This window comes from Advenella sp. EE-W14 (assembly GCF_012923605.1).
In the GTDB taxonomy this organism is placed as follows: Bacteria; Pseudomonadota; Gammaproteobacteria; order Burkholderiales; family Burkholderiaceae_B; genus Advenella; species Advenella alkanexedens.
Genome location: NZ_JAAVNG010000006.1, coordinates 115,343 through 230,685, shown reverse-complemented (window position 1 = coordinate 230,685; position 115,343 = coordinate 115,343). Strand labels below are relative to the sequence as shown.

The window sequence follows — 115,343 nt, the reverse complement described above, 5'->3', positions numbered from 1 at the left end:
TTTTTAAGCAGGGCCCGTACCAATTCACGGGAACGCTCGGGCGGGAAACGCCAATCGGTGGTGAAGGAAACCGTGAGAAAATCGGCCTGGACATTTTCCAGCGCCTTGCTCAGATCACCGCCATGACGGCGGGCCGGATCAAAATAATCCAGTGCCCGGGTAATCAGCAAATATGTATTCGCATCAAAATAACCGGAAAACTTCTCACCCTGATAGCGAAGGTAAGACTCGACTTCGAATTCGACATCGTAACCATAACGGAACCGGCCGTCTTCGGCAGGATTACGCTGGGCACGGCCAAATTTTTCAGCCATGTCATCATCGGACAAATACGTGATATGACCAATCATGCGGGCAACTGACAAACCCCGTTTAGGCACGGTGTTATGGGCATAATAATCACCACCGTGAAATTCAGGATCGGTAATAATGGCGCGCCGGGCCACTTCATTGAAAGCGATATTCTGGGCAGACAGGCTGCAGGTACTGGCAATGACCACGCAATGGGCCACCCGCTCGGGACACTGGATGGCCCAGCTTAAGGCCTGCATGCCGCCCAACGAACCACCCATGACAGCGGCAAAACGCTGAATGCCAAAGTGATCGGCCACCCGGGCCTGCGCCCGTACCCAGTCTTCAACGGTAAGTACCGGAAATGCAGCCCCCCAGGGACGGCCGGTTTGCGGATTGATGGAAGCAGGACCCGAAGAGCCGAAACAGGACCCCAGGTTATTGATACCAATCACAAAGAAAATATTGGTGTCGACCGGTTTGCCCGGCCCCACCATATTGTCCCACCAGCCAATATCATTGGGATCACTGGCCGAGATGCCGGCAACATGGTGCGACGCATTCAGGGCATGACACACCAGCACGGCATTGGAGGCATCTGCGTTAAGGGTACCATAGGTTTCTATGGCAAGGGTATAGTTTTCAAGGACTTGCCCGCTTGCCAAAGGCAGGGGCTCTTGGAAGTCCAGGTAAACCGGACTGACAACACCAACGGATTCAGACAATTTTTTTTCAGGAATAGATTCGGCCATAAGGACCTCTTTAGCTGGATTTTTGAAGCGCCCGCAAGCAGATCAAGCAAATCGGCGCAAAAAAGCTTAAAGATATGATTCTAACATCTTCGACAACACGCAACAGGCATTTAATTGATTTTCACCCCATCCAGAAACTGCCTGACCTGTTCGGGCGGTGTCTGGTTATCTGCCGCCACATAGGCCTGAACGATTAAGCCATTGGCGGCCAGTATTTTGACATGCACATTGAAAACCTTGCCATTGACCTCTTTGGAAAAACTGAATACATCCCCAAACGCCGGCGCCGGTTCCGGCATGGGTTCGCCCATGGTTTGGTAAACCGAAGCCATGAGCGCCCTGCCTTTTTGCTCAATTTTTGCCTGTTCGGCCACCATCTCCGCCGGAAAGACACGATATCCCACGGCATACACCTCATCGCTGACCGTGGCAATCTGCATGGTAAATGGCATTTTTTCACCATCGAGCTCCACCTGCCTGGTTTGCTCCACCGGCCGGGCCGGAAACAAAGCTGTCAGATTGCCTTCCGCGGTATTCACGCTGCGCCAGTCATACTCGGGCGAACACCCCATTAAGAGCACAAAGGAAAACATCAGGAGATGGCGAGCTATCATTTTCATACAAAGAATAAAAAATCATAAAAAGATAAATTTAAAACTGAATTACCCGGGTTCTAACTTAAAATCGAATTTTCGTTAGACGATTCAGGATATTTTGTGCAGCGATTCACTCAATTACAACAACATCGTGACATATTAACCCGAACCATGCGTGGCATCGAGCGGGAAGGTTTACGCATAGACCGGGATGGTCATCTGTCCACTCTGCCCCATCCGCTTGCCTTAGGCTCTGCACTGACGCACCCTCATATTACGACCGATTACTCTGAGGCTTTGCTGGAGCTGATCACTGGAACACATACAACCGTCGAGTCCCTGTTACGGGAACTCACCGAGATTCACCAGTTTGTCATGCAGCAAAACCGTGGTGAAAGCATCTGGATGCAATCCATGCCGGCTATTTTACCGCCTGAAAAAGACATCCCGATCGCGACATATGGCTCTTCCAATACCGGCATGCTCAAGCATGTATACCGCCGGGGACTGGCCGAGCGCTATGGCAAGAAAATGCAATGTATTGCCGGCCTGCATTACAATTTTTCCATGCCCTCCGAGTTATGGCCATTACTGGACTTCAAGGGTGACAGCCACCAGGAACAGCAATCCAATGGCTACCTGGCCTTAATCCGCAACTTTACCCGCTACTCATGGCTCCTGATGTATCTGTTTGGCGCTTCACCGGCCGCTTCAAAGTCGTTCCTGGCCAACATGCCACACGAGTTGCAAACCTTTGATCATGATACGTTCTATCTGCCCTACGCAACCAGCCTGCGCATGAGTGACCTGGGCTACCAGAACGATGCACAATCAGCTCTGACCCTATGCTATAACGACCTGGATTCCTTTATCCGAAAAATGTATGATGCGGTAACCCAGTCCTGGCCTGCTTATGAAGCCATTGGCACTCACCGTGACGGCCAATGGATCCAGCTGAACACCAATGTGCTGCAAATAGAAAATGAATTCTATTCCAGCATTCGCCCCAAACGAACCACCTCGCGTGGCGAACGTCCGATTACCGCCCTGATGGAACGTGGCGTGCAATATGTTGAAATCCGTTGCCTTGACATCGACCCTTTCGAGCCTATTGGCATAGCGGCATCCACCTGCCATTTCATGGACGCTTTCCTGCTTTTCTGTGCCGTGAGTGAAAGCGGTTTCTTCCCTGATGGTGGTCACTGCGCACAAAGCCAGAATAACTTTGCACTGACCGTCAAACAAGGTCGCGATCCCGCTTTAACCCTTAATAAAGAAGGGTCCCGCCTGTCCGTCAAAGACTGGGGACATGAGATTCTGGATCAGATTCTTGCCTATGCCAAAGAACTGGATATTGCCTACAGCACCACACAATACAGTGCGGCAGTTGAACTGCAACGACAAAAACTGGACAACCCGGACCTGACGCCTTCTGCCCGCCTGCTGCAGGAACTCAGGAACAGTGGTTTAAGCCTACAGGATTATACCCTTCAGAAAAGCCAGGAACACTCGGATGCACTGCGCTTTCAGGAGCTATCGGTGGAAACCGACCAAAAACTGAAAAACATGGCTCAGGAATCAATACTTGAACAAAAAGAAATTGAAGTCTCCGATATGGAATCATTTGATGAATATGTCAAACACTACAATGACTCCCTGAAGCGTCCTGCATGACCAACGCGGCCGGGCGACAGACATGTCACCGGCTTGCCCGAAACCCTTCGTTTTCCGGCCGCTTCACCCCCCTTCCATCACGGTTTGATTTCCCGTAAACTTTCCTTACCGACAACAAAAACAGACAGGAGACAGACATGGATGAATTCATGCAGGCAGCCATTGAGGAAGCTCGTCTTGGGTTGCAGGAAGGTGGCATTCCCAAAGTCGTGATTGGTGAGAACCAGACCTTTATGGGTGGTGAAGCATTATTACGCAGCCAGGGCGTGGAATTGCAGGTTTTACAAGATAATACCTGCATTGAGCTGATGCGTCATTTTATTGCCAGCAAGCCGGAACTCTGGAACGAGGATATTGGAGAATAGGCGCATTCAGGAACTGTCACGGTTTCTTAACACAAGCACAGGATAATACCCACATAACATTTTGATTTATATGGGTGTCCCATGGAAACTGCCTATTTGTACAGAAACTTTGATGACCGCGTTCATAAAGACAATCCTTTCTATATAAACCTGGCGCTACCTTGTCAGAAAGAGGCCAATCCCGAGTTTTATTCCCGTTCTGGCTGGCTTAGTGAGAAAGGCCTGAAAGAAGGGTTGCCGCAAATCTTCAAGCATTACAATCCCAATAGCGCCTTGAAATATGACTTGCTGATTCTTAGGCATTGCGCCAAAGGCAGCTATATCATCAGCCAGGTCAAGGATGGCTGTAACAATAAAAAAATCGCCCACTTCGATGATGGGTATTTAATCAAGGCCAGGACTGCGTTCAAGGAGCAACTCAGCCAGTCTGCCCAGGACACCCTGGTCCACCTTTAACCGGTAGACAGCTTTTCAATAGCCAGCAAATAGGGGGGGTTGTTTTTCTGGTTGGTAAACTGGTAACGCAGTACCTGGAAATGCTGCTGATCCAGCCCGGTTACCAGGCCCTCAATGGCTTCCTGCTCTATTCTGCCCGGTTCATGCCCGGGATAAATCACCAGCAATAACAAACCATGCTGTCGCAACAAAGCCAGCCCTTGGGTAGTGGCGGCCAGCGTCGTGTCCCGCTGGGTAGTCAGCGCCTTGTTGCCGCCCGGCAAATAACCCAGATTAAAAATAACCGCCGACACGCCCTGTCGCACGTGTTCGTTCATATACTGATGGCCCTGGCAAATCAATTCAACCTGATCGTCAAGACCGGCTGCCTGCAGGCGACGGCGTGTTTTATGCAAGGCCTGTTCCTGCACATCAAACGCATACACCTTGCCTGCGGCCCCCACACATTGGGCCAGTACCACCGTATCATGTCCGTTTCCCATGGTGGCATCAACCGCTACATCGCCAGGCTGCACCACCTGTCTTAAGAGCTGATGGGCAAATGAAAGGACAGGTACTAACTGGGTCATGGCAGAAGAAATAACAATAATGATTGAAAAGTGATTACTTTAGCACGCGCTGAAAATTTTTCACCTGAATCCTGTTTTCCAAAGAGGCATCAACGGCAATATCAAACACCACTTTGTCTTCACGGTGCCAGGCGGTAATAACTGGCCTGCAATTGCAACAAGGGGCTTCTGTTTTTAACCTGCAGGTAGGCCGCCAGGTTTGCACATAGGAAATGGGCTCATCATTGATATAACGAAGCCGCTCCAGCAAAATCCCTTCCGGGGCCCCATGAAACCCGACCGCTCATGACTGGCCACCCATGGCTTGCTGAATCCCAATACATAAACGGTGTGGCTTATCGCGCACTTGAACAATATTAAAAAACCCCAAAAAGACTGAAAACGGGTCCGGTTTTTTGGGGTCAGTTCAAAAGCGCATCCGGAAAAAACCGGATATCTAAGCGCCTGCGCTACTGCACAGTGCTAGCTATTTACCAGCACCCACTGACAAAAAGGTAAATGGCTGGGCTGGCTCAAAAGAGGACGAGACTTCGCCTGCATATACCTGGCTTGCCATGGGGCCCAAATCCAGCTTCAGGGCTTTGGATGGATCCATGCCAAAATCGATTTTTTTCAGATCTACCCAGAAAGTATTGGGACTGAAAGCCGACTCAAAGAAATAATTCAAATGTTTGTGATCAACCACGGTTCGCCAGCGGGTTGACGATATGTTCGGCTCGGTTTCAGAAGCAATACCATAAGGCACCGAAACATTCCGGATAACGCCAAACATACTGGCCAAGGCTTCGGCGATAGGTGCTTTTTGCGGGATCGCATCCACATAAAACGATGCACGTACGAAACGATCCGCTGCCCGATTGGTACCCGGTAGCATCACGGTGCCACCAATTTGTTTCCAGTAAGCATTAAGCGCCAACTGATCACCAAATACGGGCGAGTTGGTCATGACCTGGTATTTCCGGTCATGGTGAATCACCTGCTTGCCACCAATATATTCAACAATGGCACTGTCTCCGGAGGCATCCGACAATGAAAGATGCAAAGTTGCCAGACGATCCTGCCCCGGAACCTGATCGGTCACCAGGGTAAAGGGTTCTTTTTCCAGTGCCTTGACGGCCTCATCGACCGAAGCGAAACTATCCAGCATGTATTGCGCCCACAGGGAAATGTTCAAGCCGGGTTTGCTTTCTGGCGTAAATGTTGGATATTCTGATTCGACCAGCCACAACAGGTTAACAGCCAGACCTTTTTCATTAAGCCCGTCAGTGGTGGCAATATCATAGCCCGTGGCAACCAGACTGCCATACCTGGACTCCCAGGAAAGAGAGTTTGCGCCTGCCTGCCCCTGGCGTTTCACCCCACGGGGCAAAGCCCACAGATTGGTGCCCAAATCCATTTTCCAGTCCATTGAGCGAGCTGTAATAATCTGCTGCTCTTCGCCCAAATAAACCACTCGTGTACATGCCATAGCTATTGTTATCCTACTTAAAAGTAATGAAGAAGCCAGCAAAAGCTGGCTCATGCGTAGCTCTGCCTCAGAATCCCTCAGAATCTCCAGGTCAGCCCAAGAAACGGACCCGTCAATTTTGTATCAATCCGCGTCCCGTTCTGTTTGTAATCCAGGTAAAGATAACGATATCCGGTTGATACATAGATATTTTCATTCACTTGATAATTGGCACTTAAGGCAACTTGCTTGGTGAGTTCTGATCCGGCACCCAAGCCACCAATATCACCATACGCCAGAATGGACCAGTCAGGACTCAAAGTGAAATTGGCACGTAATGCAACAATCGGATCAACAAATTTTTTCGTCTCGGACAGATGTTCTCCAATGACCGGCACGCTGACAGAAGCCCGTGTACGCCAGGCCCTCGCACCCGCCATGACATCCAGGGCCACGACTGAGTCATCAAGAACCCGATATCCTCCGGTAAGGGTCAGCGCAGTCATGCGCAGCTTACCCTTGGCCGAAATATCGGGAAAAACCTCTCCTTTTCTGGAAAGACTGGCATAGAGCAAGTCTGCGGAAACCACGAAACGGTCTTTTCTTGCAAAACCATTAATAAAAAATGCGGCATCCAGGTCTTTCAGTGTGTCTGAAAAAGACCGCTCGAATGAAATGGAAGGCGCTCCTGAAAAAGGCTTAAGATGACCTCCCATACCGGTTGCCCAGACATAAGGAGTAATTTGCCCATACCAACCGGTATCCTGTGCGAATGCCGCTGATGAAACCAGACAACAGACCAGGGCAGACATACCCGCCTGAAGTGTTGCTCGTGAGCGCCTTAGATAGGACTGAAGCATTCCTGCATCCTTTTAAATATAACCAAAAAATCAAAGACCCAAAAATTCGAAAGGTTTGGATTCTTCGAATTTATCATTGACCACACCTGAGAAAAGATTAGCCTGATTGGGACCCAAATCCAGTTTTTTGACTTTGCCTGTTTTTTCAGAAAAATCAATGTCATTGAGCTCAACCCAGAAAACGTTGGGTGTCAGCGCGCTCTCAAAAAAGTACAGCATGCGCTTCTGGTCAGCCACGGTACGCCAGCGGGTTGATGAAATATTGGGCTGATCAGGAGTACTGATGCCAAAGGGCACAGACACGTTGCGAATAACGCTGAACACGCTGGCAATCGTCTTGCGCGCGTCTTCTTCACGAGGAATGGCATTCACATAGAATGCGGCACGCGTAAAGCGGTCCGCGGCACGGTTGGTGCCTGGCAGCATGACAGTACCACCAATCTCGGTCCAATACGAATGCAAGGCAAGCTGGCGCTCAAACGTTGGTGAGTTGGTCAGAACCTGATATTCACGACTGTGATGAATCACCGCCTGACCATTTATATATTCCACAATGGCACTATCACCACTGGCATCAGAGATGGCCAAATGGAGCGTGGCCAACCTGTTTTGTCCCGGTACGTCGCGTGTAACGATTGTATAAGGCTGCTTGCGCAGTTCGTCAACGGCCTCCTGGACCGTTGCAAAGTTATCCAGAATATATTGTCCCCAGGCAGCAATAGTCAGACCCGGTGCGGAGCCCTCTTTAAACTCAGGGTAACTGGACTCGACCAGCCACAGCAGGTTGGCCACCAAGCCGGCTTCATTCATGCCGTCTGTGGTTGAAATATCATAACCGGATGAAATCACGCTGCCATACTTTGAGGTCCAGCGAAGAGAGTTCTCTCCGGCCTGGCCATTTCTTTCCATGCCCCGGGGGAAAATCCACAAATTGGTTTCCACATCAACGCTCCAGTCCATTGAGCGGGCGGTAAGAATCTGATTATCAACACCATGATAGACTAATCGGGTACAAGCCAATGCTGTGGTACCCACGAGCATGGTTGCTACAAGCGCTGTTGTGGCGGTTTTTCGTAAAGCGTTGGAGAATAAAGACATGCTCACTATCCTTTAAATATAGAGAGAATAACTGTTTTATGAAACCAGGGTATTTTGTGCAGAATAACACATCCTCTGGACTCGTGGTTTACATCACGGTAAGCGTTCGGCCATCTCATCTTGACAGCGGTTTTCTTTAACCTGTTTTTTTACATCGCTGTCTGTGGTTGCCAATTATGCGGCAACAGTTCAGCAATACGGCTGGCGGGCTGATTTCTTCTAGATAGTCCATACGTGTCCATTTGCGATAGTGGACAAGTATGTTCATATTTTATTAGCGACTTGAAAAGATGACTTTACCGGACAGTTACGCATCACGAAACATAACTGATGTTTATTCATAACAATTGTTTATCCTTCGTGATATCCATACCCATCGCCGGTTTCAGCCTTCTTGACAGGCAATTCTTTGAACGTCTGGAGCCGTTCAGCCGGTCACTTTTGACACCCTCTTATAGCTTGATTTCTTGGTGAGCAGATTTTACTCACGGTTATAAAAACAAAAGCCCCTGCTCTCATGGGAAAGCAGGGGCTTTTTTCATTTTTCTTTAGTACTGCTGCCAGGCAGTATAAGTATTCATTTGGCGTCTCCGACAGGAATCGAACCTGTATCAAGAGCTTCGGAAACTCTCATTCTATCCATTGAACTACGGAGACTGACAGAACCGATGATTGTACCTTATTAATCTTAATAACCGCTACTATTTAACAAAATTTCTGTTTAAAAGATAAGACAGCTTATAAAAAAACAGGCTTTTGATCATAAAACGCACAGCAAAATGGCATTTTAAGGGGATATATTGTTGGAATTCATACAAATTTCAGATAGTGTCGCTATAATTCATCACTATAATCTTCCGCGTACTTTTAGTAAGTATAATCTGATTAACAATACTAAATGACCGGATTTCATTACCCACTCGTATTTGCGCAAACAAAAACCTTAGGATTTGATCCATGAGCGAACAAACAGTACACAACGAAGAACACAAAAGTCCCATCAAATCACCCAAGCAGCTGATTGCTGTCGTGGGCCTGTCATTCCTGGTGCCTGTCATCGCGATCATCCTGCTGGTAAAGCTGGTAGATACAACTCCCAGGGTTGGTTACGGCTCAGATGCCATGTCTCATGAAGCCATTGCCGCCCGTATCGCGCCAGTCGCCTTATACAACGTGACCATCGTCACAGAAACAGAAGAAACCGGCCCCAAACAGCTGCTGACCGGTGAAGCCCTGTACAACAAACTTTGCATGGCCTGCCATGACGCCGGTGTGGCCGGTGCCCCAAAAATAGGTGACAGCGCAGCTTGGGCGCCACGCATCGCACAAGGTGAGGACACGCTTTTCAAACATTCACTGGAAGGATTCAACGCCATGCCTGCCAAAGGTGGCGACACTTCCCTGGATGATATTGAAGTCAAACGTGCGGTTGTATACATGGCAAACAAATCAGGCGGTTCCTTGACCGAACCCGAAGCACCCGCAGCAGAATAACAAACTGCCTTCGCAATTTTCACCACACAAAAACCTTCGGTATCACCGGAGGTTTTTTTATTTCCTTCTCTAGGCCTATCACCCTGGATAGAGACATCCACGGCTTATGGCCACCATCACCAAGAAAAACAGGGACTAACCCCTAGATACAATCCAACAAAGGGGGGGAAACATCATGTTCAATTTACTGTTTAACGCAGTGAAAACCATTTTTGGCAGCGAAGTTGCCGACTCTTTATTGTGCGACCGTATTGGTCATAAAAGCCAGGAGCACCTTAAATCCCTTTTGGTTTCTCGCAATTCCATTTCCAATGGACCCGGATAATCGGTTTTCATCGGCATCCGTCCCTAAACACCCACACCCAAAAATGCGGACACCTGTTGCAAATAGCATTTAAGCCTATGCACCGGCAGTTTTTTTCTGCAGCATCTCTTTTAACTTAACCAGTCTTTCCTTGGGACTCATGCCCTGATAAGGATCCTGGAGTAGCTGGCGTCCGCTTTCCAGTCCCATTTCACTAATAAAACGAGAGGGCTCACGAATCAGGTCTTCACGTGCCCGACGACGTTTTTTACACCAGGTCAGGGTCAAGTGAAACTGTGCCCGTGTAATGCCCACATACATGAGCCTGCGTTCTTCCTGGATACGCACATCCAGCGCCTCGGCATCTTTGTTGGCATCACCGTATTCATCATCCTTGCCCATATGCGGTAAAAGCCCCTCTTCCACACCAATCATGTGCACATAAGGATACTCCAATCCCTTGGAAGCATGAATCGTGGTTAATTTAACGGCATCGGGCTCTTCTTCTTCCTCGCTGCGTTCCAGCATGGTAATCAGGGCGATATGCTGCACCAGCTGCATCAGGTCAAGACCGTCCTCCTGCGCCTTGCGCTTGAGCCAGTCCACCAGCTCCAGCACATTCAACCAACGGTTTTCCGCCGCGCGTTCTTCCTGGGTTTCATACAGGTAGTGTTCATAATTCATGTATTTGAGAATATCATCCAGCAACACATCGGCCGATGCGGGTTGCACGGCCTGGGCAGAATCGGCCCTGCCTTTGCGGGCACGCCACTGGATGGTCTGGATGAATTTGGCAAAGACACGCAAGGGTTCAAGCTGCCGGCTGGCAATTTTAGTATCCAGCTCCTCATCGAAAACCGCTTCAAAAAGCGAGCATTTCTTTTCTGCCGCATGCTCACCCAATGCCGTCAGGGTAGCTTGCCCAACCCCACGCCGGGGCGTGGTAACCGCCCGAATAAAGGCCGGATCATCCTCCTCATTGGCAATCAGACGCAAATAAGACAGCACATCACGCACCTCGGCCTTGTCAAAAAAACTTTGTCCGCCCGAAATGGTATAGGGAATACGCAACTGCCTGAATGTCTGCTCGATAATTCGCGCCTGATGATTGCCCCGGTAAAGAACGGCATAATCCTTCCACTGGGCATTACGCTCAAAGCGCGAGGCCGATATACGCATACCCACCGATTCGGCCTCGGCCTCTTCATTATCCATGGAAATGACCTGAATCGGTTCTCCCCTGCCCAAATTGGACCAGAGTTTTTTACCAAACAGGTTGGGATTTTTTGAAATCACCTGATTAGCCGCATTCAGCACCGTTTCCACCGAGCGATAGTTTTGTTCCAGCTTGATCAACTTCAGATTCTTATAGTCTTTGGTCAGTTTGGCCAGGTTTTCAATCGTTGCACCACGCCAGGCATAAATGGCCTGGTCATCATCACCCACGGCAGTGAACATATTCCGGAAACCGGTTAATTGCTTCACCCACTCATATTGGCAAACATTGGTATCCTGGTACTCATCCACCAGCAAATATTTGATGCGCTTTTGCCAACGCTCACGCACCTCGGCATTTTGCATCATCAATTGGGCCGGCAGGCGAACCAGATCATCAAAATCCACCGACTGATAAGCCTTGAGCGTCGCATCATAACTGCGATACACCAGCGCGGCATCCACCTCGTCGGGAGTTTGAGCCATTCTTTCAGCCATATCAGGGGTAACCAGATCATTTTTCCAGAGCGAGATTTTTTGCTGCACCATGCGAATCCGCCCCTTGTCGGTCGTTGCCAGCATTTCCTGCACAATACCGTAGGTGTCATTGGCATCCAGGATGGAAAACTGCGGCTTCAGACCGGCATGCGAGGCCTCTTCCCGTAAAAAACGGACCCCCAGCGAATGAAAGGTACTGATAATCAGCCCTTTCATGAGTTTTCGGTCAATCAGTGTTTTAATCCTCTCGGCCATTTCCTTGGCTGCTTTGTTGGTAAACGTCAGCGCCACAACACCTTTGGCATCGTAGCCACAAGTATTGATCAGGTAGGCGATTTTTTGCGTGATCACACTTGTTTTGCCACTGCCCGCGCCCGCCAGGACCAGACAGGGCCCGTCCAGGTACAAAACGGCCTCACGCTGGGAGGCATTCAGGCCATCAAGATTTGTTGTACTCATATTTCAAGGGGATCCACTTCGATAAAGTAACGAATACGGTGACGCTTGCCAATTTCCTGCACCAGTGGCAGCCAATGCCCCAGAAACGCCTGCAATACAGGCCGTGATGCCGACTCCACCAACAATTGTGCCCTTTCTACATGCGCCACCCGAACAATCCGCAAGGGGACGGGATCATACATATTGATGACAGCCTGAAAGCCGGCCAATTGTGGCTGCGATGCCAGCAACTGCCTGGCCTCGAGTAAAAATTGCATGGCCTCATTGACGGTTTTGGCTTGGGCGCTAATAAGCACCTGGTAAGAAAAAGGAGGCAGATGAGTGATTTTACGCTCTTCAAGGCTGGCATTGGCAAAAGTATCATAATCATGCTGTATCAGGGCCTGGTAAACCGCCTGTTCGGGATACGCAGTTTGAATCAGTACTTCACCACCCGCCACATGCCTGCCCGCCCTGCCCGATACCTGGGCAAGCTGGGCAAACAGCTTTTCGGGGGCCCTGAAATCGGAAGAAAACAGCATGGCATCGGCATTGAGCACACACACCAGGCCAAGTTTACGAAAATCATGCCCCTTAGCCACCATTTGCGTACCCACCAGGATATCAATTTCACCCGAATGCACCCGGTCAAACAATTGGCGCGCACTGCCCTTCAGACGGGTACTGTCCGCATCAATCCGTTCAACACAGGCTTGTGGAAAAGCCGCCTGCAAGAATTCCTCAACCCGCTGGGTGCCCCTGCCCAGCATTTCCAGATCCTGATTGCCACAATCGGGGCATTTAACCGGCACCCTGCCATAATAGCCGCAATGATGGCATTGCAAGACATTGCCATGCCCGGGCATGCGATGCATCACGGTATACACCGAACAGCGCGGACACTGGCTCATCCAGCCGCATGAGGCGCAATGAATGACGGGCGCATAGCCACGCCGGTTAAGGAATACCAGAGATTGCTCACCCCGCGCCAGCCGTTCCCGGATGGCATGCAAGACCACCGGTGCAAACCCCTGCTCCAGCTTGATCTGTTTGGTGTCCACCAGTTTAATGGCTGGCATATAGGTGGTTTTGGCGCGTTTTGACAGGGTCAGTTTAAGATACCGGCCAAGCCTGGCATGCTGCCAGCTTTCCAGTGAAGGCGTGGCCGACCCCAGCACAACGGGAATATCCAGCTGGTGCGCACGCCATATGGCCAGATCCCGTGCAGAATATCGCAAACCCTCTTGTTGCTTGTAAGAAGCATCATGCTCCTCATCCACAATAATCAGGCCCGCTTCCTGCAAAGGAGCAAAAATGGCCATCCGTGTTCCCAGCACGATTCTGACCTGTCCACGCTGTATGGCAACCCAGGCTTTAAGACGCTCACCCTCAGCCAGCCCGCTATGCAATACCGCGAGCCCTTCCAGGCCTACCACCTGCTGGAAACGGGCCAGCAAGGCCTGTTCAAATTGCGGAGTAAGATTGATTTCAGGCACCAGAAACAGTACCTGTTTACCTTTAGTCAGGGCATCCAGTGCCAAGTGCAGATAGACCTCGGTTTTGCCACTACCGGTCACGCCATGCAGCAGGACGGTTTTAAACCCCTTCAGTGACTGCACGGTATCCACTGCTTGCTGCTGCTCGGGATTAAGCACATGCATCCGGTCTTCCGGTGGCTCGGGCACCCGGGTTTTTTTCTTTTTACGGTCAAGCCGGGCAACCGGCCCTCCCTTGGACAACTTGCCGGTATAAGAACCGGGCTTTCTAAGTGCGGAAGGCATGGCAGGCAACAAAACCTCACCCACCGGACGATGATAATATGAAGCGGCAAACTGGCCAAAATCCAGCCAATCCTGCCGCAATGGGGGTAAATCATCCAACACCATCAAGATGTCCTTGACCTGCTCTTCGGGATAAGAAGGACTTTCGATGGTGTCCAGCACGATACCAATGAGCTCGCGGCGACCAAAAGGCACCAGCACCCGTTGCCCCTTAATGGCTTCCAGGGATTCAGGCACACGATAATCGAAGGGGCCCGCCAAAGGGACGTCCAAAGCGACACGAATCCATTGATTATGTTTCAAACCCTGCTTCCTGAAGATTGCCTGACAAGTGATGGAGACCGTTTCAACACCGGCAACAGATATTGATAATGAGTGCTGGCGACCTGCCTACAGGCTGTGGATAACTTTGGGGAAAAGTATATTGATAATCTGTTGAAAAGATGAAAATCAGTACAAATTCTTTGAAAGAGCTTGTGGTAAACCAATTTTTCTTTTTAATATCAATAACTTAATATGAATTTCTATATTTTGTTTTAATAAAGGGCAAATATTACCCTTTATTAAAACTGTGCACAACTTCAATTAAACGTGCATTTTCCGGCTATAGGAATGCACTTCATCCACCAGGGCGGCAACCCTTTCAGGATTGGTAAACTGGGAAATGCCATGACCCAGATTAAAAACATGACCACCCTTGCCGACCGGACCGAAATCATCAATCACCCGACGCACTTCCTGACGTACCGATGCTTCAGAACCAAACAGGCTCATCGGGTCAAGATTGCCTTGCAGGGCAACGGCATCGTTAACCCGGGCACGGGCCTTGCCAAGATTGACCGTCCAGTCCAGCCCAATCGCATCGCAACCCGTGGTCACAATATCTTCAAGCCACAAGCCACCGCCTTTGGTAAACACAATCACCGGGATTTTCTGGCCGTTATATTCACGCAAGAGACCATCGCAGACCTGCTTCATGTAGGCCAGCGAAAATTGCTGATACAGGCCATCGGCCAGAGCACCGCCCCAACTGTCAAAAATCATGACAGCCTGGGCACCCGCCTTGATTTGTTCATTCAGGTACTGGGTCGTCGTTTGGGCGGTAATATCCAGGATTTTGTGCAACAGTGCCGGCTGCGTATACAGCATGGTTTTGATGGTGCGGTAATCGGCAGAACTTTGACCTTCCACCATATAACAGCCAACCGTCCAGGGGCTGCCGGCAAACCCGATGAGCGGCGCACGGCCATTAAGGCTGCTTCTGATTTGGGCTACCGCATCAAACACATAACGCAACTCGTTCATGTCCGGAACCGCCAGCTTGTTGACATCATCTTCCGTACGCAGCGGACGCGCAAAACGTGGGCCCTCTCCGTGAACGAAATCAAGTCCCAACCCCATTGCATCAGGAATCATCAGGATATCTGAAAACAGAATGGCTGCATCAAGCGGAAAACGGTCCAGGGGCTGAATGGTAACCTCTGTTGCAAAATCCGGGTTTTTGGCAAGCCCCAGAAAAGAACCTGCGGTACTTCTGGTTTGTTTGTATTCGGCCAGATAACGGCCTGCCTGCCTCATGAGCCAGACCGGTGTATAAGAAACCGGCTGACGCTGCAAGGCGCGAAGGAAAGTATCGTTTTGTAATGTAGCAGCAACCACAGCAATCCCTTTTAATGATGAATCCAAGATTTTAACTGATTCAGGCACTTACAGGGCGACAGTGACGAACTAGAGCATATCTTTGAATTGTTCTGCCTTGATCCCGTGTTTTTGCATTAATGCCCAAAATGCCCTTCGATGCTTGCTGGAGACTCTGGCCGCCATCGCAATATTGCCACCACACCTGAACAAGGCATGCGTCACATAAGTCTTTTCAAACTGGGCAACCAGCCTGGATTTGGCTTCCTTGTAAGAATGGGCCTGACTGACAAGCTCCCTGCAACAGGCATCGACTTCGAAAACAGGAGTAACAGAGCGGCTGACCCTGGACACCTCACGGGCCTTGTCATGCAAAACAGGCGTTCTTGAGCCGTCAAGCAATTGCTTTTCCTGTTCATGCCGCAAACGCATGAGCAGGCGAACCCTTAGCTCTTCGATGTTATCGGGTGCAAAAACACAGTCAGCCACCCCAAGACACACCAAATCGTACATGGCCACAGGATGTATTTCTTTCGTTAACGCAATCACCGGACGTAACAGGGAGAGCGGCGTTTGCTGAAGCAGCATCCTGGTCCATACCAGAGAATCCTGGGAAACCGGCAGCAAAATCACGTCAAAACGCTGCAGCCTTTGCGACAGGTTGGTTAACACCGAGAGATCCGGATAGGCATCCTGACGTTGAGGGCACGAGGAAAGGCTGTCCGATGGGTAACAGTCTTCCATCAGGCTAACAGGATAGAGATTTAATTTTCGGGTATTTACATTTGTCCTGTCAATAAACGCCTTTATTCTTTCCTCAAAAGAAGGCACGACCAGAACACCACAATCCAGACACTCTCGCATTTTTATCTCCCGTATTACGATTCATGACGGGCCTCATCATAACAATTCATAACACTTGGTAACAATTGCTGCTTTCCACAATATCAAGCACCTGCAATTGTGTCTTTTTTGAAAAAAATCCTTAATTTTCAATTAATTATTTGAAAAAACAACAATTTCACTTGCAACACACTAGGGAAAACCCTATAATGGATATCACTTACTTAACACTCAATTCAAGAGAGATAACACATGCAAACCGCAATGAATTCCAACATTACCCTTAGCGACAACCTTGAGCGCGAACTTATTTCACAGGCAATCAGCGAAGAACGCCCCGTTAATCTGGTGAAAATGTTTAAAGCTGTTATTGCTTCAATTGCTACCGCTGTCAGCTCATTCGTTGAAATGTTTAAAGATACCGAAAAAGCAATTGACCAGGCTGATCGTAAAGATCACAGCACAGGTGGTTTCAGCTGGTAATTGAACCCAGCACCAAAAGCACTGGCTGCTTTTGTTGAACCCCCACGTCTTACCCCCCACAAGAGGGGAAATGTCCTGGATTGAGAAGTAATAAAAAAGCTAATAGAATTTTATCTATTAGCTTTTTTCATGTCTTGAAAAGACCGGCTGTAGATAGCTTGCCTGCCTGAAAAACACGAATGATATCAGGCAAACAAGCGACTGACGACAGAATTAATCTACGCTAATGCCACCTTTGCGGATAACGTCACCCCAGCTTTTGGTTTCGGCTGAAATAAACGCACCAAATTGTTCTGGTGTATTTTTTTCAGTAACCGCACCCAAACCATCCAGCTGTTCAACCACTTCTGGCTTGGACAGGATTTTTTCAATGGTAACGTTTAGCTTGTCCACAATTTCCTTGGGTGTACCGGCAGGTGCAACAATTCCAAACCAGGAGTCAACCGTGAAATTGGGGTAACCCAATTCCTGAAGGGTAGGTACATCAGGGAAAGCGGGAGAGCGATTTGCGGAAGTAATAGCAAATGGCTTCAGCGAACCGGCTTTGATATGCGGAGCGGAAGAAGGCATGTTGTCGAACATGACATGAACCTGACCGCCCAAAAGAGCAGTCATGGCTGGACCACTACCACCATAGGGAATGTGCAGCATCTCGATACCTGCCTGCTGCTTGAACAGCTCACCAGACAAGTGCATTGAAGTGCCTGAGCCGGAAGAACCGTAAATCACGTCTTCAGGCTTGGCCTTTGCATGATCGACCAACTCTTTCACCGAATTATAGGGCATGTTTTTGTTGGCAACCAGCACGTTGGGAACCTTGGCGACCAAGGCAACAGGCGCAAAATCTTTTTCTACATTAAACTTGATATTGTTGTACAGTGTTTGGTTAATGGTGGTGGTAATTGCCATCATTAGCAATGTATAGCCGTCGGGCTTGGCGCGGGCAACCAGGTCAGTGGCAATATTGCTGCCAGCACCGGCTTTGTTTTCCACAACAAAAGATTCACCCAACTCATCACTTAGGCCTTTAGCCACGATACGGGCCAGTACGTCGGTGGTTCCGCCAGGACTAAAGCCCACAACAACTTTTGCCGCATGCTCAGGATATTTGGTTTCTGCTTTGGCAGGAGATGTCATGGCCATAAAGCCAAGTCCGAGACTCATGGCCAGCGCAGCGACGCGAAATAGAGAACGCCCTTTCATATAGAATTTCCTTTAATATAATGTTTCGGCTGCCAGAATGTTTTCTTAAGTAGAAACTAACTTCCTATTTTGGCTACGTTTATTACAAACCCTACTATTATAGAATACTCATGGACAACAATATCAAAACTCGCAGTGGTGGACAAATTCTTGTAGATCAACTTATGGCACAAGGCGTGGAGCACGTTTTTTGTGTACCCGGTGAAAGCTATCTTGCCGTACTTGATGCACTGCATGATACTGATATTCAAATTACCGTATGCCGCCAGGAGGGAGGTGCCGCCATGATGGCCGATGCCTATGGCAAATTAACCGGCCGTCCTGGCATTTGCATGGTTACCCGCGGCCCGGGCGTCAGCAACGCATTTGCCGGCATTCATATTGCCAGGCAGGACTCTACCCCTTTAATCGTTTTTGTTGGCCAAATTGAAACCGGCATGCGTGAACGTGAAGCTTTCCAGGAAGTGGATTACCGCGCCGTTTTCGGCACTCAAACCAAATGGACCACCGAAATTGATGATGCAAGCCGAATACCGGAGCTGATTTCCCGGGCGTTTCATGTGGCGACCTCAGGACGCCCTGGCCCGGTTGTGATTGCCCTGCCCGAAGACATGCTGGTACAACTGCGTGAAGTGGCCGATGCCCCCCGCGTGGAAGCGGTTGAATCAGCCCCTACCCAATCCCAGATGGACACCCTTGAAAACCTGTTGAGTGAAGCCAAAAACCCGATCGCCATTCTGGGCGGCAGCCGCTGGAGCGAAGACAGCGTGAACGCCTTTGCCCGCTTTGCGGAAAAAAACCAGTTGCCCGTTGCCGTCCAGTTCAGGCGCCAAATGCTCTTTCCCGCCAACCACCCCTGCTTTGCCGGTGATATTGGCCTGGGCATTAATCCGAAATTGCTCAAGCGTTTTGAACAGGCCGATACCGTGCTATTGGTGGGAGGCCGCATGTCCGAGGTTCCTTCACAAAGTTACACGGCACTGTCCATCCCGGTCCCCCAACAAAAACTGGTGCATGTACATCCCGACAGCCAGGAACTGAACCGAGTCTACCAGGCTCGGCTGGCTATTAACGCAAGCCCTGCCGAATTCACCCGTGCACTGGGTAAATTAAGCATCAAGCCAGGCACTGACCGGGAGGAACTGGTCAAGCAGGCCCATAACGAATACCTGAGCTGGAGCGACCCGACAACCGTCAGCGTGCCAGGCAAACTGCAAATGCCCCATATCATGCAATACCTGGAGAACCGGCTGACTCCAGACACGATCATGACCAATGGAGCCGGCAATTACGCCACCTGGCTGCACCGTTTCCACCGGTTTACTCAATTCGGTACCCAGCTGGCCCCCACCTCGGGCTCGATGGGTTATGGCCTGCCTGCGGCTGTGGGTGCAAAACGCCTGTTGCCCGACACGCCGGTTGTCTGCTTTGCCGGTGATGGCTGCTTCATGATGCACGGCCAGGAATTTGCCACCGCCGTACAATACGGTCTGAATATCGTTGTGCTGATTTTTGACAATGGCATGTATGGCACCATCCGCATGCACCAGGAAAAGCATTACCCCGGGCGGATCAGTGCCACTCATTTGCAAAATCCCGATTTTGCCGCCTATGCCTTCGCGTTTGGCGGCCACGGAGAAAGAGTGGAAAGCAATGAAGAATTTGGCCCTGCCTTTGAACGGGCAGTGGCAAGCGGAAAACCGGCCATTTTGCATTGTCTGGTTGACCCACAGGCGATCACCCCTTCGGCAACCATTGACCAAATTCGTGCCGCAGCCCTGAAATAAACCTTGTTTTTCCACCCTGCCGGGTATGAATGCCCGGCAGGGCAGCAATCACCAGAAAAACGTAATGGCGCCAAACAAAACCGGGTTTTAAAAATACAAAAAAATAGCGCCCAAAGGGCGCTATTTTCGTACTTCTTTTGTCGCTTAATGGCGATTTTTCATTTGAGTCAGACGACGAGCGGCGCTAACCTGAGCGGCCAACATGGCCAACTCGGCTTCGACCACAGCAATCTCTGCCTTGTCTCGTGCATTACGCAACGCTTCTTCAGCCTGTTCGCGTGCCTTGACCGCTTTCGCTTCATCAAGATCTGCAGCACGAATAGCTGTGTCAGACAATACCGTAACGCCATACGGCTGAACTTCAATGATGCCGCCAGCCACAAATACCAGCTCTTCGCCTCCGTCTTCACGAACAATTTTCACTGTTCCGGGACGGATACGAGAGATCAGTGGTGTGTGGCCTGGAAGAATACCCAGTTCACCCGCTTCACCAGGCAAAGCAACGAATTTGGCCTCACCGGCAAAAATCGATTCTTCCGCACTTACCACATCAACATGTATAGTAGCCATCGCTATTCCTTAATTATAAGGTTTTGGCTTTTTCAAACGCTTCGTCGATTGAACCAACCATATAGAACGCCTGTTCGGGCAACGCATCGCATTCACCTTCCACGATCATTTTAAAACCACGGATGGTTTCTGACAATGGAACATATTTACCAGGAGAACCGGTAAACACTTCAGCAACGTGGAAAGGCTGGGACAGGAAGCGCTGAATTTTACGGGCACGTGCAACGGCCTGTTTATCTTCAGGAGACAACTCGTCCATACCCAGAATCGCGATAATATCACGCAACTCTTTATAACGCTGCAGGGTTTGCTGAACAGCACGGGCCACTTCGTAATGCTCGGTACCAACAACTTGTGGGTCCAGCTGACGACTGGTGGAATCCAGTGGGTCAACCGCAGGGTAAATACCCAGTGAAGCGATGTCACGAGACAACACAACGGTAGAGTCCAAGTGCTGGAAGGTCGTTGCAGGCGAAGGGTCGGTCAAGTCATCGGCAGGAACGTAAACGGCCTGGATAGATGTAATGGAACCTGTTTTGGTAGAGGTAATACGCTCTTGCAAAACACCCATTTCCTCAGCCAGTGTAGGCTGATAACCCACCGCTGAAGGCATACGTCCCAGCAGCGCGGATACTTCGGTACCGGCCAGCGTGTAACGGTAAATGTTATCAACGAAGAACAGGATATCACGGCCTTCGTCACGGAATTTCTCAGCCATTGTCAGACCGGTCAAGGCAACGCGCAAACGGTTTCCTGGGGGTTCGTTCATCTGACCGAACACCATGGCAACCTTGTCAAGAACGTTGGACTCTTCCATTTCGTGGTAGAAGTCATTACCTTCACGAGTACGCTCACCCACACCGGCAAAAACAGACAAACCAGAGTGCTGTTTAGCGATGTTGTTAATGAGTTCCATCATGTTAACGGTTTTACCCACACCGGCACCACCGAACAGACCCACTTTACCGCCTTTTGCAAACGGACAAACCAGATCAATAACTTTAATACCGGTTTCCAGCAGTTCAACGGATGGAGACAATTCGTCGAATTTTGGAGCGGCCTGGTGAATAGCACGTTTTTCTTCGTGCTCGATTGGACCAGCCTCATCGATTGGACGACCCAATACGTCCATAATGCGGCCCAGTGTCCCTTGACCAACTGGTACGGAAATAGCTGCATTGGTTCTGTTTACTGCCATACCGCGACGAAGACCATCGCTTGAACCCAGAGCAATAGTACGGACAACGCCGTCACCCAGTTGCTGCTGAACTTCAAGGGTAAGCCCTTTTTCAGCGAAACCGCCTGCATCATCTGCTAAAACAAGCGCTTCGTAAATTTTTGGCATGTTGTCGCGTGGGAACTGTATATCCACGACGGCGCCGATGCACTGAACGATGGTACCGTTACTCATGTCGATTCCTTACTTAATAACGATTGAAAGAAACTGACAGCCAGCAAGCCCTTGGCTTAAACGGCTGCAGCTCCCCCCACGATTTCTGAAATTTCTTTAGTAATTGCTGCCTGACGGGTTTTGTTATAAACCAGTTGCAAATCACCAATCACTTTTTTCGCATTATCTGACGCAGCTTTCATAGCCACCATTCGGGCTGACTGCTCAGACGCCATATTTTCTGCTACTGCCTGGTAGACTACGGACTCTACATAGCGATGCAACAGGTCATCAATGACTGACTTTGCATCGGGTTCGAAAATGTAATCCCACTTATATGATGCCTTGGGAAGCTGAGACTCTTCTTCCTGGGAAGTCTGGAAAGGATCAGCAAGACCATCAGGCAACGGCAATAAACGAATAAACGAAGGTTCCTGCTTCATGGTGTTGACGAAAACGTTCGTGGCAACATACAAAGCATCAATCGTGCCATCCATATAAGCATCAAACTGCACTTTCAGTGCACCAATCAGACGCTCGAGACTTGGGGTGTCACCCAACTGCACTTCCTGAGAAACCAGGTTTGTACCGATTCGAGTCAAAAAGCCCAGGCCCTTGTTACCAATCGCAGTAGCCTGAACCTTAATGCCCTGGGCATCAAATTCTTTAAGACGTGACAAGACAAGACGCTGTATGTTGGTATTCAAGCCCCCACACAGACCTTTATCTGTACTTATCACTACAATGCCGACAGCCTTGAGGTCTTTACGCTCTTCCAGATAAGGATGAGAGTACTCAGGATGTGTCTGCATCATGTGCGTAGCAATTTCACGTACTTTGGTAGCATAGGGACGGCCTGCACGCATTCTTTCCTGCGCCTTGCGCATTTTGGAAGCAGCGACCATTTCCATTGCTTTTGTGATCTTGCGAGTGTTTTGCACACTCTTGATCTGAGTACGGATTTCCTTAATTCCAGCCATAAGCCTTCCTGTTAGACGGTTTTGCAAAACAAGGGTGCAGGATCATGATCGTGCACCCTACCAGGTCTTAGTAAGTACCGTTCTTCTTGAATGACAGAACCGCTTCTTTCAAAGTGGCTTCGTCATCTTTAGAAAGCTCTTTGGTTTCTTCGATGCGATCAACCAAAGCAGTATGCTTGTGTTTCAACTCATCTTTCAAACCTTTTTCAAATGACAGAACCTGGCTGACATCGATGTCATCAAGGTAGCCATTATTCACGGCAAACAGAGACACGGCTTGTTCCCATACCTGCAAAGGCTGGTACTGAGGCTGTTTCAACAACTCAACCACGCGTTTACCACGCTCCAGTTGACGGCGAGTGGCTTCGTCAAGGTCAGATGCAAACTGGGCGAAAGCAGCCAATTCACGATACTGGGCCAGGTCGGTACGAATACCGCCAGACAGTTTTTTGACTACTTTGGTCTGGGCTGCACCACCCACGCGAGACACGGAAATACCCGCGTTAATCGCAGGACGGATACCCGCGTTAAACAAGTCTGTTTCCAGGAAGATCTGACCGTCGGTAATGGAAATTACGTTGGTTGGAACGAAAGCGGAAACGTCACCTGCCTGTGTTTCAATGATAGGCAGAGCAGTCAGGGAACCTGTTTTGCCTTTTACTTCGCCTTTTGTGAATTTTTCAACATAGTCAGCATTCACACGGGCCGCACGTTCGAGCAAGCGGGAATGCAGATAGAAAACGTCACCGGGATAAGCTTCACGGCCTGGTGGACGACGCAACAGCAAGGATACCTGACGGTATGCCCATGCCTGTTTGGTCAGGTCATCATAAACGATCAGGGCATCTTCGCCACGATCGCGGAAATATTCACCCATGGTACAACCGGCATAAGGAGCCAGGTACTGCATGGCGGCAGAATCAGAAGCAGCGGCAGCCACAACGATTGTGTATTCCAGTGCGCCGTGCTCTTCGAGCTTGCGAACAACGTTATTGATCGTGGATGCTTTTTGACCAACAGCCACATAAACGCAAGTAACGTTTTTGCCTTTCTGGTTGATGATGGCATCAATAGCAACAGCGGTTTTACCAGTTTGACGGTCACCAATAATCAGCTCACGCTGACCACGACCAACGGGTACCATGGCGTCAATCGCCTTGATACCGGTTTGCAATGGCTGGGAAACAGATTGACGGGCAATAACGCCTGGCGCCACTTTTTCGATAATATCGGTTTCTTTGGCATTGATCGGGCCTTTGCCATCGATGGGCTGACCCAGTGTATTTACAACGCGACCACGCAATTCGGGACCAACGGGCACTTCAAGAATGCGACCGGTTGTTTTAACAGGGTCACCTTCGGACACACCTGTATAATCACCTAAAATAACCGCACCAACTGAATCACGCTCAAGGTTGAGAGCGAGACCAAAAACGTTGTTTGGAAATTCAAGCATTTCGCCTTGCATCACATCGGATAAACCGTGGATACGTGTGATACCGTCGGTTACGGAAACGACCGTACCTTGTGTGCGAACATCAGCAGAAGTACCCAAGCCTTCGATACGGCTCTTAAGCAATTCGCTGATTTCTGACGGATTGAGTTGCATATTCAGACTCCTGAAATCCTGTTATTCTGGCGCTTATGCAGCGACCAATGTATCGCGCAAGCGAGCCAACTGGGCTTGCACGGAAGTATCTAATACCTGATCACCCACTGTGACTCGGACACCGCCAATAAGTGACTTATCGACAGTAACAACCGGCTTTAACTTGCAGCCAAATTTTTTCTCGAGACCAGTAAGCAATTCCTGAATTTGCGCATCGCTTAATTCAAAAGCACTTGTGATTTCTGCACTGGCAGAACCCTCATGGCGATTTTTCAGTTCTTCAAATTGCGCTGCGATCTCGGGCAATAGCAATAATCGATCGTTGTCCACAAGCAGATCGATAAAGTTCTGCATTCCTTTGGAAAGTGCAGACTTGACCAGCCCTGAGAACAGCTTTTTACGTTGATCTTTGCTTAATCTGGGATCGGACATTGCTTCACGCACATCCGATACACTTGAAATTTGTGCCAATTCACTAACAGCCTCTGACCATGCAGCCAAGCCGGCTTGATCATCTTTGGCAGCGGCAAACAAGGCTTCTGCATATGGGCGGGCAATTGTTGATAATTCAGCCATGATAATCCCGAATTAAAGCTGTGCTTTAAGTTGATTCAACAACTCAGCATGCGTTTTTTCATTTACTTCACGCTGAAGAATCTTCTCTGCACCTTTAACAGCCAAAGCGGCCACTTCTTCACGCAGTCCCTGACGAGCACGTTCTACTTCGAGCTCGGCATCCTGTTTGGCCTGAGCCAAAATACGGGCGCGTTCAGACTCGGCTTCACCACGAGCAGCTTCTACAATAAGTGCTGCCTGTTTTTCCGCCTCTGCCAATTTAGCGTGATTCTCTGATTTTGCAGATGCTTCGATCAGGCTGATACGAGCCTGGGCCTGAGCCAGATCTGCCTTGCCTTTGTCGGCAGCAGCTAAACCATCGGCAATTTTCTGACGACGTTCATCGATAGCCTTTGTAAGAGGAGGCCACACAAACCGCATTGTGAACCATGCCAATACAAAGAAAACGAGCGTCTGGAAAAAGAGCGTCGCGTTTAAATTCACGGTCGTTTCCCTTCTACTATGTTAAGGCTTTGCGAAATTGCAAAACCCGAAATTTATTGAACTCTGTCATATGCAGGCCTTATTGATAAATCATAAGGCCCGCATCTCCATCCAGTTCACACCCCATCAACAGATGGTATAGACGTTTACTGTATTAAGCGCCGAATGGGCTAGCAAACGCGAACAACATAGCGATACCAACACCGATCAGGAACGCAGCATCGATAAGACCAGCCAACAAGAACATTTTTGTTTGCAGTGCATTCATCAATTCTGGTTGACGAGCAGATGCCTCAAGATATTTACCGCCCATGATAGCGATACCGATACATGCACCGATAGCACCCAAACCGATGATAAACGCGCAAGCAAGAGCAACGAAAGCTGCTGTGGTCATGACAACTCCTTGTGGTTATGAACCTAAAACAAATTTAAAGATGGAAAAAAAACTACTAAAAACAAAGCAAACAGACCAATTAAAAATTAAATGATGCAATTTGCAAGAAAAAACATCCCGGAATATTACACGAAAAACCGGGACGTTAAATCTTAATGCCCTTCATGTGCCTGACCGATATAAACCAGTGTCAGCATCATGAAAATGAATGCCTGGAGCAAAATAATCATAATATGGAAAATTGCCCAGATGGAACCAGCCAGAACATGGCCGACCCCCAACCCAATGCTCATTGCATTGAATCCTGTCCATGCACCGCCCAGAAGAGCGATCAACATAAATACGAGTTCACCGGCAAACATATTACCAAACAGCCGCATGGCCAGAGATACTGTTTTGGCAGCATACTCGATAACGTTCAATGCGAAGTTGGCAGGGGCCAGAATAATTGCACCAATACCACTTGAATGGAAAGGAGCTGTGAACAGATCTTTCAAGAAACCACCGGGGTTTTTGATTTTGAAGCCGTAGTAAATGGACAGCAACAAAACACCCAGAGACATACCCATAGGCACGTTCAGGTCGGCAGTAGGAAGAATACGATGATAGTACAGGGGACCGTGCGCATGGCCATCGCCGGCAAGACCAAGCCAGCCAAACAGCGAAGGAAGCATATCAACGGGGACCAAGTCAAGAACGTTCATGAGCGTGATCCACAAAAATATGGTTAACGCCAATGGCGCAACATACTTGCGTGATTCAGAATTATGAATAATGCTTTTTGCCTGATCATTGACCATGTCAACAATCATTTCAACACCAGCCTGAAAACGCCCAGGTACACCAGAGGTGGCGTGACGCGCGGCTTTCCACAGAAAACCGACTACCAGCAAACCCATTGCAACAGACCAGAAGATGGAGTCATAGTTGATAACACCGAAGTCTACAATGTTTGCCTGTCCTTCTCCAAGGTTGTTGAAATGGACAAGGTGATGCTGAACATAATATGACTGAGGCGAGACATCTGCAGGTGCAGCCATTTGATTCGTACTCCACGATTTGGCAGCCAACAAGGCTGCATTACACTCTTTCCCAATGATTGCTATTAAAGCTTCCTGAAAGCCAATAACAATACATATCCCTTTAACACCGCAACCAGGCCAATCAGCAATGCTGGCCAAACCAGCGAGGTTCCGGATAATTTAACAATTAACGCAAGCAGGCCCACCGTGCCCCCGAGTTTGAATGCTTCACCCCAGAAAAACGTTAGCACGCTTGCATTTGAACCACTATAAAGCTTTAACAACATATGCAGCACGAAAAGTGCTGTTGGCACCAGGTAAGCCATGCCACCTGCCAACGCCGACATTGCGGCAGCCACACCAGACACCACCCAGCACAACACCACCACTATGGCCAGCAAAAAAAACTGTGCCAACACTATATTCACAAGCCCTTTGGCAGAACTTGCGTTAAGTCTGGCTTTTTCAGCCTGGCTCAGCTTAAGTACGTTGTGCTCGGCGTTAGCCGAATACGCGTACTTATCATGCGGTATGGTCATAACAAGGTTTCGCAATATGTCAAGCCTTAAGAGTATAACTTATTTTTTCCAACATAAGCAAACCCAAGAGGCTGTTTAATTACATATTCCTGAAATTTGCCTGACGTTTTTCTACAAATGCGTTCATACCCTCTTTCTGGTCCTCTATTGCAAATGTTGCATGAAATACACGCCTTTCATATTGCAGCCCCTGTTCAAGGGTGGTTTCCAGTGCGGTATTCACGCATTGCTTTGCCATCATGACCACAGGCGTGGACAACTCGGCAATACCCTGGGCCACCTTGATCACTTCCTCAAGAAAGTTTTCCAGAGGCAGGATGCGGGCAACCAGACCGGCACTTTCCGCTTCTTTTGCGTCCATCATTCTACCTGTTAGAACCATATCCATGGCTTTTGATTTTCCGATAGCCCTCGTCAGCCGTTGCGTACCCCCCAAACCCGGAATGGTACCCAGCTTGATTTCGGGCTGGCCGAACTTGGCATTCTCGGCCGCAATAATGAAATCACACATCATGGCCAATTCACAGCCACCGCCCAACGCATAACCGGAAACAGCGGCAATCACAGGCTTGCGAATGGCATTTTTCATGGTTTCCCATGGACCGCCAATATAATTGCTTTTATACACGTCCATATAAGACCAATCTTTCATGGCTGAAATATCAGCACCAGCCGCAAACGCCTTTTCATTGCCGGTAAGTACAATGGCACCCACGTCATCATTACTTTCCAGTGCCAGCAAGGCTTCACTGAGCGCTTCCATGACTTCGTTGCTAAGCGCATTCAACACCTTGGGACGGTTTAAGGTTAATACACCCACACCACCCTCAATTTTGGTCAATACCAACTGCTCTGACATACTACCCTCCTGTAAGTTGTCAATCATCTGTTTTTCCTGAGGTATTGTAGCCAGTTTGTTATAGTTACTCTGTCTGAATACATACAAATAGAAAAAATCCCGATGAACGAAATTATTTATACCATTACCCCCCACGATCCGGCCGGCCATCGTTTTTTTGTCAATATCGACATTCCCGCCCCCTCCCCCAACGGCCAAAAAGTCTCCCTGCCCGCCTGGATTCCCGGCAGTTATCTGATCAGGGATTTTGCCCGCAACATTGAAAGCATTGAAGCCCGTTGTGGTGAAAAGAAACTGTCGGTTGAAAAAATCGACAACAACCACTGGCAAATAGAGGCTTGCCAGGGACCATTGCATGTTTCCTATACCGTTTACGCCTGGGATTTATCGGTGCGCAGCGCACACCTTGATGAAACGCATGGCTTCTTCAATGGCACCAGTGTTTTCCTGCAAGTGCATGAACAGGAAGAGCGGCCCTGCCTGTTAAATATCAAGGCACCCGACTCGATTAACGGCTGGAAAGTGTACACCAGCCTGCCCGAGGCAAAAAAACACACTGGCTGCGCCAAACGTCATGGCTTTGGCATGTACCTGGCACCCAACTATGATGCCTTGATAGACCACCCGGTTGAAATGGGCACACCTCAGGTGGTTTCCTTCAAGGCGTGTGGCGCCACACATGAAATGGTGTTTACCGGCCAGATTCCCAACCTGGATCTGGCCCGCATTGCGGCCGATACCGCCCGCATTTGCGAATACCAAATCAAGTTTTTCGAACCCGAAACACACAAGGCCCCATTCCTGGACTCCTCCGATCGCTATGTATTCATGACCATGGTGACCGGCAAAGATTACGGTGGTCTTGAGCATCGTTCCTCGACCGCCCTGATGGCATCACGCAATGACCTGCCCACCCTTGGCAATCCCGAACAAAGCGAACAATACCGTAACTTCCTGGGACTGGTCAGTCATGAATACTTTCATACCTGGAACGTAAAACGTATTAAGCCTAAAGCATTTGCGCCCTATAACCTTTATACTGAAAACCACACCGACCTGCTCTGGGTGTTTGAAGGCTTCACGTCTTACTATGACGACCTGAGCCTGTTCAGGGCCGGCCTGATCACACAGGAACAATACCTGGGCCTACTGGCCAAAACCATTGCCAACGTCCATGCCTTGCCAGGACGTTTCAAGCAAAGTGTGGCACAAAGCTCATTTGATGCCTGGACCAGGTTTTACAAGCAGGATGAAAATGCCCCGAATGCCATCGTCAGCTACTACACCAAAGGCTCACTGGTTGCCTTGGGCCTTGACCTGACTATCCGCAACGCCACCCGCAATGAGAAATCACTGGATGACGTCATGCGTCTGCTATGGCAACGCTACGGTCGCGACTTTTTCAACAAACCAGCCGAGGGTCTAAAAGAAGACGAGATGGCTACAGTCATCAAAAGCGCAACCGGGGTTGATGCCAGCGACTACATTACGCGCTACGCATACGGCACGGAAGATATTCCATTAAAAGAACTGCTGGCCGGCCAGAATCTGACCTTGAGCTGGAAGAGCAGCAATCAAACCCCATCATTGGATATACGCACCAAGGTGACCGGAAATGTCTGCCAGATTGGCAGCGTGATTGAGCATGGTGCGGCCCACAAGGCCGGGCTCAGCGCGGGAGACACCCTGGTGGCCATTGATGGCATCAAAGTGGACAGCGACAATCTGGAAACCTTGCTGAAACGCTACCAGCCAGGGCAAAAAGTCCTTATCCATGTATTCAGGCGTGATGAACTACGCTGCTTTAGTCTTGCCCTGAATCCACCCGCACTGAACACGTGCCTGATTGAGCCGGTACAGGCTTAATCAGGCATGTACTGAAGCACACACCTGGCAATGCGGGTTTTTCTGTACCTGCATTGCATGCCATTGCATGGTCCGCACATCAAGCTGTAGCAAACGCCCTTCAAGGCCAGCGGGCATGCCCACCAGCAACTTAAGCGCTTCTGCCGCCTGCATGCTGCCAATAATACCCACCAGCGGTGCAAACACCCCCAGCGTGGCGCAATTATCAGGCGCCAGATTATCTGAAGGATCAAACAGGCAGGCATAACAGGTGGCGTCGTCATGACGCAGGTCATAAACCGCCACTTGCCCGTCAAAACGAATGGCCGCCCCCGATACCAGCGGCTTTTTCAGGGCCACACAAGCCCGGTTGATATGATGCCGGGTCGTAAAATTGTCCGTGCAGTCAAGCACCACATCGGCATCTTTAACCAGCTCCATCAAACCCGGCCCGTCAAGACGGCGGGCATGGCACTCGATAAGCGGCTCTGCATTCAGGGCATGCAAAGCCTGCCGTGCCGACTCCACCTTGGGCAGACCGATCCGCCCGGTCGTGTGCAGGATTTGTCGCTGCAAATTGCTTAACTCCACCTGATCATCATCGACCAGCACCAGCTGCCCAACCCCTGCCGCAGCCAGGTAAGCGGCCGCCGGACAACCCAGACCACCCACGCCCACCACCAACACCCTGGAGGACATAATGTTCTGCTGGCCTTCAATGCCTATTTCATCCAGCATCAGATGCCGGGCATAACGCAATAACTGAGAATCATCCATTATTTTTTCTGCTTTGCAGCACTTTTATCACCAGACTCACCGCCACTGGCATCATTACTGTCTGATGGTTTGACCGCTTCCATTTCTTCTTTAGTCAGGCCGTTGGGCTTTTCTTTGGTGATAACCCCCTGATCAACCTTTCTTCCGGTTAAATGATTAATGGCCTGCTGCAACTGAAAATCGTCACTGGAGCCAAACTCAAACATTTCCTCAGGTTCTTTAAGCATTTTAGCCGCCTTGTCTGTCTTGACCGTACCCTTCCCGCTGGCTTCAGGCGCCTGGTCATTATTCAGGTGATCACTTAAATCCGCTTCCCGTGGAAAACTGAACAGGTCACCCGTTTTGGTATCGGAAACAACAATATCCGGTTCGATACCGGTGGCCTGTATGGAGCGTCCAAGCGGTGTGTAATAACGGGCAGTGGTCAATTTAATGCCGGTATTGTCGTCCAATGGCATAACAACCTGTACCGAACCCTTACCAAAACTGCGGTTACCCATGATGGTGGCACGCTCATAATCCTGCAAGGCTCCGGCCACAATCTCCGAAGCAGAAGCCGAACCCACATTAATAAGCACCACCAACGGCACCGTGCGCGCCCAGTCGGGCAGATTTTTCAGGTAATCGGATTCATCAGGTGCATATTCGGATGGCACCGCCAGATAACGCTGCATTTCCTGTTCGCGGGCCTTGGTTGAAACCACCAGCTTATTGGGCTCGATAAAAGCGGCGGAAACGCCAATGGCGGCATTGAGCAAACCGCCCGGGTCATTACGCAAATCAAGCACCAGCCCTTTCAGGGGCTTGCCTTTACCCAAGTCTGCCAAATGCTGGGCCAAATCGGCCCCGGTGCGTTCCTGAAACTGGGAAATTCGCACATAACCAATATCATCAGGCAAGCGCTTGCTGCGTACGCTGCGAATCTGGATTATGTCACGAACAATTTTAATATCCAACGGTTCGTCCGAAGAAGACCTTTTCACCGTCAGGACAATTTCACTGCCCGGTTCACCACGCAATTGCTTGATGACATCATTCATGGGCATGCCTTCGGTGCTTTCCCCATTGATTTTTATGATCAAGTCACCCGGCATAATGCCAGCCTTGGCCGCCGGTGTGTCTTCAATAGGAGCGATAATTTTAACCAACCCCTGCTCGGCACCAATTTCTATACCCAGCCCGCCAAATTCGCCATCGGTGGATTCTTTCATTTCCTCGAACTCATCCTCATCCAAAAAAGAAGAGTGCGGATCAAGATCATTGACCATCCCCTTAATGGCAGATGCGATCAGCTCCTGGCTTGAAACCGGTTCAACATAATTATTCTTGATAGCGGCAAAGACTCGGGCAAAGCGCTGCAATTCCTCATAAGGAAGTTCATGCGATACCTTTTGCGCCCATGCTGGCATGACGGCTGTTAACAGCAAGCCTGCCGCAACCATGTAACTGACCAATCGTTTTCTGCTTGTCACAAGAGACTCCTGCCTACAATCGAATAAAGTTTCAGTGGTAAGTGATATGGGTTCCAGCCCTATTATTTTGATAACCAGGTTAATGGATCAACAGGCGTGGAGCCATTACGAATTTCAAAATACAGGGCAGGATCAACCTGACCACCGGTTGACCCTACACGGGCAATGGTTTGTCCGGCACGGACATTATCACCCACACTGCCCAGGATGCTTTGATTATATCCATACACACTCATATAGTTATTGCCGTGATCAACAATGACCAGATTGCCAAATCCACGCACCCAGGATGAAAACACCACCTGCCCACCCGCAATGGCACGCACGGGTGTGCCTTCATTGGCACTGATCAGGATACCCCGCCATACGCCACCGGTATCGGGCCGGGTCGTACCGAAACGCCCCTGCAGGGTACCACGCACCGGCCAGGGTGCGCCTTTTTGCAAACCGGTTGCACCCGATTCGGCATTGGCCGCTGCCCGGCGTTCATCTTCACGGGCCTTTTGAGCCAGCAAGGCCGCCTGCTCCTCTTTTTCTTTTTGAATCCGTGCCTTGGCCCGTTCAATTTCAGCATTTTCAGCCTGTTGTCGGGCCAGTGCCAGTTCCTGGCGAGCCTGTTCGGTTTGCTGCAAGGCATTTTGCACCTGCTGCCGGGCCTGCTGACGCTGCTGCTCGTCTTGTGCCTGGGCCACCTGCTGTTGCGCCTGAGTCAAGACCTGGGTTTGCTTTTCCTGATTCACCACAGCGCTTTGCAGCACCACATACGCCAACTCTGTTTGCGTTTCGGCCTGTTTGGCCACAATGGCTGCCCTGGCTGCCTGCTCTCTGGCCAAAGCCGCCTCCTGTTCTTTCTGACGTAATGCTTCCCTGCGTTTTTCAGCTTCGGCTTTCTCTTGGGCAATCTTTGCCAGTCGGGCCTGCTCCAGCTGCCTGGAGATGTCTTTCTGAATATCTTCAATCAGGCTGTTCAGCCGCTTTTCATCTTGGGCCAGCTTGACAGCCTGTGAGCGTCGGTCTGTTAAATCTTTTTCAATTTTCTTCAAGACAGCCGCGTATTTTTTTTGCTCGGTCTCAAGTTCTTTTTTACCTGCCAGCGTTTGTTCGGCCAGACGGTCCAGGGTTTTCTGGTGATCTGCCGTTTTTTTCTTCAGCTCATCCAGTCGGGAAATTTCCGTTTCCAGTTTCTGAACCAACTCAACCCGTGCCTTGGCCACATAACCCAGATAAGTCAGGTCCCGACCTATTTTCTGGGCATCTTCGCCTGACAGCAACGCTGCCCACGGAGACAGTCCACTGGTATATTGTGTACGCATTTGAGCCGCCAACTCTTCGCGGCGCAGCTCCATGATTTTTTGCTGGCGATCCTGCTGCTTACGCAGCTCACCCAATTCTTTTTTGGCGCGTTTACCCTGTGCCTGAAGGTCATCAAGGCGGGCATTTATTTTGGAAATTTCCGTTTCGGATTTGCGCAGCTCATCGGTAACGTCTTGTTTATCCGACTCCTGCGCCTTGATTTTTTTCTGGATTTCTTCTATCTGGTTTTGCAGGCGGGCTTTCTGCTTTTCTGCCGTTTTTTGCTGTTCGCTTAATGCAGCGGTCGTCTGGGCCATGACCAGCCCGGTGCCTAACAGCACAAACAGGGAAATGCAAATTACCCACCTGGTCACATTAGTCCTTTTGGGCTTTACCTTGAGCGGCCACGGCAGCCACCGCCGCGGCAATCGCTTCCTGATCGCCCAGATAGTAATGACGGATAGGCTTGAGGCTTTCATCAAGCTCATAAACCAGCGGCTGCCCGGTGGGGATATTCAAATTAACAATATCATCATCGGAAATGCTATCAAGGTGCTTGATGAGTGCACGCAAGCTGTTGCCATGGGCGGCAATCAGCACATTCTTGCCAGACTTGATGGCAGGCGCAATGGATTCATTCCAGACAGGCAGGACACGGGCCACTGTGTCTTTCAGGCATTCGGTCGCCGGCAGCTCCTGGGCAGGAATGCGCGCATAACGGGGATCAAAACGGGGGTGACGCTCATCATCCAGATCCAGAGGTTCAGGAGCGATAGCATAGGCACGACGCCAGACAAGAACCTGCTCATCACCATACTTGGCTGCAGTTTCCGCTTTATTCAGACCCTGCAGGTTACCGTAATGACGCTCATTCAGGCGCCAGTTCAGGTGAATCGGGGTATGCATGGCGTCCATGGCGTCCAGAGCAATCCACAAAGTACGAATGGCCCGTTTCAAGACGGAAGCATAAGCCACATCAAATGAAAACCCTTCCTGCTTCAGCAGTTCACCGGCTTGCCATGCCTGCTGACGACCCAAATCGGTCAGGTCAACATCGGTCCAGCCGGTAAAACGGTTTTCAAGATTCCACTGGCTTTCGCCATGACGCATTAAGACGATTTTGTACATACTATGAGCTCTTTTCCACTAAATTAAGAAATAAACAATTCAATACCCAAACAATTTTCTGTTATTTTAGCGAAGTCTTATCTCTATTTGTCCAGCTATTTTATAATCTGAGAATTAAGCTTAAAAAAAGCAACACTACAGGATTAAACGTGGATTTTCTTTTTTACCAAAATACCATTTATTTTTTAGCTTTTGCCCTGGTTTCAGGCATCATGCTGGCCCTTCCCAATGTTCGCAAAGGCGGTTTTGGCGGCCAGTCCAATATGTTAAGCACCAAAGAAGCCGTGCAAATGGCCAATAAATCGGCTGCCATTTTCATCGACATCCGTTCCGCTGAAGAATACAAAAACGGCTCTATTCCGCAGGCCCGTAATATTCCCATGGACGAACTCGAAGAGAAAACGGCTTCATTGTCCAAAAGCAAGCCTATCATTCTGGTCTGCAATATGGGGCGTACCGCACAAAAAGCGGCCGTCACCCTGAAAAAGCTCAACTTTGAAGAGGTTCACGTGCTTTCGGGTGGCCTTTCAGCCTGGACCCAGGATGGCCTGCCTCTTAAAAAACACACGGCAACTGCCCAGCGCAAGCACAACCGTTAAATCATTTACATAAAAAAAAGCATCATGAAAAAAGTCACTATGTTCTCCAAGGCAACCTGCCCGTATTGCATCCGTGCCGAAAAGCTGCTCATCGAGCGTGGCGTAACAAATCTGGAAAAAATCAGCATTGACACCAACCGTGAACAACGGGCTGTTATGATTGAGCGCACCGGACGCACCACCGTTCCCCAGATTTTCATTGGCGACAAACATGTAGGCGGTTGTGATGACCTGATGGCACTTGATCGCGCCGGTGAATTGACTGCCCTATTGGCCGACTAAGCCAGCAGCGCAATTTAACCTTTAATCTTCTTACATAGGAAACAGCATGGCCCAAGAGCAACAAACAGAAAACACCAATCCCGCATTCAGTTTGCAACGCGTCTACCTGAAAGACCTGTCCCTGGAAATGCCCAACTCACCCCAGATTTTCCTTGAGCAGGAAACACCGGCAGTTGAGATTTCCCTGAACGTAGGCGGTCAGCGCCTGGCAGAAACCATTTTCGAAGCCACCGTACGCGTCACCGTCACCACCAAGATTGCTGACAAAGTCCTGTATCTGGTTGAAGGCACCCAGGCAGGTATTTTTGAAATTGCCAACATCCCTGAAGAGCAGTTTGATCCACTTCTGGGCATTGTTTGCCCCACCATGCTTTTCCCTTACCTGCGCGCCAATATTGCTGACGCCATCAACCGTACCTCATTGCCACCGCTGCACCTGGCAGAAGTCAACTTCCAGGCCCTGTACGAGCAACGAATCCAGGAAGCCCAACAGGCACAACAAAACAGTGCCGCCCCTGAAGATTCCGGCATCATCCTGCCTCCCGGCGCCACCCGTCAGTAAGGGCTCGCATGTCACTTCCCGGTGCTTCGCCTCATGTACTGGTTATAGGTGCGGGTAGCTGGGGAACCGCATTGGCTGCCTCGGCAGCCAATAATGCCCCCACCCTGCTGCTGGCCCGCAACGAAGCGGTTTCATCAGACGTCAATACCCGACACCACAATACCAAATACCTGGGTGATCTTCCCTTGCCCGACTGCCTGCAAAGCACCACAAGCCCTGATCGGGCCATTGCCCATTTGCAAGGTTTCCCCCCAGAGCAAAGATTAATCATACTTGGCGTACCTGTCATGGCCATGCGCAGCACCTGCGAGACCTGGTTGCCCCTGCTGCAAAACGCCAAACTAACCGATACGCCCATTGTCTGGACTTGCAAGGGTTTTGAACAAAACAGCGGACAATTACCACACGAAATCGTGCATTCCGTATTTGGCAGCCAAATACCCAATACCGGTGTACTGTCAGGACCGTCCTTTGCCAAAGAAGTCACCCGCAATCTGCCGGTTGCCCTGACCATTGCCAGTCATAACGACATTACCGTCCAGAACACCACGGCTGCCCTGCATGCCAATAACACCCGTATTTATGCCAGCAACGATGTCATTGGTGTGGAAGTGGGTGGCGCACTTAAAAACGTCATGGCCATTGCCTGTGGCATTTCAGATGGTCTTGAACTGGGCGCCAATGCCCGTGCCGCATTAATTACCCGTGGCCTGGCTGAAATTACCCGACTGGGCATTGCCCTGGGCGGACAAGCCGCCACTTTTTCAGGCCTGACCGGGCTGGGTGACCTGGTATTGACCGCCACCGGCGACCTGTCACGCAACCGTCAGGTTGGGCTGGCCCTGGGACAAGGCCAATCGCTGGATCACATCCTTGCCTCAGGCATGACCGCTGAAGGCGTTCGCTGCGCCCGTGATGCCCTGAAACGCGCCACTGCCCTGAACATCGAGATGCCCATCACTCAAGCGGTCTGCGATGTCCTGTTCAATGCCATGCCGCCCCTGCAGGCGGTTTCAAACCTGCTGGCACGCGAAGCCAAGGCCGAGTGGCCGGCCGGGTAAACCTGCTGCTGACCACGCCTGGCAACACTTCCCCAGACCTTGCCTCCATGCCTTAATGGTTGCCAAGGATCTGGTCTGCGGGAATGCTTAACTGAATCACGCTGCCATTCGAATCACTGCGGATCACTTGCAAAGGCCATTGCAAGCGCTCGGACATCAAAGTCACAATATACAAACCCAGACCATTTAAAGACGCACTGCCCGGCACCACTTGCCGTTCCCTGCCAAGAATGGCTTTTTGCCCGGCCGTCAAGCCTGCCCCCCTGTCCTGTATCTGGATCATGCCTTTACTCACGGTAATATCAATTTCTTTTTGTGTATGCTGCAGGGCATTCTGGATAAGATTACGCAACAGCATTTTCACCAGGACAGCATCACTCCTGAGCTTGATCGTGTCCATGACCGTCAGACGCACCCTGGCCCGAACCGTGAATAAATTATTCAGGTCATCCAGAACCTCTTCAAGCAAGGCTGTCAGTGAAACAACCTCCCTGACCGGAGAACCGTCGGCCTGGTTACGCGACAGCTTAAGCAAAACCTCTACATTGCTGCGCATTTCCGTGCAGGCATTACGCATGCGGGCCACAGTTGCCAAATCATTGGGCTTGAGCTGCCCGCGCATTTCCAGGATATCAAGCGCCCCGGACATGACCGCCACTGGCGTGCGCAGCTCATGACTGGCCAGGCTGAGCAGCGATTGCTCCCTGCGCACATAGGATTCAAGCTCACCCAGGAAACGGTTAAAGGTTTCCGCAATTGAATACAATTCGCTGTCTGTGTAATTAACCGGAATACGCGGCATTTGCGAACCCACCGGCACCTCACTGATTTGCTCTGACAGCTTGCGCAAGGGATCAACGATCCGTCGACTGCTTAAAGTTGCCATCCACAAACCCAGGCCGATGATAAGCAGCGTCATGACAACCAGCGCGATGCTGAAAAGGAGTTCGCGATCTTCAAAATGGGTAATATCCTTGGCCATATACACCACCCCTTTGGGTAAAATAGCAATATTGACCAGATAGGTGTTTTTGCCTCGCTGGATCTCATCAGAGAAACCCAGCGGCAAATCCTTGAAAATCTCGGGCATTTGTGATGGTGTTGCCTGCCCCTGGGGCACAAACACCAACTGCTGGTTAAAGCCCTCCCACACAAACAATTCGGAATCATTACGGTTTTCAAGAATAAAATCCAGTTCCTGCTCAAACTCCACCTGCAGCATGGTTCGTTCAAGGTCTTCATTGACTTCCAGCACCATCACCACCATCACCGCAATACATGCCATGCTAACGAGCAGGATGGCGCGATGAATGCGTCGGGAAATGGACCTCATTGTTCTGCCTGTGCCGGTGGAGTCAAGCGGTAACCGCGCCCGTGCATGGTCTTGATCATGGAAAACCCGAAAGTATCCTGCAATAATTTACGTAAGGTATACACATGGGTACGCAAGGTATTCATATCCACTTCTTTTTCCCCCCAGATCCGTTCTTGCAACTGCTCATAAGACAGAAAACCCGGATAGGCTTTAATGAGTTCCTCAAAAATACGCGCCATCGTGCCACTTAGTTCCAAAGAACCGCTATGATTGAGCTGCACCGTCAGCTTGCCTGGGTCAAAACGGATACCCGGCACTTCGATCCCTGGGGTCTTGCCCATGCACTCTTTGCGGCGGTACAGGGCATTGACCCGCAGTTGCAGCTCACGAAGGTCAAACGGCTTGACCAAATAATCATCGGCACCGGCCCGAAAGCCCTCTTCCTTGTCTTTAAGCTGGTCTTTGGCGGTCATCATGATAACCGGCGTCGTACACTGGATATCGTTACGGATCCGGTGGCAGATATCAAACCCCGACAGGCCGGGCAACATGACATCCAGCACAATGACATCGTATTCATGGGTGGCAATCAGATGCAGGGCCGTTAAACCGTCCGAAGCGAAATCCAGCACATAATGCGAATTTTCAAAATACTCGGACAGGTTCTCGGCCAGCCCGACATGATCCTCAACCACCAGCATGCGAATGGGCTTTGTAGATGTATTCATGCAATTTCAGAAAAAAATCAGTTTGCCACTATGGACATGGCTGTCTGTGCAAGACCAGGACTGGTTTCAAACAAAATATAGCGTTTGTTTTCATAACGCTTTTGTACCGGTACGCTTAACGCATGCACAACCTCGTTTAGACGCTTTTTGGGTATTGCCAGCAACACAGGCAATGTACTGTTGTCCAGTTTGGCAGAAACCTCATTAATCTTCAACAATTCTGCGGTTCCGCCAGAATAAAACCGGGCTGAAAACGGACGATCATCAACATAATGAACAGGCGTCCCGGCCTTCGTCTGCAAGGCGGCAAAATGAACCAGACCCTTTTCTGTTTTGAAGTGATTCGGACTAACATACGCAAACAGACTGAGCAAAACCAGTATCATCGGCACCAGCGCCGCCATCCACCGGGTATTTCCGGCAAACTGCCACGTACTTTGTTCCACCCAATTGCGCCAGCCAAGCGCCATCAGTATGCTGAAAGCCCCCAGGCAAGGCAAAATATAGGTCCAGAGAATATTGCCCGAAAAGGTGAAAAACAAAGGAGTAAATAACGCCCAGGCCAGCAAATACGATAGCTGGGCTGAATCGGCAAGCGGCTTGATAACGGCACGCACACCTTTTTTCACCAGGCTGCTCAGCAGCAAGCCTATGCCAAACAAGCCCCATGGAAAGGTAGCCTGTAACCAATACCACCAGATCGTACCATGCCTTTTTTCATGAGCGGTACCATACAAATCCCCCTGCCAGCCCGGATCCATAAAACGCAGAAAATGCTCACCCACGATGAAATAATTCAGGAATCCCGGGGTCTTGATTTCTGCCATCACATACCACGGCAGGCTGATTAGCGCGGTTAAGAGCAAACCCCGCGTCCAGGGCAATGCCCTGAATTGAACCATCCGGCCACCGATATTGGGCAACAACCATAACAGCAACGGGCCGGCAACCAGAACCAGTGCCAAAGGCCCTTTGGCGAGCAGACCAATGGCCAGTCCCACAAAAAAACCATAGCGCCAGAACAGGGACGGATAATGCCGGGCCATCATGAAAGCCGTCATGCTAAAGGTCGTGCCCAGCACCAGAAACGGATCAGTCAGTACCGCCCCCGAAGTGATATAAACCAGGGCACAGGAGCTGTACACCACTGCGACCCACTGAGCCAGCTGCCGGCCAAAAAAAGTCCGTGTAAAGGCAATAAGAAGCCCCACGGTTGCCACCATGCTTAACCATGAAGGAAAGCGCACGGCAAACTCGTTAACGCCCAGCAGCCTGAAGGACAATGCCTGTGCCCAGAACGACAGCGGCGGCTTGCCCCAGAAGGGCTTACCCGGTTCAAACCAGGGCGTAATCCAGTCACCGCTTTGCGCCATCAAACGGGCAATTTCCGCATAACGTGGCTCAGACGTATCAGACAGCGGCATCAAAACCATACTTATCAGGGGCAGACACAATAAAACACCCGTCACCCACCACAAACCAATCCTGCGCGTCACTTTAATTTCCTTTTACAACCATCAACTCTCGAACCGTCTGTTGCTGCTGATTCACCGCTGAGCGATTCATTTCACGGGTAGTATCCACAAACGGTTCCAGGGCCTGCCCTTTATTTTTACGCAGTACATCCCTGATCAGGTAAACCGGACGCTGCTTGGCTTCAAAATAGGTTTTGCCCACATACTCGCCCAGCAGTCCAATTGAAATCAGCTGGACCCCTCCCAGAAAAGTGATCATGGAAATTAACGAAGGATAGCCTTGCACCGGCTCTCCCAGTACCAGGGTTTTAGCGACAATCCACAGGGCAAACAAAATACCTGCCAGTGCAGTCAAAATGCCAGCCGCCATGGTCAGGCGCAAAGGTGCCACTGAAAATGAAGTAATTCCCTCAAAAGCCAGCCCCATCAGGCCTGGATAGTCCCACTTGCTGGTACCTGCGGCACGGGGTAGCCGGTCGTATTCAATTACCTTGGTGGGCAAGCCAATCCAGGCAAACAACCCCTTCATATAACGATTGCGCTCACCCAACTGGCTCATGGCATTAACCGCCTTGCGGCTGAGCAAACGAAAATCACCAGTATCTTCAGGAATCTCAACCTCACTGATGCGGTTCAGCAAACGATAAAAAGCATGGGCGGAAAATTGCTTGAACCAGGTTTCACCGGCCCGTGAACGGCGCTTCATGCTCACAACATCGGCACCCTCGCGCCAGGCCTGCAACATATCCGGAATCAGCTCAGGTGGATCCTGCAAATCGGCATCCATAATAATGATGGCTTGTCCCCCGGCATAGGCCAGACCGGCACTCAGGGCTGCCTCCTTGCCAAAATTGCGGCTCAGACGGACCAGTTTCAGATGTTCATCCCAAGCGGCGCGCTCGGCCAGGAAATGCCCCGACCCGTCGCGACTGCCATCATCCACCATCACCAGCTCATAATTGATCTCCAGCGGATCCAGAACCGAGGCCAGCCGGGGAAACAGTAACGGCAACATCTGCCTTTCGTTATAAACCGGAATCACGACAGATAAAACCAGGCCTTTTTCAGCCTGAAATAAAGATGTCCCGTTTTCTTCCATTGCACTCATTGACAGCACCTGCTTTCATCTTTTAAACATGACAGGCGTAAGAGTACGTCTTGGCGCAACAAGGAAACATCAATCAAAAATCAAGTAAATATCAAAAAAAAGCACGTCCGAAAACGTGCGTTGTGCAGGAACCGTCATGAATGGGTCATGAATAGTTCAGGTTTTTGATTTTCTGCCCCCAATGGAACTCAGGGAAATACGGGTTTCACCCGCTGCCGTTTTATGTACGGCACTTTTCCAGGCATGGCCATAGGCGACTTCGAGGCTCAAATGCAGTTTGCCATCAGACTGTCGCTGCTGCTCAAGGGCATCACACAGGCGCTGGTACCATTGGCGCCCAACCAGCCCCTTATGACGCCCGATGGTTGGGTTACCGCCAAGGGCGGAGACGTCACGCAGCAGCTTTTGCGGACTCTGGTAAGTCAGTGTAATCACTTCCTGATCCATGACCGGATCCACAAAACCGTTTTCAAGCAGGATATCGCCAAAGTCATGCATATCCACAAAGGGCACCGTTTGGGTTTGGATCCCGGCGGTTTCAACGGCTTTGCGCAATTCGATAAAGGTGCCGGGGCCCAGACAGGAAAACATGCAAATGCCGCCAACCTGGATTACCCGCCGCCACTCGGCAATTACCTTATGCGGCTCGGGATGCCAGTGCAGGGCCATATTGGACCAGACCAGGCCTGCCGATTCGGCCTCCAGCGGCATGCTTGCCAGATCGGCCAAATGGAATTCACCCAGGTTTTTGCGGCCCAGTTTTGACACCCATGCCTGCATGCCCTTGGGTAAAAAGGTCTTCCTGCAATGCGCAATAAATGAGGGGCAGCTATCCACCCCCAGCAGACGCGCTTTGGGAAAACGCGTCTTCAGCGCTTCAAGCGAATGCCCTGGACCACAGCCGGCATCAACCACCGTCTCCGGTGTGATGCGGATATAACTTAAACGCCCGATCATGCGATGGCTGATTTCATCATAAAAAAACCGGGAATCTTCCAATAAACCACGACGGGAAAATTGTCGAATGACGTGCTCGGAATTGATGGGCAAAACCTGAGGGGAATAAATGGCCTGGGACATTGGGATCACTGACGTATTGTTAATACGGGAAGAAAATGATTTGATAAGGTCATATTGTAAATAAGACTTCCCCGATTCTGTGCAAAACCCTTACGCAAACAAAAGATTGCTTGTCCTGCCCGGCACCTGCCCCTTGTGTGGTACCGTCTGCACGGGAGAAAGATTCTGCCCCGACTGCCACAACGATATTTTACACTCCATGCAAAACCACCCCTATCGGTGTGCCCGCTGCTGCCTGGCCCTGCCCAACGCGGGCCCTTGTCCGGATTGCAGCGAACAGGCACTTCATACCGGAACGGTCATCGCTGCCTTCGATTACGTACATCCACTCGACAGCCTGGTATTACGCTACAAAAACGGCCGCCAACTTGACCTGGCGCCCGCATTTGCACAGCTGCTAAGCCAACAGCTGCAACAACGGGGTCTGCTGCCCTTGACCAACACCTGCCTGATCCCCATTCCGGGCAGCCGGCAATCACTTTCCCGGCGCGGTTTCAATCCAGCGGCTGAATTTGCACAACAGCTGGGAAAAAAACTACAATTACCAGTTGAGCATTTTGTGCTGCACCGCCATGACCAGCATCTCAAGCAATCCAGCCTGTCCCGTCACGCACGTCGTGCCACCGCTGCCGGTTTATATTATTGTTCGCGCCGCCTGGACATTCCCCATGCCATTCTGGTCGATGATATTGTCACCACCTGCAGCACCCTCGACAGCGCCACCCGTGCCCTGCTGGCCGCTGGTGTGCAACGCGTGGATGCCCTGGCCATTGCCCGTACTCCCCCCAACCATTTTTAAGCAATCGCATGTTTCACATTATTCTTGTTTCACCCGAAATTCCGGCCAATACCGGCAATATCATTCGTCTGGCCGCCAACACCGGCATACAGCTGCATCTGGTCAGGCCGCTGGGTTTCATGCTTGATGACAAACGCCTGCGCCGCGCCGGGCTGGATTACCATGAATGGGCCGACATCAAGATTCACGACCACCTGCAAGAAGCGATCGAATCAACCGGTGCCGCCGCCGGCCATATTCATGCCATTTCCACCAAAGGCCAACGCCACATTGGCAACATGACCATTAACGATGGCGATGCCTTTATTTTTGGCAGGGAAACAGCCGGACTCAAACCCGAAGAATGGGACATTATCGGAATGGAAAATGCCGTGCGTCTGCCCATGCGACCTGACTCGCGCAGCCTGAACCTGTCCAATGCGGTCGCCATTACCGTATACGAGGCATGGCGACAGATCGACTATGCCGGCAGCGTCTAGGGACAAACATTCGCGGCAACGTTTTAACGGCGCCAGAACCCGGGGGTAAAAATAACCAATACGGTGAACAGTTCAAGACGTCCAATCAGCATGGCCAGGGTACATAGCCAGATTTGAAAATCGGACAAGGCACTGTAATTGCCCATGGGCCCGACACTGCCCAATCCGGGACCAATATTGTTAAGACTGGCAAAAACGGCAGAAAACGCCGTAGTGGGTTCGGCCCCCGACAACAGCATGACCGCCGACAACGCCATTAAAGTCAAGGCATACACCAGCATGAAAACCATGATGGACATAATCACGCTCTGGTCAATAATGCGTGCTCCCAACCTGACCGGAAACACCGCATGCGGATGCAAAATATGGCGGATTTCAGTACGAATCTGCTTGATGACCAAAATCAGGCGAATCATTTTGATGCCACCACCGGTAGATCCCGATGAGGTGGCGCAGGCACCCAGCAATAACATGACAATCGGTAAAATCAGCGGCCACTGCAGGTAATCCACATTGGAAAAACCGGTGGTGGTCGCCACGGAAATGGTATTGAACATGCCAAACCTGAAAGCATCAAGCAGGTTGCTGTATTCACTGGTAAAGAACAGGTAAAGACTAATCAGGACACCACTGACCAGCACCAGACGCAAAAACGGAATCGTTTCAGGGCAAAACCGGTAAGTGGACAAATCCCGGTTACGAATAGCCTTGTAGTGAGTGGCAAAATTGATGCCGGCAAACAGCATAAACACCATCGCCACCATTTCAGCAGCCGGTGAATTGATATCCACAAAGCCTCCACTGTGAGTGGAAAAACCGCCCAAACCCATTGTGGAGGCAGTATGACACCAGGCATCAAACCAGCTCAGGCCCACCAGACGATAGGCAATCAGACACACAAAAGAGGCCGAAACGTAAATGCCATACAACACCTTGGCCGTCCCGGCAATGCGAGGCGTTAATTTCTCTTCCTTCATGGGGCCTGGGATTTCACCCCGCATCACCTGATGTCCGCCCACCCCCAACATGGGCAAAATGGCCACGGCCAGCACCAGAATACCCATACCGCCAAACCAGACCAGGGTATGGCGCCAAAGATTCAGGGATTCGGGCAGTTTTGTCACGTCTGGCAAGACCGAAGCCCCCGTGGTGGTCAGCCCCGACATGGCTTCGTAATAGGCATGGGTAAATGATAGTTTTACCCCCACATGAGACGCTTCCAGCATTAAAGGCAAGGCGGCCAGAAGAGGAAACACGGTCCACACCAGAAACACCAGCAACAGCCCGTCACGCGGACGCAATTCACGGCGAAACGGGTAAGTCAGCAGCCAAAGCAGCAAGCCACTGCCACCTGCCAGCATGAAACTGGTCAGAAAACTCTGATCGGCACCATCCTCAAACAGGCGTGAAAAAAAATAAGGAAACAACAAGGTCAGTGAGAACACCACCATGGTCAAGCCGAGCGCATGCAAAACATTCAGAATACTGCGCATTCAATTTCCTAGAAAAACATGGCCGAAACCTGGAACATTTTTTCAACTTTTTTCATGGTTTCACGGTTTGCCGCATAGACAATCACGTGATCTCCCTGGCGAATCACGGTATCAGGCTCAGGCATAATCAGGTAACCTTCACGGAAAATAACCGCCAGTGTTGAAGACTTGGGAAACTGGATATCCTTCACCGAGCGGTCGGCCAGTTTCGAACTGTTGATGTCCCCCAGCACCTCGAACTCGATCACCTCGGCAGCGCCACGACGCAAGCGATGACCGGCAACCACCGCCCCCTGGCGCACATCACGCAACAAGGCACCAATCGTGGCCTGGGCGGGTGAAACCGCGATATCAATCATGCTGCCCTGCATGAGCTCGCCATAAGCCTGGCGCGAGATAAGAGCAATCACCTTGCGGGCACCCAACCGCTTGGCCAGCAAGGAAGACATGATATTGTCCTCATCGTCGTTGGTTAAGGCCAGCCAGGTGTCCATTTCGGCAATATTCTCACTTTCCAGCAAGGACTCATCAGTACCGTTGCCATGCAGGACCAGCACATTTTCAGGCAGCATGGATGCCAGCCACTGGCAACGCGCCTTGTTGCTTTCAATAATGCGAACGTTGTAATTGTCCTGGGCCAGCTCTTTGGCCAGCCGATAGCCAATATTGCCACCACCGGCAATCATGATGGAACGAATACGTTTTTTTTCTTTGTGGAAAGAAGCGATACTTTCCCGGGCCTGCCGGGTATCAATGGCCAGCACCAGCTCATCATCGGCCTGTATGGCCCCCACCCGGTTCATGGGAATGGACACCTCACCCCGCATGACTTCCAGAATACGGGTATTCAGGTTAGGCAGATTCAGATGCGTTTCGTCGATATGATGGCCGATCAGAGAACTTTTGCGTCCCACTTTAAGGATGACCACGCTCACCCGACCCTGTGCAAATTCGACAACCTGCAAGGCCTCGGGAAATTCAATCAGGCTGTAAAGATATTGCGTAACGCTTTTTTCGGGGCTGATCACAAAATCCACGCCGAAGCTTTCCGCCAGCAACGCTTCATTTTCAGAATAAGACTGCCCCCTGACCCGAACAATGCGACGCGGTATATTGAAGGTATCACGGGCAATGGTACAGGCCACCAGATTGGAGGCATCCGTGGCGGCACAGGCCACCAGAAGGTCGGTATCATCGGCACCGGCTTCCTCGAGCACATCGGGCAATGAGCCATCACCCAACACGCAACGCAAATCGAAGCGTTCCTGCAAATAGGTCAGCCGATCTGGGTTGGTATCCACCACCGTGATGTCATTCTGCTCTGACACCAGGTTTTCGGCCACGCTGGATCCGACACGCCCCGCCCCGATGATAAGGATCTTCATGGAGAAGACAGGAACTAGGTGTTACGCTTGCGGGATGAATCGATACCCAGCTGACGCAGTTTGCGATACAGGTGAGTTCGTTCAAGTCCGGTTTTTTCGGAAACGCGCGTCATGCTGTGGTTTTCACGTACCAAATGATACTCAAAATAAACCCGTTCAAACTCATCACGCGCATCACGCAAAGGCTGGTCAAGAGTAATGTTGCCCAGCATGGAACCTTGTTGCTGAGGTGCTGCTTCCTGAACCGGTGCAGCGGCCGCAACAACAGCAGGCGCTGCGGTAAAGGTTGGTGCTGCCGGTGCTTTTACCGGGGCGGGTACAGGACGGGCAGCCGGTGCCAGACCGGCAGAAGCCAACACTTGTTTGGCATGAGGACGTGCCAGGCCAGACTGGACCGTTTTAAGAAGTTTTTGCAAGGTAATGGGTTTTTCAAGAAAATCCATGGCACCAATGCGGGTTGCCTCTACGGCAGTGTCCACCGTGGCATGGCCGCTCATCATGATTACCGGCATATCAAGCAATCCCTGTGAGCCCCATTCTTTTAGCAGACTGACCCCATCGGTATCGGGCATCCAGATATCGAGCAAGACCAGGTCAGGCCGGTATCTCAGGCGCGCTGCACGTGCCTGGGAAGCGTTTTCAGCGAGTTCCACGGTATGACCTTCGTCATACAAAATTTCAGAAAGAAGCTCACGAATTCCAATTTCATCGTCTACCACCAGTATTCTGGCCATATGTAGTCACCTATTACTAACGTACTTCAGTACTATTATTTAAATCTGATTAATCGAATTATAACCATCAGGACATGGTTTTTTTGCTTTTCTTCACAAGTCTCGTGAGTAAAATCGAGATACGGGCACCCCCTTCCTTGCGATTTGAAATGTCAATTTTGCCGCCATGCTCTTCGATGATTTTGCGAACGATTGCCAAACCAAGACCTGTGCCGTGCACCTTGGTTGTTACGTATGGTTCAAACGCATTCTGTAAAACCTGTGATGTAAACCCACAACCCCGATCCTCGATCATTATTCTAACCGCTTCACCTTCATCGCTGGTACCTGTTGCGACTTTTGTGAGCATGGTCTGAATGGTGATGCCTGGTTCGTCTCCGTCAAGCTCCATATCAGCCATGGCATCCCGGGAGTTGGCCATCAGGTTGTTCAGCACCTGACGCAGCTGGGTCGGATCAGCCTCGACCTCTGGCAGCATGGCATCAAGTTTCAGGCCCACCCGCCGGTTCAGCGGTTCTTCGGCATGATTTCCTTCGGGGTCCCAGCCATACAGCAACGCAAGATCCGTTATTAAAGCATTAATATTAACGTGTTGCATCTGTGCAGGCGGTGTTCGGGCATATTCGCGGAAATCATCCACCATTTTTTTCAGCGAAGTCACCTGGTTCACGATGGTATTGGTGGAACGGATCAGCATGTTGGCATCGGCTTCCTCCAGTTTGTCGGTCAGCTTCATGGCAAGCCTTTCAGCCGACAATTGAATGGGCGTCAGCGGATTCTTGATTTCATGAGCCAGCCTGCGTGCCACCTCTCCCCAGGCAACCGCACGGTTGGCTGAAATGACCTCGGAAATATCGTCAAATACAACCACATAACCGGTTTGCCGACCATCCACCCTAAGCCGAGTGCCACGCATCAACAACGTGACCGTTTTCTGGTCCCCCCCCGATTCCGCACCAATGATGATTTCGATTTGTTCCTGCCAATAATGGCGCCCCGAACCCACTGCCGCGTGATTGGAAAAGGCCTTGCGGATGTCCTGCGTGAACTCAATCAGGTTATCCACCACTTCCAGCGGCCGCCCCGGCACCGAACGCAGGTCTTCATTCAGGATGGTCTGGGCACCCTTGTTCACGGTCGTGACATTAAAACGCTCATCAAAAACAATGACCCCCGATGACAGGCCCTCCATTACGCTTTCCAGATACACATTGGAACGTTCCAGTTGCAGGCGGTTCAGCTCCACCTGCTTGCGGGCCTCATCAAGCTGGTGCGTCATCATGTTGAACGAACGTGTCAGCTGCCCCACTTCGTCCTTGGCATCGGGTTCGGGTAACGGGCGGTAATCACCAATTGCCACGGCCTGTGTACCTTCAGCCAGATTCAGCAGAGGTTGAACCAGCTGACGGGCAATCGCCAGCGCCACACCGATAGAAGCAAATACCGTTAACAACAAGGCCATGGTCAGGGTTATGCCATACAGATTGCGAATGCCGGTCCGGGACAACGCCAGCTCTTCGTAATCACGAAAACCCTGTTGCACCTGATTCAGGTGACTGCCCAGACTCTCGGGAACCAGATGGGTCAGCTGCAGCCAGTACGGTTCAGGCGCGGCGCCCAGTGGCACATCAAACCGGAAAGAATGGGTAAACACGGGCACAATAACCCGAATCCTGAGCTGAGGGTTTTCCGTATCAGCGTTGCCGGTGTCTTCGGCGCGGGCATATTGTCGCGTCAGCTTGAGCTGGTTCACAATACTGGCCGGCGGCATGGAGGGCAACAAACTGCCAAAATTTGACGTGGAAAATGCCACAACACGATTACCCGCTGCTGAAAAAACCAGAGCTTCACCAACACCATTAGCCTCACGCAATCGCGTCAGTTCCATCGGCATTTCCTGCTCGGATACCCGTGACAGATCACTGGACATGGCTTTTGCCCGGGCCAGCAAATCGGCCACCTGACTGTCCAGCGAAGCCCGCCCAAGGGCCAGCCCCGACTCAAGTGCCCGGTCAACCTTGACATTGAACCATGACTCGACAGAACGGGACATGAACTGTACCGACAGCAAATAAATAACCACCCCTGGAATAATCGCCATCACGGCAAAGGCCATGGCAAACCGGGAGGTCAGGCGGGCACCAAACTTTTTCTTGCGCAATTGGCGCACCAGCCGCCAGGTAAGTGTTGCGACCCAGATAAACAAAGCCAGGGCCAACACGCCATTGAGAAGCAATAGCAAATCAAACTGCTGGGCAAAACGCGATGTGTTCCCGGTTGATCCAACCAGCAAACCCAGCAAAACAAATGCCGCCAACACAATGATCATGAAGCTGATTTTCACCAGCCATGAAATCAGGAGCTGGGTTTTATGTCCGAAACTTTTAAGGTGAAATTTTTCCATGGAGTTGATAATGACCAGGCACTGCTGTTGAATGCATTAATCTGAAAGGGCCTCGGAAGCAATGAGGTATCCAGTTTCAGGCGTAATCTACCTTTATAGTTAATGGCGGGATCAAGCTGGTCGAGATCATTGATTGGCCAGCTTTCAAGGTTAATAATATGCTGCAGGGAGTCGTCCAGCGACAATTCTGGAATGGAGTGCTCTCCGTAACTGATTCGCCACTGACGCAACAGCGCATTGTATTGAATACGCCAGGTGTGCTGCTGCGTCAATTCTGTTTTATCAAACCATAAGCGCTGTGGCTTTAGCACTTCCATATTGACAGTGAAGTAAAGCGGCACCCCTTTTTCAGCGGCATTACGCACTTCCTCACCCAGGTTTAGGGAAATACTGGCCGACAAGGTATAACCGTCACTTTCTTTGTCCAGTGCCAGGGATTCTATCCAGGCATCGGGCTGTGCCGGCTGAAACTGCTGCGCATAAGAAAACCACACAGGCAGGAGCATGAAAACGAGCAAAAACGACCACATGAAAATGCGGCCAAACCATTGAAACCCTGATTGGAAAAAAACATCGTCCTTCAAATTTCTTTACCCACGCTTGCCTGATACCGGTTTTTTACGGAACAGAGCATAATAAAAACCGTCATGCGGCGCAACACTGCCCGACTGCTGCGCCAGCGGCAGAATCTGTCCAGGTGCACCCAACCGCTCGGCGTCTGCCAGCGACATTTCCAGATAACGAGCCTGCTCCTGTCCTTCTATGGGAAACAATGAACAGGTTACATAAAGCAAGTAACCGCCCGGAGCAACCGTTTGCCACAAAGCCTGCACAATTGTTCTTTGCAAGGTGGCGGTTTTGGTCAGGTCAGCCTCTTGCCTAAGCCATTTAATATCGGGGTGCCTGCGCACAATCCCCGATGCAGTACAAGGCACATCGGCCAGCACCAGGTCAAACGACATGCCATCCCACCACTGCGACAGGTCGGCGGCATCGGCAGCGTGCAGGTGCACATGCGGACCATCCAGTTTCAGGCGGGCCAGGTTTTCTTCCACCCGGGCAAGCCGATAACTGTCCACATCAAGCACGGTCATGTCTAGATCGGCCAGTTCAAGCATATGGGCTGTTTTACCGCCCGGAGCGGCACAGGCATCAAGCACCCGCATCCCGTTGTGTACCGGCACGATTTCACCGGCCAGTTGTGCGCCGGCATCCTGGACCGACCACCAGCCCTGATCAAATCCCGGTATTTGCTTAACCGGCATGGCCTGCGCCAGCACAAGACCGGCATGCCCGGTTTCATGCGCCTCAATACCATGCTCACTGAACAGCCTGTGCAGGGCCTCACGACTGATTTGCCGTGTATTCACACGCAAGGTCATGGGGCCTGGTATGGCCGCTGAGGCCAGAATGCCCTGCCACTGCTCGGGATACGCCTGTCGCACCTGATGAATCCACCATTTGGGGAAACCCCATTTCACCTCACTGCGTACGGCAATGGCTTGCATTAACGATGCTTTATTACGCAGAAAATTACGCAGACAGGCATTGACAAGCCCCTTGAATGAGGAGGTTTTTTTGTGCTTTTCAGCCGCCTTGACAGCCTGGTTCACCACGGTATGTGCATCATAAACTGGCACATGGCGCGCCCTGTTCCGTTCCTCGTTTTCATCAACCGCCAGCAGGCATAAAGCCACCACCAGCAAAGACTCAAGCAGGCGATTGGGCGCTTTTTTATCCAGCAGCAGCTCGCTTAAGGCCTGGCCGGTTGCCAGCTGCCGCATGACATAAAATGAAACCGACTGCACCGGTGCCCGCAACTCATCAGGCACCTCCTGCAGGGATTCGGTTAAAGAACGGCCTGCCAGGACGTCACGCAAGCAGCCGGCACAGGCAAACAGAACATCAGACAAAGCAGGCGCGACAACGGAAGAGGTCATAAGGAAACAGACAAAAAATAAACGGACAAATCCAAGTGTAACCCGCCTTGATGTTGATTTAACTGATTTTTCCGCCCTTTCCCATGTTAAATCTGAAGAAAAAAACCAGATAGTCAGGATTTGAGATGCCGGTCAAAAAAATCCAGTGAGCGTCGCCAGGCCAGACTGGCGGCTTTTTCATCATATCGTGGCGTTGTATCGTTATGAAACCCATGATGCACATCATCATACATGTGCATTTCATAAGTCTTGCCGTTGTCCTTCAGGGCTTTTTCAAAGGCGGGCCAGCCGGCATTGATTCTGTCATCCAGCCCGGCATAATGGATTTGCAAAGGTGCCTTGATCGCCGCCACTTCCGATGCCGGTGGCTGGGCACCATAAAATGGCACAGCCGCAGCCAGATCGGGCATGCGTACCGCCAAAATGCCAGCAACGCCACCACCATAACAAAAACCAATCACACCCAGCTTCCCGTTGGACTCAGGATGGGCTTTCAGGAATTCGGCCGCCGCCACCATGTCTTCAGTCCGCTTGCCCGGATCCAGCCTGGCAAACATTTCCCTGGCCTTGTCTTCATCACCGGGATAGCCGCCCACCACTGCCAGGGCATCAGGCGCAAAAGCCAGATAGCCTTCAAGCGCCAAGCGGCGCACCACATCTTCTATATAAGGATTCAGGCCACGGTTTTCATGGATGACCACCACCGCTGGCAAGGGCCCGCTGGCGTTAGCCGGGCGTGCCAAATACCCTTTCATGGTGCCATTGCCTTTGGGAGATGGATATTCGACATATTCCGCCTTGATCCGGCTATCATCTTTGGCTACCTGCTGGGCCCAGGCAAAATTGGGCTGCAGGCTGTCCAGAATGGCGGCAGCGGTAACACCCCCAACGGCGAAACGGGCACTGCGGTTTAAAAACTCACGGCGGCTGATCAGGCCATGCACGTATAAATCAAAATCCTTCAACACCGCGGGCGAAAAATCACTTGTTTTTTTACGTTCCATAACAACTGCCTCTTTCAAAAAGGGGGTTGATAAAACAAGGTTTTTTACAGTTTACGTTGAATGGGGCCTGAACGGAACGGATTTTCCAAAAAAAAGTTAAAATGCTGATTTTAAAAGTATTGTTGAGCCCCGCTCCTTCAAAAGGTATTGTTTTTTATGTCCAACCCCAAAGTCGGTTTTGTCAGCCTTGGCTGTCCCAAAGCCCTGGTCGATTCTGAACGCATTCTTACCCAGTTGCGTACTGAAGGCTATCAAATTTCCCCCTCCTATGAAAATGCGGATGTCGTGGTGGTAAACACCTGTGGCTTCATCGACAGCGCCAAAGCTGAATCGCTGGAAGCCATTGGGGAAGCACTTGCCGAAAATGGCAAAGTCATTGTGACCGGCTGCATGGGTGTGGAAGAAAATATCATTCGCGATGTGCACCCCAGTGTGCTGGCGGTAACCGGCCCCCAGCAATATGAGGAAGTGGTGCGTGCCGTACACGAGGCTGCCCCACCCAATCTGGAGCACGACCCGTTTACCGACCTGGTGCCACCACAAGGCATCAAGTTAACGCCCCGCCACTACGCCTACCTGAAAATATCCGAAGGCTGCAACCATCGCTGCAGTTTCTGTATTATCCCCTCCATGCGAGGGGACCTGGTTAGCCGCCCAATTGGCGATGTCCTGGATGAAGCCCAGCGCCTGGTCAATGCCGGAGTGAAAGAAATCCTGGTGATTTCCCAGGATACCAGCGCCTATGGGGTAGACCTTAAATATCGCAGCGGTTTCTGGAATGGCCGCCCGGTTAAAACCCGCATGACCGAGTTATGCAGCGCCCTGTCAGAAATGGGCGTCTGGGTTCGCCTGCACTATGTGTACCCCTATCCCAGTGTTGATGAAGTTATTCCCTTAATGGCCGAAGGTAAAATACTGCCCTATCTGGACATTCCTTTCCAGCACGCCAGCCCGCGCATTTTAAAAGCCATGAAACGCCCGGCATTTGAGGACAAAACCCTGGCCCGCATTAAAAAGTGGCGTGAAATCTGCCCTGAACTCACCATCCGCTCCACCTTTATCGTGGGCTTTCCCGGTGAAACCGAAGAAGATTTCCAATACCTGCTTGACTGGATGAGTGAAGCCCAGCTTGACCGGGTTGGCTGCTTCCAATACTCGCCCGTCGAAGGCGCACCCGCCAACGAATTGGCCGACCCTGTTCCTGATGATGTCAAACAGGATCGCTGGGAACGCTTCATGGCGCACCAGCAAGCCATTTCAGCCGCTCGTCTGCAAACGAAAATCGGCAAGGAAATTAGCGTTCTGGTTGACGAAATTGACGAAGATGGCGATGCGATTGGCCGTTCCAGTGCCGATGCCCCCGAAATTGACGGTTGTGTTTACCTAAGCAGTGAAAAAACGCTGAAACCGGGCGATCTCGTGCGCGCGGTGGTGACCGATGCCGATGAATACGACTTGTGGGCAGACGTCAAGTAATGAACAGACTTCCCAAAATTATTGCTTTCGATTTCGACGGCACCCTGGCCAACACCTTGCCCTGGTTCGATGAAATCCTGAGCAGTGTTGCACAAAAATATAACTTCCGGGATCCATCAGCCGAAGAAAAAGCCCGTTTGCGCAGTATGGAAGCCGGCGAAATCTTGCAAACACTGCAAATTCCTTTCTGGAAAGCACCCGCTATCCTGATGGAGTTCCGCCAGCGCATGCAAGACGCCTCTCCCAATATCGAACTGTTTGACGGTATTCCCGAGGCTCTGGGGCAGTTGCATGCCAAGGGATACCCAATGGCAATCCTGAGTTCAAACAGTGAAATCAATGTCCACCAGATTCTTGGCGCAAATGTACGCTACTTTCATGAATTCCTGTGCGGTACCGATCTTTTCGGCAAACCGGCCAAATTGGGCAAACTGCTGGAGAAACACAATCTGTCCCCCACCGAATGCCTGCTGATTGGCGATGAGCTGCGTGATATTGAAGCATCTCGCAAAGCCAACGTCATGGTTGGCTCGGTCACCTGGGGCTATAACAGCCTTGATGCCCTGCAACAGGAACAGCCCAACTTTCTGTTCACCTCACCGGCAGATATCGTTAAGGCGTTAACTTGAGTGCCAGACACACGTTCACACGCAAACGTTGAATCGTGCGTGACTCGTAGGCGTTCCCACGCTGGAGCATGGGAACGAGGACGAGGACACACACGGAACCCAGACTCGTCCCCATGCTCCTGCGTGGGGACACAGACCCACCTGGCCCATTCAGACTCGTTCAGACTCGTTCCCACGCTCTGAACTGCCCCCCAATGTCCAGTCTCGTTCCCACGCTCTGAACTGCCCCCCCAATGTCCAGTCTCGTTCCCACGCTCCTGCGTGGGAATGCAGATCATGGCCTGAACACTATATATCTTGAGTAAATAAACCCAAGTACCAGGCTGGTGCCTGAAAAGGCGGCCAGGGTTATAACAGGTAAAGCACCCAAGGCATCAGCGCCCCATCCGAACAGAATGGACAGCGCTCCCATGAATGACACAAACAATAAATAACGCCTTAAACCGGCATTGGACTTGAACGTAAACTTGGCGTTGGCAAAAAAACTGAAGGTCACGGCAACGCAAAAAGCCACAAAATTGCCTGTAGCCTGGCTGGTACTGAAAACACGGTACACCAGGAAAAAAACACCCCAGTGAATCAGGGTATTCAGCACCCCGGTCATCAGGTATTTTGAAAACAAAACCCCTGTTTTACGGCAGTTCAAGGTTTCCATCCCGTTACAAAAACCGCGACCGGCTGTCGCTTGCCACCGGCCTTTTGCAGTTCAAGCAAACGCAATACGCCCTGCCCGGTGGCAATATCCACCCCGTCAGCGGTGGCACGTAATACCGTACCTGGTTCTGCGCTGGTGTTTTCATTTAACGCCACCGCCTGCCACACCTTGACCGGGTCTTTCAGGCCGGGCAGCTGCAGGGTTGCCCCTGGCACCGGGTTAAAGGCCCGAATACGGCGGGCAATGGTTGGGGCATCCTGCTTAATATCAATGGGCGCTTCGGATTTTTCCAGCTTGGCCGCGTAAGTCACCCCTTCTTTAGGCTGGGGCACAGCCTTGAGTTCACCCGTACCCAGCTTGCCCAATACCGCGGTAATGCATTCGGCACCCATTGCAGCCAACTGGTCATGCAGCACGGCAGCGGTCTGATCGGTAATATCGATACGCTTCTCAAGCAATACGTCGCCAGTATCCAGCCCGGCATCCATTTGCATAATCGCCACCCCGGTTTGCGCATCGCCGGCCTCGATAGCACGCTGAATAGGTGCGGCACCACGCCAGCGTGGCAACAGACTGGCATGAATATTCAGGCAACCATATTTGGGCAGATCAAGCACCCACTGGGGCAAAATAAGCCCATAGGCCGCCACCACCATCACATCAGGAGCCAGCGCCTGCAATACCTGCTGCGCTTGCCGGGCCTCATCAGGATACTTGCCGTCAAGCCGCAGGCTTTGGGGCTGCAGCACCTGCGCCCCTTGCGCCAGGGCCTCTTGCTTGACCGGGCTGGGCGTTAATTTCAGCCCCCTGCCAGAAGGACGATCGGGCTGGGTCAGCACCAACGGGACCTCGTGTCCAGCGTTGACAATCGCCTCATAGGCCAGACGGGCAAACTCGGGGGTACCGGCAAATATAACTCGCATAATTACTTATCTTCCTGCAAACAATCCTGAATGATAACGATTTTAACTCACTACATGCCGTAAATTCTGGCCATCAACGCTTATCTTCAGTGGATTCAGTTAAAGTAAGGGCAATCAGTATTTCTTTCGGCACAGTCCAATATTATGAGCCAATTTCCCCATTCCGACCCTAAACACAACGCTTCGGCTGGTCACCATCCCACGGCCAAAAAACCGAATGCCACCCTGACCCAAAACAATGAGCGTGTCAGGGTAGCCCGTATCAGCACCTGGGTCAGTGTTGCCGTTAACTTTAGCCTGTCAGTCTTGCAAATCATTATTGGCATTATCGCCCATTCACAAGCCTTGATTGCCGATGCCGTTCACACCCTGTCAGACCTGGCATCGGATTTTGCCGTGCTGTTTGCCAGCAAACATGCCAATAAGGCGCCCGATGACAACCACCAATACGGACACCAGCGTTTTGAAACCCTGGCCGCCCTGGGTATTGGGGTTTTATTGTTACTAGTGGGTGTTGAAATGATCTGGGCAGCGGCCGAAAGCGTACAAAGCGGCAAGCCTATTGCCCAGGTACACTACACGGCCCTTATCATTGCCTTCGCCACGCTGGTTGGCAAAGAGCTGCTATTCAGGTATTTGCTCACACAGGCCGAAAAAGTGCGCTCGTCCATGTTGGTGGCCAATGCCTGGCACTCGCGCTCCGACGCTGCCTCATCCCTGATTGTAGCCATCGGAATTCTGGCCAACATGCTTGGCTTTACCTGGGCCGACCCGGTTGCCGCCCTGATCGTGGGCCTGATGATTTCACGCATGGGTCTTAAATTCATCTGGTCTACCCTGAATGATCTGACAGACCGCTCGGTAGATGCCGAAACCTACCAGCGCATTCACGACAAACTGGTCGGTACCCCCGGCCTGCTGGGCATTCATGACCTTAAAACCCGCAAAATGGGCGATATGATCCTGGTGGAAGTACACCTTGAACTGCCCGCCAACATGACCATTGCCGAAGGACATGAAATTTCCGAAGAAGCCTGTCGACGGGCGATGGTGGATGAAGATATTTTAGATATCACCACCCACTTCGACCCGCACTAAAATGTCGGGCAGGCACAATCCAAAGCGGGCTTGCCTGCCAGACATTTGCCCCGCCCTTCAAGACAAGGCAAAAAAAATAAAAGATCAGGCGCACACCGCGGCCCGCTTATTCACCAGGGCCTTGCCGGCACGGCTGGCATTGGGACGTTTCAGGTAATCGGAAATCCACTGTCCGGTGGTAATAACGGCATCCAGGTCAATGCCGGTTTCAATGCCCATGCCCTGCAACATGTACAGGACATCTTCGGTTGCCACATTACCCGTTGCTCCCTTGGCATAAGGACAGCCGCCAAGACCAGCCACCGATGAATGGAAAATTGAAATCCCGGCCTGCAGGGACGCATAGATATTGGCCAGTGCCTGCCCGTAGGTATCATGAAAATGCCCGGAAACCTGGCGAGGGTCAACCTTTTCGGTCACTGCCGACATGACCCGGTAAACCTGGGAGGCTGTGGCAACGCCAATCGTATCTGCCACATCAATTTCATCACAGCCCAGGGCAATCAGGCGCTGGGCCACGTGCACCACCGATTCAACCGGCACCTCGCCCTGATAGGGGCAACCCAGCGCACAGCTGATGCTGCCACGCAGGCGAATGCCGGCCTCTTTGGCCGCCCGGGCCACCGGCTCGAACCGGTCAATCGATTCATCGATGGAACAGTTGATGTTTTTATGAGAGAAAGCCTCGCTGGCCGCACCAAAAATAACCACTTCATCAGCCCTGGCCGCCAAAGCACCTTCAAAACCGCGCATATTGGGCGTCAGCACTGAATAAACCGTGCCTTCCCGGCGTTTGATGGCTTCCATGACCTGGGCGCCATCCGCCATTTGCGGTACCCACTTCGGTGATACGAAAGAAGTGGCTTCTATATTCAGAAAACCGGCATCGCTCAGCTGGTTGACCAGCGCTACCTTGATATCGGTAGGGACGAACTCTTTCTCATTTTGCAAGCCATCGCGTGGGCCTACTTCTACAATTTTTACTTTATCCGGCAATGCCATGACTGTCTTCCTTCCTTTAGTTTGCTCATTTTAAAAATAATCACTCAGGGCCATAAATGGCTTTTTTCAACTTTTCATTATAATCTGAACCACCTAACGCACACGCTGATATCGACCATCATTCAAACGCACAATATAAGCGGCCAGTTCCAATGCCAGCAACTGGCTACTGACTTCAGATACGCCAATACGCAAATCGCTCACCAGCTCATCCAGACTTAAAGGCTCAAACCCCATCCGCTCCAGTAGACGACACTGTTCGGGGTCAGGAACAAAACCATCGGCATGGTCAGGCACCGCACCCGCCTTCATCGCGCCTCCCGTGCCTGCATTCACCTTACTTCCGGGGGCACCCGCCAGCTCTTCCTGTATATCCATGGCCGTTTCCACCAGTTTTGCCCCCTGGCGGATCAGGGCATGACATCCCCGTGACAGCGGGGAATGAATCGAACCAGGAATCGCAAACACCTCTCGCCCCATTTCTCCGGCCAGACGGGCGGTAATGAGTGAACCACTTTGTTTTGCCGCTTCCACCACCAGCACCCCTTTGGACAAACCCGCCACAATCCGGTTGCGGCGCGGAAACTGATGCACTACGGCCGGCGTGTCCAGTGGCAGTTCTGACACCAGTGCCCCCTGTTCGCGAATGCGCAGGGCCAGGTTCTTGTTGGCAGCCGGATACAGGCGATTAATACCCGTGCCCATCACGGCGATCGTGCTGCCCGACCCTGCCGGTGCCTGAAGGGCACCTTCGTGAGCAGCGGCATCTATGCCATGGGCAAGCCCACTGACTACACACCAGCCCTGCCCAGCCAGGTATTTGGCAAAGGCACGGGCATTGTCGCAGCCACCCATCGTGGCATTACGGGCGCCCACCATGGCAATGGTCGGCATGGCCAACACCTCGGGACGGCCATCCACGTATAACAAAACAGGCGGATCATGCGTATCGAACAGGGCTTTCGGGTACAAAGGGTCGGCCAGCGTTAGAATGTAATGCCCGGGCCGGGCCAGCCACTCGAAGGTTTTCTGGATTAATCCCTGAATGTCAGGCTCAGGCTCTGCTGCCAGCTGCAAAGCCAGTTTTTGTGGCAGATATTTCATGAGCTGTCCAACCGATGCGGCAAACACCTGGTCTGGCAAACCAAAAACCGCCAGCAGCTGGCGCGCCTTTACCGGCCCCACGCCCGGCTCAAGGGTCAGCCTTAACCAAGCCTGCAATTCTTCTTGGGAGCGCATCAAAGACATTTGAAAAACAAGAATGAAATAAACATTATCTTACCGTGCCAGCAGAACGGAAAGGGCCGTACCCGTACACCCACTTGAAATATGACATTGTGCCACCATTTACGATAAAGAAACGGAAAAACGGACAATTTGGTCTGCCTGGCACTCACAAAGCACATTTGACTGCGCCTGCCCTGCACGGAAAATCCCCCGTGTAAAGCAGGGTGGTTATTATTAGTGCACAAAAATTGCCTATAATATTGATATTGCTGATATGTCTTTTACTTGAACCCACATTTTATTCTATGGCATTACTACCTATTCTTCATTTTCCCGATCCACGTTTGCACAAAGTGGCCAAACCTGTTGAACAGGTGGACGACCGGATTCGCCAGCTCGTCAAGGACATGGCCGAAACCATGTATGACGCCCCCGGTGTTGGCCTGGCCGCCACCCAGGTTGACGTTCATGAACGCGTTGTGGTGATTGACATCTCTGAAGAAGGCAACGAACTTCGCGTCCTGATCAACCCGGAAATTATCTGGAAAAGCGATGACACCCAGGTTTATGAGGAAGGCTGCCTTTCTGTGCCCGGCATTTACGACAAGGTGGAGCGTTCAGCAGAAGTGAAGGTGAAAGCATTGAATGAAAAAGGCGAAGAATACACCTTTCACGCCGATGGCCTGCTGGCCGTCTGTGTGCAGCATGAACTGGACCATTTAATGGGCAAGGTTTTTGTTGAGCATCTTTCAAGCCTGAAACAAAACCGCATCAAGACCAAAATCAGGAAACAGGCCAAAGAAAAAGCCTGAAAAAATAAGGTTGGCCATCGCCAACCTTATTTTTTACTGCCAACAGGGCTTCCCGGAAACACATCCCCGGGAGCTGCGGTTTAATAGCATACGCCTGACGCACACGGAAAAAACCGCTTGCCCAATTATAAAAACATCAATTAAGCAACTTCTTTAAACTTCAAAGACATGAACCCCTCAAGGGAATCATCCTTGATTTCCAGCCAAGGTTTTGGGAGTTTGGCCCCCATTGTCCCGGTAATGGTTGAACGATAAACCTTATTGCGAAAACCCATGATGTCGGCTTTTCTTTTTTATCTTCCTGCCATTGTTTGAACAGATCGGCCTGCTGATGCACGGGAAACTCGGGATAGTCGGTAGCACCGACCAGATCATCAATATAACTGGCCTGGAAATCAATACATTCGCCATCACTGCCTAACTGCCCGTGACGATGCAGCCAGGCATCCATGTCTTTACGGCAATCTGCCTCATCAGGCAATTGGATTTTACCCATGATCACGTCACGCGCATGCGGGCACTAAACCAGGGCCTTTTCACATGCCCTATTCAATCCAGCTTTCACGTGCCGCAGTCATATTACCCATCATGAAAGCAAGGTTGGCTGCCGCCACCTGAGAGGCAGTTCTCGCATCCATGCGGGCTTGTTGTGCATCGAGCAGTGCCGTATCGGCAATGGTGACTGCCGTCAGGGTACCCAATCCCTCGCGATAGGCTTCAAGCGCACCATCGTAAGTTGTCTGCGCGGTTCTGACCAGCTCGGAAGCGGCCTGATGACTGGCCAATGCCGTACGCAGCATATTGGACGCCGCAATGATTTCCCGCATGGCGGCCTGCCGGGATTGCTGAAAAACATCAGAAGCCTTGTCGGCCTGAATGCGCGCATCATGTAAACGGGCCGAACGAAGGCCGCCATCAAATATCGGGATTGTCACGCCCAGGATGACATTGCTTGAACTGGTTTGCTGCTGCAGGCCAGGTAAACCGCGCACGTCAAAGTTGGTCCGGTTAGTGGCAGCCACTGCCCCCAGATACACCTTCGGCAAAAATTCGGCCTCGGCGGCGGTAATCCCCTGCTCACTGGCTTTCATGGCCGCATAACTGGCCAGCACATCAGGACGCCGGGAAATGGCCAGCCTTATGGCCTCATCCGTTAACATCGTATTGGTACCAGGCAGCGTATTTTTTTGCGGTGCACTGATTTTAATATGCATGTTTGCCGGCAGGCCTGCCGCTGCCAGGAGAGCCTGATATGCAATTTGCTGATTGCCTTGCGCTGTCACCTGTCGCAACTTTGCCTGGGCCACTTGCTGATTGGCCTGGGAAGTTTCCAGCACGGTGGCCAGGCCGGCCTTGCGACGCGCTTCAACAGCATTGGCAATTTGGCGTGCATTTTTCAGGGCCTGATCGGCCACCTGTATTTGCGCATTCGCCCCGCCATACTGATAATACGCATGTGTCACTTCATGAATAATTTTCTGATGCGTACCATTGAACAGGACATTGGCCGCAAAAGAAGCTTGCCGAGCGCCTTCAGCAAGCGCACTGCGTTGTCCGAAATCAAAAATCAGCCATTCAAGCGCCAACGCTGGCACGACACCGTTCAACTCGGTATTGATACTTCGATTACCCGGCAGCAAAGGAAGCGGTGTATGCGTCTTTTGCCAACCACTAATCACGTTGGCGGACAATCGCGGCAAGAAAGTTGCTTCAACCAGACCAACCGCCAGGGCAGCCTGCCTGGCCCGGTTCCAGGCCAGGCGCGTATCGGGATTTTCCCGCTGGGCAATATCTATCAGCTCGGGCAAACCATAAGCCCGTTTACTGTCAATGGTGGGGGCCGTCGGCAACACGGACACCTCGGGCAAGACAGGCACGCCAAAACCCGACGGCACCTCGGGACTGCCAGATGTCATAGCAGAAACAACAGGATCTTTCGGAGACGGCTTCCATGGTTTATCGGGTGAGGCCGGTGCCAGCGTCAGGGCATCGCTGGCACAACCGGACAAAACCATACACATTGCCAAAACAAGACCCGGCTGCCTTAAGGCTGGATTAAATCGGATAGGAAAAAGTGCCTGTTTAATCATCCTTAACTCTTGCTTAGTAATTGCTTCATTTGATCAATCTCATTCAGGGCACTGGCAGTGGCAGAATAAAGACCGGGCTGTTTGAACACCACAACGGGACACAATGCCTCTGCACGCACAATCAAGTCTTTCAGGCGGGCGATGGACGCATCATCCAGCCGTAAATTTCGTGGTTCGAACATTGACAAACCCAGGGCCTCCCGGGCCTGATGCAAGGTAGCCACCACTTTAGAGACATCATCCATGGTCACCGCTTGCATGTGGCTTGAATCCAAAATTTTCGTGAGTCCATCCAGGGCCTCATTGAGCTTGTCATTGACCGTAGAGGCAATGCCAAGCGGCCAAACCCGGGTGAAAATCAGATACATCACCAGATTGCCCAACAAAATACCCACCACCCGGTCAGATGCGGCAGACATCTGAATATCAGGACCAAAGCCCTGCAAAATGGTTAACAAAAATGCCAGGCCAATTTGAATACCTGCATACGCAATCCGCTCGCTGCCTGCTGAGACCCACCCGGCCACCAGAATACCGGCAAAAACCAACGCCATTAATGAACCGATACTGGTCATGTGGGGAATCAGGAACAGGATGGAGGCCACGCCCATGGCAGCCCCAATTAAGCAGCCAATGATACGCAGCGTTAATTTATGTACCGTTTCGGCGGTGGTTCCCAGCGCAGCGACATAACAGGTGATCATGGCAGTATGGATACCCTGCCAGTCGATCGCTGCATAGACCAGATAACTGATAATGGCGGCCGCTGTGGTTTTAAGGGCAAATCGCACATAATTGGGATTGGTAAGCGCGTCCTTGAAAAAAAATGGAACTTTAGCGGCTCGCACCACCGGCAAGGCACAACGTCCCAGAAGCGTATCAAGCGCCTGTCTGGCGGCTTCTGCAGGCTCCGCTCCATACGTGATACTGACCTCAGAAGCAGTATTGGGCGGATATCCTTCTGCCACAGCCCGGGCAGCCAAACGACATTGCGCCGCCAGTTCAACGCGTTGCTGCTCAGGCAGGTTGCCCGCCAGCATTGTAACGGCCAGCATCAGGCGATACGACTCATCAATCGCAACCTCCAAATAACGGTTTTGAGCGGTAGAGACCAAATGCAACAGTTTGATATTCCCCGCGCGTTTTTTCAGGGCTTCATTTCCCTCGTGCAATAGCGCATGCAAATCATCAACGGCCGTTGCCTGCTCAAGCACCTGCCCCGCCATTTCAAACCTTTGCACCAATTCTGATTTCAGCAAGCGTACCGCCGAACGACCCAGAAACAGATTGAAGCCCACAATAATGCCCATGGGAGCTACTGTCATCAACCAGGCATAAAGCAAGGCGCGCGTGGCCGCCTCGCCAAAAGGCACATAGCCAATCAAAGTCATGGCAAAACCCACCACCAGGGCAAGCACACTGCCAATTTCCCCCAACTGGCTCGCAACGCCCAGATACAGGAAGAAAAAAGAACCAACGGCAATCACCACCAGACGCCACATGGGGTAATCGATCGTCCAGCGAACCAGATAAAGCAGCATGACCACCACCAGTGCCACCAAAATCGTCAAACCAATCGCCATTAAGCTATTTTCGGCACTATCGGGTTTCATCAGGAACAGGATCAGGTAGCATCCGATGGCCGCCAACGGAATACCGTAAGTCATGAACACAAAGGCTGCCAGCGCACATTGGGCGGCAACCCGCCAGGCCATCGCCAGGCGCCCGTCAAAGGGTCGCAAATCATGTTTTGCGGTATTCAGGACGACCGGCCAGAAGCGATTAGCAGTCGTCGTCATGTTTTTTTACCACCACGACCGCCGATGCGCCAACACGCAACAGGTTTTCAGGTGCGTCCCCCAGACGCACCCGAACCGGGAAGCGTTGAGCCACCCGTACCCAGTTCAGGGATTTTTGCACAACAGGCAAAATACGAGGCAACTCAATCATATCGGTGGAATTCACGCCCCAGCCGATGCTGTCAACCTTTCCCTTGATGATCACGGAAGGATCGGCAAGCGCATAAACCAGCGCACAGGCATTGGGCTTGAGTTCCATCAGCTCGGTTTCACGGAAAAAAGCGGTGGCATACCATTGTTCGGTATTAATCAGGGTGAACAAGGATTGGTCGGGCGCGACATACTCACCGGATGATACCGACAAGCCCACCACCAGTCCGTCATGGGGAGCACGAACCTGCGTATCGGCCAGCGCACGCTGGGCAATAGCCAACGCGCTTTGGCTGACCTGGACCAGGGCATCGGCCGCTTCCAGGTTCCCAACCAGGCTTTCTGCCGCCCGCGCCTGGGCCTGGGCCTGCCTGAGACTGACTTGGGCATCGCGGTGCAGCGTTCTGGCGTCATCCACCTGCTGGGTGGTCACAAAACCCTTCTTGTTCAGGGGAATCAGTCTTTCCAGTGTTTTTTCGGTCAGGTTCAGGTTTGAAAGCGCACGCTCTACCTGTTCATTGGCAACGGTCAGGTTGGCACGCTCGGCTTCAATCTGCCGCCGTTTCGCATCCCGGGCTGCCATGGCTGACTTGAGTTCGGCTTCAGCCTGCTCCACGCGCAAACGGTAAACCGTTGGATCCAGGGTATACAGAAGATCGCCACGCTTTACCCTGCCGTTTTCAACCACATAAAACTTCTCAACCCGGCCCGGTACCGGCGTACTAATATTCACGACATCGGCCTGCAACATGGCATCTTCCGACAAGGGGCTGTTCTGCCAGTAATAATACAGGACCAGCGCAACGGCAGCCACGATAATGATGGCTGCTACCAATCGTGCCACAATTTTATGCTTGTTGGAGGAAATGGGATGACTCATGAATCAGGTAGAAAAGAATGACAGCGAGGTGACAATGGCAATAATGAGTGCTACACACAGGTAGACCAAAAGGCGAAGTGGCAAAACATCGTCGAGCTGCAGGTAAACAAAAACCACCCGGACCAGCACTGCTCCGATGATGCCAATAAAAGCGCAAAGCAGCCAGGAAGGAAAATACGAGCCGAAAGCATAAACAGACGGTGCATTTGAGCAACCCGAGAGCATCGCTGCAACCAGCCAGAGCATAACAATACGTGGCATCATTACAGACCTTGTGGCAGCAAACGGGAAAAACGAAGATTTGTTGAAGGCATCAGGCGAGCTAATCGTCAATGTAACATTTGATCACGATATAGTCCCACACCGCTCTCCAACTGTCAATCTGCTTATCGTTAATTGACAGTCGCCTGATGCCGGGGTGACAAAACCGGCATCGCACCTGCAATGCCGGCTCCCGGCCATATTAGCGATTACTCATATGACCTTACATCATCAATGACCTTGCCGTCATTGGGTAGCAATCCGGGCTTTTCAAACACGATTTCCGCCCGCAGCTTGGTGATATCGCGCACGGCATCCACCAAAGACTGCCTCAAGTCATCAGACACGGCATCGGGCGCCACTTCAACCCAAAGGCTCATCTGGTCATGTCCCACTGCGCCACTAACGACCAGCCGCGCCCGCTGGACCTGGGCAAACCGCCGGGCCACCATCGCCACCTGTTTCGGATGCACAAACATACCCCGCACCTTGGTGGTCTGGTCTGCCCTGCCCATCCATCCCTTGATACGCTTATTGGTTCGACCACAGGCAGACGGGCCGGCAATAATAGCCGACAGGTCACCGGTACCAAAACGCACCAACGGATAATCGGGATTAAGCGTAGTCACCACCACTTCACCCACCTCACCGTCTGGAACCGGCTCATTGGTGCCTGGACGCACGATTTCCAGAATGATATCTTCAGCCACGACCAAACCGTCACGCGCAGGGGTTTCGTAGGCAATCAACCCCAGATCGGCAGTCCCATAAGCCTGATAACCTTCTATGCCCCGGTCGGCAAACCATTTCTGCAAAGACGGTGGAAACGCCTCTCCGGAAAAAAGGGCCCGCTTCAGGGAAGGCAAGGCTACCCCCATGGCATCGGCTTTTTCCAGAATCAGGCGCAGGAAACTGGGCGTTCCCGTGTAGCCATCAGGTGCCAGATCGCGAATATTTTGCACTTGCATCTCAGTTTGCCCGATACCGCCGGGGAAAACCGTACATCCCAGCGCATGAGCACCGGTTTCAAACATGGAGCCAGCTGGCGTAAAGTGATAAGAAAAACAGTTGTAAACCAGCATGCCTTGACGAAAACCGGCCGCAAACAGGGCACGTCCAAAACGCCAGTAATCACTGCGCGCGCTTTCCGGCTCAAAAATCGGCCCGGGCGAGGCAAACACCCGCAACGCCTGCCCCCAGCCAATGGTGGAAAAACCACCAAAAACACGGTTTATTTCATCGCCCGGCTGCCTGGCCAGACCCAGCATAGCAGCGCGCGCATCCAGTTGCCGCTCGAGCAACTCGGATTTGCGAATCACCGGCAAACCGGCCAGGGCCATACGGTTATGCACCCCCTCCACCTCAATGCCCCGCAACTGATCGGCAATGGCTGGCGCCCGTTCCACCGCTGTTTTCAGAGCCTGAGGCAAAGCGGTAAACAAAGCCTGTTCACGTACATCGGCATCGCGATGCTCCAATACATCAAAAAACTCACTCATGATTGCTCCTAGGCCAACCAACGTTTGCGGCGACGATAAAACTTGGTATCCCTGAAACTTTTGCGATCACCACTTTCAATGCCCAAATAAAACTCTTTGACATCTTCATTGTTGGCCAGCTCATCGGCCCGACCATCCATCATGACCCGGCCGCTTTCCAGGATATAGCCATAGTCGGCATAACGAAGGGCAATATTGGTATTTTGCTCGGCCAGCAGGAAGCTGACGCCTTCACGGGTATTCAGGTCACGGACGATCTCAAAAATCTCTTCCACAATTTGTGGTGCCAGCCCCATGGAGGGTTCATCAAGCAGAATCATTTTGGGATCGGCCATCAGGGCACGGCCAATGGCCGCCATTTGCTGTTCACCCCCCGAGGTATAACCGGCCTGGCTGGCACGACGTTGCTTCAGGCGGGGAAAATACTGATACACCATATCCAGCGAAGCGGCAATTTCCCCCTTGCTATCGGTTCGGGTATAGGCACCGGTCAACAGGTTTTCCTCGATGCTCAGGTGCCCGAAACAATGCCGCCCTTCCATGACCTGGATCACGCCACGCCTGACCAGATCGGCAGGCGTCAGGCTGTCAATCCGCTCTCCTTTGTAATGGATATTTCCCTTGGTCACATCACCACGCTCGCTTTTGAGCAAGTTGGAAATGGCACGCAACGTAGTGGTCTTACCGGCACCGTTGGCACCCAGCAAGGCCACAATCTTGCCCTCGGGAACCACCAGCGATACCCCACGCAACACCAGAATAACGTGGTTATAAATAACCTCGATACCATTCACATCTAATAAGGCCTTTGGTGCCTCTTGTTTCGTTTCCATACAGATTTCCTGAATTCAGGTGGGAAGCTGCACTCACACACGCCGGTTACCCCATATGCACAATACGGCAACCGGGCATGCAGCCTCCCGAAGCACAACAATTTACTTACGACTCGGCAGCGCAATCACGCGGAGTGATTTTTTTCTCACTGGCATATTTCCCGGCTTCGGATTTGACCAGCGGATCCACATATTGCTTATCAGACTGATACCAGTCGGACACCACGTTGAACTTGTTGCCATCCCACTGTATGATGCGGGCCCAGTCATCTCCCATATGGTTCTCGCAAGAGGTTTTTACCGGACGCAACATTTCATCAAAGCCCAGTTCCCTGAGCCTGTCTTCGGTCAGGTTCAGGTTCTCAAAGCCCCAACGAACCTGTTCAGGCGTCATGTGCTGGCCTTTGCCGAATTTTTCCTGGGCTGCGCGAATGGCTTCCACCTGCAACATGGAAATGACCATGCCACGGTTATAGGCCAGTGAACCTTTGGTATCTTTACCAGACTCCAGGCCCTTATCGTACAAATGGGCTTTCAGATCATCGTAGATCTTGCCTTTGCTTTCACCCGTATTATGAATGGTGATGGCGTTATAACCTTTGGCAACCTGACCCAGATCTTTCACATCGCCTTCGGAACCGGCCCACCAAATGCCATAAATCTTGTCACGACCATAGCCCGTAGACTGTGCCTCACGAATAGCCGTCGGCGTCATGATACCGGCACTCCACAAAAGGACGTAATCAGGACGTTTCTGACGAATTTGCAGCCAGGTTGATTTTTGTTCCACGCCCGGTGCCGTGACCGGATACAGTTGCAACTCAAAACCATTAGCCTCGGCACGGGCCTTTAAAAGAGGGATGGGCTCCTTGCCATACGGAGAGTCATGATAAACCAGGGCAATTTTCTTGCCCTTGAGCTTGTCTTCCCCACCCAGCTTCTTGGCAATATCCTGAATCATCACATCGGCCGCAGTCCAGTAAGTACCCAAGAGCGGGAAATTCCACTTGAACACGGAGCCATTGGCCGATTGAGACAGACCATACCCGACGGTTTCAATCGCCACTTTGTCGACCGGTGCCTTGTCAGACACGGCAAAAGTAATACCGGTAGATTGCGGGTCAAAACCGGACGCGCCACCCTTGGCATTTTTCAGACGTTCATAACACTCAACGCCACGGTCGGTCGCGTAAGCGGTTTCACACTCCTCAAAAGCCAGCTTGACACCATTTACACCGCCATCGCGCTCATTAATCAGTTTCAAATAGTCAATCTTGCCATCGGCCCATGGAATACCCAATGGGGCAAATGAGCCTGTACGATAAGTAAACAGGGGCACAAACTGTTCTTCTGCCGCCTGAACCTGCAAGGGAACAGTCGCCAAAACGCCACTAACTGCCAGGGCTGCCGTAATGGATTTGAAGCTTAATTTCATATCGGTCTCCTCCGAAGAAATTGATACATGCTGTTTTTTATAAATGACAACGTCAGTTAAACGTAAGCTTTTAATGTGGGAAAGGCCATATCCGCAACTTCTCTTTGGCAATACTCCACAATCTTGCCAGGCCATGCGGTTCCGCAATCAGGAAAAAGACAATCAGGGCACCAAATACCATATGCTCGATGTGCGCTGCGGTATCCACGCCAATCGGGATACCCATCATGGCCGGAATCCGGTTAAGCAAAATCGGCACCAGTACAATAAAGGCGGCCCCATAGAAGCTGCCTACAATAGAGCCCAAACCACCAATAATAACCATGAACAACAGCTGGAAAGAGCGATTCAGGTCAAAGGCCAGGGGCTCCCATGAGCCCAGGTGCAAATAACCCCATAGCACGCCGGATACCCCGATAATGAACGAACTGACCGCAAAGGCGCTGAGCTTGGCATACATGGGGCGAATGCCAATGACCGAAGCCGCCACGTCCATATCACGGATCGCCATCCATTCACGGCCAATCGCACTGCGCACCAGGTTTTTGGCCAACAGGGCAATAATGACCACCAGCAAAAGAATGAACAGGTATTTTTGTACCGGTGTTTGCACATCCAGACCAAAGAATGTCAGTGGTGGTACCGACACACTGCCTGAGGAAGAGTAGTTCGTAAAGAACGGAATCCGCAGGAATGTCCAGTCGACAAAGAACTGGGCGGCCAGCGTGGCGACCGCCAGATACAGGCCCCGGATCCGCAGGCTGGGAATGCCAAACAGGATACCCACCAGGGTTGAACACAAGCCCCCCAGCAGAATCTGCAGCAGCAGGGGCATCTCGGGGAAACGCACCCCGAAATTCCAGGCTGCATAAGCACCCACGGCCATGAAGGCACCACTACCCAGTGAAATCTGCCCACAATAGCCCACCAGGATATTCAGGCCAATCGCTGCCAGGGACAGGATCAGAAAAGGAATAACAACGCCACTTAACAAATAATCACTGGCCAGGGCCGGCACCATCAGAAAGGCAACAGCCAGCAAAATCACCATCAGGACACGATCCTGGCGGATGGGAAAGATCTGCTGATCGGCCCGGTAACTGGTCTTGAACTGTCCATTTTCACGATATAACATGATGTACTTCCTTTACGCTTGCCCGCTATACGCGGTCGATAATCTTTTCACCAAACAAACCTTGCGGACGGAACAGCAGGAATGTCAGGGCCAATACATAGGCAAACCAGATTTCAATGCCCCCCCCCAGATAAGGACCCAGGTAGGCTTCCGATAATTTTTCGCCCACTCCGATAATGAGCCCGCCGATAATGGCCCCGGGAACCGAAGTCAACCCACCCAGGATAACCACCGGCAAAGCCCGCAGCGCAGCAGTGGAAAGCGTAAACTGCACACCAAACTTGGAGCCCCAGATAATGCCCGCCACCAGCGCCACAATACCTGCCACCACCCATACAATGACCCAGATCCGGTTAAGGGGGATACCAATGGATTGCGCCGCCTGATGGTCATCAGCCACCGCCCGCAAGGCACGCCCGGTAGAGGTGTACTGAAAGAAAAAGGCCAGGGCTGCCACCAGGGCTGCTGCAATCGCCGCCGCCGTCAGGTCTTCAAGATTGATTAAAATGCCGCCTTCGAACAGACTGTCCAGGATAAAAGCCGGATCTTTGGGCATGCCGACATCAATCGTGTAAACCGAACTGCCAAACAGGGTTTGACCGAATCCGTCCAGAAAATAACTGATGCCCAAAGTGGCCATTAACAAGGTGGTGGCCTCTTGATTGACCAGATGACGCAAAACCAGCCGTTCTACCAGCCAGGCAATAATCACCATTAACACCGCACTGACGATGAAGGCCAGAATATTGGCCAGCCACATGCTTTCAAAACCCAGCCACTGGGGCAGCCAGGTTGAGAACCGTGCCATTGACAAGGCCGCCACCAGTACCATGGCTCCCTGGGCAAAGTTGAACACCCCTGATGCCTTGAAAATCAGCACAAAACCCAGCCCGACCAAGGCATACAGCATGCCGCTCATCAGGCCACCAAACAAAGTTTCCAAGAAATATCCCATAATGCCCTCAATGCTCTACGCCCAGATAGGCACGAATCACTTCTTCATTTGAACGAACCTCGGCCGGTGTGCCATCGCCGATTTTCTTGCCGTAATCCAGTACCACGACACGATCCGAGATATCCATCACAACCCCCATATCGTGCTCAATCAACACAATCGTGGTCCCGTATTCATCGTTCACATCCAGAATGAAACGGCTCATATCCTGTTTTTCTTCAATATTCATGCCGGCCATGGGCTCATCAAGCAACAGCAGGCGGGGCTCCATGGCCAGCGCCCGTCCCAGGTCGACCCTTTTTTGCAGGCCATAAGGCAAACGCCCGACCGGGGTTTTGCGATAAGCCTGAATCTCCAGGAAATCAATAATGTTTTCCACAAACTCGCGATGCCTGATTTCTTCCTTTTCGGCACCAAAAATCCGGAATGCCTGTGACAGGATGCCGCTTTTCATGCGCAGGTTACGGCCTGTCATAATGTTGTCCAGCACGCTCATCCCCTTGAACAAAGCCAGGTTCTGGAAAGTGCGTGCAATACCCATTTCGGCAGCCCGGCGCGGTGTCATCCGGTTGAAATGATTCCCCCTGAACTGGATGCCACCTTCCTGTGGCACATACACCCCGTTAATCACGTTTAACATTGAACTTTTACCGGCACCGTTAGGGCCGATAATGGCACGGATCTCATGCTCTTTAACATTAAATGAAATATTGGTAAGTGCCTTGACACCCCCAAAGGACAGGGAAATACCCTGCATATCCAGGATCACATCACCAATCTGCTTTTCTCTTTCGTTCATCATTCTCAGGCAACCTTCTTCATCTTGACATCAACCACTTTGCCTTCGGCAATCTTCAGATCGGCAGAAATCTTGCCAGTACGCCCGTCCTCAAACTTGACTTCGGTCTCGATAAACTGGTGTTGCCGGCCTTCAAACAGGGCATCGATAAGAACCTTGTATTTTTCGGCAATAAATGCCCGTCGCACCTTGCGGGTACGTGTCAGCTCACCATCATCCGGGTCCAGTTCTTTATGTAAAATAAGGAAGCGGTGAATTTGCAGGCCAGCCAGCATTTCATCACTGGCCACATCCATATTGACCTGATTGATACAATCGGCAATCAGGTCATAAACCTCGGATTTGGAAGCCAGGTCGGTATAACCGGCATAGGCCAGGCCACGACGTTCGGCCCAGTTGGCCACCGCTTCAAGGTCTATATTCACAAAGGCGCACACAAAATCCATATTGGCGCCAAACGCCACCACTTCCTTGATGTACGGGAAAAACTTCAGCTTGTTTTCGACATATTTGGGTGCAAACATGCGGCCATCGCTTAACTTGCCCACATCCTTGGCACGGTCAATAATCTTGAGCTGCCCATTGGCATCAATCACCCCGGCATCACCCGTGTGATACCAGCCATCTTCGGTAAAAGACTCTTTGGTGGACTCGGGGTTTTTATAATATTCCTTGAACAGGCCCGGGCTTTTGATTTGCACCTCGCCATTGTCTGCAATCCGCAGTTCCACCCCTTCAACGGGCGGCCCCACGGTATCGGCCCGCACGTTGCCATCACTTTGCACGCACACAAACACCGAGGTTTCGGTAGATCCGTACAATTGCTTTAAATTGATACCGATAGATCGGTAAAAAGAAAACAGGTCGGGACCAATCGCCTCACCGGCCGTATAAGCCACCCGCACCCGACTCATGCCCAAGGCATTACGCAACGGCCCATACACCAGCACATCACCCAGCATATATTTGAAACGGTCCCATAAACCTACCGACTCTTTATCAAGGATACGCGTACCCACCCGCTTTGCCAGCGCCATACATGACTTGAACATGGTTTTTTTCAGGCGGCCAGCGTCTTCCATCCGGATCATGACCTGGGTCAGCAAATCCTCCAGAACCCGTGGTGGAGAAAAATAATAGGTGGGGCCGATATCGTGCATATCGATAGACACGGTAGCGGGTGACTCAGGGTGATTCACGGTAAAACCGGTCACCAGCAACTGGGTATAGGAAAACATGTTCTGGCCAATCCAGGCCGGTGGCAAATAAGCCAGCACCTCTTCCTTGTCGGTCAGGTTTTCAAGCCTCTGGATAACACGGGCCCGGTCGATCAGGGCATGATGGGTCAGCACCACTCCTTTGGGTTTACCGGTGGTACCCGAGGTATAAAACATGGCCGCCGGATCATCCGCCGACAGACTGTTTACGGTTTCCAGATAAAAACCGGGGTTGGCGCTCTCATACTCTTGCCCCTTTTCCTGCAGGCTTTCCCAGGACAGCAGCAATTCATCAGTGTAATGACGCAGGCCGCGCGGATCATCGTAAACCACATGGGCCAGATCAGGCACCTGTTCGTGGATCTCGATCATTTTATCCACCTGCTCCTGGTTTTCAACCACCACCACCCGCACTCCGGCATCTTGCAGCACATAAACCATTTCCTGTGCCACCGCATCCTGATACATAGGTACCGGGATGGCCCCCAGCGACTGGGCTGCCATCATGGCCATATACAGGCGGGGACGGTTCTCACCCACCACCGCTACATGATCATTTTTCCTGACACCCAATGCGGCCAGGCCGCAGGCTGTTTGCCGAACCTCTCGGGCCACCTGGGCCCAGCTTAAGGTTTGCCAAATTCCCAAATCCTTTTCACGCAATGCCGGTTTATCAGCGCGAACGTTCGCGTGATGCAACAGCAAGGCAGGAAATGTGTCCAGGCCCGTTTCCGAACCTGTACCAGACATAGCGTACGCCATGTTGCCTCCTTTTATATTGTGTCTCTAGCATGATTGCTTCCGGTTGGTTGAATTGCCCACAAAACTTTAAATTGGAAATAACAGAACCGGACACATCAATCTTATTTAATTATTCTTTGTAATGTATTGCAAAGTTAGCCTGTTGAATGTAATCTAACTGTCGTTATGGTGACATTCCAACCGCTTCTAGGGTAAGTCCTTATGACTGAATTTGCTCCACATTTCTCCAGCTGGTTCCTCCTTCTTACTCCCGAACATCAAGAACGGGTCAAACAGGACATCAAAGTCCACCACTATCCGTCTGGTGCCATGATTGTGCGCAAGGGCGAGTCTTCCGATCACTGGATTGGCGTTATTGAAGGATTGATCCGCATTTCGGTGGGCAATGCCGAAGGCAAGGTGGCGGCGCTCATTGGCATTCCTTCCGGGGGCTGGGTGGGTGAAGGCAGCCTGCTGAAAAAGGAACCACGCAAATATGACATTATTGCGCTGCGCAATTCCACCATTGCCAAAATGCCCGTGCATACATTTGAATGGCTGCTTGACAACAGCATCCCGTTCAACCGCTACCTGCTGCACCTGCTGAACGAACGGGTGGGACACTTTGTGGGCAAAGCCGAGCACGACCGTCTGCTTAATGCCGATGCCCGGATTGCCCGCTGTCTGGCCGAACTATGCAATTCACGCCTGTATCCGGGCATTAGCAACCGCATGGAAATTACCCAGGAAGAATTGGGCTACCTGGCCCGGGTTTCGCGCCAGCGGGCCAACCAGGCCCTTAAGAAACTGGAAGCAGACGGCCTGTTAAGCGTGGAATACGGGGCCATCTGTGTACAAGACCTGGAAGGCCTGCAAAACTACGGCAGCTAAGCAGGCTTAAGCGTAATTGCGGTGACCAAAAATGGCCGAGCCTATCCGTACCTCGGTTGAGCCCTCCTGGATGGCCCATTCAAAATCTCCGCTCATGCCCATGGAAAGCGTGGGTAGCGCCAAACCGGTCAGATCCTGACATTGCCGCCTTAGATGACGCAAGGCAGAAAAACACGCACGCACCGCTGCCTCTGAGTCGCTGTTTTCCGCAACCGTCATCAATCCCATGGGACGAAGGGTTGATATGGCTTTCAATTCCTGCAAAAAGGCCGGAACCGCTTCGGCAGGCATCCCTGTCTTGGTTTGCTCGGGGCTGGTTTTCACCTGAACCAGCACATCCAACGTGCGGTTTTCAAGCTGCAGACGCCTGTCCAGGGCCAATGCCAGGTCCAAACGGTCCATTGACTGGACTTCAGCCGCATAACGGGCAACCTCTTTGGCCTTGTTGGTTTGCAAATAACCAATAATGACCCAGTCAATGGGATACTCCGAAAACACTTCGGCCTTTTGCTTCATTTCCTGCACTTTATTTTCACCGAAACGGCGCAGGCCGGCATCAATGGCTTCCTGCAATACATCGGGGCCAAAGGTTTTACTGACCGGCAAGATCCGTACACTGTCAGGCTCACGACCGGCCCTTATACAGGCCTGCTCCACCCTGTCTTTAACTTCTTTGTAACGTTGTGCCAGCATTACCCCTGCTCCTGTAGAAAAAAAAACCAGGGTCAATTTTACCCCAGCACCGGTCACCTGCCATAATTTCAGTATAATTCAATTTTCAAATAAACCACCTCTGCAATATCGACATGAGCCACAACAAGCCACACCAACTTTCCATGACTATTCTGATGACCCCCGACATGGCCAATTTTGCCGGCAATGTACATGGCGGCACCATTTTGAAATATCTTGACCAAGTGGCCTTTGCCTGTGCCAGCCGATATGCCGGCTCTTATGTCGTTACCCTGTCGGTGGACCAGGTCGTGTTCCGTCAACCCATTCATGTGGGTGAGCTGGTTAATTTCTACGCATCGGTTAACTACACCGGCAAGACCTCCATGGAAATTGGCATAAAAGTAGTCACGGAAAATATTCGTGAGCAATTCGTGCGCCACACCAACAGCTGCTATTTCACCATGATTGCGGTTGACGACAATGGCAAACCCACCGCCGTCCCCCAGCTTGTTCCTTCAACGGAAGAAGAAAAACATCGTTTCATTGCCGCGCAGCAACGCCGCGAGCTGCGCCAGGAAATGGAAAAACGTCACGCTGAGATCAGGGCAAACAACTAAGCCGGCCGGTTTTAAAAATTTGATATGCCGTGCCAGCCACCCAACCTAACGGGGCGTAATTTTAGCCAGCATAATACGTTTGCGCCAGCGCTCGGTATCGTGCTGGATGAATTTTTCTATATTCAGACAAACATTATCAACAGGCTTCAGCCCTGTTTTTTGCATGGCCTGCTTGACACGGGCATCGGCCAGGGCACCGCGCAGCACGGAACGCATCCGGGAAACCACATCACCAGGCACATTTCTGGGGGCCGCCATACCAAGCCAACCCTCCAGGACAAAGTCCGGATGCAGTTTTGCGGTTAAATCAACCTCATTCATATCAATACCCGGGATATCTCCGGTTATGGCCAACACACGGATCTTTTTTTCTTTAAGCAAATCGTGCACAAAGGCACCATCCAGGAAGGCAAACTGTATGCCATTAATCGCCAGTTCATGCAAAAGCAGGCTCCGGTTTTTATAAGGCATCACGGTTATATTCACATCTGCATAATAATTGAACAAACCGGCCGCCACCTGCGAGGTACTGTTGTAATAACCAATACGGTAATCAGGCGGATTCAAACGAATGGCATCCAGCAATTGTGAAAACGTACGGAATGGACTGTCGACCGGCACCACCAGCGCAGCCCCAAATGTACCGATCATGCCAACATTGACCAGATCCTGTTCAGGAGAATAGGAAACTGTTTTTTGCAACATACTGTTAACACTTTGGGTTGAGTGTGTTGAAAACAAAAAAACACTGCCGTCATCCGCGGACTGGGAGACATAATCGGCACCAATCATGCCGCTTTCCCCGGCCATTTGCATGATTTGCACATTACTACCCGTTTTTTCATGTACAAAACGGGAAAAAACCGTAGCAAAATCGTGAAGGTTTTGGGAAAGTTGGGTACCCGCCACCACTGACACCTGCGGAAACTGAACCTTACCGGGATGAATATGATCTGCCCAGGCATGGCCTGCCAATGACAGCACACCCAGCACAGACAACAGCGACCAACGCATTAGTGCATAAACCCTTTATACATGATCATGTTACAAATAACGATGCCTATTAGTAATTAAGCAGAGAACACAACAATTTGCCCCATAGCAGCAAGGGGCAAACAGACCATACTTGCAATGCGCAAACTTCACTTGATTTATTGACTTATTAATTTGCAACAATTTTACTACAATTTACCAAAACTTACATTAAAAGTTACAAACCCCCTTTTATTTTCATTTTACAGCGGCAATACCTTAACGGCTGCCGACCCGGCAGACACACCCATCAACATTCTCCCCATTACCTGCTACACTTCCTGCATTTCCCATTTCATTAAACTCGGCAATGAATCAAGCACTTACATCCCTGACAGAACAACTCAAACTGACTTCACTGGATAAAGACACCTTTCTTGGTCAAAGTGTTGACCTTTTTGGCTCAGGACGCGTATTTGGCGGCCAGGTCCTGGGGCAATCACTCATGGCCGCTTCCCGAACTATCGCCAACCCTAAGCGGGAAGCACACTCCATGCATGCATATTTCCTGCTGCCCGGTGATACCAATGAGCCTATTCGCTATGAAGTGGAACGCATCCGCGATGGGGGCAGTTTCTCGGCGCGCCGGGTAGTGGCGATCCAGCGTGAACGACCCATTTTCTTCATGTCAGCCAGCTTTCAGGCCGCTGAACCAGGGTTTGAACACCAGGCCACCATGCCAACCGTGCCATCGCCCACCAGCCTGCAAAGCGAAGTGGAGCTATTCCGGGCCATTGCCAACGAATTACCACCCACAATGGCAGAGCGCGCCATGCAAGCCCCCCCTCTGGACATTCGTCCGGTTAACCCCATCAACCTTTTGAATCCAGGCGCGCATCTCCCCTATTCTCACGTCTGGTTCAAGGTCAATGGCTCGCTGCCCGAAGACCCGCTGCTGCATAAATCCATGCTGGCCTACACCTCTGACTTGCACTTGCTGGATACGGCTTTGTTACCACACGGGCAATCCTTCCTCAGCCCCTCCTTGCAAATGGCCAGTATCGACCATGCCATGTGGTTTCACCGGCCGATAAACATGAATGACTGGTTACTGTATGCCTTGGAATCACCCAGTGCCAGTAATGCCAGGGGCTTTTGCCGGGCCAATATCTTTGATCGCCATGGCCATCTGGTTGCCTCTTGTGCGCAAGAAGGCCTTATTAGAAAAGTGCCTGCAAAAACCTGAACGAAACACTTTATTCCGTGTCTGGGGCAAAGCCCCATTCACGCAGCAAGGCTGTCACCATCTCCTGGCTAACCAGCAAAGAGCCATCGCGTGACAGGTGTGTACCGTCCGAATACAGGAAGCGTCCCGCCTGCATGGTTTGGCACAGCTGTTCACCACACAAAATGTCATAAGGATCAATAAAAATCACATTAAAACGAGAGCGGGCGTATTCAGCCAGCATTTGGTTAATGTGCCAGGCATTGCCTTTTTCGCGGGGCAATGTCAGATATCTGGCACAAGTCAGTGGTAAATAGGCCGGCCTGTCCACACAGGAAGACAAGCCCGCCTGCGAACCCGCCCCGGGCGGGGTACCGATAATAATCAACTTGTTATCCAGGCCAATACGCTCATGGATGGCATCAAAATTGGCTTGCAAAAAGCGTAAGTACGCATCATCCGTCAGGCGAACCCGCTCACCATCGGTGGTACCCAAGGTATTTTGGTAATTACGGAAGCTAATTGCATAGATCAGGGGAATCCGGTTCGTGAAAGCGGTGTGCAAGGCATAATCAAGCCTGTCCTGGCAATCCTGGCGGGCAATACCGTCCAGAATGCGGGTGTAACCCGGACCAAAAAAACAGCCATCTTCAAAGGAAGTGTCTATTTTTACGCCCTGCCCGGCCAACACCCGGTCTAGCCCGTAGGCAAACTGCCGTGCATAACTGTCCCCCAGAAAAACCGCCTCATGAAACAGGGCCCGGGGGTCGCCAAGCGTTTGACTGCCCATCCCGTATCCGGCACCCCCATACTGCTCTTCGTGAAAACGCGGGGAATCAAAAGTATGCTGGGAAAACTGCGTATTCATTCTGAAAGGCATGCCATTTTGCGTCAGAATAAAAAATGCCGGCAGCAATACCACCGCCACAACCCCTGACCGCTGCAATATTTCCTTGAAATACCAGCTGGACAAATTCATGCGTCGGAAACGGTTTTCAACCAGTACATACATGGCATAACCCAAAAACAGCGGCACGATCACCAGAGCCCATTGTTCTACGGGCATCAAGGGACGATAAATATAATATTTATAAAAAACAATCAGTGGCCAGTGAATTAAATACACCGAATAGGAAATCAGCCCGATAAATACCACCCAACGGTTTCTGAGCAGCCAGCCGGTATAACGGGCACCACTGGCAAAAATACACAAAGCCGCCCCAAAGGCGGGCACCAGACCGTTAAACCCCGGAAAAGCAGTGGTTTTATCAAACACGAACACCCCCCATGCCAGCAGCGCAAGACCCGCCAGCATGATCAATTCCTGCCAGATATTGGCCAACACAAAACGGCGTACCGCAAACACCAGCAAACCGCCAATGGCAAACTCAAACACCCTGAAGGGTGTCAGAAAATAATTGGCGGAAGGATCCACCTGCGTATACCACTGTGAAGCCAGCAGGGAAAGCAGTCCGGTTAATGCCAGCACCCAGGGTAACCAGCGGGCATTCAGCCGGCAAGTACCATAAACAATAAACGGCCAAACCAGGTAAAACTGCTGCTCTACCCCCAATGACCAGGTGTGCAGCAAGGGGTTGGTTTCTGAAGACGTATCAAAATACCCCGCACCCAGCCAAAACTTGATATTGGAAATAGAAAAAAAGGCATAAATGGTTGACTCTGCCAATGCAATATAATCACCCGGAGAAAAAACAAGAAAGCCCAGAGCCAGGCACAATACCAGGGTCAATAAAAGGGCCGGATACAAACGCGCAATTCGCCGTGCCATAAACCGGGCAAAGCTGAAGGAACCAGCCTGGCAATTATCGATGAGGATGCGGGTAATTAAATACCCTGAAATCACAAAAAAAACATCAACGCCTGTAAAACCGCCTCCAAAGACAGTAAACCCGGCATGGAAAAACAAAACCGCCATCACGGCAACAGCGCGCAACCCGTCCACCTCGGGCTGGTAGCCGGCACGGGGAGCCTCATGAACCGGAACAAGCAAAGACATAGTGCCCAACACCCAAAAAACAGCAACAGTAAAGAAAGATATCTTAACCCATATTACAAAGGGCAAAATTTGGTTAGAACAATTTATCCTGCCTCAAACAAAGACAATTAAATATCAGAAAACTTCTTCAGCCCCCGAAATTTACCCGAAACCTGTAAAATAATTTTTTAAATTACAGGAGTTTAAAGCGGCACGCCGCCCACAAGTCATGGATATCCTTATCATTTTAGGACTCATTCTAGTCAATGGTCTTTTCGCAATGTCGGAAATCGCCATTGTTTCATCCAAACGCATTCGCCTGCAAAACAAAGCCGATAGCGGCAGCAAAAGCGCCGCGGCCGCCCTGAAGCTGTCAGACAGCCCAAGCCGTTTTCTTTCTACCGTGCAAATTGGCATCACCCTTATCGGGATTTTCAACGGTGCCTTCGGCGAAGCCTCTATCGTATCCAGACTTACTCCTTTTTTCCTTAACATTCAGCCACTTAGCAATTACGCCTATGAGCTTTCACTGGCAACCGTGGTGTTTGGCATTACCTATGCATCCCTAATTCTGGGCGAACTGGTGCCCAAGCGTATTGCCATGCAATACCCTGAAGCGGTGGCCATGTTTATCTCGGTGCCCATGACCTGGCTGTCACGTATCGTGTCACCCTTTGTTGCCGTTTTGTCGTTTTCCACCGATTTTCTCATGAAAATTTTGCGGCTGGACCAAAGCAAAAACAGCTCATTAACCGAAGAAGACATTAGCGGCATGTTAAAGGAAGGCGCCACCGCCGGCCTGTTTGAAAAAACCGAACACGACATTGTGGCACGCGCCCTGCAACTGGACGACAAACACATTAACACCATCATGACACCACGCTCGGACATTCACTACATAGACCTGAATGCGCCGCTGGAAGAAACCCTGCTACGCATTGCCAACAGTCCCTACTCCCGCTTTCCCGTCTGTCAGGGTGGGCTAGACAATATTATTGGCATTGTAGATGCCGGCAGTCTGTTCGAACAACAAATCAAGCAGCAACAAATCAACATCCAGGCCATTACCAAAACGGCCCTGTATGTACCCGAAACCATTAGCGCCATGGACTTGCTGGAGGCCCTGCAAAAAAACCGCTCTGAAATTGCCGTGGTGATTAATGAATATGGCGAGGTCGAAGGCGTGGTGACCCTGCGCGACATCCTGAAAGTACTGGTTGGCCACGCGATTCCTATCAATGAAAATCATGTTTCCGATGCCGTTCAACGCAAGGATGGCTCATGGCTGTTGGATGGCGGTGTTTCACTGGACCGCTTCCGTGAAATTTTTTCTTCCTCAGTCAGATTTCCCGAAGAGGAAGACGAGGACTACCACACCATCGCCGGCTTCATCATGCACCAATTGGGGCACATTCCCACTGAAACCGAAAGCGTGGAATGGGAAAACTACAAATTTGAAGTCGTGGACATGGACAAGCACCGGATTGACCGGGTACTGGTGTCTGAAATCGTTGTTGACAGCGATGACAGTACGTTTGATGGTGAGTAACCACCCCGGTGCTATGCGCCCCCCCCTGCGCAGAGGGGAATTTTCCTTCTTTGTGGAAACGCCTGCGTATGCATACGCGTTCCCACGCGACGCGTGGGAACAAATCGTGATCAAAAGTTAAAACAATGAAAATCCTGTTTACCAATTTCCACAAACGCAATGGCGGCGGGCATGCCACGTATATTCTCAACCTACTGGGCCAGCTGGCGCCTGAACATGAATGCTTCGTGGCCACCCCCGGCACCAGCCGCCTGTACCGCTTTGCCCAGGCAGTTCCCAATGTACGGGTCATCGACCAGAGCTTCAACTCTCGCATTGGCAAGCTCCTGCCCGAAATAAAGCAACTCAGAAAGCTGATCCAACAGGAACACTTTGACATTATTCATGTGAATGCCTCGGCCGACCACCGCCATGTCATGCTGGCCTGCCTGGGGCTGCGGCACCGCCCTAAAATCATCTTTACCAAACACAATGACCACCCCGTGGGCAGTTTTGGGCACAAACTAAGGGCCAAACTGGCCACCGACCGCATCATTGCAGTGAGCCGCTTTGTGGCGGACATGTTCAAAAACTCGCCCTATGCGGCCATCCCGCTGGACATGATTCACCATGGCATAGACACCCGGTATTTTGCACCTGCCAGTGCCCGGCATAAACAACAATGCCGCCAGGCCTTGCTGGGTAACGAAGCCGCAAATACCGGGCTAATATTACTGGGCAGCACCGGTGGCACCGATTATGAAAAAGGCTGGCTGGAAATGGTGCAGGCCGTATCACAACTGCCCGAACACCTTAAAAACCGCTGCCGCATTATCATGGCCGGTGACCCGCCCAACGAAGAAAAAATGAACCGGGTCAAAGCCCTGGGTATGGAACAGCAACTGGTTTTCCCGGGCCTGGTTGACGATGTGCGGGATATTCTGGCGGCCTGTGACCTGGGCTTTGTACTGTCACACAAAGAAGCGCTGTCTTTTGCCTGCCGTGAAAGCATGGCCCTGGGCCTGCCCACCATTGCCAGCAACGCCGGTGGCCTGCCCGAAAACATACAGCATGGCAAAGACGGCTGGATTGTACCGGCCAAAGACCCGCAGGCCTTGCAAACACTGCTACAGGAAATTCTGGATAACCCAGCGCTGCTTCATGAAGTTTCGATGGCCAGCCGCCAAACGGCCGAACAGCACTTTAATCTGGACACCTTTGCCCGCAAAACCCTTAACACTTACCGGCAGGCTTTGGGCCTGCCTTTAGCGCCATGATACCTATTCTGATGTACCACCAAATTACCGACATGCCCCCCAAAGGCACCCCTTACCGTGGCCTGTGCGTGCCAGCAAAAAAATTTGCGCAACAAATGCAATGGCTTAAACGGCTGGGTTACCGTGGCTTAAGCATGCAAGACCTGCTGCCCTACCTGGAAGGCACAAAAAGCGGCAAAGTATTTGGCATTACCTTTGATGACGGCTACACCAACGTGCACGACAACGCCCTGCCCGTTTTGCAGGCACTGGGCTTTACCGCCACCACCTACTTTGTGGCTGGACACCCGGGCGGGCACAACCACTGGGATATTGAAAAAGGCATTCCCCGGTCTGGATTAATGAACGAGCAGCAAATCCAAAACTGGGCCAGGGCCGGGCAGGAAATTGGCTCGCATACCCTGGACCATGTTCATTTAACCCAGCTGCCGGAAAATGAGGCACGACGGCAAATTGAAGCCTCAAAACACCGATTAGAGGCCGTTTTTGGCGTTCCGGTTACCGCCTTTTGCTACCCGTATGGGGATGAATCTGCCGCGATAAGGGAAATGACACGCCAGGCGGGCTATACCAATGCCACGTTAACGGTAAAAGGACTGGCACTGAAAGAAGATGATTTGTTCGGTTTGCCACGGGTAACCGTATCAGGCAATATTGGCCTGATCGCTTTTTTAATAAAATGCCTGACGCAAAAAGAGCATAAGCGGCGGGTGAAGAAAGAAAGAAAGAAAGAAAGAAAGACAACATTGAGCCTGACTGAATAATGGACACCTAGTTAAGCACACTAGACGTGCATAAGTATTTTAATACCCGCATATCTTGCCACATATCCTGAATACAGGGTACTGCTGACTTTCAGCCAAACTCAGGTTACAATAATGTAACACCATCTTTCCAGCCAAAACGGCTTTCCGTCATCAATAAACGCTTATGTCTACTCCATTTATCCCCTGCTACGTTGTCAATCTGGCCACAGACCAAACCAGGCGCCAAATTATGGAAGCTTCATTGCAAGAAAAAGGGATTACACCCATTTTTTTTGACGCGGTAGATGGCCGGATCATGCCGGAAGATCAATTAAACCAACAGGTGGACTGGCCTCGTCTGAAACATGAGTATGGCACCCTAACCAAGGGCGAAATAGGATGCGCCTTAAGCCACTTGGGTATTTACCGCGATATTGTCCAGAAGGGCTACCGCTATGCCTTGATCCTGGAAGATGATGTCTGTTTAGCCGACGACCTACAAAGTTTACTGGACCCTGATTCACCAGAATACCTAGGGCAAATCCTGTCTACTAATAAGCCCGAAATGATTCAGTTAACCAAGGTGCATCGAGGCTTTCGTTTTAACAAAAAATCGTTTGGCAAACGGAACCGGGTTGCCGTGCGTCCCTATAGCGATGTGTGGCGAACCAGCGGATACGCCATCAATCTGGCAGCTGCCCGTAACTTAGCCAAAAACCTGCATCCTTTATGGACGGTAGGCGATCACTGGTCACGCTTCCAGGAAAAAGGGCTTGTTACCTTATGGGCTTTAACGCCAGTCGCCGTGTGGGAATCTGAACAAGCCCAGGCGTCCAATCTGGGCACAGATCGTAAACCGCGTCACAAAAACAAAAAAACTTTGGGACAACGATTACGTCGCATTGGGCACGATATTGTGCGCCCCCTGATTACCTATAAGCTTTAACACTAAGCGCTACAACATATTTATTTTCGGTGCCAGCAGCTTAGGCTGGCTTGGTACTGCCTAACAGAAGTCACTCATCTTACATCTATTTTCAATCATTCAAATACTTCCGCTTCCCTGAAACCCACACCCTTTTCATCTTTCACCGACAAAACAGGTGCAGCCTTCAACGGCCATGGAATGGCCAGATCAGGATCATTCCATGCAATGCAACGTTCATATTCAGGCGCATAATAATCACTGCTTTTATATTCCACCTCGGCCACCCCGGACAGCACTAAAAACCCGTGCGCAAAGCCTTCGGGTATCCAAACCTGGCGTTTGTTTTCAGCGCTTAACTCTTCGGCCACCCATTGCCCAAACGTGGGCGAAGCGCGACGTAAATCCACCACCACATCAAAAATACGGCCAAGCACCACCCGCACCAGCTTGGCCTGCGGTTGTTGAATTTGATAATGCAGGCCGCGCAACACATTGGCATGGGAACGGGAATGGTTGTCTTGCACAAAACTTACCCGTCTGCCCACTGCCTGCTCAAACTTCCTGGCATTAAAGCTTTCCATAAAAAACCCGCGCTCATCGGCAAACACATCGGGTTCAACAAGCAAGACATCGGGAAGGCGGGTTTTAGTAATTTTCATGGTTAAACTATTTTCAAGCAAACGCAACAGGTATTGCCCATATTTAATTCACCGCTTATCACATGCTGTTATGCGTGAAAACCTTTCTCGCACAATATCAACTCTACCGCCTGGCCCTCTAATATTTCCTTCCAGAAAATGATCAAAATCAATGCCTTGCTGAATATCATAAAATTGGCTGGCGATATATTTCCTTATATCCTCATCAGCAGCATCAATTTCCCCAACCAACTCTTCTCTTCCATCAACAACAAGTAAGATATCCTCCATATCCCGGCTTAACATAAGATCATTATCACCACGTCCCTTATATGCCTCTAATTTTGTTGCTACAAAAAGTTCAGGGGGTAAAATCTTTATTACCAAATCGTCAGTTAGCTGATAAGGTTTTGACTGTTCTATTCCTCGTGCATACCATCTGTTTGTAAAGCCCAAAATTTTGGCATCATCCGGCATAAAATCCACCTTTAATGCACCCAGCCGCATGCGACAAACCACTTCATCTTCCGGTGATGCTGAAAACCCCCTGTTCCTTAATTGTTCTTCCAAAGTTGCCCACGCAGCGTAACCAGCAAGATCAACAATTAAATCAACATCATCTGTTGCCCTGACATCTTCCAAAGTAATGGGGTCAGTGATAAATAGTGCGGTTGTACACCCACCTACAAATACCAATCTTTGCCGGAGCTCACTGCCCAGTGCAACTGCCACTCTTTCCAGCATGCGTAGCAATTGTCCTTTAACTGTTGTCATTTTTTTAATAACCTTTCTTCAAGAAGTTTTGCTGCCAATCCGGCTTCTCGTGGCCTGCCCAGTCTGATTGCATCTATAAGTGCCAAGTATTCATATAGTTGTTCATCATTCTTTACCGCTTCAGGAACGGATTTAAACAGGGGTTCAACAAACTGCCCCATAATTTTACCTTCCGCGTCAGGCCAAATATAAATATATTCACCCGGGCTGATGAGAAGACTATTCAACATGGGGGCCGCAAATGCAGTGGGGATCCCCCTTGTTATGCCACCTGGCTTGACCGGGAAAACATATTTCAACCCATGCGTAATAAAGTTGCCAAGTGCTCGATGGTTTGGCCTTATACGCCCGGTTATACGATCTTTGATAGCCAAACCTGAAAATAAACTGCGATTTATAGAAGCATGGACTTCTGTTTTACTAATGCCAAGAGAAGCCGCAAGCCCCCGAATAGAATAAGGTTCATCTACACCGGTGCCCCTGGCTGGCTGGTTTAGATTACCCTCTTCCTCCTGTTTTTTCAGGCAAATGAGCTTGAGTAATATAACAATGTCCTGACCTTTCATAATTTACAGATCCAAATGTCCTTTGTCCCAGGATTAAGGACATTAAAACATAACCCAATTATTTCTGTCAATTAGCATTGATAAATTCGTAGGCTTACCGTCAAGCGCAGGGTAATCACTGGTTTTATACGCCCCCACAAATTTTCATGGTTCAACTATTTTCAAGTAAACGCAACAGATATTGCCCATACTCATTTTTTGCCAAAGGCCGGGCCAGTGCTTCAAGCTGGGCAGCACTAATAAACCCTTTGCGGTAGGCAATCTCTTCAGGGCAAGACACCTTCAGACCCTGCCGCTTTTCTATGGTTTGAATAAAATTACCCGCATCAAGCAGGCTTTCATGCGTACCCATATCCAGCCAGGCATATCCCCGGCCCATTAGCTCAACCGAAAGCTGCCCCTTATTCAAATAAGCGCAATTGCAGTCGGTAATTTCCAGTTCACCACGTGCCGAAGGCGTTAAGGCAGCGGCTATATCCAGAATCTGATTGTCATAAAAATACAGGCCGGTCACGGCGAAATTGGATTTGGGCTGCGCGGGCTTTTCTTCCAGGGAAACAACTTTGCCCTGCCCATTAAACCCAACCACCCCGTACCGTTGCGGGTCTTGCACATGATAGGCAAATACCGTGGCGCCCTCTTCCCGGGCACAGGCTTGCGCTAACTGGCGGGGCAAATCATGCCCGTAGAAAACGTTATCGCCCAATACCAGGGCAACCGAACCATTACCCACAAACTGGCGGCCAATAATAAAAGCCTGGGCCAGGCCATCGGGGCCAGGCTGTTCTGCATAGCTGATATTAAGCCCCCATTGGCTGCCATCACCCAACAAATGCTGAAACCGAGGCAAATCCCACGGCGTGGAAATAAGCAGAATATCGCGGATACCGGCCAACATTAAGGTACTTAGGGGGTAATAAATCATGGGTTTGTCGTAAACCGGCAGCAGCTGCTTGGACACCGCCAGCGTTACCGGATACAAGCGTGTACCCGAGCCACCGGCCAGAATAATACCCTTACGCTGCGTCATGCCTTACTCCCTTTACCATGCTGATGGCCATAATGCAAAGCCATCCAGTCGCGGTAAGAACCGTTTTGCACGCCCTGCACCCAGTCACTGTTATTGAGATACCACTGGACTGTTCTTTGCAAACCCGTTGTGAAAGTTTCCTGCGGGTGCCAACCCAGTTCCTGCACTATTTTAGTGCCATTAATGGCATAACGCCGGTCATGCCCGGGGCGGTCTGCCACAAAAGCAATTTGCCGGTGGTATGACTGCCCACTTGCACAAGGGTGGATTTCATCAAGCACATCACATATGGCTTGCACAACATCCAGATTAGTGCGTTCATTGCCACCACCAATGTTGTAAGTGTCCCCCGGTATGCCTTTGGCCAATACCGTCGAAATGGCCGCACAATGATCGCCTACATACAGCCAGTCACGTATTTGCAAGCCGTCCCCATAAATGGGCAAAGGCCTGCCTGCCAGCGCATTCATAATCACCAGTGGAATAAGCTTTTCAGGAAACTGACGCGGGCCATAATTATTACCGCAATTGGTGGTTAACACAGGCAAGCCATAAGTATGGTGCCACGCCCGCACCAAGTGATCAGAGGCCGCCTTACTGGCAGAATACGGGCTGTTAGGCTGGTAGCATGACAATTCTGTAAATGGCGGGTCTTCGGGCAATAAAGAGCCATAAACCTCGTCAGTAGACACATGCAGGAAACGAAAATTGTGCTTATCTGAACCCGCCAATGTATGCCAATAAGCACGAACGCATTCCAGCAAACTGAAGGTGCCCACAATATTGGTTTGTATGAAGCTGGCCGGCCCATGAATGGAACGGTCCACATGCGATTCGGCCGCAAAATTAATAATTGCCCTAGGCCGATATTGGGTTAACAGCTGGGAGATGGTATTTTGGTTGGCAATATCGGTTTGAACAAAATGGTAGCCGGGGTGATTTTCAATAGAAGACAGGCTTTGCAGATTGCCAGCATAAGTGAGCTTGTCTATATTTACAACGGGCTCACCAGATTGGCCAAGCCAATCCAGGATGAAATTACTGCCTATAAAACCGGCGCCACCGGTTACGAAAATTGTCATAGTAAACTTTAAATTTGCCCAGAATCACACAAAACAATTACCAATTATTATGCTTGTTCAAGATTGTCATCTCTTCAAGTGTTATTTACGGGTATATTACTAGTGTTTTTATAATCAGCATAAATCATATTATTTCAAAAATTGAAAGTTTATATGCATGCCATTGTAATCTTCCACAGTGCACTAAAATGAAAAATTTCGGTAAACTCTTAACATTATGCGCTTAACATCCCAGTCACGTTTTCATAAGCTGTATGAAAAAATCCTGCTTTCCCGCTTTGTCTCAATGCTGCTGGGTTTTATATTGTGCGTAGTATTACCTTTTTATATCCATTACGGTTTCAAGAATTACTACTACATTGATCAAGGCCAGTTTAATGCCTTAATAATTAGTTCAATTGCCTTCGTCCTTACCCACATCTGGTGCAACTACTTAACCAACTCTTACCCAGGCGGAAGATCGGCAGCCTTGCTGGCGCCACAGATTCTTACCGTTTACGGTTTTTGCATTCTGGCAACCTTCCTGTTTTATTTTCCCGTTTCAAGGCTGATTTTAGTAACCAGTGGTTTAACCACCCTGTTCTGGTTGCACATAGAATACATACTTACCTTTAGAATGCGCAAACCCAAACTGGCCGTAGTCAATCAAGCCAAAACGCAGGAATTGATCGCGCTGAATAAAAAAGGTCATGACATTCGTGTCCTGGAAACGCCCAACCTGAATAATGTCCGCTATGATGCCGTGGTTGCCGACTTTAAAAGCATCACCCCAGAGTGGGAACGTTTTCTAACCCAATGTGCCCTTAACCGCATTCCAGTTCTTAACTCGGAGCAGGTTTTTGAATCCCTGACGGGTCGAGTCAGGATTAGACACATGACAGAAAACAATATTGGATCTTTGCTGCCTTCACCCTTGTTTGAGTTTATTAAGACCTGTTTTGATTGGGTTGTTGTACTTCTGACACTTCCCATCACCTTGCCCTTGGTGCTTGTTACCGCCCTGCTGGTAAAACTGGAATCCTCAGGACCAGCTTTTTTCTGCCAAACCAGGGTTGGCTTGGGCAACAAGCCATTCAGGATGTATAAAATCAGAAGCATGCGTCATGATATTGAGGCAGAACATAACGAAGCGTTTGCCGAAGAAGATGACCCCAGAGTTACCCGCATTGGCAAAATCATCAGAAAATTGCGTATTGATGAATTACCACAGCTTTTGAATATACTGAAAGGTGAAATGAGCCTGATTGGCCCCAGACCTGAACAGCCCAGTTTTGTAGAAGAGTATGACCAAAAAATACCCTTTTACAGCTACCGGCATGTCGTGAAGCCAGGCATAACTGGCTGGGCACAGGTAAGATATGGGTATACCTCGGATGTTAATGAAGCCCAGATCAAGATTGAACATGATTTCTTTTATATCAAACATTGCTCAATCTCGCTGGATTTTTACATTACGTTATTGACTATAAAGACTATGCTTACTGGATTTGGGGCTAGATGACTGGAGTTTGACAGTTAAAAAATGAGAATCAAAGTGTCGAACTAGGGCAACCACAGGTACTGAATAAAGAGAAACATCCATGACGCATCAAAACCTAGTTAAATAAATGGACATCGATATTGCTAGAATTTAAAACTGATCACAAATCCGCCTGAAAATTAAGCACATTAACCATTCAAAATTTTTGATAAACCGCAATTGTTTCCAGCGCACACCGCTCCCATGAAAAACCTGCTGATCGCTGCAATCCTTGTGTAACAGCCTTCGTTCTCCAGGTATTATCTTCCAAACCCTTTAGAAGATGCATGGTTAACGTTTCGACATCCATGGAGGCACACATGAGCGCAGCAGAACCTACCACCTCCGGCAAAGAAGAACTGTCAGAACAAACAACAGGCACACCCGAACTCATTGCTTCCAGCACGGGCAGTCCAAACCCTTCATAAAGAGAAGGGAAAGCAAATAATCTTGCTCCCGCGTATAAACCTGGTAAATCTTCTGCTGGCAAAAAACCTAAGTATCGGGCCCATCCTTGTCTTTCAGCGTCTTTAATTCGTTCATGAATGGCATCACTTTGCCATCCTTTATAACCTGTCAGAATCAAAGGCCATTCACGCCTAACGCTTACAGGCAAACGCGCATAAGCATCCAGTAACGTGACAATATTCTTACGTGGTTCTATAGTGCCAACAAAAAGGCAGTATCCTTGGTATTGAAGCTGATAGTGCTTTAACACAGGTTGCAATTCAACCTTAGGATAAGGCTGAAACTCAGGTGCGCTGGCCAATGGAACCGCATGTATTTTTTCCAGTGAAAGACCTGAAAACTCGGCAAGTTCACGGCGAGTAAACTCTGAGTCGGTAATTAATTGATCAGCTCTATCAATTGTCGTACGAAGTTCTTTCTGCAAGTAACGAACTTTTACCTGATCATGACATTCAGACCAAGTGAATGGTGAAAGGTCATGAAAAGTTGCCACCTTCCTGCCGGGAAATACAGGAAGAAAGAAATTGGGGCTATGGTAAATATAATCACCATGCTTTCGCAAGGCTTTGGAACGAAGCCATGGCATCAATAAACGATATGCCTCCATGACCAGATAGCTCTTTTGAACCATCCGCTTCAGACCATGCGCATGAGTACCCTGCGAGTCAGGTTGAGGTAACCCCTGCAAGAAACGAGTTGTTGAAAACAATTTCAACTCATCAATGCAAACAGACATTTGCAACGCTTTGGCCAATTCATACGTATAGCGACCAATCCCTGTCAGAGGGAACCGTATAGGTTCGACATTTAATATAACTTTCACATTACAACATCCAGGCAAGCACTTATTTGACTATTTTCACAACTTTTACAAGTTTTATTATCTTATTTATAACGATCACAGTTGAGAAAATTCTGATTATCTATTTAATTTTTATATTCGAATAAGATATATATTATTGGCTAAACAATCAAAATTAAATATTTATAGCAAGTTACCGATAAACAATTCGGAATTATGAGCCACCAAAAAAATTGCTGCAACATTTCCCCATGAATTATCCAACGCATAATTCATTGATTTATTTGAAAGTGTATTATATTTTTCAGCATTTAATAAAGTCTCTATGATTGCACTCGCAATTTGGTCCGGCTCAGCTTTTACTGTAATTGCAACCTCCCTAATTTCATCAAATATTTCAGCGTCGGAAATAAGCAATGGTAAACCAACAGAAAGACAATCAGCTGCTGTAGCACTACCTCCTTCATTACTACTTTCATATGGCAATACCGCAATATCAGCTTTTGACAACTCATCTATAACCAGTTTTTTTTCTAAAAACTCAGTATCTAAAATTACATTATCTACTAAGTTAAGTTTAATAATTTCCTTTTCACATGCCTTTAACTCAAGTCTGGAGTCTTCGCTAGGATACAATGCACATTGTATTCGCAATTTACTCTCAGGAAATTTCTGCAGCACAGATGGCATAGCACGAATCAAAGAAATAACCCCCTTATGCTTACGTAAAAACCCAGTTGTTATAATGACAGGGGGTTGCTGGATCCAATTTCTATTAATAATATTTTTAGACTTAACAGACTCGTCTATATCTATCCCCAAAGGAACTTGATCCAAGACTACCCCATACTCCTTTGCCAAAAGAACCTCTGACATACGATGAGAAAAAATAGGGACCCCCATGCTATTCAATCTGCGCATCGCACCAGCTGACTCTTCAACAAAGTTATGTAATACAACGGTCACTAAAATTTCATGCTCTTTCGTTTGCAATACAAAGTCAACTAACTTATCTGGATCATAAAATCCTGGATGGTATTGAATAATTAAATGTGTAGCTCCCCAGTCCACCATACTCTCTATTGCACGCAAATCAATAACACTATTTTTCCATTCGATATTGTCATAGAACCAAACAATATCTTTTGAAATATCTAGTTTTTCTAAATCTGGCTCTTCATTTGCAGTTCTTCCTGCTAACAAAAGATTAGAAATGCCTTTTTTCTCATACATATTAATAATATTACGCGTATATTCACCAATACCGCACTTTAGCCCCATCGTACTCAAATGTGCCACCCGAACTTTGGATTTAACATCAGAAGATTCCATTAAGGCAGCACCTTTACGCCTGAAATGAACCTTCCTAACTAAACGTCCAAGTTCGGGCGAAATGGATTCCCAAGCATACCGAGCTTCAACAAGACTACGATTTTCTTGTCCACCAACTTTAGCCATTAAACGTTTTGAATACAAATGACGTACTGCATTGACCAAATCATCCCGATCAGCAAGAAATAACCCAGAGGAACTCTGTTGTGCAATACCTCTTGCTCCGATTGAAGTAGTGACTACTGGCAAACCAGCAGACATAAAATCAAACATTTTAATATTAGTTCCTGACCCTGCAAACATCGGATTGATGGCAAAGTCACAAGCGCGTAACCAACGAACTTTGTCCAATTCTTCTAAAAAACCGATCACACGAACATTCATTGGTAAATGTTCTGGTAATCGACTACAAACGCCACCTCCAATAACGAAGATAATTTCAGGCAACTCATAAGCGAGATGCTCAACGATGAATAAGGCTGCCTCAACATTCGGCGCATAGTCACTACCAATAAAAAAACCTACAAAAGCTTGCTCTGAAATATCTAACCCTTTACGCTCTTTCAGCTTTTCATCTACAGTTGCCGGTTGAATTGCACTACTAAATACTCCATTAGGGACAACATGAATTCGCTCTCTCTGCCACCCATAGCGAGCAACAAAACCGTTAATATCATCTTCAGAACAAGCGAGAATTAAATCCGCATGATCCCCAGCAATTTTTTCGTCATTGATTACATTCTCTAATATTAATTTCTCAAATGGATTATTAAGATTTAATAGTTTGCTTCGTAAGCTAGCCTCTACATTATGAGAATCATAAATCACGGTTTTACCTTCTAACAACTGACTATCAACTAATGGAGCTACCCACGGATGAGAAAATATAACCACATCAGCCCATTTGACCGCATCAAATGTTTCCTGTAAATAATCAGGTGAAAGATAAGCCTGCTGGGAAAACAGCATATCAATGACTGTTTTTCCGCCTGCTTTTCGCGCAGCATCCAAAGCTTCTTCATGATGAAGGGAACTTAACGGGACATCAATTTCTTCAAAATTTGGAGTAATGGCATGACGCCGGAATCTTTCTCCCGGCCAATCAAACGTCCCCACATATCTGGTCTGTATATCTACCCCAAGAGCATGATAAAGACCTAACAAACGTTGCCGACCCCCACCAACCGCCGGAATGATTGGCTGCATGTCTAAGACTGCCACCTTGAGTGGCACAGGTTTATTTAATCGTGCGACTTTAATATCAGGAAACCCAACCTCCAAAAGACGATCAGCAACATGCGACCATTTAACATGAGCGGTTTTTTCACGACCAGCCTTACCCATGCGAGCAGCAAGTTTTCTATCATTCCAAAGCTGTTCAAAAGCCAAACAAATACTTTCTGGATTAGGATCACAAACCAATCCTGTCACACCATCAATAACGAACTCAACCGGCTCTCCTGAGTCAGTACAAGTAACCACTGGTTTTCCACTAGCAAAGGCTTCCAAAGTAACGTATCCATAATCCTCTCTAAGAGGAAGGAAAGGGACAGCTAATGACTTTGCATAAAGCTCCCTTAATTTTTCATCCTCTACTCTTCCTACAAATTCGATTCTCTTATCACCTTCTGCTAATTGTCGAAGCGACTGCTCTGCTTCACCCGTTCCAGAAATAATCAATTTAAGCGGTAGCTTTGAAAGCCTTACTGCCCTTATCGCAAGATCAACTCTTTTCCATGCATGTAACCGACCTGGCATATAAAAATAATCACCAATGCCATGATCATACAATCCATCTACAACGACTCCTGGGTATAACACCTCAGCATCACTATCATTCCATAATCGAAGTCGACGAGAAACCTCTTTCGCAATAGAAAACCGATATTTTATTTGTTTAAAAGCCTTTGAGTCTTCTTTATGAATCCAATTACGCTGTTCAATGAGCGTATTATCTTTATTCGGAAACACAACATCAAACATGTCATAAAAAACACGAATAGTATGAATTAAATACATAATATGATTCCGATGCTTTACAACATAAGTTGGCGCCTTCGTCGAAATAACTAAGTCATATTCATCTAGGTCTAATTGGGAAAAAGCAGCATAACCCTGTTGAATAGTATCAAAACTTGATTCATTGAAAACAAGATGTATCAAATCAACATCACAGCCATTTTTCCGTAAAGCATTAGCTAACCCCTCATAAAAACGCTCAGCACCGCCAATTGTTCCATCTGCGGCTCCTGGGACCAGGATAGCAACTCTCCTGTCATTATATAAACCAATTTCCCCAACATCTGAGTCGACTAAGGTTAATGATCCGCGAGCATAAACAGTTGAATAATTTTGACTACCATACTTGGATTTTTGATATATTCCCCGTAATTTTCTATCCAGCGAAGGAAACATTGCACTTAATTGCTTCAGCCGATTTTTCAGGGTTGGTTTCTTTTTAACGTAGGATATTACTGAAACAATCATATTCCCTAATTTTTTCTTAATTTTTAATTTCATTGAAACAGCCGCTCGCCTCAAAATAGAAAAATCACCATCAATAATGCGCTTTACCACACGAAATGGTTTCGTCACAAACCAAGATGTACTAGCATAGACGGCTTCAAGTTGCATCAAATATTCCCTTGAAGCAACCTCTGCCTGCTCTGCTTTCACTTCTGCCTGTTCTGCTTTCACTTCTGCCTGCTCTGCTTTCACTTCTGCCTGCTCTGCTTTCACTTCTGCCTGCTGCAACTTAGCTTCAGACTGCAATTGAGTATATTTAATATAATCATCAAAAACATTAGGGGGATAACGAAATGCAGGCTTGAGATTTATACGCTCATTGGGTATATAAAACTGATTTAACCCATCGTTATAAACATTTAGAAAATTTGATTCGGTTAAAATAGACTCCCATTCTGTATAGGCTTCAACTGTTGAATTAGGAATAGTTGCCTCTACCACTACAACCCAAGGCCTATACTTGAAAAAATCCATTCCTTCCAATACCGATTTTTCAAGCCCTTCAACATCCACCTTAAGAAAATGTATGTCTTTTCTAGCATACTGCTCACAGATATCTGTAAGGGTTAACATTGGAACTGTTTGCTTACTACCGGTATGACCTTCTTCCTGGTGCTTCTTGATAACCTCTTCAGACGCCGTTGCCCAACCACGAACATCGGTCTCCCAAAGTTCAATTTCACCATTAGTATTACCAACGGCAACCCGTAAATTCACGTCTTCTGGCCGATCTTTTACTAAGTCTTGATAATGTGAATTTAATGGTTCTATATTAATTCCACGCCATCCGTTTTCATAAAACAGCTTGGTAACAGAGTCAATGACCGGGTCATTTGCGCCAACATCAATATAGAAGCCATTTTCAATATCTTTTAACACTCGCCAAAGCATTACATCTTCGAAGTTCTGGGCGTAAGAAATGATTGTCATTAATTTACCACCTCAATTTCAGGCTCTATCCACGAGGTTCCAACAAAAAACACCTTAGACATATTCACCACGTTAAAAATCAGCGCCAAATCACGCCACTCATAGTTTTTTTCAAGATGCGTATCGGTACTTGTCAAGGCAGTCTGCACAGAATAAGTACCCGGCCCCAGATTGGCTGGAAATTTGATATTAAAAACATACCGTTCACCCGTCTTAAGATTCTCAACAACCTGTTTTGTATGATAGGTATTCGTTCCATACATTACCTGGCCTAGCCTGTCTTTAATACCATACCCCATCACCAACTTGGAAACCGATTCATGAACCGTAACAGTTACCCGTAACGTCACATTCTGACCAACATCAATCACTTCAACCTGTTGATCCTCTTCATTAATCAACCTTATATCTGTAACAGTCACCTCTCCCGAGCCAGAGATAGTCTGGACTTTGCCGTCCTCTTGAACTTTTTGTTCGACTTTAACTTTATTATCCCCCTTGTCAGCAAGCAAGGCATTGTAATAATCCATCACCGCTTCCGGCTCACCTTCCATTACCATTCGCCCTGCATTCAAAAGTATTGCTCTATCACAGATACTTTGAATGGCCGTTTTATCATGGCTCACAATTAACAAGGTTGTACCCTGTCCATTAAATTCGCGTATGCGATCAAAACTCTTGTGCTGAAAGTAGGAATCCCCCACTGAAAGCGCTTCATCAATGATCAAGACATCCGGCCGTTTTGCGGTAGCCACACTGAATGCCAGGCGCATTTGCATACCACTGCTGTAAACGCGAACCGGCATGTCAATATAGTCACCAATTTCAGCAAAAGCCTCTATGGCAGGCATTAAGCTGGAAATTTCCTCTACTGAGTATCCTATTAATTGCCCGGCCATATATACGTTTTGCCGTCCGGTAAAATCAGGATGAAATCCAATACCAAGTTCTAGCAATGCTGCCACACGGCCGGCAATATTAATACTGCCTGTCGTGGGTTGAGTGGTGCCGGTAATCATTTTTAGCAAGGTACTTTTCCCTGCACCATTAATACCGATTATCCCAACCGCTTCACCAGCACCAACAGTGAAATTGATATCTTGCAACACCCATTTCAAATCATGATATTTACGTTTTCCCGGCAACACCCATTCTGCCAACCTGGACCAGCGTGTTTTATATTGTTTATATGCCTTGCCGACATTATTTACTGTGATTGTTCCCATTACAGTTCGTCCACCATGTCACCGGCGTGTTTGCGGAATAAACTCAACCCCACAAAACACAAAATCAATGCTTCAATCCCCACCAACCATAATGAGTTCCAGTTTGGCCATTGAGCATGAACCAATATTGTTTGAAGTGCTTGTACAATTGGTGTCATCGGGTTGAATTGCAAATAATTTTGAGCCCATTGCGGCAAGATACTGGATACATATACAATAGGTGTAAGCCAAAACCAGAACTGAAGCACAATTCCAAAGAGCTGTCCTACATCACGAAAGAACACATTCAATACGCCAATAGTAATACCCAAACCAATGGCAAATAGCACTAATAATATCAAGACAGGGAATACACCCAAGAAATAAATTCCTGGAAATTGCCCTGTTATCAGTAAAAAAATGGTAAAAATACTAAACACTATAGTGAAATTAAGCAATGCGTTCACAATCACAATCACTGGCAAGCATAGCCGCGGAAAACTAAGCTTTTTCAATAAACCTGCATTATCCAAAAACACATTTTGTGAACGGCTTACTATTTCAGAAAACAATCCCCAGGTTAAAACACCTGCGCATAAATAAATACTATATGCATATGGGAAATCCACACCAGGCAAACGGGCACGCATAATCTGGGAGAAGATAACGGTATAGACAATAATCATTGCCAACGGATTCAATACCATCCATGCCGCACCTAAAAGTGAATTCCTGTACTTGGACTGGAATTCCCGTTTCACGCTCCCCTTGATGAAACCCCTATAGTTCCATACGGCGTGTATCATTTGTGTAAAGACCACAATTAAATCCTTGGTTATTCTCTATTCTGAATCACACAACGCGGCAGACTCCACGTTAAGGCATTTGTTATATAGTTCTGCATAACGTTGCATCATTCGCTCTGCCGTATAATAACGTTCATAACGCTGTTGCGCATTATGGCCATATTGCTTTGCCAACTCTGGCGCATTCCACAGTTGTTCCATAGCACTTGCAAATGCATCAGGATTTTGTGGCGGTACAACTACGCCAGTCTCTTTATCCTGATTAATATATGTGGTACCTGTACCAATTTCACAGGTAATCATGGGCTTGCCATACATAGAGGCCTCAACCAGGACGATGCCGTAGGCTTCGGTACGGGTAAAAGATGGGAAAACAAAACAGTAACTCAAGTATAACAAGGCATATTTGTCATTTTCAGAAACCGGCCCAACAAACATCACATTTGACAGCCCTTTCTTTTGCACAGCCTCTTTTAAGCGCGCTTCTTCTGAACCTGCCCCCGCAATAACTATCGGATAAGGAACCCTGGCAGCCGCCTCTACTAAGGTATCTAGCCCCTTGTAGTAACGCAAGGCACCAATAAACAGGAAAAATGGTCCAGAAAGAACATTTTCCCAGTGCCTTATTCGTTCCCAAATTTCGTCAGTGAGTGGTACCGGTGCAATACCGATAGGAATAGTAGATAGCTTACTGGGAAATTCCCTTAGCACAGCGCTACTTTGCGCATAATTGGGAGAGGTCGCGACAATGGCTTGTACACTTTTCAAAAACTGCCGCTGAACGGGTTTATATAGTTGCAACAGAAATTTCTGTTTAATAATGTCGGAATGATATGTCACTACAGACGGTTTTCCATGGCCCGCAGAAAAGTGCAGTAAATCCATGACAGGCCAAGGAAAATGATAGTGAATAAGATCAAAATCCCTGGCGATTTTACGGAAGTGCCTAAAGGCGGACATAGAGAACGTGGTTGATGCCAGTTCAAAATCCTGCTTGACCCGATAGACGCAATGACCATCGTAAATATCATCGCTGGACGCAGACACATTTTTACTTAATGTAAATACTTCGGCATGTATCCCATACTGTGCACTATGTGTAGCCAGTTGATAAATAACTTCCTCGATACCACCGTAAGTATCGGGATAATATGTTTTAAAAACATGAAGAACTTTCAATACAGGCTCACTATTCTTGTGATAATGCTGCATCACCCGCCAGCATCCAGGTCAGGGTGTGTTTTATATCTATTGGTTGCCAATCTGGAATTAAAGAATGTAATAGGCTGGAATTTCCGGTTAGCGTTTTGACTTCATTTTCCCGCACAAAGGCAGGATTAACTTTTACCGTTAAAGTGTGGCCTGTAATTGCCTCACAAATCCTAATAATATCGCCCAGCGAGATTGCTTTCCCTGTGCTGACATTTATTATTTTACCAATAGCAGACGGTACCTCAAGCAATTGCCTATATGCCCTTGCTACTGCCCGGACATCGCCAAAATCACGCCAGACTTCAGTATTTCCCAATTCAAGCTCAGCTTTGCGTTCACGAAAATGCGAAACAATTTTGGGAATCACAAAGTGTTGTTCCTGCCCTACTCCCGTATAGTTAAATGGGCGAGTTATGATAATTGGCAACTTGTTACGGTAAGTTCTGGACATGAACTCCATGGCCAGCTTGCTAACTGCATAATCATTAACCGGATCAGGAGTAGTCTGTTCAGACAGGCTACCTGAAGACGAATTCCCGTAAACATTTGCGCTACTGGCCAGCAACACGGATTTTAAATTTTGCCCCGGGGCACTAAGCGCCTGGAGCAAATACCGGGTTCCCACCAGATTTACATCATAAAAAGCCTTGACATCACCATGCCCCACAAAGGCAACGGCAGCCAAGTGTATGACATGATCGGGCTTAATATCATTAATTGTCTTGCTTAACTGGTCATAATCAAGCAAATCAACCTGATAATAATTTTCTCGGGTAGCGGGTCTGGAACCCAGTTCGATGACCTGATATCCCGCTGACTTCAGTTCACGAACAACGTATTGCCCGGTAAACCCTGAAGCTCCTGTTACTAAAACCTTATTCGGCTGAGATGATTTCATGATGTTATCAGAATGAAAAGCCCTGCTCGTTACGGCGCAGATCTTCTTTAACCATCATTTCACACAATGACTCAAGTGAAGTTTTTGGCTCCCATCCCAATACAGCCTTGGCTTTGGAAGGATCGCCAATTAACAGATCCACTTCTGCTAGACGATAGAATTTCGGATTGACTCTCATCACTACTTTGCCATCTGCAACATTAACGGCTGTTTCGTTTTCGTCTTTACCAGAGAATTCAAGTTCAATACCCACTGCCTTGAACGCCAGACGAACAAAATCACGAACAGTTTCGGTTCGATTGGTGGCTAACACAAATGTATCTGGCTGAGCGGCTTGCAAAATACGCCACATGCCTTCAACATATTCCTTGGCATAACCCCAATCACGCTTAGCATCCAGGTTACCCAATTCCAATACATCCAACTTGCCCAGCTTGATTTTGGCAACGCTGTCGGTAATTTTTCGGGTCACGAATTCACGTCCGCGCAAGGGGCTTTCATGATTGAAAAGAATTCCGCTACTGCCAAAAATATCGTAACTTTCGCGGTAGTTAACCGTCATCCAATGAGCAAACAGCTTGGATACACCATAAGGGCTACGCGGATAGAATGGGGTATCTTCATTCTGAGGAATCGTTTGTACTTTACCAAACATTTCAGAGGTACTTGCCTGATAATACCGAATTTTTGTATTAATCAAACGAATGGCTTCGAGTAAATTCAAGGCTCCCAAGCCTGATATTTGAGCAGTGGTTGTGGGTTGATCAAAACTAACCCCTACAAAGCTTTGTGCTGCAAGATTATAGATTTCGTCTGGCTCACACTTTTGAACCAGGGAAATACTGGCACCCAAATCTGTAAGATCGTATTCAACAAGATGAAGATTTGGATGATTCTGGATTCCGAGCTCTTCTATGCGCCAGAAATTAACAGAACTGGTTCTACGATAAGTACCATATACGGTGTAACCTTTTTCAAGCAGAATTTGACTTAAATAGGCGCCATCCTGACCTGTAACACCCGTAATAATAGCCTTTTTCATTGTATTAATATTCCTTGTAAATTGGATTTCACAACTACCAAATAATTGTAAAAGAATTATTGCTCAACGCGACCATATACATCCTGGAATCGGACGATGTCGTCTTCACCAAGGTATTCTCCGCTTTGCACTTCAATTAAAACCAGATTTATCACTCCAGGGTTTTCCAGACGATGCCTGTGTCCAGCAGGAATATAGGTAGACTCATTAGTGTTAACCAACATTTCCTGCTCACCGTTTACTACCTTTGCCATTCCGCTAACAACAATCCAATGTTCACTGCGATGATGATGCATTTGCAAGCTCAGGCGTCCACCCGGTTTAACTTCCAGACGCTTGATTTTAAAACGGTCACTGTTTTCCAGAACAGTATAACTACCCCATGGGCGGTAAACGGTACGGTGCCATTTATAAAGTTCATTGCCGTTCTGCTTTAATGTTGTATATATTTTTTTAACATCCTGGCTATAGTCCTTGTTGGCAACTAACAGTGCATCGGGCGTATCCACAATCACCAGATTTTCCAGACCAATGGCCCCCACAAAGCGCTCTTCACTTTTGATATAGCAGTTTTTTACATTTTCCAGCAAAGCTTCGGCTTCAACCCGGTTGCCATTTTCATCAGACTCTCCAACTGCACTTAAGGCCGCCCAGGAACCAATATCGCTCCAGCCAATATCACAGGGCACAACAGATACTACATTTGATTTTTCCATAACGGCATAGTCAATGGAAATATCCGGTACAAGACGGAATGTATCAGCATCAAGGCTAAGCTGCTTTTGCTTTTCTCCTGAGAGTTCCTTGGAGGCGGACAAGCACATTTTGACTGACGCTACAACATCCGGGCAATAGGCTTCAAGCTCTTGCAAGATAGTATCAACACGGAAACAGAACATTCCGGAGTTCCAATAAAAACGCCCGGAATCCATGTATTCCTGAGCGACTTTAATCTCTGGTTTTTCAACGAAACGGACAACATCCGAACCATTGGCCTCTATGTAACCATACCCAGTTTCAGGATGAGTTGGCTTAATTCCAAACGTCACTAAACGACCACTTTCTGCCAGTTTAACCGCTTTGTCTACTGCTGCCCGAAATGCTTCTTTATTGGAAATAAGATGATCTGCAGCCAAAACCAGCAATATGGCATCATCCCCAAATTCCTTTCTAACGTACATGGCAGCACTTACGATAGCTGCGGCCGTATTACGTCCAAAGGGCTCCAGAATATAGTTACTGCGGATATTTTTCAGCTTTAACTCTGCTAATTCATCTTCTGTCTGAAAAAACAACTCTCGGTTTGTAACGGTAATAATGTCGTTGACGCCATCTATTGAAAACCCACGAAGAAAAGATTTTTGCAACAAACTTTGATTATCAGTCAAGCGAATAAAGGGCTTGGGATGCCCTTCCCGGGAAACAGGCCAAAGACGGGAGCCGGCACCACCACACAAAATCGTAGGTATTAATTTAGAGGTCATTACACTATTTCCATAATTTCAAGAGACCGAAACACGAAACTTTACCATACTGTAACTGACACATTCCAGTTACATGGTTTTTATATGTTTCTGAGGTATTTTTTATACATTCAAACAGCATTTAATGCGGAAATATATACTAAATAGATTGCATAAACACCACTTAACAACGCTCAATAAGATTGATTAACATAAATTCACAATGAATCTACTATCAAATTTTAAGCAATATTACTTAAGTAAACCGTATGATTTTATATCATGGCCTCTTCATTTAAATGCTCTGAAAGGCAAAAAAACTGCTTGCGTTTTTAAAAACAGTTGTGCATGAAGCCTTTTATCAAAAAAGTCATACATATAGTTTGCAATGAACTGAGCAACTAGGGTTGCCACTGCCGCCCCTACCAAACCGTACTTTGGAATCAAAATCAAATTAAGGCCTACATTGGCAACAGCACCTGCGAGAGTACGTTGAAAATCAATTTTTATAAGATTTTCAGCCATCAGGTATTTATAAAATGCCACACCAATAAAAACAAAAACCGATGCCCATACATGAATCACAAGCACCTTCCCGGCAGGTAAGTATTCCTTGCCATACAATAATGTAACCAGCCAGTCACTTAGCAAAGTCATGATCAGTGCAATAATGATTGCCATCCATACCAAAAAAGTATAAAGACGCTGAATTCTTTTTTGATATAACTTTTTGCTTTCTTTCTTGGCATTTAAAATGGCCGGAAAAAGCGAAGACGTCAAAAGCACAGGTATAAAGTAAAAGGCCTCACTTAATCTTACGGCTGCTGCATAAATACCCACTTCATACTCTCCCAGCATTTCTTTAATCATAATCTGGTCTATACGCATATAAATTGTCACAACCAGTGAAGATAAAATAAGTGGCCATGAGTTTTTAAGCAGTTTTTTTGCCACTTCAACATTAAAGCATTTAAAAAAACTCGCATTGCCTCTGGTTAGATAGGCAACATAGTAACTGACTGCCAGGCTAAACATGTCAAAGCTACTTACACACACAAACCAGAATAATTCAGCCTTAGTCACCACAAGATAAACTTTAATAATTGAAGATAATAAAAGTTGAATAACCTTGCAAAGAGAGACCACCTTGGCCAAAACCTGAGACTGGAAATAAAATCCTACAACCTCGAAGCTTTGAAAAACAAGGCCGGATATAATAATGAAAATGTAAAGATTGGTAGTGGCATCATTGGAAGTAAACGGCACAATACATGCCACTAATATCATTACCAGGAATGCCCCCATGACTTTCAACCAAAAAGCAGTCCCAAGAAATACATCCCGCTGCTCTGGCTTACTCACCAACTCTCGCACCAAAATATCGTCCAACCCCAGCTTGGCAAAGCCTACAAAGATAGCCGTGAAGGCGAGAACATAATTAAATACCCCATACTGCTCAGGACCAAGGTAACGTGCTACCCATATTCCAACCAATAAGCTTGCAATAATACGTAGCACCTGTTCAGCTAACAGCCACGAGGTATTGGCCATATAACGCCATAAGCCCTGATGGTTTTTAAGGGCAATAATTTTACCTAGTAACGTTGCCAAGACTTTTCCTCTGTAAATAAGCATGTTGGTTAGAGAAAGTGTTCCAGTCAACAAAAATGCCCTGCTTTTTTAGCAGAGCATTTTATATTTTTAAATCACCAAAACTGTTCACACACCAGCCGCATGCGCCTGCTGATCCGCATGATAAGAAGACCTTACCATCGCCCCCACCGCTGCATGGGTAAAGCCCATTTTGTAGGCCTCTTCCTCAAACATTTTGAAGGTATCAGGGTGCACATAACGCGTCACGGGCAAGTGATGCTCGGAAGGCTGCAAGTACTGGCCGATGGTCAGCATTTCAATATCATGCTCACGCATGTCACGCATGACCTGCAGGATTTCTTCATCGGTTTCACCCAGGCCAACCATTAAGCCAGATTTGGTGGGAACATTTGGGTGACGGGCCTTGAAGTCTTTCAGCAGTTTTAACGAGTGCATGTAATCGGCCCCCGGGCGAGATTGCTTGTATAAACGGGGTACGGTTTCCAGGTTATGGTTCATGACATCGGGCACACCTTGGGCAAAAATATCCAGGGCCTTTTCCAGGCGGCCACGAAAATCGGGCACCAGTACTTCAATGGTAGTTAGGGGCGAACGTTCACGCACTTCATTAATACATTCAACAAAGTGACCAGCGCCACCGTCCAGCAGGTCATCGCGGTCTACCGATGTAATCACCACGTATTTCAGGCGCATTTGCGCAATGGATTTGGCCAGGTTGGCCGGTTCGTTAACATCCAGCGGATCTGGGCGGCCATGACCCACATCACAAAAGGGGCAGCGGCGGGTACATTTATCACCCATAATCATGAAGGTGGCCGTGCCCTTGCCAAAGCATTCACCTATGTTCGGGCAGGAGGCTTCTTCACACACGGTAAACATATCGTTTTCGCGCAGAATACGCTTGATGTCGTTAAATTGCGAGTTGGGTGCGGCGGCCTTTACACGAATCCAGTCGGGTTTTTTTAAACGCTCGGCAGGAATGATCTTGATAGGAATACGCGACGTTTTTTCAAATGATTTTTGTTTTTTGGTGGCGTCGTAATTGGCGTTTTTTGAAGCGGGTGTTACGGCTGAATCGGTACTCATGATATGTCTTACCTTGCAGTTTATCTGGCGCATGCCCGGTTTTACCGGGCAGAATTGTTCATTTTAACGTTATTCAATCCGCAATACTTGAAAACCCTTGAGTCCTTACGCGTTTAACTTGTCAGCTTTAAGCCTGTTTGCCGGACACTTGACTGTCTTTCCGGGCGGCAGAAAGCAGCAAGAATACCGCCACCATGAAAGTATAAAAAGAAAGCGTTCGCATGCCACGGAACATGAGCTCCGTCATGCCGTACATGGCAAAGCCCAAACAAACAGCGGCCCCCATGGCGGCAAAACTGCGAATGGCCAGCTGGTTGGATTGAACCAGCCGCTTTACAAATATCCAGGCTGGGGCAAAATATAAAAATAGTAAACCCAGCTCACCTAAAAGCCCAAAGCTGCTTAAGACTTGCAAGTAATCATTGTGCGGTTCACCAAAATCGTTCGCCGTATATTCTGATACCAGCCCTTTCGCAAGCGCATGCGTTTTTAATTCTTCTTGATATTGTCCATTGCTACCCGTTCCGGTTAAGGGATTCCGTTTCCATATATCGATGGCTGAGTTCCACAGTTGCAAGCGGATGCAGATAGAGGTGGTTGCAATAGGATCGACCTGGACACAGTGCAAAAATTCATTTTTAGCCTCTTCCACCCGGTTTTGTACCATTGGCATGGAAAACAGCAAGGCAAACACAACAGCCAAACTTACCAAATAGCCAGCCACGATTTTGACCCGTGATTTGTCTTTCCAGGCAAGCAAGATGCCCAGCAGTAAAAACAGGGGAAATGCAACCAGACCAGTGCGGGTTTGTGTAAGCATAAAACCAGCCATGCCCAGCAGGCCAATGATGATTTTGGCGGTTTTTTCTAAACGGGGTTTACTGGTTAATGGCACCCCCATGGAATATAAGGTAATGCAGCTTAACAACAAAGTAATAACGCCGTAACTTACTGCATTGTAGACATCCGTGGTTTCCGGCCTTAGAAAGGTAGGCCATGACAAATAAAAAATATAAGCGAAAGCATAAAGCACCGCTGCATAAACACCCCACAAGCAGTGTTTCAGTTTATCTACCGGAATGTATTTCATGCCCAGCACCAGCAAGGGCAGCCCCACTGAAAACCGTAGGGCTTTTTCTATTTCAGAACCGGAAAGATGCTGGTGCGCGATTTTGGATACCAGCACGGCCAGCAGGTTGACAGAACACAGGATGAACAGGGTTTTGTATTGGCTTGAACAGGCAGCAGGTTCGTTTTGAATGTTTTTACGGTTGGCACCCCATACCACTAAAGATAAAACGCACAGCACATAAAACACGCCACTGGGCAAGTTCTGGTTACTCACCACAAACAAAAACATCAATGCGCTTATGAGTACAACCGTACTGTCCAAATGGGTTTGATATTTTGTTTTCATGGGGTGAGATGGGTCCTGTTTGGGATTGCAATTGAATTTGTATGCAATTGTAGTATGTTTTTGTAGAATGTACGCGTTCCCACGCGGGAGCATGGGAACGAGGAATTCTGGTTGTCCTGTTCCTGGTTCCCATGCTCCGCGTGGGAGCCAATGCCTATTAACGCTGAAGTTCCAGGAAAAGTTTACTTTCCACCAGCCGGCCGCGATGGGTGATACCTATTAACGACGTGCTGGTCAACCAGCAAATCCTCTTGAAAAGCTCGTGCTACCGCTTCAACAATCTCGTCCCATATACCCGGTGCCTGCAATATTGGCATCTGTTTGGCCAATACGTTGCTTAATGCACCTTGGTTTTGCTCAATGGAACGCAGCACGCGGTCGGCCTGCTGGTCGGGCATTTCAATTATTTCTTTAAGTGCCTGGCGTGCCCGTGCATGATTGCGTAAATAACGGGATTGCTCACGCATCTGTTCAGTTAACGTCCGCCTGATAATATTGGACAAATACATCACATGCGGCCCAAGGTCAAGGTAACGCCATACATGACGGGCTTTTTCGACACCGCTGAATTCAAAATTGGATGTTACGCCATCCGGGTAAGTGATGTCGGTGGCGCTAAACGAAACATCATCACTTAGCGTTCGCATCAAGGGTTTGGAAACCTCATCCAATATCATGTCATAAGCCCGACGTTCTGCGGCATTGTCTGTAATAACCGCTGACACAGGCAAAATAACAGGGTCTGGCACAGCCCCGTCACGACGCAGCAGGTCATTAACCAGAAAGCGGTGTATGCGGCCATTGCCATCCGCCAATGGGTGAATATATACAAAACCAAAAGCGGTTACCGCACAACGCATGACCGGTGACTGCCCTTGGGTACGCTCCAGAAAAACGCGCAGGCCTTCCAGCATGGGCGGCACCTCTGCCGCTGGCGGCGCCACATAATGAACCACATCCTGGTACTGGAAGGTTTCCCCCACAAATACCGGAGACTGACGCACACCAAAATGCGTAACCGTGGTGCGATCGCCCAGGATTTCACCCTGTAATTGTGCAAGTGCCTCGTTGCTTAAAGGTAAATCACCCTGCCCGGTCCGGCGCGCCATGACATCGGCAAACCGTTCAATGCGATTGGTGCGGTCCGCCTCCCTTTCTATGGCAAAACTGGCTTTGCTTTCCCGCAATGTCATCCAGATGGCGGCACGTCTTAACAGGTCTTCACCAAATTCAGCAGCCAGGTTCTGGAATAAATGCGGCACATCCAGCTTCATGGCCAGCATGACAGCATCGGTTTTGACAATCATCGGACAGAAGTAGCGCGTTCCCGGCAAGTTATCATTAACACGCCAACGCGATGATTTTATGACTTGGTCTGTTGAAGAGGCCACCAGTTTGCTGCTATCGATGGCATCAACATAGTTGCCACCCAAGCGTTCTGGTAGCTGTAACGTAGCATTGCTGATCCATTCATATAAAAAAGCCGCCCGGCGCGCATATTGTCCTGTGGGTTCGGCATTAACCCAGGTCTGGATAAAATCACCCCCAGTTTTGGCAAACAAACGGGATAAAAATTCCAGATGAGGAATTTCGTGACGCAAATGAAATTGCAAATGGGCTGCAGGCTCTGAAGTAGGCCGCATGGTTTCCGGATAGGTTTCCAGCCGGTCACCATCTATAATTTGCGTAACCCGTCGGCCACCGATCTGGCTTTGTACTGGCAAACGCCCTACCGGAATGATTTGATACGTTTTGGCCAACCATGCCGCGCCGATGGGGTCATCGGGAAGCGTCTTCATCAATTACTCCTGTTGGGTTCAGCGGTTGTGCGCACAAAGAATATGCATCCCCACGCATCGTATCGGTTCCCACGCAGGAGCATGGGAACCAGGTTTCCTATCGCTCGTTGCTCGTTCCCATGCTCCCGTAGGGAATGCGGGTAACCGACTGCTCGTTCCCATGCTCCCGTGGGGAATGCGGGTAACCGACTGCTCGTTCCCATGCTCCCGTGGGGAATGCGGGTAACCGACTGCTCGTTCCCACGCTCCTGCGTGGGAATGCGGGCATGCACAAAACCGATTATATTGTTTTGAAAATGCATTTTTTCAATTATACATACATAAAATCAATTAAAAAACAGGATTTTTGCTCAAATTTGATTATGTAGACGTTCACGATACTCGATCAGCTCTCATTTCCACGCTCTGCGTGGGCATGCAAACCAGCCCCACGCATCGTATCGGATCCCACGCAGGAGCATGGGAACCAGAAACACGCCATCCTCGTTCCCATGCTCCGCGTGGGAATGCATCGCTAAACTTACTTACGCAAACACTTCCATCAGATACCCGCTTACCTTGTCTGCCACTTCCTGCCAGCTGGCTTTCGCGCCAACGGTTTTCATATCAATGGTTTTTAATTCGGCGTAACCGCAAGGGTTGATGCCGTCAAACGGGCTTAAATCCATGTCAACATTAATGGCCAGGCCATGGTAGGTGCAGCCACGGCTGACTTTCACACCCAGGGCGGCAATTTTGGCCAATTCACCGTTTTCCATGGGTACATACACCCCGGGTGCACCGTCTTTGCGGCAGGCCTGGGTAATGCCATAGTCATTCAGGGTATGAATAATGGCGTCTTCCAGCGCGGTAACGTATTCTTTAACGAACATGTTGGCGCGATGCAGGTTGATTAAGGGGTAAATCACCACCTGCCCGGGGCCATGGTAGGTCACCTGGCCGCCCCGGTTGCATCGCACAACCGGTATCTTGCCCGGGTTAAGAACGTGTTCCGGTTTGCCAGCCTGCCCAAGGGTGTACACTGGCGGGTGCTCTACCTGCCAGATCTGGTTTTCCGTGTCTGGCTGGCGGTTTTCCGTGAAGGTTTTCATGGCCTGCCAGGTACTTTCGTAGTCGGCCAGGCCTTCAAGCCGTTTCAGCTGCGCCATAAGCTTACAGCACAACCTTCACCAGCTCGTGACCATGCAGGGAACGATAGATGTTGTCCAGCTGTTCGCGGGAAATGGCGCGCACGGTAAAGGTCAAACCGATGTAATTGCCGCCTTTGCTGGCACGCATTTCAACGGTAGCGGCATCAAAGCCGGGGTCATGCTGCAATACCAGTTCAACCAGCATTTGTGCCAGTTCAGGGTGGTTAACGCCCATGACCTTAATGGGAAAATCACAGGGGTATTCAATTAAGGATTCTTCGGGGGGAATTTCTTTCATCATAATTGTTCAATTTCCAAATCGTAAGCGGCACGCAGTTTTTGGTAGATGGGGCCGGCAACACCCTGGCCCACCGGCTGGCCATTGTATTCAAGAATCGGCAGCACTTCTTTGGTGGCCGAGGTAAACAGCAATTCGTCGGCCTGGGCGACCTGTTCTTCGCTAATGTTTTGTGCCACAAACGGGATGCCACATTGGGCCGCCAGTTTTTCCATTAGGCCGTAGCGAATGCCTTCCAGAATCAGGTTGTTCTTAAGCGGCGCCAGCAGCGTACCGTCTTTAACCACCCAGATGTTGGCCGAAGAGGCCTCGGTCATGAAGCCGTCACGAAACTGGATGACGTCGTCCACCCCTTTGGCATGCGCATATTCTTTGGCCAGAATATTACCCAACAGGGAAACGCTTTTGACGTCGCAATGATACCAGCGTTCGTCGGGCATGCTTACCACCCTGAAACCCTTGGTGCGCAACTCTTCGGAAGGCCGCACAAACGGAGAACTCATCAAGAAAATGGTGGGTGCTACCGGCGGGTTTGGGTAAGCATGATCGCGCTTGGCCACGCCACGGGTGACTTGCAGGTAAACAAAGGTATTATCAGTTTCGGCTTTGTTAACCATGTCGGTCATGAGCTGAATCCAGTCCTGGGTGGTTTTGCCGGTTTCCAGCTTGATGGCCTTAAGACTGCGCTCCAGACGGGCCACGTGTTCGTTCAGGCGGAATGGTTTGCGGTTGTAGGCCGGTACCACTTCATAAATGCCATCACCAAAAATAAAACCCCTGTCCAGAACCGAAATTTTTGCCTGGCTGAGTGGCAGGTATTCGCCATTCAGATAAACCAGGCTGTCACTGCTAATGCCTTGTATCACCGTAAACCTCTATGCCTAGAAAATAAGGCCGGACTGAAGTTTTTCAAGGCGGCCTGAAAATAAAAAATGTGTTGAAAACTCTCGTTCCCACGCAGGAGCATGGGAACCAAAAGTATCGTGCCCGTTCCCACGCGGGAGCTTGGGAACCGGACAGAACCACCCCGGCGCTATGCGCCACCCCTCCGCAGGCGGGGAATTATCCGTCTCGTTCCCACGCTCCTGCGTGGGAATGCAGACCCGTCCCCCGCATCGCACTGGTTCCCACGCGGGAGCGTGGGAACCAGAAACGCTCCTGCGGGGGAATGCATACCTGCAATCCTAGAACATGCCCAGCAGCTTGTCCCACATGCGACCCACGAAACCGGCTTGGGCAACCGCTTCGGTAACCACCAGGGGTTCCTGTTTAAGGATTTTGCCATCGAGCACAAACTGTACCGTACCCACGGTTTGACCTTTGGCCAGCGGAGCCACCAGTTTGCCGTTGTATTGGGTAACGACCTGGACGGCATTTTCCTGGCCACGGGGTACCGTAACGATAACCGGATTCAGCGAACCCAGGTTAACCTGCTTGGTTTCACCTTCCCAGACCCGTGGCTGCACCAGAGGTTTGCCGGCTTCGGCAACGGTTTTGTCGCTGAAGTTCTGGAACCCCCAGTCAAGCAGGGTTTGACTGATCTGTTCGCGGGCACGCACCGAATCAGCCCCCACTACAATCGTGATAATACGGCGACCATCGCGCAGAGCCGTGGAAATCAGGCAGTAACCCGCGTCATCGGTGTGACCGGTTTTCAGACCATCCACCCCGATATTGCGATACAGCAAACCATTACGGTTAGGTTGCCTGATTTTATTGAAGGTAAATTCAGGTTGACTGAAATAATGATAATAGCTGGGGTGATCTTTAATAATATGTTGAGCCAGCACCGACAGATCACGCACGGTGGTGTAGGTGTCTGGCGAAGGCAGGCCGGTAGGATCACCAAAACTGGTGTTGTTCATGCCAAAGGCTTTGGCTTCCTGGTTCATTTGCCCCACAAAAACACTTTCGCTGCCAGCCACCACTTCGGCCAGCTGAATGGTGGCATCATTGCCAGACTGCACAATCATGCCTTGCAGCAAATCACCCACCGATACCTGTTTATTCACCTCAATAAACATGCGCGAACCACCGGTTTTCCAGGCCTTTTCAGAAACGGTCACCATTTGGTCAAGGCTGATGCGTTTGTCGTCCAAGGCGGAAAACACCAGGCTGGCCGTCATGAGTTTGGTCAGTGAGGCCGGTGCAATTCGCAGGTCGGGTTCGACATTACCAATAATCTGGTTGCTGTTTACATCAAAAACCATCCAGGCCTTAATAGGCGGGTTAGGTGGAGCAACACTGGCAAAGTCACTGACAACCGGCGTTTGGGCGTTGGTAACAGTAATGCTTGAGCGGGCTTCAGGGGCCTGGGTAGCAGCAGGTGCGGGATTATTAAGTACCGAGGTAACAACTGAACCGTTTACCGTGGTTTCTGCCTGGGCAGGTGTTTTATTTTTATCATAAAAATAATAGGCACCCCCAGCGAGTGCCACAACGATCAGACCAAGTAATAAACGACGGGAAGACATAAAAAAACAGTATCCGGTTAGAGTTGTAAGATAAGGCAATGGCATGAAAAACCATGCCATTGCGGTTTATTATAAGCCCTGTTGCCGGTAAACCCACGCCAGCACTGACTTATTTCAGGATTTGGTCCAGCTTAATTTGTATCAATCTTTTCAATTGAATCAGGAACCCATGAAAAAAATGGGTCGCCTCGGGAATCACCGTTACCGGGATCTGATAAGGCCTGATCCAGTCGAAAACTTCCTGCAAAGGCACAACCTCATCTTTTTCACCATGTACGACCAGCAAATCGGCAGGTAGTTCAATATCACGATATTGAAACCGCCATACGGCTGGCCCCAGCAGCATCATGGCATCGGGCAATTGATGCTGAGCCTCTTTTTGTTCGGCATACAGCTGGGCTGCCACCGCCGTACCAAATGAAAAACCGGCCAGCACCCATTTTTTATGGCCCACTTCGGGATAAAGCCGTTCAATTTGTTCAATGAGCATTTGCATGTCACGGGTTTCACCATGAGCCTTATCGAACTCACCTTCAGACAGACCCACGCCCCTGAAGTTGGGACGCACGGCAACCAGACCGTTCTGGGCACATGTCCGGGCCACCGTCGTGACAATTTTATTATCCCGCGTACCTTCATGCAGCGGATGCGGATGCAACACCAGGGCCCAGCCCCTGATGGGGGTATCGGGCCAGTCGATGGCGCAATCCATATTGCCGGCCATCCCGTTCAAGATGATTTTTTCTGTTTTGATTGCCATTGCTATTACTGGCCCAAAGGCCCTGTTTTAAGTGCATGCGACTTGAATTCCACGGGTGGCTTGACGGCCCCGCCCGGATTTATTTCACTGGGCGGTTTACCCACCCAGCCCTGCCCGTGTGCATACACCAGGCCATTGGCCAGCCAAATAACAAAAAACAAGGTTCGCATAATTAATGATTCCATTCGGCCCGTGCATAGATACGCAAGCCATCCAGCACGGGAGATTCAATTTCCTGCAAAGTGATTGTATCAAATCCCTTTACCTGCGCGATGTCGTTAAGCAAACGGTGCAGCTCTGGCAATACCCCATGCCGGGCACCACCGGTCACGAAAATGGTGGGAGGCTGAGCGGTTTTATCCAGTACGGCTTTCCATTGCCGCACAATGGCTCCAGCCTGGGCGGCAATAATGCCACTTAAGATCGCCTGTTCGGTATTATGCGGAAAAGCCGGGGGTACCTCACTTTTACGCAGGTCGATGGCAGGCAGATTGGCGGTCCCTTTATGCAAACTGGCACGCATGAGCATAACACCAGGAAAGATCAGCCCCCCCATGAAGAGGTTGTCGGCATCAATGCTGTCAACGGTGGTGGCCGTACCAAAGCTCACCAGCATGGCAGGCAATTCGGGATGTTGCCGATGTTCGGAAAGCCCCAAGAGCCCCATCCAGCGGTCGGCGCCCAGCTGTTCGGGATGTTGGTAACTGTTTTTCAGGTGCAGGGTTTGCGCCTGCGCGGCCAGCCATTGAAGCGGACAGGAAGCAGGCAGGGCCTGCTGGATTTTGTGTGCAATGACTTCACCGGCCACGTTAACGCCAATG

106 protein-coding genes, 1 tRNA gene and 1 riboswitch (2 of these 108 running past the window's edge) are annotated in these 115,343 nt (G+C 49.7%); of the genes, 26 read left to right on the top strand and 81 right to left on the bottom strand.

Going from position 1 to position 115,343, the window contains the following annotated elements; translation table 11 throughout:
• Together HCX92_RS03445 and HCX92_RS03440 are read right to left on the bottom strand one after the other, a co-directional pair.
• A protein-coding gene (locus HCX92_RS03445) for a homoserine O-acetyltransferase (protein WP_169293516.1) crosses the window boundary here: on the bottom strand, positions 1 to 1,043 show its 5' portion. It extends 142 nt beyond the left edge of the window; 1,043 of the gene's 1,185 nt are visible here — the first part of the coding sequence; its start codon is at positions 1,041 to 1,043; the stop codon falls past the left edge of the window.
• A riboswitch (SAM riboswitch) is annotated at positions 1,033 to 1,111 on the bottom strand. It overlaps the preceding gene by 11 nt.
• Before the next feature lie 42 nt (positions 1,112 to 1,153).
• Entirely contained in the window at positions 1,154 to 1,663 is a 510-nt protein-coding gene (locus HCX92_RS03440) for a hypothetical protein (protein WP_169293515.1), read from the bottom strand.
• Positions 1,664 to 1,759: 96 nt separating this feature from the next.
• Here HCX92_RS03440 and gshA point away from each other — a divergent pair, with 96 nt between their 5' ends.
• The 3 genes from gshA to HCX92_RS03425 all read left to right on the top strand — a co-directional run bounded on the left by gshA (position 1,760) and on the right by HCX92_RS03425 (position 4,134).
• Complete coding sequence (gene gshA / locus HCX92_RS03435) at positions 1,760 to 3,313, top strand: glutamate--cysteine ligase (RefSeq protein ID WP_169293514.1); 1,554 nt, start codon at positions 1,760 to 1,762, stop codon at positions 3,311 to 3,313.
• 137 nt (positions 3,314 to 3,450) lie between these two features.
• Complete coding sequence (locus HCX92_RS03430; RefSeq protein ID WP_169293513.1) at positions 3,451 to 3,678, top strand: hypothetical protein; 228 nt, start codon at positions 3,451 to 3,453, stop codon at positions 3,676 to 3,678.
• Positions 3,679 to 3,759: 81 nt separating this feature from the next.
• Entirely contained in the window at positions 3,760 to 4,134 is a 375-nt protein-coding gene (locus tag HCX92_RS03425) for a hypothetical protein (protein WP_169293512.1), read from the top strand.
• Here the strand turns inward: HCX92_RS03425 and HCX92_RS03420 are convergent.
• The 5 genes from HCX92_RS03420 to HCX92_RS03400 all read right to left on the bottom strand — a co-directional run bounded on the left by HCX92_RS03420 (position 4,131) and on the right by HCX92_RS03400 (position 8,765).
• Entirely contained in the window at positions 4,131 to 4,703 is a 573-nt protein-coding gene (locus HCX92_RS03420; protein WP_169293511.1) for a class I SAM-dependent methyltransferase, read from the bottom strand. The two genes, HCX92_RS03425 and HCX92_RS03420, sit on opposite strands and share 4 nt — an antisense overlap.
• A 466-nt stretch (positions 4,704 to 5,169) precedes the next feature.
• Positions 5,170 to 6,171 carry a linear amide C-N hydrolase gene (locus tag HCX92_RS03415; protein ID WP_371808383.1) on the bottom strand — a complete coding sequence of 334 codons (1,002 nt, stop codon included), beginning with the start codon at positions 6,169 to 6,171 and terminating at the stop codon, positions 5,170 to 5,172.
• A gap of 77 nt (positions 6,172 to 6,248) precedes the next feature.
• Positions 6,249 to 7,010 carry a hypothetical protein gene (locus HCX92_RS03410; RefSeq protein ID WP_211182245.1) on the bottom strand — a complete coding sequence of 254 codons (762 nt, stop codon included), beginning with the start codon at positions 7,008 to 7,010 and terminating at the stop codon, positions 6,249 to 6,251.
• 30 nt (positions 7,011 to 7,040) lie between these two features.
• On the bottom strand, positions 7,041 to 8,108 hold the full coding sequence (locus tag HCX92_RS03405) for a linear amide C-N hydrolase (protein WP_169293509.1): 1,068 nt from the start codon (positions 8,106 to 8,108) through the stop codon (positions 7,041 to 7,043).
• 582 nt (positions 8,109 to 8,690) lie between these two features.
• A tRNA-Arg gene (locus HCX92_RS03400) sits at positions 8,691 to 8,765 on the bottom strand.
• A gap of 300 nt (positions 8,766 to 9,065) precedes the next feature.
• On the opposite strand from HCX92_RS03400, the gene HCX92_RS03395 reads away from it, so the two are divergent.
• A complete protein-coding gene (locus tag HCX92_RS03395) occupies positions 9,066 to 9,602 on the top strand; it encodes a cytochrome c5 family protein (RefSeq protein WP_169293508.1) in 537 nt (178 codons plus the stop codon).
• A gap of 175 nt (positions 9,603 to 9,777) precedes the next feature.
• Positions 9,778 to 9,927 (top strand): hypothetical protein, encoded by a 150-nt coding sequence (locus HCX92_RS03390; RefSeq protein WP_169293507.1) that lies wholly within the window; start codon positions 9,778 to 9,780, stop codon positions 9,925 to 9,927.
• Positions 9,928 to 10,002: 75 nt separating this feature from the next.
• Here HCX92_RS03390 and HCX92_RS03385 read toward each other — a convergent pair whose 3' ends face one another.
• The 4 genes from HCX92_RS03385 to HCX92_RS03370 all read right to left on the bottom strand — a co-directional run bounded on the left by HCX92_RS03385 (position 10,003) and on the right by HCX92_RS03370 (position 16,340).
• On the bottom strand, positions 10,003 to 12,078 hold the full coding sequence (locus HCX92_RS03385) for a UvrD-helicase domain-containing protein (RefSeq protein WP_169293506.1): 2,076 nt from the start codon (positions 12,076 to 12,078) through the stop codon (positions 10,003 to 10,005).
• A complete protein-coding gene (locus tag HCX92_RS03380; RefSeq protein WP_211182244.1) occupies positions 12,075 to 14,141 on the bottom strand; it encodes a primosomal protein N' in 2,067 nt (688 codons plus the stop codon). Before HCX92_RS03380 ends, HCX92_RS03385 begins: the two co-directional genes overlap by 4 nt.
• Before the next feature lie 282 nt (positions 14,142 to 14,423).
• The gene (gene hemE / locus HCX92_RS03375; RefSeq protein WP_169293658.1) at positions 14,424 to 15,497 is read right to left on the bottom strand and encodes a uroporphyrinogen decarboxylase; all 1,074 of its coding nucleotides are present in this window, start codon (positions 15,495 to 15,497) and stop codon (positions 14,424 to 14,426) included.
• A 69-nt stretch (positions 15,498 to 15,566) separates the two neighbouring features.
• Positions 15,567 to 16,340, bottom strand: a complete 774-nt coding sequence (locus tag HCX92_RS03370) for a hypothetical protein (RefSeq protein ID WP_169293505.1) — start codon at positions 16,338 to 16,340, stop codon at positions 15,567 to 15,569.
• Between the two features lie 231 nt (positions 16,341 to 16,571).
• On the opposite strand from HCX92_RS03370, the gene HCX92_RS03365 reads away from it, so the two are divergent.
• Positions 16,572 to 16,802 carry a hypothetical protein gene (locus HCX92_RS03365; protein WP_169293504.1) on the top strand — a complete coding sequence of 77 codons (231 nt, stop codon included), beginning with the start codon at positions 16,572 to 16,574 and terminating at the stop codon, positions 16,800 to 16,802.
• 213 nt (positions 16,803 to 17,015) lie between these two features.
• Here the strand turns inward: HCX92_RS03365 and HCX92_RS03360 are convergent, their stop codons facing one another.
• Positions 17,016 to 18,005 (bottom strand): tripartite tricarboxylate transporter substrate binding protein, encoded by a 990-nt coding sequence (locus HCX92_RS03360; protein WP_169293503.1) that lies wholly within the window; start codon positions 18,003 to 18,005, stop codon positions 17,016 to 17,018.
• 110 nt (positions 18,006 to 18,115) lie between these two features.
• On the opposite strand from HCX92_RS03360, the gene HCX92_RS03355 reads away from it, so the two are divergent.
• Positions 18,116 to 19,792 carry a thiamine pyrophosphate-binding protein gene (locus tag HCX92_RS03355; protein ID WP_169293502.1) on the top strand — a complete coding sequence of 559 codons (1,677 nt, stop codon included), beginning with the start codon at positions 18,116 to 18,118 and terminating at the stop codon, positions 19,790 to 19,792.
• A 144-nt stretch (positions 19,793 to 19,936) separates the two neighbouring features.
• On the opposite strand, the gene HCX92_RS03350 is transcribed toward HCX92_RS03355, so the two are convergent.
• From HCX92_RS03350 to HCX92_RS03305, 10 genes are all read right to left on the bottom strand, one after another.
• Positions 19,937 to 20,362, bottom strand: a complete 426-nt coding sequence (locus HCX92_RS03350; RefSeq protein WP_169293501.1) for a F0F1 ATP synthase subunit epsilon — start codon at positions 20,360 to 20,362, stop codon at positions 19,937 to 19,939.
• A 13-nt stretch (positions 20,363 to 20,375) separates the two neighbouring features.
• Entirely contained in the window at positions 20,376 to 21,773 is a 1,398-nt protein-coding gene (atpD, locus tag HCX92_RS03345) for a F0F1 ATP synthase subunit beta (RefSeq protein WP_169293500.1), read from the bottom strand.
• Between the two features lie 56 nt (positions 21,774 to 21,829).
• Positions 21,830 to 22,732 (bottom strand): F0F1 ATP synthase subunit gamma, encoded by a 903-nt coding sequence (gene atpG, locus HCX92_RS03340; protein WP_169293499.1) that lies wholly within the window; start codon positions 22,730 to 22,732, stop codon positions 21,830 to 21,832.
• Between the two features lie 67 nt (positions 22,733 to 22,799).
• Positions 22,800 to 24,341: a F0F1 ATP synthase subunit alpha gene (gene atpA, locus HCX92_RS03335; RefSeq protein ID WP_169293498.1), complete on the bottom strand. Its 1,542-nt coding sequence runs from the start codon at positions 24,339 to 24,341 to the stop codon at positions 22,800 to 22,802.
• A gap of 33 nt (positions 24,342 to 24,374) precedes the next feature.
• Complete coding sequence (locus tag HCX92_RS03330) at positions 24,375 to 24,917, bottom strand: F0F1 ATP synthase subunit delta (protein WP_169293497.1); 543 nt, start codon at positions 24,915 to 24,917, stop codon at positions 24,375 to 24,377.
• Between the two features lie 12 nt (positions 24,918 to 24,929).
• On the bottom strand, positions 24,930 to 25,400 hold the full coding sequence (locus HCX92_RS03325; protein ID WP_169293496.1) for a F0F1 ATP synthase subunit B: 471 nt from the start codon (positions 25,398 to 25,400) through the stop codon (positions 24,930 to 24,932).
• Between the two features lie 154 nt (positions 25,401 to 25,554).
• Complete coding sequence (gene atpE / locus HCX92_RS03320) at positions 25,555 to 25,797, bottom strand: F0F1 ATP synthase subunit C (protein ID WP_169293495.1); 243 nt, start codon at positions 25,795 to 25,797, stop codon at positions 25,555 to 25,557.
• 152 nt (positions 25,798 to 25,949) lie between these two features.
• Entirely contained in the window at positions 25,950 to 26,837 is an 888-nt protein-coding gene (gene atpB / locus HCX92_RS03315; protein WP_169293494.1) for a F0F1 ATP synthase subunit A, read from the bottom strand.
• Positions 26,838 to 26,902: 65 nt separating this feature from the next.
• Positions 26,903 to 27,358 (bottom strand): ATP synthase subunit I, encoded by a 456-nt coding sequence (locus HCX92_RS03310; RefSeq protein WP_169293493.1) that lies wholly within the window; start codon positions 27,356 to 27,358, stop codon positions 26,903 to 26,905.
• A gap of 79 nt (positions 27,359 to 27,437) precedes the next feature.
• The gene (locus tag HCX92_RS03305; RefSeq protein WP_169293492.1) at positions 27,438 to 28,217 is read right to left on the bottom strand and encodes an enoyl-CoA hydratase; all 780 of its coding nucleotides are present in this window, start codon (positions 28,215 to 28,217) and stop codon (positions 27,438 to 27,440) included.
• 96 nt (positions 28,218 to 28,313) lie between these two features.
• On the opposite strand from HCX92_RS03305, the gene HCX92_RS03300 reads away from it, so the two are divergent.
• Positions 28,314 to 30,083: a M61 family metallopeptidase gene (locus HCX92_RS03300; protein ID WP_371808386.1), complete on the top strand. Its 1,770-nt coding sequence runs from the start codon at positions 28,314 to 28,316 to the stop codon at positions 30,081 to 30,083.
• Here HCX92_RS03300 and HCX92_RS03295 read toward each other — a convergent pair whose 3' ends face one another.
• From HCX92_RS03295 to gpmA, 4 genes are all read right to left on the bottom strand, one after another.
• The gene (locus tag HCX92_RS03295; RefSeq protein ID WP_169293490.1) at positions 30,084 to 30,839 is read right to left on the bottom strand and encodes a molybdopterin-synthase adenylyltransferase MoeB; all 756 of its coding nucleotides are present in this window, start codon (positions 30,837 to 30,839) and stop codon (positions 30,084 to 30,086) included.
• Complete coding sequence (locus HCX92_RS03290; RefSeq protein ID WP_371808382.1) at positions 30,839 to 32,311, bottom strand: S41 family peptidase; 1,473 nt, start codon at positions 32,309 to 32,311, stop codon at positions 30,839 to 30,841. Before HCX92_RS03290 ends, HCX92_RS03295 begins: the two co-directional genes overlap by 1 nt.
• Before the next feature lie 62 nt (positions 32,312 to 32,373).
• Positions 32,374 to 33,978, bottom strand: coding sequence for a peptidoglycan DD-metalloendopeptidase family protein (locus HCX92_RS03285; protein WP_169293489.1), 1,605 nt, complete (start codon positions 33,976 to 33,978; stop codon positions 32,374 to 32,376).
• A gap of 1 nt (position 33,979) precedes the next feature.
• Positions 33,980 to 34,732, bottom strand: coding sequence for a 2,3-diphosphoglycerate-dependent phosphoglycerate mutase (gpmA, locus tag HCX92_RS03280; RefSeq protein ID WP_169293488.1), 753 nt, complete (start codon positions 34,730 to 34,732; stop codon positions 33,980 to 33,982).
• A 149-nt stretch (positions 34,733 to 34,881) separates the two neighbouring features.
• Between gpmA and HCX92_RS03275 the strand changes: the two genes are divergently transcribed.
• From HCX92_RS03275 to HCX92_RS03260, 4 genes are read left to right on the top strand one after another with little or no spacing between them, the layout of a single operon-like run.
• Positions 34,882 to 35,331: a rhodanese-like domain-containing protein gene (locus tag HCX92_RS03275; RefSeq protein ID WP_169293487.1), complete on the top strand. Its 450-nt coding sequence runs from the start codon at positions 34,882 to 34,884 to the stop codon at positions 35,329 to 35,331.
• Between the two features lie 24 nt (positions 35,332 to 35,355).
• Positions 35,356 to 35,613: a glutaredoxin 3 gene (grxC, locus tag HCX92_RS03270; RefSeq protein ID WP_169293486.1), complete on the top strand. Its 258-nt coding sequence runs from the start codon at positions 35,356 to 35,358 to the stop codon at positions 35,611 to 35,613.
• 46 nt (positions 35,614 to 35,659) lie between these two features.
• On the top strand, positions 35,660 to 36,175 hold the full coding sequence (gene secB / locus HCX92_RS03265) for a protein-export chaperone SecB (RefSeq protein ID WP_169293485.1): 516 nt from the start codon (positions 35,660 to 35,662) through the stop codon (positions 36,173 to 36,175).
• An 8-nt stretch (positions 36,176 to 36,183) separates the two neighbouring features.
• Positions 36,184 to 37,236, top strand: a complete 1,053-nt coding sequence (locus tag HCX92_RS03260) for an NAD(P)H-dependent glycerol-3-phosphate dehydrogenase (protein WP_169293484.1) — start codon at positions 36,184 to 36,186, stop codon at positions 37,234 to 37,236.
• 52 nt (positions 37,237 to 37,288) lie between these two features.
• Here the strand turns inward: HCX92_RS03260 and HCX92_RS03255 are convergent, their stop codons facing one another.
• The 5 genes from HCX92_RS03255 to HCX92_RS03235 form a co-directional block, all read right to left on the bottom strand.
• The gene (locus HCX92_RS03255) at positions 37,289 to 38,569 is read right to left on the bottom strand and encodes a HAMP domain-containing sensor histidine kinase (RefSeq protein WP_211182242.1); all 1,281 of its coding nucleotides are present in this window, start codon (positions 38,567 to 38,569) and stop codon (positions 37,289 to 37,291) included.
• Positions 38,566 to 39,279, bottom strand: a complete 714-nt coding sequence (locus HCX92_RS03250) for a response regulator transcription factor (RefSeq protein WP_169293483.1) — start codon at positions 39,277 to 39,279, stop codon at positions 38,566 to 38,568. The genes HCX92_RS03255 and HCX92_RS03250 overlap by 4 nt, the downstream gene beginning before the upstream one ends.
• 17 nt (positions 39,280 to 39,296) lie before the next feature.
• Positions 39,297 to 40,775, bottom strand: a complete 1,479-nt coding sequence (locus HCX92_RS03245; RefSeq protein ID WP_371808381.1) for an ArnT family glycosyltransferase — start codon at positions 40,773 to 40,775, stop codon at positions 39,297 to 39,299.
• A gap of 1 nt (position 40,776) precedes the next feature.
• Positions 40,777 to 41,862, bottom strand: a complete 1,086-nt coding sequence (locus HCX92_RS03240; protein ID WP_169293482.1) for a glycosyltransferase family 2 protein — start codon at positions 41,860 to 41,862, stop codon at positions 40,777 to 40,779.
• A gap of 156 nt (positions 41,863 to 42,018) precedes the next feature.
• Positions 42,019 to 42,942, bottom strand: coding sequence for a methyltransferase domain-containing protein (locus HCX92_RS03235; RefSeq protein WP_169293481.1), 924 nt, complete (start codon positions 42,940 to 42,942; stop codon positions 42,019 to 42,021).
• A 106-nt stretch (positions 42,943 to 43,048) separates the two neighbouring features.
• Between HCX92_RS03235 and HCX92_RS03230 the strand changes: the two genes are divergently transcribed.
• Positions 43,049 to 43,741 carry a ComF family protein gene (locus HCX92_RS03230; protein WP_169293480.1) on the top strand — a complete coding sequence of 231 codons (693 nt, stop codon included), beginning with the start codon at positions 43,049 to 43,051 and terminating at the stop codon, positions 43,739 to 43,741.
• Positions 43,742 to 43,749: 8 nt separating this feature from the next.
• Positions 43,750 to 44,220: a tRNA (cytidine(34)-2'-O)-methyltransferase gene (locus HCX92_RS03225; protein WP_169293479.1), complete on the top strand. Its 471-nt coding sequence runs from the start codon at positions 43,750 to 43,752 to the stop codon at positions 44,218 to 44,220.
• A 23-nt stretch (positions 44,221 to 44,243) separates the two neighbouring features.
• Here HCX92_RS03225 and HCX92_RS03220 read toward each other — a convergent pair whose 3' ends face one another.
• From HCX92_RS03220 to HCX92_RS03190, 7 genes are all read right to left on the bottom strand, one after another.
• Positions 44,244 to 45,713: a TrkH family potassium uptake protein gene (locus HCX92_RS03220; protein ID WP_169293478.1), complete on the bottom strand. Its 1,470-nt coding sequence runs from the start codon at positions 45,711 to 45,713 to the stop codon at positions 44,244 to 44,246.
• 8 nt (positions 45,714 to 45,721) lie between these two features.
• Complete coding sequence (gene trkA, locus HCX92_RS03215; RefSeq protein ID WP_169293477.1) at positions 45,722 to 47,098, bottom strand: Trk system potassium transporter TrkA; 1,377 nt, start codon at positions 47,096 to 47,098, stop codon at positions 45,722 to 45,724.
• Positions 47,099 to 47,112: 14 nt separating this feature from the next.
• Positions 47,113 to 47,832 (bottom strand): response regulator, encoded by a 720-nt coding sequence (locus HCX92_RS03210; RefSeq protein ID WP_169293476.1) that lies wholly within the window; start codon positions 47,830 to 47,832, stop codon positions 47,113 to 47,115.
• Positions 47,833 to 47,899: 67 nt separating this feature from the next.
• On the bottom strand, positions 47,900 to 50,188 hold the full coding sequence (locus HCX92_RS03205; protein WP_169293654.1) for an ATP-binding protein: 2,289 nt from the start codon (positions 50,186 to 50,188) through the stop codon (positions 47,900 to 47,902).
• On the bottom strand, positions 50,188 to 50,766 hold the full coding sequence (locus HCX92_RS03200; RefSeq protein WP_169293475.1) for a DUF4390 domain-containing protein: 579 nt from the start codon (positions 50,764 to 50,766) through the stop codon (positions 50,188 to 50,190). The genes HCX92_RS03205 and HCX92_RS03200 overlap by 1 nt, the downstream gene beginning before the upstream one ends.
• 60 nt (positions 50,767 to 50,826) lie before the next feature.
• Complete coding sequence (gene rsmB, locus HCX92_RS03195; RefSeq protein ID WP_169293474.1) at positions 50,827 to 52,176, bottom strand: 16S rRNA (cytosine(967)-C(5))-methyltransferase RsmB; 1,350 nt, start codon at positions 52,174 to 52,176, stop codon at positions 50,827 to 50,829.
• 113 nt (positions 52,177 to 52,289) lie between these two features.
• Positions 52,290 to 53,180 carry a dienelactone hydrolase family protein gene (locus HCX92_RS03190; protein ID WP_169293473.1) on the bottom strand — a complete coding sequence of 297 codons (891 nt, stop codon included), beginning with the start codon at positions 53,178 to 53,180 and terminating at the stop codon, positions 52,290 to 52,292.
• A gap of 156 nt (positions 53,181 to 53,336) precedes the next feature.
• On the opposite strand from HCX92_RS03190, the gene rimO reads away from it, so the two are divergent.
• Together rimO and HCX92_RS03180 are read left to right on the top strand one after the other, a co-directional pair.
• On the top strand, positions 53,337 to 54,656 hold the full coding sequence (rimO, locus tag HCX92_RS03185) for a 30S ribosomal protein S12 methylthiotransferase RimO (RefSeq protein WP_169293472.1): 1,320 nt from the start codon (positions 53,337 to 53,339) through the stop codon (positions 54,654 to 54,656).
• A complete protein-coding gene (locus HCX92_RS03180) occupies positions 54,656 to 55,285 on the top strand; it encodes an HAD-IA family hydrolase (protein ID WP_169293471.1) in 630 nt (209 codons plus the stop codon). Before rimO ends, HCX92_RS03180 begins: the two co-directional genes overlap by 1 nt.
• A 274-nt stretch (positions 55,286 to 55,559) precedes the next feature.
• On the opposite strand, the gene HCX92_RS03175 is transcribed toward HCX92_RS03180, so the two are convergent.
• Together HCX92_RS03175 and fmt are read right to left on the bottom strand one after the other, a co-directional pair.
• Positions 55,560 to 55,940 carry a GtrA family protein gene (locus tag HCX92_RS03175; protein ID WP_169293470.1) on the bottom strand — a complete coding sequence of 127 codons (381 nt, stop codon included), beginning with the start codon at positions 55,938 to 55,940 and terminating at the stop codon, positions 55,560 to 55,562.
• Complete coding sequence (fmt, locus tag HCX92_RS03170; RefSeq protein WP_169293469.1) at positions 55,928 to 56,863, bottom strand: methionyl-tRNA formyltransferase; 936 nt, start codon at positions 56,861 to 56,863, stop codon at positions 55,928 to 55,930. The genes HCX92_RS03175 and fmt overlap by 13 nt, the downstream gene beginning before the upstream one ends.
• Before the next feature lie 144 nt (positions 56,864 to 57,007).
• On the opposite strand from fmt, the gene HCX92_RS03165 reads away from it, so the two are divergent.
• Positions 57,008 to 57,961, top strand: coding sequence for a cation diffusion facilitator family transporter (locus tag HCX92_RS03165; RefSeq protein ID WP_169293468.1), 954 nt, complete (start codon positions 57,008 to 57,010; stop codon positions 57,959 to 57,961).
• Positions 57,962 to 58,045: 84 nt separating this feature from the next.
• Here HCX92_RS03165 and HCX92_RS03160 read toward each other — a convergent pair whose 3' ends face one another.
• Together HCX92_RS03160 and dprA are read right to left on the bottom strand one after the other, a co-directional pair.
• A complete protein-coding gene (locus tag HCX92_RS03160; RefSeq protein WP_169293467.1) occupies positions 58,046 to 58,963 on the bottom strand; it encodes a hydroxymethylglutaryl-CoA lyase in 918 nt (305 codons plus the stop codon).
• Positions 58,964 to 59,056: 93 nt separating this feature from the next.
• Positions 59,057 to 60,211 (bottom strand): DNA-processing protein DprA, encoded by a 1,155-nt coding sequence (gene dprA / locus HCX92_RS03155; protein WP_169293466.1) that lies wholly within the window; start codon positions 60,209 to 60,211, stop codon positions 59,057 to 59,059.
• Between the two features lie 284 nt (positions 60,212 to 60,495).
• On the opposite strand from dprA, the gene def reads away from it, so the two are divergent.
• Positions 60,496 to 61,002, top strand: coding sequence for a peptide deformylase (gene def, locus HCX92_RS03150; protein WP_169293465.1), 507 nt, complete (start codon positions 60,496 to 60,498; stop codon positions 61,000 to 61,002).
• A gap of 160 nt (positions 61,003 to 61,162) precedes the next feature.
• Here def and HCX92_RS03145 read toward each other — a convergent pair whose 3' ends face one another.
• The 12 genes from HCX92_RS03145 to HCX92_RS03090 form a co-directional block, all read right to left on the bottom strand.
• Entirely contained in the window at positions 61,163 to 61,498 is a 336-nt protein-coding gene (locus HCX92_RS03145; protein ID WP_211182240.1) for a hypothetical protein, read from the bottom strand.
• 49 nt (positions 61,499 to 61,547) lie between these two features.
• Positions 61,548 to 63,017 (bottom strand): TolC family protein, encoded by a 1,470-nt coding sequence (locus HCX92_RS03140; protein ID WP_169293464.1) that lies wholly within the window; start codon positions 63,015 to 63,017, stop codon positions 61,548 to 61,550.
• 77 nt (positions 63,018 to 63,094) lie between these two features.
• Positions 63,095 to 64,891: an FUSC family protein gene (locus tag HCX92_RS03135; protein WP_169293463.1), complete on the bottom strand. Its 1,797-nt coding sequence runs from the start codon at positions 64,889 to 64,891 to the stop codon at positions 63,095 to 63,097.
• The gene (gene mdtN / locus HCX92_RS03130) at positions 64,875 to 65,885 is read right to left on the bottom strand and encodes a multidrug transporter subunit MdtN (RefSeq protein ID WP_287811266.1); all 1,011 of its coding nucleotides are present in this window, start codon (positions 65,883 to 65,885) and stop codon (positions 64,875 to 64,877) included. Before mdtN ends, HCX92_RS03135 begins: the two co-directional genes overlap by 17 nt.
• Positions 65,886 to 65,924: 39 nt before the next feature.
• On the bottom strand, positions 65,925 to 66,185 hold the full coding sequence (locus HCX92_RS03125) for a YtcA family lipoprotein (protein ID WP_248289985.1): 261 nt from the start codon (positions 66,183 to 66,185) through the stop codon (positions 65,925 to 65,927).
• Positions 66,186 to 66,391: 206 nt separating this feature from the next.
• Complete coding sequence (locus tag HCX92_RS03120; RefSeq protein ID WP_169293461.1) at positions 66,392 to 67,681, bottom strand: phenylacetate--CoA ligase family protein; 1,290 nt, start codon at positions 67,679 to 67,681, stop codon at positions 66,392 to 66,394.
• An 8-nt stretch (positions 67,682 to 67,689) separates the two neighbouring features.
• Positions 67,690 to 68,514: an ABC transporter ATP-binding protein gene (locus tag HCX92_RS03115; protein ID WP_169293460.1), complete on the bottom strand. Its 825-nt coding sequence runs from the start codon at positions 68,512 to 68,514 to the stop codon at positions 67,690 to 67,692.
• A gap of 106 nt (positions 68,515 to 68,620) precedes the next feature.
• The gene (locus tag HCX92_RS03110; protein ID WP_169293459.1) at positions 68,621 to 69,949 is read right to left on the bottom strand and encodes an ABC transporter substrate-binding protein; all 1,329 of its coding nucleotides are present in this window, start codon (positions 69,947 to 69,949) and stop codon (positions 68,621 to 68,623) included.
• Between the two features lie 70 nt (positions 69,950 to 70,019).
• Positions 70,020 to 71,084, bottom strand: coding sequence for a branched-chain amino acid ABC transporter permease (locus HCX92_RS03105; RefSeq protein ID WP_169293458.1), 1,065 nt, complete (start codon positions 71,082 to 71,084; stop codon positions 70,020 to 70,022).
• A gap of 25 nt (positions 71,085 to 71,109) precedes the next feature.
• Positions 71,110 to 72,039 carry a branched-chain amino acid ABC transporter permease gene (locus tag HCX92_RS03100; RefSeq protein WP_169293457.1) on the bottom strand — a complete coding sequence of 310 codons (930 nt, stop codon included), beginning with the start codon at positions 72,037 to 72,039 and terminating at the stop codon, positions 71,110 to 71,112.
• Between the two features lie 7 nt (positions 72,040 to 72,046).
• Positions 72,047 to 72,841, bottom strand: a complete 795-nt coding sequence (locus tag HCX92_RS03095; RefSeq protein WP_169293456.1) for an ABC transporter ATP-binding protein — start codon at positions 72,839 to 72,841, stop codon at positions 72,047 to 72,049.
• 2 nt (positions 72,842 to 72,843) lie between these two features.
• Entirely contained in the window at positions 72,844 to 74,817 is a 1,974-nt protein-coding gene (locus HCX92_RS03090; RefSeq protein ID WP_211182239.1) for a long-chain fatty acid--CoA ligase, read from the bottom strand.
• Positions 74,818 to 75,018: 201 nt separating this feature from the next.
• On the opposite strand from HCX92_RS03090, the gene HCX92_RS03085 reads away from it, so the two are divergent.
• Positions 75,019 to 75,687, top strand: a complete 669-nt coding sequence (locus tag HCX92_RS03085) for a Crp/Fnr family transcriptional regulator (RefSeq protein ID WP_169293455.1) — start codon at positions 75,019 to 75,021, stop codon at positions 75,685 to 75,687.
• 6 nt (positions 75,688 to 75,693) lie between these two features.
• On the opposite strand, the gene HCX92_RS03080 is transcribed toward HCX92_RS03085, so the two are convergent.
• Positions 75,694 to 76,380, bottom strand: a complete 687-nt coding sequence (locus HCX92_RS03080) for a YggS family pyridoxal phosphate-dependent enzyme (RefSeq protein ID WP_169293454.1) — start codon at positions 76,378 to 76,380, stop codon at positions 75,694 to 75,696.
• A gap of 113 nt (positions 76,381 to 76,493) precedes the next feature.
• On the opposite strand from HCX92_RS03080, the gene HCX92_RS03075 reads away from it, so the two are divergent.
• Positions 76,494 to 76,979, top strand: coding sequence for an acyl-CoA thioesterase (locus tag HCX92_RS03075; RefSeq protein ID WP_169293453.1), 486 nt, complete (start codon positions 76,494 to 76,496; stop codon positions 76,977 to 76,979).
• Between the two features lie 45 nt (positions 76,980 to 77,024).
• Here HCX92_RS03075 and HCX92_RS03070 read toward each other — a convergent pair whose 3' ends face one another.
• A complete protein-coding gene (locus HCX92_RS03070; RefSeq protein ID WP_169293452.1) occupies positions 77,025 to 77,993 on the bottom strand; it encodes a tripartite tricarboxylate transporter substrate binding protein in 969 nt (322 codons plus the stop codon).
• Between the two features lie 328 nt (positions 77,994 to 78,321).
• Between HCX92_RS03070 and HCX92_RS03065 the strand changes: the two genes are divergently transcribed.
• Positions 78,322 to 79,197 carry an acyl-CoA thioesterase II gene (locus HCX92_RS03065; protein WP_169293451.1) on the top strand — a complete coding sequence of 292 codons (876 nt, stop codon included), beginning with the start codon at positions 78,322 to 78,324 and terminating at the stop codon, positions 79,195 to 79,197.
• A 10-nt stretch (positions 79,198 to 79,207) separates the two neighbouring features.
• On the opposite strand, the gene HCX92_RS03060 is transcribed toward HCX92_RS03065, so the two are convergent.
• Complete coding sequence (locus tag HCX92_RS03060) at positions 79,208 to 81,193, bottom strand: acyltransferase family protein (RefSeq protein WP_169293450.1); 1,986 nt, start codon at positions 81,191 to 81,193, stop codon at positions 79,208 to 79,210.
• Positions 81,194 to 81,401: 208 nt separating this feature from the next.
• Here HCX92_RS03060 and HCX92_RS03055 point away from each other — a divergent pair, with 208 nt between their 5' ends.
• The 4 genes from HCX92_RS03055 to HCX92_RS03040 all read left to right on the top strand — a co-directional run bounded on the left by HCX92_RS03055 (position 81,402) and on the right by HCX92_RS03040 (position 85,669).
• Positions 81,402 to 82,721 (top strand): hemolysin family protein, encoded by a 1,320-nt coding sequence (locus tag HCX92_RS03055; RefSeq protein ID WP_169293449.1) that lies wholly within the window; start codon positions 81,402 to 81,404, stop codon positions 82,719 to 82,721.
• A 125-nt stretch (positions 82,722 to 82,846) separates the two neighbouring features.
• Positions 82,847 to 83,977, top strand: a complete 1,131-nt coding sequence (locus HCX92_RS03050; protein WP_169293448.1) for a glycosyltransferase family 4 protein — start codon at positions 82,847 to 82,849, stop codon at positions 83,975 to 83,977.
• Positions 83,978 to 83,988: 11 nt separating this feature from the next.
• Positions 83,989 to 84,741 carry a polysaccharide deacetylase family protein gene (locus tag HCX92_RS03045; protein WP_169293447.1) on the top strand — a complete coding sequence of 251 codons (753 nt, stop codon included), beginning with the start codon at positions 83,989 to 83,991 and terminating at the stop codon, positions 84,739 to 84,741.
• Positions 84,742 to 84,907: 166 nt separating this feature from the next.
• On the top strand, positions 84,908 to 85,669 hold the full coding sequence (locus tag HCX92_RS03040; protein WP_169293446.1) for a glycosyltransferase family 25 protein: 762 nt from the start codon (positions 84,908 to 84,910) through the stop codon (positions 85,667 to 85,669).
• A gap of 95 nt (positions 85,670 to 85,764) precedes the next feature.
• Here the strand turns inward: HCX92_RS03040 and rfbC are convergent, their stop codons facing one another.
• The 5 genes from rfbC to rfbB all read right to left on the bottom strand — a co-directional run bounded on the left by rfbC (position 85,765) and on the right by rfbB (position 89,741).
• Positions 85,765 to 86,310, bottom strand: a complete 546-nt coding sequence (gene rfbC, locus HCX92_RS03035; RefSeq protein WP_169293445.1) for a dTDP-4-dehydrorhamnose 3,5-epimerase — start codon at positions 86,308 to 86,310, stop codon at positions 85,765 to 85,767.
• A 48-nt stretch (positions 86,311 to 86,358) separates the two neighbouring features.
• Positions 86,359 to 87,063 carry a hypothetical protein gene (locus HCX92_RS03030; RefSeq protein WP_169293444.1) on the bottom strand — a complete coding sequence of 235 codons (705 nt, stop codon included), beginning with the start codon at positions 87,061 to 87,063 and terminating at the stop codon, positions 86,359 to 86,361.
• Positions 87,060 to 87,629 carry a hypothetical protein gene (locus HCX92_RS03025; protein ID WP_169293443.1) on the bottom strand — a complete coding sequence of 190 codons (570 nt, stop codon included), beginning with the start codon at positions 87,627 to 87,629 and terminating at the stop codon, positions 87,060 to 87,062. Before HCX92_RS03025 ends, HCX92_RS03030 begins: the two co-directional genes overlap by 4 nt.
• A gap of 151 nt (positions 87,630 to 87,780) precedes the next feature.
• Positions 87,781 to 88,659: a glucose-1-phosphate thymidylyltransferase RfbA gene (gene rfbA / locus HCX92_RS03020; protein WP_169293442.1), complete on the bottom strand. Its 879-nt coding sequence runs from the start codon at positions 88,657 to 88,659 to the stop codon at positions 87,781 to 87,783.
• The gene (rfbB, locus tag HCX92_RS03015; protein ID WP_169293441.1) at positions 88,656 to 89,741 is read right to left on the bottom strand and encodes a dTDP-glucose 4,6-dehydratase; all 1,086 of its coding nucleotides are present in this window, start codon (positions 89,739 to 89,741) and stop codon (positions 88,656 to 88,658) included. The genes rfbA and rfbB overlap by 4 nt, the downstream gene beginning before the upstream one ends.
• 217 nt (positions 89,742 to 89,958) lie before the next feature.
• Between rfbB and HCX92_RS03010 the strand changes: the two genes are divergently transcribed.
• Positions 89,959 to 91,242: an exopolysaccharide biosynthesis polyprenyl glycosylphosphotransferase gene (locus HCX92_RS03010; RefSeq protein ID WP_248289983.1), complete on the top strand. Its 1,284-nt coding sequence runs from the start codon at positions 89,959 to 89,961 to the stop codon at positions 91,240 to 91,242.
• Between the two features lie 175 nt (positions 91,243 to 91,417).
• Here HCX92_RS03010 and HCX92_RS03005 read toward each other — a convergent pair whose 3' ends face one another.
• The 19 genes from HCX92_RS03005 to HCX92_RS02915 all read right to left on the bottom strand — a co-directional run.
• Positions 91,418 to 92,551 (bottom strand): glycosyltransferase family 1 protein, encoded by a 1,134-nt coding sequence (locus HCX92_RS03005; protein WP_169293440.1) that lies wholly within the window; start codon positions 92,549 to 92,551, stop codon positions 91,418 to 91,420.
• 162 nt (positions 92,552 to 92,713) lie between these two features.
• Entirely contained in the window at positions 92,714 to 97,318 is a 4,605-nt protein-coding gene (locus tag HCX92_RS03000; protein ID WP_169293439.1) for an FkbM family methyltransferase, read from the bottom strand.
• A complete protein-coding gene (locus HCX92_RS02995; RefSeq protein WP_169293438.1) occupies positions 97,318 to 98,544 on the bottom strand; it encodes an ABC transporter ATP-binding protein in 1,227 nt (408 codons plus the stop codon). Before HCX92_RS02995 ends, HCX92_RS03000 begins: the two co-directional genes overlap by 1 nt.
• Positions 98,544 to 99,329 carry an ABC transporter permease gene (locus tag HCX92_RS02990; RefSeq protein WP_169293650.1) on the bottom strand — a complete coding sequence of 262 codons (786 nt, stop codon included), beginning with the start codon at positions 99,327 to 99,329 and terminating at the stop codon, positions 98,544 to 98,546. Before HCX92_RS02990 ends, HCX92_RS02995 begins: the two co-directional genes overlap by 1 nt.
• 36 nt (positions 99,330 to 99,365) lie before the next feature.
• A complete protein-coding gene (locus HCX92_RS02985; protein ID WP_169293649.1) occupies positions 99,366 to 100,541 on the bottom strand; it encodes a glycosyltransferase family 4 protein in 1,176 nt (391 codons plus the stop codon).
• A complete protein-coding gene (locus tag HCX92_RS02980; protein WP_169293437.1) occupies positions 100,519 to 101,439 on the bottom strand; it encodes an NAD-dependent epimerase/dehydratase family protein in 921 nt (306 codons plus the stop codon). Before HCX92_RS02980 ends, HCX92_RS02985 begins: the two co-directional genes overlap by 23 nt.
• Before the next feature lie 7 nt (positions 101,440 to 101,446).
• Positions 101,447 to 102,481, bottom strand: coding sequence for a GDP-mannose 4,6-dehydratase (gene gmd / locus HCX92_RS02975; RefSeq protein WP_169293436.1), 1,035 nt, complete (start codon positions 102,479 to 102,481; stop codon positions 101,447 to 101,449).
• Positions 102,482 to 102,537: 56 nt separating this feature from the next.
• Positions 102,538 to 103,965, bottom strand: a complete 1,428-nt coding sequence (locus HCX92_RS02970; RefSeq protein WP_169293435.1) for a mannose-1-phosphate guanylyltransferase/mannose-6-phosphate isomerase — start codon at positions 103,963 to 103,965, stop codon at positions 102,538 to 102,540.
• Positions 103,966 to 104,235: 270 nt separating this feature from the next.
• Entirely contained in the window at positions 104,236 to 105,555 is a 1,320-nt protein-coding gene (locus tag HCX92_RS02965; protein ID WP_211182238.1) for a flippase, read from the bottom strand.
• Between the two features lie 108 nt (positions 105,556 to 105,663).
• The gene (gene lipA, locus HCX92_RS02960; RefSeq protein WP_169293434.1) at positions 105,664 to 106,644 is read right to left on the bottom strand and encodes a lipoyl synthase; all 981 of its coding nucleotides are present in this window, start codon (positions 106,642 to 106,644) and stop codon (positions 105,664 to 105,666) included.
• 127 nt (positions 106,645 to 106,771) lie between these two features.
• Positions 106,772 to 108,061: an O-antigen ligase gene (locus HCX92_RS02955; protein WP_169293433.1), complete on the bottom strand. Its 1,290-nt coding sequence runs from the start codon at positions 108,059 to 108,061 to the stop codon at positions 106,772 to 106,774.
• Positions 108,062 to 108,243: 182 nt separating this feature from the next.
• Positions 108,244 to 109,860, bottom strand: a complete 1,617-nt coding sequence (locus tag HCX92_RS02950; RefSeq protein WP_169293432.1) for a Fic family protein — start codon at positions 109,858 to 109,860, stop codon at positions 108,244 to 108,246.
• 524 nt (positions 109,861 to 110,384) lie between these two features.
• The gene (gene lipB, locus HCX92_RS02945; RefSeq protein WP_169293431.1) at positions 110,385 to 111,008 is read right to left on the bottom strand and encodes a lipoyl(octanoyl) transferase LipB; all 624 of its coding nucleotides are present in this window, start codon (positions 111,006 to 111,008) and stop codon (positions 110,385 to 110,387) included.
• Between the two features lie 4 nt (positions 111,009 to 111,012).
• Positions 111,013 to 111,288: a DUF493 family protein gene (locus HCX92_RS02940; RefSeq protein WP_169293647.1), complete on the bottom strand. Its 276-nt coding sequence runs from the start codon at positions 111,286 to 111,288 to the stop codon at positions 111,013 to 111,015.
• Positions 111,288 to 112,154, bottom strand: a complete 867-nt coding sequence (locus tag HCX92_RS02935; protein WP_169293430.1) for a D-amino acid aminotransferase — start codon at positions 112,152 to 112,154, stop codon at positions 111,288 to 111,290. Before HCX92_RS02935 ends, HCX92_RS02940 begins: the two co-directional genes overlap by 1 nt.
• Before the next feature lie 318 nt (positions 112,155 to 112,472).
• Positions 112,473 to 113,762 carry a D-alanyl-D-alanine carboxypeptidase family protein gene (locus tag HCX92_RS02930; RefSeq protein WP_169293429.1) on the bottom strand — a complete coding sequence of 430 codons (1,290 nt, stop codon included), beginning with the start codon at positions 113,760 to 113,762 and terminating at the stop codon, positions 112,473 to 112,475.
• Positions 113,763 to 113,871: 109 nt separating this feature from the next.
• A complete protein-coding gene (locus HCX92_RS02925) occupies positions 113,872 to 114,522 on the bottom strand; it encodes an alpha/beta hydrolase (protein ID WP_169293428.1) in 651 nt (216 codons plus the stop codon).
• A gap of 5 nt (positions 114,523 to 114,527) precedes the next feature.
• Entirely contained in the window at positions 114,528 to 114,692 is a 165-nt protein-coding gene (locus HCX92_RS02920; protein WP_169293427.1) for a hypothetical protein, read from the bottom strand.
• A gap of 2 nt (positions 114,693 to 114,694) precedes the next feature.
• Positions 114,695 to 115,343: the 3' portion of a type III pantothenate kinase gene (locus HCX92_RS02915; protein ID WP_169293426.1), read on the bottom strand. 158 nt of this gene lie beyond the right edge of the window; 649 of the gene's 807 nt are visible here — the last part of the coding sequence; its start codon lies off the right edge, out of view — the gene reads right to left on this strand; it ends in the stop codon at positions 114,695 to 114,697.

What these genes read in the sequence shown, in the direction of transcription:
- HCX92_RS03440 (WP_169293515.1), bottom strand. Translation starts at nt 1,663, where the DNA reads ATGAAAATGATAGCTCGCCATCTCCTGATGTTTTCCTTTGTGCTCTTA.
- HCX92_RS03430 (WP_169293513.1), top strand. Translation starts at nt 3,451, where the DNA reads ATGGATGAATTCATGCAGGCAGCCATTGAGGAAGCTCGTCTTGGGTTG.
- HCX92_RS03425 (WP_169293512.1), top strand. Translation starts at nt 3,760, where the DNA reads ATGGAAACTGCCTATTTGTACAGAAACTTTGATGACCGCGTTCATAAA.
- HCX92_RS03420 (WP_169293511.1), bottom strand. Translation starts at nt 4,703, where the DNA reads ATGACCCAGTTAGTACCTGTCCTTTCATTTGCCCATCAGCTCTTAAGA.
- HCX92_RS03415 (WP_371808383.1), bottom strand. Translation starts at nt 6,171, where the DNA reads ATGGCATGTACACGAGTGGTTTATTTGGGCGAAGAGCAGCAGATTATT.
- HCX92_RS03410 (WP_211182245.1), bottom strand. Translation starts at nt 7,010, where the DNA reads ATGCTTCAGTCCTATCTAAGGCGCTCACGAGCAACACTTCAGGCGGGT.
- HCX92_RS03405 (WP_169293509.1), bottom strand. Translation starts at nt 8,108, where the DNA reads ATGTCTTTATTCTCCAACGCTTTACGAAAAACCGCCACAACAGCGCTT.
- HCX92_RS03395 (WP_169293508.1), top strand. Translation starts at nt 9,066, where the DNA reads ATGAGCGAACAAACAGTACACAACGAAGAACACAAAAGTCCCATCAAA.
- HCX92_RS03390 (WP_169293507.1), top strand. Translation starts at nt 9,778, where the DNA reads ATGTTCAATTTACTGTTTAACGCAGTGAAAACCATTTTTGGCAGCGAA.
- HCX92_RS03385 (WP_169293506.1), bottom strand. Translation starts at nt 12,078, where the DNA reads ATGAGTACAACAAATCTTGATGGCCTGAATGCCTCCCAGCGTGAGGCC.
- HCX92_RS03370 (WP_169293505.1), bottom strand. Translation starts at nt 16,340, where the DNA reads ATGCGAGAGTGTCTGGATTGTGGTGTTCTGGTCGTGCCTTCTTTTGAG.
- HCX92_RS03365 (WP_169293504.1), top strand. Translation starts at nt 16,572, where the DNA reads ATGCAAACCGCAATGAATTCCAACATTACCCTTAGCGACAACCTTGAG.
- HCX92_RS03360 (WP_169293503.1), bottom strand. Translation starts at nt 18,005, where the DNA reads ATGAAAGGGCGTTCTCTATTTCGCGTCGCTGCGCTGGCCATGAGTCTC.
- HCX92_RS03355 (WP_169293502.1), top strand. Translation starts at nt 18,116, where the DNA reads ATGGACAACAATATCAAAACTCGCAGTGGTGGACAAATTCTTGTAGAT.
- HCX92_RS03350 (WP_169293501.1), bottom strand. Translation starts at nt 20,362, where the DNA reads ATGGCTACTATACATGTTGATGTGGTAAGTGCGGAAGAATCGATTTTT.
- atpD (WP_169293500.1), bottom strand. Translation starts at nt 21,773, where the DNA reads ATGAGTAACGGTACCATCGTTCAGTGCATCGGCGCCGTCGTGGATATA.
- atpG (WP_169293499.1), bottom strand. Translation starts at nt 22,732, where the DNA reads ATGGCTGGAATTAAGGAAATCCGTACTCAGATCAAGAGTGTGCAAAAC.
- atpA (WP_169293498.1), bottom strand. Translation starts at nt 24,341, where the DNA reads ATGCAACTCAATCCGTCAGAAATCAGCGAATTGCTTAAGAGCCGTATC.
- HCX92_RS03330 (WP_169293497.1), bottom strand. Translation starts at nt 24,917, where the DNA reads ATGGCTGAATTATCAACAATTGCCCGCCCATATGCAGAAGCCTTGTTT.
- atpE (WP_169293495.1), bottom strand. Translation starts at nt 25,797, where the DNA reads ATGACCACAGCAGCTTTCGTTGCTCTTGCTTGCGCGTTTATCATCGGT.
- atpB (WP_169293494.1), bottom strand. Translation starts at nt 26,837, where the DNA reads ATGGCTGCACCTGCAGATGTCTCGCCTCAGTCATATTATGTTCAGCAT.
- HCX92_RS03310 (WP_169293493.1), bottom strand. Translation starts at nt 27,358, where the DNA reads ATGACCATACCGCATGATAAGTACGCGTATTCGGCTAACGCCGAGCAC.
- HCX92_RS03305 (WP_169293492.1), bottom strand. Translation starts at nt 28,217, where the DNA reads ATGTCAGAGCAGTTGGTATTGACCAAAATTGAGGGTGGTGTGGGTGTA.
- HCX92_RS03295 (WP_169293490.1), bottom strand. Translation starts at nt 30,839, where the DNA reads ATGGATGATTCTCAGTTATTGCGTTATGCCCGGCATCTGATGCTGGAT.
- gpmA (WP_169293488.1), bottom strand. Translation starts at nt 34,732, where the DNA reads ATGTACAAAATCGTCTTAATGCGTCATGGCGAAAGCCAGTGGAATCTT.
- grxC (WP_169293486.1), top strand. Translation starts at nt 35,356, where the DNA reads ATGAAAAAAGTCACTATGTTCTCCAAGGCAACCTGCCCGTATTGCATC.
- secB (WP_169293485.1), top strand. Translation starts at nt 35,660, where the DNA reads ATGGCCCAAGAGCAACAAACAGAAAACACCAATCCCGCATTCAGTTTG.
- HCX92_RS03260 (WP_169293484.1), top strand. Translation starts at nt 36,184, where the DNA reads ATGTCACTTCCCGGTGCTTCGCCTCATGTACTGGTTATAGGTGCGGGT.
- HCX92_RS03255 (WP_211182242.1), bottom strand. Translation starts at nt 38,569, where the DNA reads ATGAGGTCCATTTCCCGACGCATTCATCGCGCCATCCTGCTCGTTAGC.
- HCX92_RS03250 (WP_169293483.1), bottom strand. Translation starts at nt 39,279, where the DNA reads ATGAATACATCTACAAAGCCCATTCGCATGCTGGTGGTTGAGGATCAT.
- HCX92_RS03240 (WP_169293482.1), bottom strand. Translation starts at nt 41,862, where the DNA reads ATGAGTGCAATGGAAGAAAACGGGACATCTTTATTTCAGGCTGAAAAA.
- HCX92_RS03235 (WP_169293481.1), bottom strand. Translation starts at nt 42,942, where the DNA reads ATGTCCCAGGCCATTTATTCCCCTCAGGTTTTGCCCATCAATTCCGAG.
- HCX92_RS03225 (WP_169293479.1), top strand. Translation starts at nt 43,750, where the DNA reads ATGTTTCACATTATTCTTGTTTCACCCGAAATTCCGGCCAATACCGGC.
- HCX92_RS03220 (WP_169293478.1), bottom strand. Translation starts at nt 45,713, where the DNA reads ATGCGCAGTATTCTGAATGTTTTGCATGCGCTCGGCTTGACCATGGTG.
- trkA (WP_169293477.1), bottom strand. Translation starts at nt 47,098, where the DNA reads ATGAAGATCCTTATCATCGGGGCGGGGCGTGTCGGATCCAGCGTGGCC.
- HCX92_RS03210 (WP_169293476.1), bottom strand. Translation starts at nt 47,832, where the DNA reads ATGGCCAGAATACTGGTGGTAGACGATGAAATTGGAATTCGTGAGCTT.
- HCX92_RS03200 (WP_169293475.1), bottom strand. Translation starts at nt 50,766, where the DNA reads ATGTGGTCGTTTTTGCTCGTTTTCATGCTCCTGCCTGTGTGGTTTTCT.
- rsmB (WP_169293474.1), bottom strand. Translation starts at nt 52,176, where the DNA reads ATGACCTCTTCCGTTGTCGCGCCTGCTTTGTCTGATGTTCTGTTTGCC.
- HCX92_RS03190 (WP_169293473.1), bottom strand. Translation starts at nt 53,180, where the DNA reads ATGGAACGTAAAAAAACAAGTGATTTTTCGCCCGCGGTGTTGAAGGAT.
- rimO (WP_169293472.1), top strand. Translation starts at nt 53,337, where the DNA reads ATGTCCAACCCCAAAGTCGGTTTTGTCAGCCTTGGCTGTCCCAAAGCC.
- HCX92_RS03180 (WP_169293471.1), top strand. Translation starts at nt 54,656, where the DNA reads ATGAACAGACTTCCCAAAATTATTGCTTTCGATTTCGACGGCACCCTG.
- HCX92_RS03175 (WP_169293470.1), bottom strand. Translation starts at nt 55,940, where the DNA reads ATGGAAACCTTGAACTGCCGTAAAACAGGGGTTTTGTTTTCAAAATAC.
- fmt (WP_169293469.1), bottom strand. Translation starts at nt 56,863, where the DNA reads ATGCGAGTTATATTTGCCGGTACCCCCGAGTTTGCCCGTCTGGCCTAT.
- HCX92_RS03165 (WP_169293468.1), top strand. Translation starts at nt 57,008, where the DNA reads ATGAGCCAATTTCCCCATTCCGACCCTAAACACAACGCTTCGGCTGGT.
- HCX92_RS03160 (WP_169293467.1), bottom strand. Translation starts at nt 58,963, where the DNA reads ATGGCATTGCCGGATAAAGTAAAAATTGTAGAAGTAGGCCCACGCGAT.
- dprA (WP_169293466.1), bottom strand. Translation starts at nt 60,211, where the DNA reads ATGTCTTTGATGCGCTCCCAAGAAGAATTGCAGGCTTGGTTAAGGCTG.
- def (WP_169293465.1), top strand. Translation starts at nt 60,496, where the DNA reads ATGGCATTACTACCTATTCTTCATTTTCCCGATCCACGTTTGCACAAA.
- HCX92_RS03145 (WP_211182240.1), bottom strand. Translation starts at nt 61,498, where the DNA reads ATGGGTAAAATCCAATTGCCTGATGAGGCAGATTGCCGTAAAGACATG.
- HCX92_RS03140 (WP_169293464.1), bottom strand. Translation starts at nt 63,017, where the DNA reads ATGGTTTTGTCCGGTTGTGCCAGCGATGCCCTGACGCTGGCACCGGCC.
- HCX92_RS03135 (WP_169293463.1), bottom strand. Translation starts at nt 64,891, where the DNA reads ATGACGACGACTGCTAATCGCTTCTGGCCGGTCGTCCTGAATACCGCA.
- HCX92_RS03125 (WP_248289985.1), bottom strand. Translation starts at nt 66,185, where the DNA reads ATGATGCCACGTATTGTTATGCTCTGGCTGGTTGCAGCGATGCTCTCG.
- HCX92_RS03120 (WP_169293461.1), bottom strand. Translation starts at nt 67,681, where the DNA reads ATGAGTGAGTTTTTTGATGTATTGGAGCATCGCGATGCCGATGTACGT.
- HCX92_RS03115 (WP_169293460.1), bottom strand. Translation starts at nt 68,514, where the DNA reads ATGGAAACGAAACAAGAGGCACCAAAGGCCTTATTAGATGTGAATGGT.
- HCX92_RS03110 (WP_169293459.1), bottom strand. Translation starts at nt 69,949, where the DNA reads ATGAAATTAAGCTTCAAATCCATTACGGCAGCCCTGGCAGTTAGTGGC.
- HCX92_RS03105 (WP_169293458.1), bottom strand. Translation starts at nt 71,084, where the DNA reads ATGTTATATCGTGAAAATGGACAGTTCAAGACCAGTTACCGGGCCGAT.
- HCX92_RS03100 (WP_169293457.1), bottom strand. Translation starts at nt 72,039, where the DNA reads ATGGGATATTTCTTGGAAACTTTGTTTGGTGGCCTGATGAGCGGCATG.
- HCX92_RS03095 (WP_169293456.1), bottom strand. Translation starts at nt 72,841, where the DNA reads ATGATGAACGAAAGAGAAAAGCAGATTGGTGATGTGATCCTGGATATG.
- HCX92_RS03090 (WP_211182239.1), bottom strand. Translation starts at nt 74,817, where the DNA reads ATGGCGTACGCTATGTCTGGTACAGGTTCGGAAACGGGCCTGGACACA.
- HCX92_RS03085 (WP_169293455.1), top strand. Translation starts at nt 75,019, where the DNA reads ATGACTGAATTTGCTCCACATTTCTCCAGCTGGTTCCTCCTTCTTACT.
- HCX92_RS03080 (WP_169293454.1), bottom strand. Translation starts at nt 76,380, where the DNA reads ATGCTGGCACAACGTTACAAAGAAGTTAAAGACAGGGTGGAGCAGGCC.
- HCX92_RS03075 (WP_169293453.1), top strand. Translation starts at nt 76,494, where the DNA reads ATGAGCCACAACAAGCCACACCAACTTTCCATGACTATTCTGATGACC.
- HCX92_RS03070 (WP_169293452.1), bottom strand. Translation starts at nt 77,993, where the DNA reads ATGCGTTGGTCGCTGTTGTCTGTGCTGGGTGTGCTGTCATTGGCAGGC.
- HCX92_RS03065 (WP_169293451.1), top strand. Translation starts at nt 78,322, where the DNA reads ATGAATCAAGCACTTACATCCCTGACAGAACAACTCAAACTGACTTCA.
- HCX92_RS03060 (WP_169293450.1), bottom strand. Translation starts at nt 81,193, where the DNA reads ATGTCTTTGCTTGTTCCGGTTCATGAGGCTCCCCGTGCCGGCTACCAG.
- HCX92_RS03055 (WP_169293449.1), top strand. Translation starts at nt 81,402, where the DNA reads ATGGATATCCTTATCATTTTAGGACTCATTCTAGTCAATGGTCTTTTC.
- HCX92_RS03050 (WP_169293448.1), top strand. Translation starts at nt 82,847, where the DNA reads ATGAAAATCCTGTTTACCAATTTCCACAAACGCAATGGCGGCGGGCAT.
- HCX92_RS03045 (WP_169293447.1), top strand. Translation starts at nt 83,989, where the DNA reads ATGTACCACCAAATTACCGACATGCCCCCCAAAGGCACCCCTTACCGT.
- HCX92_RS03040 (WP_169293446.1), top strand. Translation starts at nt 84,908, where the DNA reads ATGTCTACTCCATTTATCCCCTGCTACGTTGTCAATCTGGCCACAGAC.
- rfbC (WP_169293445.1), bottom strand. Translation starts at nt 86,310, where the DNA reads ATGAAAATTACTAAAACCCGCCTTCCCGATGTCTTGCTTGTTGAACCC.
- HCX92_RS03030 (WP_169293444.1), bottom strand. Translation starts at nt 87,063, where the DNA reads ATGACAACAGTTAAAGGACAATTGCTACGCATGCTGGAAAGAGTGGCA.
- HCX92_RS03025 (WP_169293443.1), bottom strand. Translation starts at nt 87,629, where the DNA reads ATGAAAGGTCAGGACATTGTTATATTACTCAAGCTCATTTGCCTGAAA.
- rfbA (WP_169293442.1), bottom strand. Translation starts at nt 88,659, where the DNA reads ATGACGCAGCGTAAGGGTATTATTCTGGCCGGTGGCTCGGGTACACGC.
- rfbB (WP_169293441.1), bottom strand. Translation starts at nt 89,741, where the DNA reads ATGACAATTTTCGTAACCGGTGGCGCCGGTTTTATAGGCAGTAATTTC.
- HCX92_RS03010 (WP_248289983.1), top strand. Translation starts at nt 89,959, where the DNA reads ATGCGCTTAACATCCCAGTCACGTTTTCATAAGCTGTATGAAAAAATC.
- HCX92_RS03000 (WP_169293439.1), bottom strand. Translation starts at nt 97,318, where the DNA reads ATGACAATCATTTCTTACGCCCAGAACTTCGAAGATGTAATGCTTTGG.
- HCX92_RS02995 (WP_169293438.1), bottom strand. Translation starts at nt 98,544, where the DNA reads ATGGGAACAATCACAGTAAATAATGTCGGCAAGGCATATAAACAATAT.
- HCX92_RS02990 (WP_169293650.1), bottom strand. Translation starts at nt 99,329, where the DNA reads ATGATACACGCCGTATGGAACTATAGGGGTTTCATCAAGGGGAGCGTG.
- HCX92_RS02985 (WP_169293649.1), bottom strand. Translation starts at nt 100,541, where the DNA reads ATGCAGCATTATCACAAGAATAGTGAGCCTGTATTGAAAGTTCTTCAT.
- HCX92_RS02980 (WP_169293437.1), bottom strand. Translation starts at nt 101,439, where the DNA reads ATGAAATCATCTCAGCCGAATAAGGTTTTAGTAACAGGAGCTTCAGGG.
- gmd (WP_169293436.1), bottom strand. Translation starts at nt 102,481, where the DNA reads ATGAAAAAGGCTATTATTACGGGTGTTACAGGTCAGGATGGCGCCTAT.
- HCX92_RS02970 (WP_169293435.1), bottom strand. Translation starts at nt 103,965, where the DNA reads ATGACCTCTAAATTAATACCTACGATTTTGTGTGGTGGTGCCGGCTCC.
- lipA (WP_169293434.1), bottom strand. Translation starts at nt 106,644, where the DNA reads ATGAGTACCGATTCAGCCGTAACACCCGCTTCAAAAAACGCCAATTAC.
- HCX92_RS02955 (WP_169293433.1), bottom strand. Translation starts at nt 108,061, where the DNA reads ATGAAAACAAAATATCAAACCCATTTGGACAGTACGGTTGTACTCATA.
- HCX92_RS02950 (WP_169293432.1), bottom strand. Translation starts at nt 109,860, where the DNA reads ATGAAGACGCTTCCCGATGACCCCATCGGCGCGGCATGGTTGGCCAAA.
- lipB (WP_169293431.1), bottom strand. Translation starts at nt 111,008, where the DNA reads ATGGCGCAGCTGAAACGGCTTGAAGGCCTGGCCGACTACGAAAGTACC.
- HCX92_RS02940 (WP_169293647.1), bottom strand. Translation starts at nt 111,288, where the DNA reads ATGAAAGAAATTCCCCCCGAAGAATCCTTAATTGAATACCCCTGTGAT.
- HCX92_RS02930 (WP_169293429.1), bottom strand. Translation starts at nt 113,762, where the DNA reads ATGTCTTCCCGTCGTTTATTACTTGGTCTGATCGTTGTGGCACTCGCT.
- HCX92_RS02925 (WP_169293428.1), bottom strand. Translation starts at nt 114,522, where the DNA reads ATGGCAATCAAAACAGAAAAAATCATCTTGAACGGGATGGCCGGCAAT.
- HCX92_RS02920 (WP_169293427.1), bottom strand. Translation starts at nt 114,692, where the DNA reads ATGCGAACCTTGTTTTTTGTTATTTGGCTGGCCAATGGCCTGGTGTAT.